General features: G+C 32.2%; 103 protein-coding genes, 1 tRNA gene and 1 riboswitch (2 of these 105 running past the window's edge). Of the genes, 59 read left to right on the forward strand and 45 right to left on the reverse strand.

What is annotated here, in order from left to right:
- The 6 genes in view from CLU82_RS13445 to CLU82_RS13470 are tightly spaced (at most 38 nt apart) and all read left to right on the forward strand, a layout consistent with a single transcriptional unit that may run on beyond the window.
- Positions 1–266: the 3' end of a glycoside hydrolase family 32 protein gene (locus tag CLU82_RS13445; protein WP_100843572.1), read on the forward strand. The gene continues 1,339 nt to the left of window position 1, outside the view; the window shows 266 of its 1,605 coding nt (coding positions 1,340–1,605); its start codon lies beyond the left edge, outside the window; it ends in the stop codon at positions 264–266.
- A gap of 21 nt (positions 267–287) precedes the next feature.
- Positions 288–3,398: a TonB-dependent receptor gene (locus CLU82_RS13450; protein WP_100843573.1), complete on the forward strand. Its 3,111-nt coding sequence runs from the start codon at positions 288–290 to the stop codon at positions 3,396–3,398.
- Positions 3,399–3,421: 23 nt separating this feature from the next.
- Positions 3,422–5,113 carry a RagB/SusD family nutrient uptake outer membrane protein gene (locus CLU82_RS13455; RefSeq protein WP_100843574.1) on the forward strand — a complete coding sequence of 564 codons (1,692 nt, stop codon included), beginning with the start codon at positions 3,422–3,424 and terminating at the stop codon, positions 5,111–5,113.
- A gap of 22 nt (positions 5,114–5,135) precedes the next feature.
- Positions 5,136–6,536 carry a DUF4960 domain-containing protein gene (locus CLU82_RS13460; RefSeq protein ID WP_100843575.1) on the forward strand — a complete coding sequence of 467 codons (1,401 nt, stop codon included), beginning with the start codon at positions 5,136–5,138 and terminating at the stop codon, positions 6,534–6,536.
- A gap of 12 nt (positions 6,537–6,548) precedes the next feature.
- On the forward strand, positions 6,549–8,096 hold the full coding sequence (locus CLU82_RS13465) for a glycoside hydrolase family 32 protein (RefSeq protein WP_100843576.1): 1,548 nt from the start codon (positions 6,549–6,551) through the stop codon (positions 8,094–8,096).
- A gap of 38 nt (positions 8,097–8,134) precedes the next feature.
- Positions 8,135–9,064: a carbohydrate kinase family protein gene (locus tag CLU82_RS13470; protein WP_369829031.1), complete on the forward strand. Its 930-nt coding sequence runs from the start codon at positions 8,135–8,137 to the stop codon at positions 9,062–9,064.
- Between the two features lie 134 nt (positions 9,065–9,198).
- On the opposite strand, the gene CLU82_RS13475 is transcribed toward CLU82_RS13470, so the two are convergent.
- Positions 9,199–9,525, reverse strand: a complete 327-nt coding sequence (locus tag CLU82_RS13475; protein WP_157813357.1) for a SemiSWEET family sugar transporter — start codon at positions 9,523–9,525, stop codon at positions 9,199–9,201.
- A gap of 138 nt (positions 9,526–9,663) precedes the next feature.
- Positions 9,664–10,428: an XRE family transcriptional regulator gene (locus CLU82_RS13480; RefSeq protein ID WP_100843579.1), complete on the reverse strand. Its 765-nt coding sequence runs from the start codon at positions 10,426–10,428 to the stop codon at positions 9,664–9,666.
- A 130-nt stretch (positions 10,429–10,558) separates the two neighbouring features.
- Between CLU82_RS13480 and CLU82_RS13485 the strand changes: the two genes are divergently transcribed.
- The 6 genes from CLU82_RS13485 to CLU82_RS13505 all read left to right on the forward strand — a co-directional run bounded on the left by CLU82_RS13485 (position 10,559) and on the right by CLU82_RS13505 (position 15,459).
- Positions 10,559–11,938 carry an exonuclease domain-containing protein gene (locus CLU82_RS13485; RefSeq protein ID WP_100843580.1) on the forward strand — a complete coding sequence of 460 codons (1,380 nt, stop codon included), beginning with the start codon at positions 10,559–10,561 and terminating at the stop codon, positions 11,936–11,938.
- Positions 11,939–11,958: 20 nt separating this feature from the next.
- On the forward strand, positions 11,959–12,201 hold the full coding sequence (locus tag CLU82_RS20730; RefSeq protein ID WP_157813358.1) for a hypothetical protein: 243 nt from the start codon (positions 11,959–11,961) through the stop codon (positions 12,199–12,201).
- A 206-nt stretch (positions 12,202–12,407) separates the two neighbouring features.
- Complete coding sequence (locus tag CLU82_RS13490; protein WP_369829032.1) at positions 12,408–12,872, forward strand: dioxygenase; 465 nt, start codon at positions 12,408–12,410, stop codon at positions 12,870–12,872.
- A gap of 172 nt (positions 12,873–13,044) precedes the next feature.
- The gene (locus CLU82_RS13495) at positions 13,045–14,502 is read left to right on the forward strand and encodes a PLP-dependent aminotransferase family protein (protein WP_100843581.1); all 1,458 of its coding nucleotides are present in this window, start codon (positions 13,045–13,047) and stop codon (positions 14,500–14,502) included.
- A 127-nt stretch (positions 14,503–14,629) separates the two neighbouring features.
- Positions 14,630–15,064, forward strand: a complete 435-nt coding sequence (locus CLU82_RS13500) for a GNAT family N-acetyltransferase (protein ID WP_100843582.1) — start codon at positions 14,630–14,632, stop codon at positions 15,062–15,064.
- A gap of 113 nt (positions 15,065–15,177) precedes the next feature.
- Complete coding sequence (locus CLU82_RS13505; RefSeq protein WP_157813360.1) at positions 15,178–15,459, forward strand: NAD(P)H-dependent oxidoreductase; 282 nt, start codon at positions 15,178–15,180, stop codon at positions 15,457–15,459.
- A 174-nt stretch (positions 15,460–15,633) separates the two neighbouring features.
- Here CLU82_RS13505 and CLU82_RS13510 read toward each other — a convergent pair whose 3' ends face one another.
- Entirely contained in the window at positions 15,634–16,068 is a 435-nt protein-coding gene (locus tag CLU82_RS13510; RefSeq protein ID WP_100843584.1) for a DoxX family membrane protein, read from the reverse strand.
- 340 nt (positions 16,069–16,408) lie between these two features.
- Positions 16,409–17,005 (reverse strand): RNA polymerase sigma factor, encoded by a 597-nt coding sequence (locus CLU82_RS13515; protein ID WP_100843585.1) that lies wholly within the window; start codon positions 17,003–17,005, stop codon positions 16,409–16,411.
- 255 nt (positions 17,006–17,260) lie between these two features.
- Here CLU82_RS13515 and CLU82_RS13520 point away from each other — a divergent pair, with 255 nt between their 5' ends.
- From CLU82_RS13520 to CLU82_RS13545, 6 genes are all read left to right on the forward strand, one after another.
- Entirely contained in the window at positions 17,261–18,412 is a 1,152-nt protein-coding gene (locus CLU82_RS13520) for a FecR family protein (protein WP_100843586.1), read from the forward strand.
- 216 nt (positions 18,413–18,628) lie between these two features.
- Positions 18,629–22,114: a SusC/RagA family TonB-linked outer membrane protein gene (locus tag CLU82_RS13525; protein WP_157813361.1), complete on the forward strand. Its 3,486-nt coding sequence runs from the start codon at positions 18,629–18,631 to the stop codon at positions 22,112–22,114.
- Positions 22,115–22,125: 11 nt separating this feature from the next.
- A complete protein-coding gene (locus CLU82_RS13530) occupies positions 22,126–23,646 on the forward strand; it encodes a SusD/RagB family nutrient-binding outer membrane lipoprotein (protein ID WP_100843588.1) in 1,521 nt (506 codons plus the stop codon).
- 88 nt (positions 23,647–23,734) lie between these two features.
- On the forward strand, positions 23,735–24,757 hold the full coding sequence (locus CLU82_RS13535; protein ID WP_100843589.1) for a glycosyl hydrolase family 18 protein: 1,023 nt from the start codon (positions 23,735–23,737) through the stop codon (positions 24,755–24,757).
- Between the two features lie 313 nt (positions 24,758–25,070).
- Positions 25,071–27,008: a glucosamine-6-phosphate deaminase gene (gene nagB, locus CLU82_RS13540; protein ID WP_100843590.1), complete on the forward strand. Its 1,938-nt coding sequence runs from the start codon at positions 25,071–25,073 to the stop codon at positions 27,006–27,008.
- A gap of 96 nt (positions 27,009–27,104) precedes the next feature.
- Entirely contained in the window at positions 27,105–29,180 is a 2,076-nt protein-coding gene (locus CLU82_RS13545; protein ID WP_232735245.1) for a beta-N-acetylhexosaminidase, read from the forward strand.
- Between the two features lie 306 nt (positions 29,181–29,486).
- On the opposite strand, the gene CLU82_RS13550 is transcribed toward CLU82_RS13545, so the two are convergent.
- Positions 29,487–29,560 (reverse strand) — tRNA-Met (locus CLU82_RS13550).
- 153 nt (positions 29,561–29,713) lie between these two features.
- On the opposite strand from CLU82_RS13550, the gene CLU82_RS13555 reads away from it, so the two are divergent.
- Positions 29,714–30,106, forward strand: coding sequence for an START-like domain-containing protein (locus CLU82_RS13555; RefSeq protein ID WP_100843591.1), 393 nt, complete (start codon positions 29,714–29,716; stop codon positions 30,104–30,106).
- Between the two features lie 53 nt (positions 30,107–30,159).
- A complete protein-coding gene (locus CLU82_RS13560; protein ID WP_100843592.1) occupies positions 30,160–30,999 on the forward strand; it encodes an aminotransferase class IV in 840 nt (279 codons plus the stop codon).
- Here CLU82_RS13560 and CLU82_RS13565 read toward each other — a convergent pair.
- From CLU82_RS13565 to CLU82_RS13585, 5 genes are all read right to left on the reverse strand, one after another.
- On the reverse strand, positions 30,991–31,551 hold the full coding sequence (locus CLU82_RS13565) for a YqgE/AlgH family protein (protein WP_100843593.1): 561 nt from the start codon (positions 31,549–31,551) through the stop codon (positions 30,991–30,993). The two genes, CLU82_RS13560 and CLU82_RS13565, sit on opposite strands and share 9 nt — an antisense overlap.
- A 128-nt stretch (positions 31,552–31,679) precedes the next feature.
- On the reverse strand, positions 31,680–31,952 hold the full coding sequence (locus CLU82_RS13570) for an HU family DNA-binding protein (protein WP_077375548.1): 273 nt from the start codon (positions 31,950–31,952) through the stop codon (positions 31,680–31,682).
- Between the two features lie 179 nt (positions 31,953–32,131).
- Entirely contained in the window at positions 32,132–33,079 is a 948-nt protein-coding gene (gene fmt, locus CLU82_RS13575) for a methionyl-tRNA formyltransferase (protein ID WP_100843594.1), read from the reverse strand.
- Positions 33,079–34,974 carry an ATP-dependent DNA helicase RecQ gene (locus CLU82_RS13580; RefSeq protein ID WP_100843595.1) on the reverse strand — a complete coding sequence of 632 codons (1,896 nt, stop codon included), beginning with the start codon at positions 34,972–34,974 and terminating at the stop codon, positions 33,079–33,081. Before CLU82_RS13580 ends, fmt begins: the two co-directional genes overlap by 1 nt.
- 51 nt (positions 34,975–35,025) lie before the next feature.
- The gene (locus CLU82_RS13585) at positions 35,026–35,559 is read right to left on the reverse strand and encodes an AAA family ATPase (RefSeq protein ID WP_100843596.1); all 534 of its coding nucleotides are present in this window, start codon (positions 35,557–35,559) and stop codon (positions 35,026–35,028) included.
- 316 nt (positions 35,560–35,875) lie between these two features.
- Between CLU82_RS13585 and CLU82_RS13590 the strand changes: the two genes are divergently transcribed.
- From CLU82_RS13590 to CLU82_RS13605, 4 genes are all read left to right on the forward strand, one after another.
- On the forward strand, positions 35,876–36,172 hold the full coding sequence (locus CLU82_RS13590) for a DUF493 family protein (protein WP_100843597.1): 297 nt from the start codon (positions 35,876–35,878) through the stop codon (positions 36,170–36,172).
- 2 nt (positions 36,173–36,174) lie between these two features.
- A complete protein-coding gene (locus CLU82_RS13595; RefSeq protein WP_100843598.1) occupies positions 36,175–36,888 on the forward strand; it encodes a DUF4290 domain-containing protein in 714 nt (237 codons plus the stop codon).
- A 127-nt stretch (positions 36,889–37,015) separates the two neighbouring features.
- Entirely contained in the window at positions 37,016–38,332 is a 1,317-nt protein-coding gene (gene murA, locus CLU82_RS13600; protein ID WP_100845036.1) for a UDP-N-acetylglucosamine 1-carboxyvinyltransferase, read from the forward strand.
- Between the two features lie 97 nt (positions 38,333–38,429).
- On the forward strand, positions 38,430–39,296 hold the full coding sequence (locus CLU82_RS13605; protein ID WP_100843599.1) for a cation diffusion facilitator family transporter: 867 nt from the start codon (positions 38,430–38,432) through the stop codon (positions 39,294–39,296).
- Positions 39,297–39,380: 84 nt separating this feature from the next.
- On the opposite strand, the gene CLU82_RS21095 is transcribed toward CLU82_RS13605, so the two are convergent.
- The 5 genes from CLU82_RS21095 to aroQ all read right to left on the reverse strand — a co-directional run bounded on the left by CLU82_RS21095 (position 39,381) and on the right by aroQ (position 44,240).
- Positions 39,381–39,503 carry a glyoxalase superfamily protein gene (locus CLU82_RS21095; RefSeq protein WP_255409715.1) on the reverse strand — a complete coding sequence of 41 codons (123 nt, stop codon included), beginning with the start codon at positions 39,501–39,503 and terminating at the stop codon, positions 39,381–39,383.
- The gene (locus CLU82_RS13610; protein ID WP_255409716.1) at positions 39,484–39,744 is read right to left on the reverse strand and encodes a glyoxalase superfamily protein; all 261 of its coding nucleotides are present in this window, start codon (positions 39,742–39,744) and stop codon (positions 39,484–39,486) included. The genes CLU82_RS21095 and CLU82_RS13610 overlap by 20 nt, the downstream gene beginning before the upstream one ends.
- Before the next feature lie 96 nt (positions 39,745–39,840).
- A complete protein-coding gene (locus CLU82_RS13615) occupies positions 39,841–40,776 on the reverse strand; it encodes a DUF2268 domain-containing putative Zn-dependent protease (protein ID WP_100843600.1) in 936 nt (311 codons plus the stop codon).
- A gap of 493 nt (positions 40,777–41,269) precedes the next feature.
- Positions 41,270–43,741: a DUF5686 and carboxypeptidase regulatory-like domain-containing protein gene (locus CLU82_RS13620; protein WP_100843601.1), complete on the reverse strand. Its 2,472-nt coding sequence runs from the start codon at positions 43,739–43,741 to the stop codon at positions 41,270–41,272.
- A gap of 85 nt (positions 43,742–43,826) precedes the next feature.
- Positions 43,827–44,240, reverse strand: a complete 414-nt coding sequence (gene aroQ / locus CLU82_RS13625) for a type II 3-dehydroquinate dehydratase (RefSeq protein ID WP_100843602.1) — start codon at positions 44,238–44,240, stop codon at positions 43,827–43,829.
- A 297-nt stretch (positions 44,241–44,537) separates the two neighbouring features.
- Here aroQ and CLU82_RS13630 point away from each other — a divergent pair, with 297 nt between their 5' ends.
- From CLU82_RS13630 to CLU82_RS13640, 3 genes are all read left to right on the forward strand, one after another.
- Positions 44,538–45,134 (forward strand): outer membrane beta-barrel protein, encoded by a 597-nt coding sequence (locus tag CLU82_RS13630; protein ID WP_100845037.1) that lies wholly within the window; start codon positions 44,538–44,540, stop codon positions 45,132–45,134.
- A gap of 81 nt (positions 45,135–45,215) precedes the next feature.
- Positions 45,216–46,112: a site-specific tyrosine recombinase gene (locus CLU82_RS13635; RefSeq protein ID WP_100843603.1), complete on the forward strand. Its 897-nt coding sequence runs from the start codon at positions 45,216–45,218 to the stop codon at positions 46,110–46,112.
- Positions 46,113–46,195: 83 nt separating this feature from the next.
- A complete protein-coding gene (locus CLU82_RS13640) occupies positions 46,196–47,698 on the forward strand; it encodes a PAS domain-containing protein (protein WP_100843604.1) in 1,503 nt (500 codons plus the stop codon).
- A 133-nt stretch (positions 47,699–47,831) separates the two neighbouring features.
- On the opposite strand, the gene rny is transcribed toward CLU82_RS13640, so the two are convergent.
- From rny to CLU82_RS13655, 3 genes are all read right to left on the reverse strand, one after another.
- Entirely contained in the window at positions 47,832–49,394 is a 1,563-nt protein-coding gene (gene rny / locus CLU82_RS13645) for a ribonuclease Y (protein ID WP_100843605.1), read from the reverse strand.
- Positions 49,395–49,601: 207 nt separating this feature from the next.
- A complete protein-coding gene (locus tag CLU82_RS13650) occupies positions 49,602–49,895 on the reverse strand; it encodes a cell division protein ZapA (RefSeq protein ID WP_100843606.1) in 294 nt (97 codons plus the stop codon).
- 10 nt (positions 49,896–49,905) lie between these two features.
- Entirely contained in the window at positions 49,906–50,196 is a 291-nt protein-coding gene (locus CLU82_RS13655) for a hypothetical protein (protein WP_100843607.1), read from the reverse strand.
- Positions 50,197–50,564: 368 nt separating this feature from the next.
- Here CLU82_RS13655 and CLU82_RS13660 point away from each other — a divergent pair, with 368 nt between their 5' ends.
- The 3 genes from CLU82_RS13660 to CLU82_RS13670 all read left to right on the forward strand — a co-directional run bounded on the left by CLU82_RS13660 (position 50,565) and on the right by CLU82_RS13670 (position 55,578).
- Complete coding sequence (locus CLU82_RS13660) at positions 50,565–52,262, forward strand: M23 family metallopeptidase (protein WP_100845038.1); 1,698 nt, start codon at positions 50,565–50,567, stop codon at positions 52,260–52,262.
- A gap of 12 nt (positions 52,263–52,274) precedes the next feature.
- A complete protein-coding gene (locus CLU82_RS13665) occupies positions 52,275–54,737 on the forward strand; it encodes a carboxypeptidase-like regulatory domain-containing protein (protein ID WP_232735246.1) in 2,463 nt (820 codons plus the stop codon).
- A gap of 112 nt (positions 54,738–54,849) precedes the next feature.
- A complete protein-coding gene (locus CLU82_RS13670) occupies positions 54,850–55,578 on the forward strand; it encodes a hypothetical protein (RefSeq protein ID WP_100845040.1) in 729 nt (242 codons plus the stop codon).
- On the opposite strand, the gene CLU82_RS13675 is transcribed toward CLU82_RS13670, so the two are convergent.
- The 5 genes from CLU82_RS13675 to CLU82_RS13695 all read right to left on the reverse strand — a co-directional run bounded on the left by CLU82_RS13675 (position 55,570) and on the right by CLU82_RS13695 (position 61,631).
- Positions 55,570–56,271, reverse strand: coding sequence for a DUF2971 domain-containing protein (locus tag CLU82_RS13675; protein ID WP_100843608.1), 702 nt, complete (start codon positions 56,269–56,271; stop codon positions 55,570–55,572). The two genes, CLU82_RS13670 and CLU82_RS13675, sit on opposite strands and share 9 nt — an antisense overlap.
- Before the next feature lie 106 nt (positions 56,272–56,377).
- A complete protein-coding gene (locus CLU82_RS13680; RefSeq protein WP_100843609.1) occupies positions 56,378–58,204 on the reverse strand; it encodes an ABC transporter ATP-binding protein in 1,827 nt (608 codons plus the stop codon).
- 8 nt (positions 58,205–58,212) lie between these two features.
- Positions 58,213–59,940 (reverse strand): phospho-sugar mutase, encoded by a 1,728-nt coding sequence (locus CLU82_RS13685; protein ID WP_100843610.1) that lies wholly within the window; start codon positions 59,938–59,940, stop codon positions 58,213–58,215.
- Positions 59,941–60,128: 188 nt separating this feature from the next.
- On the reverse strand, positions 60,129–61,085 hold the full coding sequence (locus tag CLU82_RS13690) for a glycosyltransferase family 2 protein (protein ID WP_100843611.1): 957 nt from the start codon (positions 61,083–61,085) through the stop codon (positions 60,129–60,131).
- 3 nt (positions 61,086–61,088) lie between these two features.
- On the reverse strand, positions 61,089–61,631 hold the full coding sequence (locus CLU82_RS13695; RefSeq protein WP_100843612.1) for a DUF4199 domain-containing protein: 543 nt from the start codon (positions 61,629–61,631) through the stop codon (positions 61,089–61,091).
- A 237-nt stretch (positions 61,632–61,868) separates the two neighbouring features.
- Here CLU82_RS13695 and CLU82_RS13700 point away from each other — a divergent pair, with 237 nt between their 5' ends.
- The 4 genes from CLU82_RS13700 (at position 61,869) to CLU82_RS13715 (ending at position 66,104) form a co-directional block, all read left to right on the forward strand.
- A complete protein-coding gene (locus CLU82_RS13700; protein WP_100429768.1) occupies positions 61,869–62,120 on the forward strand; it encodes a type B 50S ribosomal protein L31 in 252 nt (83 codons plus the stop codon).
- A 173-nt stretch (positions 62,121–62,293) separates the two neighbouring features.
- The gene (locus CLU82_RS13705; protein WP_100843613.1) at positions 62,294–63,469 is read left to right on the forward strand and encodes a GlmU family protein; all 1,176 of its coding nucleotides are present in this window, start codon (positions 62,294–62,296) and stop codon (positions 63,467–63,469) included.
- A 90-nt stretch (positions 63,470–63,559) separates the two neighbouring features.
- On the forward strand, positions 63,560–64,369 hold the full coding sequence (locus CLU82_RS13710) for an alpha/beta hydrolase (RefSeq protein ID WP_100843614.1): 810 nt from the start codon (positions 63,560–63,562) through the stop codon (positions 64,367–64,369).
- 100 nt (positions 64,370–64,469) lie between these two features.
- Positions 64,470–66,104, forward strand: coding sequence for an ABC-F family ATP-binding cassette domain-containing protein (locus tag CLU82_RS13715; protein ID WP_100843615.1), 1,635 nt, complete (start codon positions 64,470–64,472; stop codon positions 66,102–66,104).
- 50 nt (positions 66,105–66,154) lie between these two features.
- On the opposite strand, the gene CLU82_RS13720 is transcribed toward CLU82_RS13715, so the two are convergent.
- The gene (locus CLU82_RS13720) at positions 66,155–66,457 is read right to left on the reverse strand and encodes a GNAT family N-acetyltransferase (protein WP_100843616.1); all 303 of its coding nucleotides are present in this window, start codon (positions 66,455–66,457) and stop codon (positions 66,155–66,157) included.
- A gap of 391 nt (positions 66,458–66,848) precedes the next feature.
- On the opposite strand from CLU82_RS13720, the gene CLU82_RS13725 reads away from it, so the two are divergent.
- Complete coding sequence (locus CLU82_RS13725) at positions 66,849–67,514, forward strand: alpha/beta hydrolase (protein WP_100843617.1); 666 nt, start codon at positions 66,849–66,851, stop codon at positions 67,512–67,514.
- Between the two features lie 12 nt (positions 67,515–67,526).
- On the opposite strand, the gene CLU82_RS13730 is transcribed toward CLU82_RS13725, so the two are convergent.
- Complete coding sequence (locus tag CLU82_RS13730; RefSeq protein ID WP_100843618.1) at positions 67,527–68,222, reverse strand: thioredoxin family protein; 696 nt, start codon at positions 68,220–68,222, stop codon at positions 67,527–67,529.
- A 161-nt stretch (positions 68,223–68,383) separates the two neighbouring features.
- On the reverse strand, positions 68,384–68,899 hold the full coding sequence (locus CLU82_RS13735; RefSeq protein ID WP_100843619.1) for a hypothetical protein: 516 nt from the start codon (positions 68,897–68,899) through the stop codon (positions 68,384–68,386).
- A gap of 168 nt (positions 68,900–69,067) precedes the next feature.
- Here CLU82_RS13735 and rpmH point away from each other — a divergent pair, with 168 nt between their 5' ends.
- Positions 69,068–69,229 carry a 50S ribosomal protein L34 gene (gene rpmH, locus CLU82_RS13740; RefSeq protein ID WP_008464848.1) on the forward strand — a complete coding sequence of 54 codons (162 nt, stop codon included), beginning with the start codon at positions 69,068–69,070 and terminating at the stop codon, positions 69,227–69,229.
- A gap of 151 nt (positions 69,230–69,380) precedes the next feature.
- Positions 69,381–72,236 (forward strand): carbamoyl-phosphate synthase large subunit, encoded by a 2,856-nt coding sequence (gene carB, locus CLU82_RS13745; protein WP_100843620.1) that lies wholly within the window; start codon positions 69,381–69,383, stop codon positions 72,234–72,236.
- A 63-nt stretch (positions 72,237–72,299) separates the two neighbouring features.
- Here carB and CLU82_RS13750 read toward each other — a convergent pair whose 3' ends face one another.
- The 8 genes from CLU82_RS13750 to CLU82_RS13785 form a co-directional block, all read right to left on the reverse strand.
- Positions 72,300–72,710 (reverse strand): hypothetical protein, encoded by a 411-nt coding sequence (locus CLU82_RS13750; RefSeq protein WP_100843621.1) that lies wholly within the window; start codon positions 72,708–72,710, stop codon positions 72,300–72,302.
- A gap of 222 nt (positions 72,711–72,932) precedes the next feature.
- Positions 72,933–73,214 (reverse strand): carbohydrate-binding protein, encoded by a 282-nt coding sequence (locus CLU82_RS13755; protein ID WP_157813362.1) that lies wholly within the window; start codon positions 73,212–73,214, stop codon positions 72,933–72,935.
- Positions 73,174–73,953: a peptidase MA family metallohydrolase gene (locus CLU82_RS13760; protein ID WP_100843623.1), complete on the reverse strand. Its 780-nt coding sequence runs from the start codon at positions 73,951–73,953 to the stop codon at positions 73,174–73,176. Before CLU82_RS13760 ends, CLU82_RS13755 begins: the two co-directional genes overlap by 41 nt.
- 165 nt (positions 73,954–74,118) lie before the next feature.
- Positions 74,119–74,730 carry a GNAT family N-acetyltransferase gene (locus CLU82_RS13765; protein ID WP_100843624.1) on the reverse strand — a complete coding sequence of 204 codons (612 nt, stop codon included), beginning with the start codon at positions 74,728–74,730 and terminating at the stop codon, positions 74,119–74,121.
- A gap of 182 nt (positions 74,731–74,912) precedes the next feature.
- Complete coding sequence (locus CLU82_RS13770; RefSeq protein WP_100843625.1) at positions 74,913–75,689, reverse strand: polysaccharide deacetylase family protein; 777 nt, start codon at positions 75,687–75,689, stop codon at positions 74,913–74,915.
- Between the two features lie 176 nt (positions 75,690–75,865).
- Complete coding sequence (locus tag CLU82_RS13775) at positions 75,866–76,936, reverse strand: TlpA disulfide reductase family protein (protein WP_100843626.1); 1,071 nt, start codon at positions 76,934–76,936, stop codon at positions 75,866–75,868.
- Positions 76,937–77,100: 164 nt separating this feature from the next.
- Positions 77,101–77,769, reverse strand: coding sequence for a hypothetical protein (locus tag CLU82_RS13780; protein WP_100843627.1), 669 nt, complete (start codon positions 77,767–77,769; stop codon positions 77,101–77,103).
- Between the two features lie 132 nt (positions 77,770–77,901).
- Positions 77,902–78,450: a GNAT family N-acetyltransferase gene (locus CLU82_RS13785; RefSeq protein WP_100843628.1), complete on the reverse strand. Its 549-nt coding sequence runs from the start codon at positions 78,448–78,450 to the stop codon at positions 77,902–77,904.
- Positions 78,451–78,984: 534 nt separating this feature from the next.
- Between CLU82_RS13785 and CLU82_RS13790 the strand changes: the two genes are divergently transcribed.
- From CLU82_RS13790 to guaB, 7 genes are all read left to right on the forward strand, one after another.
- Entirely contained in the window at positions 78,985–79,680 is a 696-nt protein-coding gene (locus CLU82_RS13790) for a hypothetical protein (RefSeq protein ID WP_100843629.1), read from the forward strand.
- A 177-nt stretch (positions 79,681–79,857) separates the two neighbouring features.
- Positions 79,858–81,927 carry a CotH kinase family protein gene (locus CLU82_RS13795; RefSeq protein WP_232735247.1) on the forward strand — a complete coding sequence of 690 codons (2,070 nt, stop codon included), beginning with the start codon at positions 79,858–79,860 and terminating at the stop codon, positions 81,925–81,927.
- A 290-nt stretch (positions 81,928–82,217) separates the two neighbouring features.
- The gene (locus tag CLU82_RS13800) at positions 82,218–83,237 is read left to right on the forward strand and encodes a quinone-dependent dihydroorotate dehydrogenase (RefSeq protein WP_100843631.1); all 1,020 of its coding nucleotides are present in this window, start codon (positions 82,218–82,220) and stop codon (positions 83,235–83,237) included.
- Between the two features lie 56 nt (positions 83,238–83,293).
- Positions 83,294–84,157 carry a hydroxymethylglutaryl-CoA lyase gene (locus CLU82_RS13805; protein ID WP_100843632.1) on the forward strand — a complete coding sequence of 288 codons (864 nt, stop codon included), beginning with the start codon at positions 83,294–83,296 and terminating at the stop codon, positions 84,155–84,157.
- A 119-nt stretch (positions 84,158–84,276) separates the two neighbouring features.
- Positions 84,277–84,828 (forward strand): hypothetical protein, encoded by a 552-nt coding sequence (locus CLU82_RS13810; protein WP_100843633.1) that lies wholly within the window; start codon positions 84,277–84,279, stop codon positions 84,826–84,828.
- Positions 84,825–86,228 (forward strand): DUF5723 family protein, encoded by a 1,404-nt coding sequence (locus CLU82_RS13815; protein ID WP_100843634.1) that lies wholly within the window; start codon positions 84,825–84,827, stop codon positions 86,226–86,228. Before CLU82_RS13810 ends, CLU82_RS13815 begins: the two co-directional genes overlap by 4 nt.
- A 171-nt stretch (positions 86,229–86,399) precedes the next feature.
- Positions 86,400–87,872, forward strand: coding sequence for an IMP dehydrogenase (gene guaB / locus CLU82_RS13820; protein WP_100843635.1), 1,473 nt, complete (start codon positions 86,400–86,402; stop codon positions 87,870–87,872).
- 130 nt (positions 87,873–88,002) lie between these two features.
- Here guaB and CLU82_RS13825 read toward each other — a convergent pair whose 3' ends face one another.
- The 4 genes from CLU82_RS13825 to purB form a co-directional block, all read right to left on the reverse strand.
- The gene (locus CLU82_RS13825; RefSeq protein ID WP_232735248.1) at positions 88,003–88,650 is read right to left on the reverse strand and encodes a tetratricopeptide repeat protein; all 648 of its coding nucleotides are present in this window, start codon (positions 88,648–88,650) and stop codon (positions 88,003–88,005) included.
- A gap of 46 nt (positions 88,651–88,696) precedes the next feature.
- Positions 88,697–90,928 (reverse strand): cation:proton antiporter, encoded by a 2,232-nt coding sequence (locus tag CLU82_RS13830; RefSeq protein ID WP_232735249.1) that lies wholly within the window; start codon positions 90,926–90,928, stop codon positions 88,697–88,699.
- A gap of 229 nt (positions 90,929–91,157) precedes the next feature.
- Positions 91,158–91,931 (reverse strand): polysaccharide deacetylase family protein, encoded by a 774-nt coding sequence (locus tag CLU82_RS13835; RefSeq protein ID WP_100843638.1) that lies wholly within the window; start codon positions 91,929–91,931, stop codon positions 91,158–91,160.
- 37 nt (positions 91,932–91,968) lie between these two features.
- Positions 91,969–93,315, reverse strand: a complete 1,347-nt coding sequence (gene purB / locus CLU82_RS13840) for an adenylosuccinate lyase (RefSeq protein ID WP_100843639.1) — start codon at positions 93,313–93,315, stop codon at positions 91,969–91,971.
- Between the two features lie 319 nt (positions 93,316–93,634).
- Here purB and CLU82_RS13845 point away from each other — a divergent pair, with 319 nt between their 5' ends.
- On the forward strand, positions 93,635–94,930 hold the full coding sequence (locus tag CLU82_RS13845; RefSeq protein ID WP_100843640.1) for a deoxyribodipyrimidine photo-lyase: 1,296 nt from the start codon (positions 93,635–93,637) through the stop codon (positions 94,928–94,930).
- A 186-nt stretch (positions 94,931–95,116) separates the two neighbouring features.
- Positions 95,117–96,028, forward strand: coding sequence for a TIGR01777 family oxidoreductase (locus CLU82_RS13850; protein ID WP_100843641.1), 912 nt, complete (start codon positions 95,117–95,119; stop codon positions 96,026–96,028).
- Positions 96,029–96,031: 3 nt separating this feature from the next.
- Here the strand turns inward: CLU82_RS13850 and CLU82_RS13855 are convergent, their stop codons facing one another.
- From CLU82_RS13855 to rmuC, 4 genes are all read right to left on the reverse strand, one after another.
- Complete coding sequence (locus tag CLU82_RS13855) at positions 96,032–96,571, reverse strand: YceI family protein (protein WP_100843642.1); 540 nt, start codon at positions 96,569–96,571, stop codon at positions 96,032–96,034.
- Positions 96,572–96,736: 165 nt separating this feature from the next.
- Positions 96,737–97,285 (reverse strand): acyl-CoA thioesterase, encoded by a 549-nt coding sequence (locus tag CLU82_RS13860; RefSeq protein WP_100843643.1) that lies wholly within the window; start codon positions 97,283–97,285, stop codon positions 96,737–96,739.
- A gap of 4 nt (positions 97,286–97,289) precedes the next feature.
- Positions 97,290–97,655: a 6-phosphogluconate dehydrogenase gene (locus CLU82_RS13865; protein ID WP_100843644.1), complete on the reverse strand. Its 366-nt coding sequence runs from the start codon at positions 97,653–97,655 to the stop codon at positions 97,290–97,292.
- A 6-nt stretch (positions 97,656–97,661) separates the two neighbouring features.
- On the reverse strand, positions 97,662–99,032 hold the full coding sequence (gene rmuC, locus CLU82_RS13870) for a DNA recombination protein RmuC (protein WP_100843645.1): 1,371 nt from the start codon (positions 99,030–99,032) through the stop codon (positions 97,662–97,664).
- Between the two features lie 182 nt (positions 99,033–99,214).
- Here rmuC and CLU82_RS13875 point away from each other — a divergent pair, with 182 nt between their 5' ends.
- The 6 genes from CLU82_RS13875 (at position 99,215) to CLU82_RS13900 (ending at position 105,706) form a co-directional block, all read left to right on the forward strand.
- Positions 99,215–100,084, forward strand: a complete 870-nt coding sequence (locus CLU82_RS13875) for a protease complex subunit PrcB family protein (protein ID WP_100843646.1) — start codon at positions 99,215–99,217, stop codon at positions 100,082–100,084.
- A gap of 373 nt (positions 100,085–100,457) precedes the next feature.
- The gene (locus tag CLU82_RS13880; RefSeq protein WP_369829048.1) at positions 100,458–100,937 is read left to right on the forward strand and encodes an RNA polymerase sigma factor; all 480 of its coding nucleotides are present in this window, start codon (positions 100,458–100,460) and stop codon (positions 100,935–100,937) included.
- A gap of 64 nt (positions 100,938–101,001) precedes the next feature.
- Positions 101,002–102,591 carry a hypothetical protein gene (locus tag CLU82_RS13885; RefSeq protein ID WP_100843648.1) on the forward strand — a complete coding sequence of 530 codons (1,590 nt, stop codon included), beginning with the start codon at positions 101,002–101,004 and terminating at the stop codon, positions 102,589–102,591.
- A 351-nt stretch (positions 102,592–102,942) separates the two neighbouring features.
- Complete coding sequence (locus tag CLU82_RS13890) at positions 102,943–103,518, forward strand: pseudouridine synthase (protein ID WP_100843649.1); 576 nt, start codon at positions 102,943–102,945, stop codon at positions 103,516–103,518.
- A 31-nt stretch (positions 103,519–103,549) separates the two neighbouring features.
- A complete protein-coding gene (locus CLU82_RS13895; RefSeq protein WP_100843650.1) occupies positions 103,550–103,999 on the forward strand; it encodes a tRNA (cytidine(34)-2'-O)-methyltransferase in 450 nt (149 codons plus the stop codon).
- A 105-nt stretch (positions 104,000–104,104) separates the two neighbouring features.
- Positions 104,105–105,706, forward strand: coding sequence for a class I SAM-dependent methyltransferase (locus tag CLU82_RS13900; RefSeq protein WP_100843651.1), 1,602 nt, complete (start codon positions 104,105–104,107; stop codon positions 105,704–105,706).
- 32 nt (positions 105,707–105,738) lie between these two features.
- Here CLU82_RS13900 and CLU82_RS13905 read toward each other — a convergent pair whose 3' ends face one another.
- The 3 genes from CLU82_RS13905 to CLU82_RS13915 are packed head-to-tail and all read right to left on the reverse strand — an operon-like array spanning position 105,739 to position 108,739.
- Positions 105,739–106,518 carry an ABC transporter ATP-binding protein gene (locus CLU82_RS13905; protein ID WP_100843652.1) on the reverse strand — a complete coding sequence of 260 codons (780 nt, stop codon included), beginning with the start codon at positions 106,516–106,518 and terminating at the stop codon, positions 105,739–105,741.
- Between the two features lie 49 nt (positions 106,519–106,567).
- Positions 106,568–107,596, reverse strand: a complete 1,029-nt coding sequence (locus CLU82_RS13910; RefSeq protein WP_100843653.1) for an iron ABC transporter permease — start codon at positions 107,594–107,596, stop codon at positions 106,568–106,570.
- Positions 107,597–108,739, reverse strand: coding sequence for an ABC transporter substrate-binding protein (locus CLU82_RS13915; protein WP_100843654.1), 1,143 nt, complete (start codon positions 108,737–108,739; stop codon positions 107,597–107,599).
- A gap of 96 nt (positions 108,740–108,835) precedes the next feature.
- On the opposite strand from CLU82_RS13915, the gene CLU82_RS13920 reads away from it, so the two are divergent.
- The 7 genes from CLU82_RS13920 to CLU82_RS13950 form a co-directional block, all read left to right on the forward strand.
- Entirely contained in the window at positions 108,836–109,198 is a 363-nt protein-coding gene (locus CLU82_RS13920) for a DUF5522 domain-containing protein (RefSeq protein ID WP_100843655.1), read from the forward strand.
- Positions 109,199–109,228: 30 nt separating this feature from the next.
- Complete coding sequence (cobU, locus tag CLU82_RS13925; protein ID WP_100843656.1) at positions 109,229–109,744, forward strand: bifunctional adenosylcobinamide kinase/adenosylcobinamide-phosphate guanylyltransferase; 516 nt, start codon at positions 109,229–109,231, stop codon at positions 109,742–109,744.
- Positions 109,745–109,860: 116 nt separating this feature from the next.
- Positions 109,861–111,537: a nicotinate-nucleotide--dimethylbenzimidazole phosphoribosyltransferase gene (gene cobT, locus CLU82_RS13930; RefSeq protein ID WP_100843657.1), complete on the forward strand. Its 1,677-nt coding sequence runs from the start codon at positions 109,861–109,863 to the stop codon at positions 111,535–111,537.
- Between the two features lie 135 nt (positions 111,538–111,672).
- Entirely contained in the window at positions 111,673–112,470 is a 798-nt protein-coding gene (locus tag CLU82_RS13935) for an adenosylcobinamide-GDP ribazoletransferase (RefSeq protein WP_100843658.1), read from the forward strand.
- Positions 112,455–113,000 (forward strand): alpha-ribazole phosphatase, encoded by a 546-nt coding sequence (gene cobC, locus CLU82_RS13940; protein WP_100843659.1) that lies wholly within the window; start codon positions 112,455–112,457, stop codon positions 112,998–113,000. The genes CLU82_RS13935 and cobC overlap by 16 nt, the downstream gene beginning before the upstream one ends.
- Before the next feature lie 68 nt (positions 113,001–113,068).
- Positions 113,069–113,329: riboswitch (cobalamin riboswitch) on the forward strand.
- Between the two features lie 30 nt (positions 113,330–113,359).
- A complete protein-coding gene (locus tag CLU82_RS13945) occupies positions 113,360–115,207 on the forward strand; it encodes a TonB-dependent siderophore receptor (RefSeq protein ID WP_100845041.1) in 1,848 nt (615 codons plus the stop codon).
- A gap of 5 nt (positions 115,208–115,212) precedes the next feature.
- Positions 115,213–115,343, forward strand: partial view of a YncE family protein gene (locus CLU82_RS13950; RefSeq protein ID WP_100843660.1) — the 5' end (the start) only. It continues 967 nt past the right edge of the window; 131 of the gene's 1,098 nt are visible here — the first part of the coding sequence; it begins with the start codon at positions 115,213–115,215; its stop codon lies off the right edge, out of view.

Genomic DNA, 115,343 nt, shown 5'->3' on the forward strand with positions numbered 1-115,343 from the left:
TATTTGTAGATCGTTCTAAAGCCGGAAAAAATGATTTTTCTGAAAAATTTGCTTCAACTATAAGCAAAGCAGCTTTGAATGGGAACCAAAAAGAAGCCGTTTTTAAAATCATTTTAGATAAAACTTCTATTGAAATTTTTTATAACAATGGTGAAAAAGTAATGACGGAAATCTTTTTTCCAACGGAGCCTTTCACTGAAATTTCTGCCTCTTCAAATCAAGGTGTTGAAATTTATAACCTAGTAACTAACCAATTAACTATATAACCAAAACTAAAACCAAAATTTATGAAAAGTAAGATTATTTATTTTCTATTTTTTATTTTTCCGATGCTATCGATAACAGCTCAGGATAATAAAATAACGGGAGCTGTATTTTCGGGTGATGATCACCTACCGCTTCCTGGCGCCACAATCCTTGTTTCAGGTACAAAAACAAGTATTTCAACTGATTTTGATGGAACTTTTTCTTTACCAGATGTTTCATCAGATGCAACTCTAGTGGTGTCTTTTATAGGCTACGCACCACAAACAGTCTATATTAAAGGACAAAAAGAATTCAAAATTTATTTGCAGGTTGACAACAATAAACTAAATGAGGTTGTTGTGACCGGATACTCAAAACAAAAGAAAACTGATATTACTGGTGCTGTTGCAGTAGTCAATATGAAAGACCTTATGAAACAACCCGAACCTAACCCAATTAAGGCATTACAAGGAAGAATTGCTGGTGTAAAAGTATCCTCCGACGGTTCTCCAAGTGGAGCAAATACAAAAGTCGTGATTCGTGGTGTTGGAACTTTAAACAACACAGATCCTTTATATGTGATTGATGGAATGCCGACAAAATCAGGAATGCATGAATTAAATCCAAATGATATAGAAACTATTCAGGTTTTAAAAGATGCTTCTTCAGCAAGTATTTATGGTTCTCGTGCTTCAAATGGTGTAATTATAATTACGACTAAAAAGGGTAAAGAGGGCAAAATGAAAATCAATTTTAATACCTATACGTCAATATCTGATTATTCAAGAAAATTGGAAGTATTAAATGCAAACCAATTTGGTCAGGCACTTTGGCAGGCAAATATTAATGATGGATTAAACCCAAACAGTAATAATTTACGCTACCAATTTGATTGGAATGTTGTAAATAATAAACCGCAATTGAATAAAGTTTTGGTTCCAGAGTTTCTAGATGCTGAACAAACATTGAAGTCCTCTAATACAGATTGGTATGATGAGATCTCTCAAACAGGAATTGCAAAATCATATGATTTGTCAGTTTCAAATGGTTCTAGTAAAGGAAGTTATGTTTTCTCATTAGGATATTATGATAATGAGGGTGTAGTGAAAACAACTGATTTTCAAAGAATTTCGGCTAGAATGAATGGTTCTTATAAATATTTTGACGGTAAATTAGTGATAGGTGAAAATTTTACTTTTAATCGTACGAATGAAGTAACTGATCCTGGTGTTTTGGATCTGGCACTTCGTGCTTTGCCAATTATTCCGGTTCATACTGTGGATGGTGAAGGTTGGGGAGGACCAGTTGCCGGAATGAATGACAGACAAAACCCAGTACGTATTTTAGAATATAATAAAGACAATAAGTACAATTATCTGCGTCTTTTCGGAAATGTGTATGCTGATTTAGAAATTGTTAAAAATCTGCATTTCAAAAGTAGTTTTGGGATGGACTACGGCTATTACAATAAAAGAACATTACAAAGAAGCTATCGGTCGGGTAATTTGAAAAACGATAAGACTTCTGTTACCATAGATCAATCTGTGAGTGATAAATGGACCTGGTCAAATACAGCTACGTATGCTTTGAAAGTTGGTAAAAGCAATTTTAATTTGATGGCTGGAACAGAGATGTATAAAGATATTTTTGATACAAATACTTTACGTAAAAATGATTTCTTGATTGAAACTCCCGATTATATGTATCCTGATGCGGGAACAGGAGAGTCTTTTACAAGCGGGACTTCAACAGTATATTCTTTACTTTCGTTCTTTGGTAAAGCAGATTATGAGTTTGATAATCGTTATTTATTATCGGCAACAATTCGTCGTGATGGTTCTTCACGTTTTGGAAAAAATAATCAATATGGAACTTTTCCGGCTGTTTCGGCAGGTTGGAGAATAAGTAATGAAGAATTTATAAAAAATAACGCTCCTGTTTTTTCTGACTTAAAATTACGTGCTGGATGGGGTCAAACTGGAAATCAGGAAATTAGCAATACAGCTGTTTATAGTCTTTATTTAGCTAGTTATGCTGGTGGAAGTCCAACATGGGCAACTTCATTTGGAACGGCATATGACATCGCAGGAAATGGAAATGGATTATTGCCCTCAGGTTTCATTAAAACTCAATCAGGTAATGATGATTTAAAATGGGAAACAACTACGCAAACGAATATTGGTTTGGACTTTGGATTATTCAAGCAAAAACTAAGTGGTTCGGTGGACTATTATATCAAAAAAACGGATGATATTTTGGTATTACCTCCTTATTTAGCAGTAATTGGAGAAGGAGGAGATCGCTGGGTTAACGGTGCTTCTATGGAGAATAAAGGTTGGGAGGTTACTTTAGGCTACCAAGATGTGACTTCTTTTGGTTTGAAATATGATATTTCGGCAAACATTTCGGCTAATAAGAATAAAATTACCCAATTACCTGATGAAGTAAAAAACAACTACGGAGGGAATGGATTAGATGATAATATTTTAGGCCGTCCGATTAACTCTATGTATGGTTACGTTGCTGATGGTTTATTTCAAACTCAGGACGAAATAGATAATTCGCCAATTCAAGAAGGAAAAGGCCTTGGGCGTATTCGTTACAAAGATTTAAACGGAGACGGAGTGATTACTCCGGATCTTAAAGATCGTACGTGGATAGGGAATCCAAATCCAGGTTTGATTTATGGATTTAATTTAGGACTAGGATATAAAAATTGGGATTTCACCACTTTCTGGGAAGGAGCAAGTGATGTTGATGTTATCAATAATACCAAATATCAAACTGATTTTTGGAGTGTTGATGATATAGGTTCTAATAAGGGAACTCGATTATTAAATGCATGGTCTTTGGATAACCCAGATTCAACAATTCCAGCTTTAACAACAGTTGATAAAAATGGCGAATCAAGATTTTCAACTTATTATGTTGAGAATGGTAATTATTTAAAACTTCGTGTTTTGCAGTTTGGATACAATTTTCCAAAAGATTTATTGAATAAATTAAGTCTTGATACTTTTAGAATGTATATCAGTGGACAAAATTTATTGATTATTGATGCTAAAAGTTTTACTGGTGTAGATCCTGAAAATGCTGGATTTGGATATCCGCAACCAACAACATTTACAGTTGGACTTAATTTGACATTGTAACATTAGATTTAATTAAAAAAAACATGAAAAAAATACTATATATAGCAGGGTTTTTGACACTAGGAATTATGTCATCCTGTTCAGATTTTCTTGAAAATGCGCCACGAGGAGTATTATCAGAAGAAGATATTGTAACACCAGAATCGGTAGAAGGTTTTATGAATGCTGCTTATGCGCAATTAGGAAATGATCATTATGATTCACCTTATAGTTTGTGGCCGTTTGGGAATGTTCGTTCTGATGATGCATATAAAGGAGGAAGCGGAACCAATGATATTCAGGATTTTCACTTTTTTGAAGTGTCAAATAATATCAGACCAGATTTCGGAGAGTTAGATTCCTTTTGGTACATCAGTTATGTAGGAGTTTCAAGAGCGAATAAAGCATTAAAAGCGTTGGAACAAATTTCAGAAGCTGAATATCCATTGAAAAAAACACGTATAGCAGAAATGCGTTTTTTAAGAGGACACTTCTATTTTATGCTAAAAATTATGTTCCGAAATGTACCGTACATTACAGAAGATATACTTGTAGAAAATTACAAAACAATTTCGAATCATGATCTTTCTAATGAAGAGCTTTGGAATAAAATTGCTGAAGATTTTCAAGCAGCTGCATCCGATTTACCAGAAGTACAATCTCAAGTAGGACGTGCTAGCCAAAAGGCCGCTTATTCATATTTGGCTAAAGTTAGATTGTATCAGGCATATACGCAAGATGATAAATACGGGGTAACGGGTATTAATCAGCAACATTTGCAAGAAGTAATTGTAGCTACTGATAAAGTAATTGGTAAAGCAACTTTAGAACCTGATTTTGCTAATAACTTCTTGCCAGGATCTTTCGAAAATGGCCCGGAATCTATTTTTTCTATTCAATTTTCAGATAATGATGGGACTTTATATGGTAGATTGAATTTTTCTGATGTGCTTTCGACTCCTCAAGGTTTAGGATGTTGCGATTTTCACAAACCAAGTCAAAATTTAGTAAATGCGTTTAAAACAGGAACTAATGGTTTACCTGAATTTGATACCTACAATAATCAGGATTTTGATTATAAAAATATAGATGCCAACACAGTAGATCCTAGATTATACCACACGGTAGCCATGCCTGGATTACCTTACAAATATGATCCGGAATTCCTTTATGTGGAAGCATGGGTTCGTTCTCCAGGAACTTATGGATATTATGCTTCTTTGAAAGAGAATGTAGCTCCAAGTTGTCCATGTGTAGTAAATATTGATCCATTTTATGGAAATTCTAAAAACAGAATCCAAATTCGTTATGCTGATGTGATTTTGATGCGTGCTGAAGCTTTAATCGAATTAGGAAGACAAGCAGAAGCCTTACCATTAATTAATGAAATTAGAAACAGAGCAGCACAAAGTACAGGAAGACTTCCTTATGTTTCCAATTTTAATATTAGTCCTTATATCGACGGAACGAATTGTACTTGGACGCAAGATTTTGCACGTAAAGCAATGCGTTGGGAAAGACGTTTAGAGCTTGCAATGGAAGGAAGCCGCTTTTTTGATTTGGTTCGTTGGGGAGTTACTGATCAGGTGATGAATGATTTTTTTGCTAAAGAAAAAACAAAACGTACATATTATCAAGACGCTTTCTTTGATGCTCATAAAGAAGAATACTGTCCAATTCCGTTAAAGCAGATTAATTTTAGCCAAGGACTATATAAACAAAACACAGGCTATTAATTCATTTTTAAAGATAAATTATATGAAAAAACTAATAGATAAAACTTGGACCAAAGTGTCTATGATACTCGCATTACTATTCATTGTTTCAGCCTGTAGTGACAGTTTTGAAAATGGAGGTTTTGATGTTGATTCGCCTGCAAATACTACTTCATTTTCTTTAAATGGAGTAGCAGGGCAAATTGATCAAAAGACAGGAAAAATTAATGTAACGATGCCTTATGGATCTGATATTACAGCTATAATTCCAAAGGTAGTTTTAGAGGAAGGAGCTACTTCAAATTTGGATACAACAACTCCAATAGACTTTACAACTCCGGTTAAATATAGAGTGATTAATGGTAACTTGTTTAAAGATTACACAGTAAGTGTAATGGTTTTGAGCCCGATTAAAAGTTTTACTATTAACGGTATGCCAGCAACAATCAATGACGTTAGTAAAACCATATCACTAACATTACCAGAGAATACTGATTTAACCGCATTGAAACCAGTTATTGAAGTAACTCAGGGAGTTGCGATATCACCGACTTCAGGAACAACAATTAATTTTACAGACCCAGTAATTTTCGTAATAACCTCTGATGGGAAAAGTGTTAATTATACGGCTAATGTGGTTTTACCTGTTAAGGGATTAGTAGTTGCATTTTTAGGAACAGCAGCAACTAGAGCTGAAATATCCAATATAGATGAGATTATAGCTTCAAATTGGTTATTTGAAAATTTTAATGGAGCTAAATATATTTCATTTACTGATATTCAAAACGGTTACGATTTAAGTACAATTACTGTTATTTGGTGGCATTTTGATTCGGCTACTAATTTGCCTTCAATTGCCTATAAACCTGAAGTAACTACTGCTTTAAAAAATTATCAAACCAATGGAGGTAATTTATTGCTTACTACGTTTGCTTCACAATATGTAGATGCTTTGGGAATTGTGCCTTCAGGAAAAGGACCTAATAATGTTTTCGGCGATTTCCCTCCAAATGGATTTGTTGATGGTAATTCTTGGGGAATGTCATTTGTAGGTCACGAAAATCATCCTATTTTTCAAGGATTGACAACTTATGAGAGCGGTAAAGCAAATTTATTGCAAGCGGGTACTTTTAGATTAAATCATACTGCCTGGTGGTTTGTTCCGGAATGGGGTGGATATGGAAATGGAGAAGGATGGAGAACTCAAACAGGAGGAACGAATCTAGCTAGTGAAGCATGGGACAATAACCTTGACGGAAGAGTTACTATTGCAGAATTTCCAAATTCAAGTACTGATAAAAATGTAATTGTAATTTCAATGGGAGCGTATGACTGGTATAATGAAACCAACAGCAGCGGAGTACCAAGTCAATCGAATGAATTTATAAATAATATTAAAATTTTGACTCAGAATAGTATTAATTATTTAGCTCAAAATAAATAAAATAAAATAATAATGAAAAACAGAAGTATTATAACGCTGTCGATCGCCTTCTTTTCGCTAATGTCATGTAGTCAAAATGATGATAGCTTTATTGGAGGTTCGATTTCAGGTGGCGAATCAGAAATAAGTAATATTTATCCAGTTCCCCCATCTCAATGGATGGGCGGAACGGATCCTTATTATAGTGAAGGGTATACAGGGGATATTATGCCCTATTTTGAAAATGGTCAATTTCATATTTTTTTCCTGCATGATGCACTAAATAAATCTCCGGGGAAAGGATTTCATGATATACATGAATTTGAGAGTTCTGATTTGGCAACGTTTTCATATAAAGGCAAAATGATTCCTTATGGCAACGCAAATGAAGCAGATTTTGCAGTAGGAACAGGTTCTGTTGTAAAAGTGGGAAGTATGTATTACTTTTATTATACAGGCCATAATGAAATGCCTGCTTTTATGCAGTCAAATGCTCGTGAAAGTGTTCTATGTGCAACGAGTACTGATTTAAAAACATGGAAAAAGAATACTGCATTTAAAATAACTGCACCTGCTGGGTATTACAACTTTGATTTCAGAGATCCGCATGTGTTTTATAATGATGAATTGCAAAAATATTCCATGTTAGTAAGCACACAAACAGAGCCAGGAAGAAAGGCAGTTTTATTGCATTTCACAAGTACTGATCCAGCATCTGGTAAATGGGATGTGCAAGGACCTATTTACACTACAACTGCAGAAGACAATTATTTGATGATGGAATGTGCTGATGTATTTAAGATGGGGAATTATTGGTACTTGCTTTTTTCTGAAAATTGGGGCCAATCAAAAGGGACTCATTACAGAATGGCAAGTTCAATCAATGGACCTTGGATAAAACCTGAAAATGATAGATTTGATGGCGAATATTTTTATGCAGCAAAAACGGCTTCAGATGGAAATAAACGATATGCTTTTGGTTGGTCACCTAGAAAACTACCTGAAAATGATGGTGGAAATAAAGAATGGGCAGGTAATATGGTGATTCATGAGTTGACTCAAGGCACAGATGGAAAATTAGGGATAAAAGCTCCAGAATCTGTGAAAAATCTTTTTACTGAAAATACTGTAATAACACTAGACAATAAGGTAGGAGATGTTACGGTTAGTAACGCAAATTACACTCTTTCTGGTGATGCTAAAGCGACATTCAAATCAATAGGAAAGAAAGCGAAAATAAATGCGAAGTTTACATTAGGGAATACAACTGGTTCTGCTGGATTTATGTTTTATGTTGATGGTACAGAGAATTATTATAAAATTGCCTTTGAACCATCTAATAATCTAATTGTAGGTTACAATTCACAATTACGAACGGAGACAAAAATTCCGTTTAATTTTGAATCGTCTGTTTCTTATACTATTGAAATTATTACAGAAGGCAGTGTATGTGTTTTGTATATTGATGGTAAAGTAGCTTTAAGTAATAGAATTTATGGAAGAGATAAAACCAATTGGGGTATATTTAGTAATGATCAAAATTTTACTATTTCAAACCTAGAAGTGAAAAAAACAAAATAAATTAAAAAGTTTCAATCCGAAAGGTATGTTAATAGTTAATGTATCTTTTGGATTGTACTATAATTGAATGCAATATGTTAAAAATAACTTGTTTCGGAGAAGTTTTATGGGATGTTTTTCCAACTCATAAAAAAATTGGTGGTGCACCGTTGAATGTTGCTATTAGGCTACAGTCATTTGGTAATGATGTGACTATTATTAGCGCTGTTGGAAATGATAAAAGGGGAGATAACTTAATTGATTTTATTAAAGAATCAGGTGTAAATACAGAATTGATTCAGGTAAATTCTGAATATAAAACTGGAAAAGTAAAAGTGATGTTAAATGATAAAGGTTCAGCATCGTATGATATCATGTTTCCAAGAGCGTGGGATAAAATTGAATTGCAAAATAACGCGATTGAAAGAGTAAAGGAATCAGATGCTTTTGTTTTTGGTAGTTTGGTTGCACGTGACGAGCAGTCTAAAGAAACACTTCTTGCTTTAATTGAAACTTCAAAATATGCTGTATTTGATGTGAATCTTAGAAAGCCATATTACACAGCAGAACTTTTAATTTCACTATTAAAAAAAGCAGATTTTATAAAATTTAATGATGATGAGCTTTTCGAAATTAGCCGTTACATGGGATCGAAATATAATTCGTTAGAACAAAATTTACAGTTTATTGCTAATAACACAAAAGCGAAGAGTATTTGTGTGACCAAAGGCAGGCATGGAGCTGTGTTATTGCATCAGGAGAAATTATTTTATAATAGTGGATATGAAATTAATGTAGTAGATACTGTTGGAGCAGGAGATTCCTTTTTAGCTTCGCTTATCAGTAAATTATTAAATAATACAAATCCGCAGGAAGCTATTGATTTTGCTTGTGCAGTAGGAGCATTAGTAGCTCAAAGTGAAGGGGCAAATCCTATTCTTAAAATTGAAGATATTAAACAGTTCATGAATCCTGTAGCTGATAAGTAAAACTGTTATTTAAGGAATGATTACGAATTTGTAAAAAATAGTTTGACGAGGTAGCTTAAAAAAACCGGAGTCAAAAGTCGAGATTAGATAGGAGTAAAGTTATTTTTAAGTAGTTTATTATTACCAAACAGTTTCTATTTTTGCTTTGTTTTTTTAGCTTCTTTTTTTATTTTTTCAGGCAATACGGCACGATGTATTTTACCAATTACTTTTTTGGAAGAATAGTTAAGAATAATAATTGTGATGCTTGTAATACTCGTAAAAGCGTTGGTTAGAATAAGTGGCCAATCTTCTTTCAGTATTCCATAAGTTGCCCATAGTAAAGTTCCTGTGAGCAAAATAAAATAGGTAGTGACAGAAACATGTTCTGTTGACTGTTCTTTTATAATAGTATATGTTTGAGGAATATTAGCAGCTGTGGTAAATAGAGCAGCTAGTATTCCAATGGTGTAAGTATCCATAACAGTTGTTTTTAAGTAATTAAACATGCCAAATTTAAGTAGTTTTAGTATTGACTTTGTTATAGATATTTGTTTGTATATTATAAGATTAAGGTTTTTTAGCAGTCATTTTTAGAATTGAAATATTCAGTCGAAAGATCACTTTCCTTGTTTTATTTCATGGATGTCTCTTTTCAGTTCTAGAAACATTTCTTTTACAGTATCTGCTTCTGATGTTAAATGTTTAGCATCGTCTCTCCCTATATGACAAACATATTCCCAAATCTCTAAAATGTCTGAAAGTTTGATTTCATAGGAACTGTAAATAATATTATCTGGAACTACAGTTAGCGAATCCTCATTTTTATTGCCGAGCCGTTTATAGGTAATGCCTTCGCTGGACGTAATAAATATATAGGTTTTGTTCTGCTTTATTTCTCCCAAATTATCTACATATTTTCCAACTACAAATGATTTATTTGTATGCGGCGGCATAGAATCGCCATCAATAGGGAAAGCTCTCATTTTACCTGAACCTAAAAACGGCAGTGCAATTTGTTGCAGATTTTCAATATATTCAGCATCGGCATAACCACTAAGATAGCCAGCCTGTGCTTTGTGTGGAATAATTTCGATGAGGTTGTTGCCGTCTAGGTCAACAGTTATAGGCAAAACAATTCGGTTGTCTTCTAATTGAATTAGATTTTCAATGGAGATTTTCCGTAAATCAACCGTTAAAAGCAAATCGATACTGATGTGGTAATAGCGTGAAATAGTAACTAGCGTTTCCGCAGGTGGCGTGTTTTTACCATATTCATATTTCTTATAGCGGTCGAGGAGTAAACTCATGCCGCCTGCCACTTCTTGTTGAGATAAATTTCGCTTGCTACGAAGCCATTTAAGATTGTCAGAAATATACAACATACGTTAAAGGGATTTTAAATCCCTACAAATATAGTTTATAAAGTGATTTAACGTCCTAAATTTGTAATATATTTTAAAATTAAGATAATAGGGTAGTTACGAATAAAATAATAGTAGCGATAGATAGTATATGAAAAAGCAGGAATATGCCATAGTAGATATAGAAACTACAGGAGGCAATGCCAAAGGAAGCCGCATTACCGAAATAGCTATTGTTATCCATGACGGTACTAGAGTAATTGACCGTTGGGAAACACTCGTAAACCCGCAAAAAGAAATACCACTTCCTATTTTTGCCTTGACTGGAATTGATAATGATTTGGTACGTAATGCTCCTATTTTTGATGAGGTTTCTGAAAAAATTTTGGAGATGCTGACAGATCGTGTTTTTGTGGCACATAATGTTAATTTCGATTATTCTTTTGTTCGCCATCAATTGGAAGCATCAGGATTTAAATGGACTGCTAAAAAGCTGTGTACCGTTCGGGCAACTAGAAAAATCAGACCAGGACTAAGTTCATACAGCTTAGGAAATCTGTGCAATTCGCTAGATATAAATATAGAAAATCGTCATCGTGCTGGTGGCGATGCTGATGCGACTGCCATATTGTTTTCTAGATTACTGGAATGGGATACGGAAGGAGAGATGGATAAAATGATTAAGAAGACCTCACAGGATCAACGGTTGCCTCCTAATTTACCTCCTCAGGATTTTGATCAATTACCAGAAAAAATTGGAGTTTATTATTTTTATAATCAAGTGAAACAAGTTATCTATGTTGGAAAAGCAGTTAACTTAAAAAAACGCGTGGCTTCTCATTTCAGCGGTCATAATGTCAACGCACAAAGACAGAATTTCTTAAAGGATATTTACGGAATATCGTTTGAAGTTTGTGCTACCGAACTCATGGCTTTATTGTTAGAATGTGATGAAATTAAAAGGCTATGGCCTATGTATAACAGAGCATTAAAACGCTTTGAATCCAAATTCGGTTTGTATGAATATGAAGCCCGAAATGGGTATAAGTATTTGGCAATTGGAAAACTAACCAAGTTTCAAAAATGTATTCAGGAATTCAATAGCCAGTATGATGGGATAACGGTATTACAAAATCTCGCTCAACAGTTTAAAATAGATCATAGATTCTGCCAATATGGAATGTCGATAGTTGGAGAATTTTTCCAAAAGAACGATTTAGAAAATTTGCCTGATGTCGTACATCACAACGGACAGGTAGAAAAAGCCATAAACTTTTTGTTAGGCAATAGGGCTAGTTTTGCAATAATTGATAAAGGAATAACCATAGAAGAACACAGTTGTATTTGGGTCGAAAATGGGCATTTTTATGGTATGGGTTATATTCCTTCAGATGCAGGTTTTACAGAACCTTCAGACATAAAAGATTGCGTTACGCCTTACAAGAGCAATCAGTACATTATGCACCTCATCAATGCCTATGCAGATAAATATCCAGGAAAGGTGAAACGCTTCCAAACCAAAGAAACATAAAACAATAAATATGATTAGTTATGATTCTCTTTAATGATACTGAAATGTTCACATCTGGTAAATCTGGCAAAAAAATATTTGACGTACCGGATGCTGACCTGATGCTTATTGATGGTTTCTTTACTAAAGAAGAATCAGATAATTATTATAATATTTTATTAAACAATACAGTTTGGCATGAATATGAAATGTCCATGTACGATAAAATTGTTACAGCTCTTCGAATGGTTGCTTGGTATGACGACGCAGACTCAAGAATCTAAATCAATTTTATGTATTTCTGCTCAACTGGTATATCAAAGGTACAAAAGTTACGGCTATGGAATTACCCAGAACTATTCATGATTTTGGTGATTTTCCAAAGGCTTTATTTGATGTCGAGTATCCTGCAGAAGGAAGTCCGGAATTAGCCAAATAAACACAGCGTATTTTAAGCCCTGCCTTAGTAGAACTTGATGAAGAATGGGGTATGGATAATGGAGCTTGGTCAGTTATTATGCAGCTCTATCCCAATGCCGATGTTCCAGTTATACAATTGAGTATCGATTATACAAAACCTGCTCAATATTATTTTGAGCTGGCTAAAAAATTAAGTGCATTGCGATACAAAGGCATTTTAATTGTCGGTAGCGGAAATATCATTCATAATTTGAGACTTGCAGATTTTCCGAATATAGGAAAAGAGAATTATGGTTTTGATTGGGCTTTTGAAGCCAGAAAAGAGATTAACAGTCTTTTATTAGATGGAAATTATCAATCTCTTATTGATTATCATAAACAATCTAAAGCATTACAGCTCGCTATCCCAACACCTGATCATTACCTTCCTTTAATTTACACGTTGGCACTTCAGGATAAAACAGATTCATTAACATTATTTAATGATAAGATTGTAGCCGGAAGTTTAAGTATGACCAGTGTAAAAATTGATTAACATAATTTAGAGTAATGAAGTAGTTTTAATAATCAGTATAAACTTTATTTGGCAGATTATTTTTGTTCTAAAACAGATTGGAACCAGAAAATTTCAGATTAGTAGTCCAGTTTTTGTTATATTTGATAGCCACTTTCTATTAAACGTATTTGATTTCTTTAAATAACCTGATATGCTTCCATATAAAAACCTTATAATTATTGACAAAAAAAATACTTTACCCGTTTATCGTCAGGTTTCGCTTCAGTTTATTTCTTTAATACAAGAAGGAAAATTATCTCCTGGAACTTTGTTGCCAAGCACCCGTGTATTGGCTTTTGATTTACAGCTTCACAGAAAGACAATAGTAGCTGCTTATGATATATTAGTGTCTGAAGATTGGGCGGATAATTTACCACGCAAAGGGTATAGAGTTTCACCAGATTTACCGGTAGTCAGACCTCGATCCTATAATAGTAAGAAGCTAAGTCCTTTTGCAAATAATGCCAATTTTGATTTCGAAAGATTGGAACCTTTAGTACATCAAGTTATTTCATTAAATAAAGGGCCTTTAGTAATTGATGATGGTTTTCCTGATATTTCTCTTTTGCCAACAAAAGTTATATCAGAGCAATTTAAAAAATCTTTGGATAATGCTGCTAGGGGCAAAAATACAGGCTTTAATTTAAATGAAGTTTCCAATTTTAGAATATCCCTGCATTCTTTTCTAAACCGAACTAGAGGGATAGATATGGGAATTGAAAATTTGTTTACTACCCGTGGAGCACAGATGGCAATTTATATAGCTGCATCACTAATTATAAAACCTGGAGATAAGGTTGTTGTTAGCGAGCCGAGTTATTTTATAGCCGAAGCACTTTTTAAAAAACTTGGTGCCGAACTTATTCGTATACCCATGGATGCAGATGGTATGTGTACAGAAGAATTGGAAAAAATTCTCAAAAAAGACAGCATAAAATTATTATACATTATTCCTCATCATCATCATCCGACAACTGTAACGATGAGTGTTGAAAGACGTCAGCATTTAATGCAAATTATTAACACCCATAATTTTGCAGTTATTGAAGATGATTATGATTATGACTTTCAGTTTAAATATGATCCATACCTACCACTAGCTACTGGTGATCACGGTGGGAATATTATTTATATAGGGTCGCTTACAAAGGTTTTGGGGGCTCCTTTCAGACTTGGTTATATAATTGCGACGGAAGAATTTTTAAAAGCCGCTACTACACTTCGAACACTCATTGATTTAAAGGGAGATTTCATAATGGAAGAGACTGTTGCTGGACTTATAAATAATGGTGATCTAGCCCGACATATCCAAAAAACCAACAAGTTGTACTCACAAAGATGTGATGTCCTCTCAGATTTGATAATTGATGAATTGGGAGATAAAATTACTTTTACAAAACCAACTGGTGGAATGGCACTCTGGCTAAAGCTTAAGCCCGAATATAATTTATTGCAAGTTATCAAAAAAGCGAATCTCAAGGGGCTTACCATGACAGGAAGTTCTTACTGTGTTGGAAAAGATGCACATTTTAATGCTTTTAGATTCGGATTTGCATCATTAGATGAACATCAATTAGCAGATGCTGTTCATATTTTAAAAAAACAATAGAAACTATTTAGTTTAAAATATAATATGCTTTCTATAACTTGTTGGACTATCTTTTTAATTTGATCTGGTACCTTAAGCACGCTTAATTGTCTTCTAATTTTGACCATGAACAATTAAAATTATTAATATGGACATATTAAATTTGAAAACTTCGGGTGATATAGAATTTGCTAGAGAAGTTATTTTGCAATTTAGAACTAACGTTGATTCCAATTATCTCGTTGAACAAGTTAGTGAAATGATTAAAAATGAAAAATTTCAATTAGCATGTATACCAACTGACGACGGAAAAAAAGCTGCAGCTTTTGTGGGATTTAGAGTTATGGATATGCTAAGAACTGGTAAAATCATTTATATAGATGATCTTTTTACATTATCAGAATATCGTGGACGTGGATATGCCGCTGAACTCTTGGATTATGTGGATCAAGTAGCAAAAGAAAATGACATTAAATCAGTTCATCTTGACAGCGGATTTACTTTGCATACAGCACATAAACTTTATCTAACTAAAGGTTATATCTTAGGATGTCATCATTTTGTAAAAACCCTTAAAATATAATCTATTTGTTGTTTTGTCATAAATCAAAAAATGAAAAAAAAATTAATATTAAACTCGAGCCCTCGCGAGAGCAGATCTCATAGTAGAAGACTAACGGATGTATTTATTGAATCTTGGAAGCAGCATGTACTAAATACTTCTATTATATTGACCAAATTGTAAGGGTAAACAAAACATGGGTACTAAATCCAAATGACAATTTGAATCCATATATTGGGCAATTAAAAAATAAAACATTGTTTTTACTGCTATCAAGAGGAGGAGTGGGCTATGAAAAAGGAGAATATAATGAGCATATGAATTTCCAAAGTCCCTATTTGAAAACGGTATTCAATATTATGGGTATAACCGATATTCACGAAGTGGCGATTGAAGGTGAAGCACTTGGCTCATAATACTTTGAGATTTCTGTACAAAAATCAAATACTAAGATCAAAACTCTAATAGATAACTATTTTTTAGAACTTTCGTAGTTATAAAAAAACTTAAAAATAACAAATGATATTAGCCAGATTGTTTAGTAGTGATAATAAAAAGGGAAGCAACTACTGTGCTTCCCTTTTTATTTTTTATTTTAGAATATTATCGAAACTCCATTTGTAGTTATCCAGTCTTGAAAGCACCAGACATGCTCCAGTAAAGACAAAAACAGGATATTGAAAAGGGGCATAAATTCCCTGAGTTGCCATCATACATATTGCAAAAGATAATGTTATAAGGGCTCCGCCAAGTGAAGCTAATTTTATTTTGAATCCTAATAATAAGCAGATTCCTATGGTTGCTTCAGCCAAACTTGCTGTAAACCCCATTACATTAGCTGCAGACCTACCTAAAAAAGGCATTAGAGAATTTGTATAGTCTATAAAATGTGTCCAGTCTCCCCAGGCTACTTTGGTTGAACCAGGTTTGTCGATCCATCCAATTCGATCCATTACTGGAAGAATAAAACCTAGTCCAAGGGCAAAACGTAAAAACAATTGTGGAATTTCGTTTGTATTTTTCATGTTCATTGAAAATTTATAAAGATTTTAATTGCTGATTATTTCAGCTAATCAAATTTAACAATGATTGAATATAGAGTTTTGGACCAGAATAGGTTTCTTTAGTAGTCCAGTTTTTAAATCAGCGATTGATCTTGTCTTAAAAACTTATAATGTTGTTTTAAATAGATTATTACTGAGGGAAAAGTAAAAAAATGCCTTAAGAAACAATTAGGTGCTTGAATTCTAATTGGTAAAGTAATTGAATAACAAGTTCATTAAAAATAACAATATTCTAGAATCTAATTTTTTTTTAATTGCAAATTATTACATTTTTGACATCTCAATGAAACATGGGGTTTTGTCAAAGAAATATCTGTTTTTTTCCAAATAATAAAAACAGAAAACTTTTTATCTTTTCCTCAAGTGATAAACGCAGTATACTGAAAGCTTTTGTAATTTGTGCTTCTACCGTTTTAATAGAAACATCTAAGTGTTCAGCTATTTCAATATTTGTTAAACCTTCTTTTTTGCTTAAAATAAAAACTTCTTTGCATTTTGTTGGTAGATTTTGAATTTCGTTGTTGACAACATTTAATAGTCTTTGAAACGATTCAGAGTCATCTTCTTGAACAATACTGTTCAAAGCATCATAATAAGATTTTTCAAGTGAGAATAAAGATTGATTTTTTCGATATAAATCAATGAATTCGTTATATACTAATTTATAAAGAAAGCTTTTTATTGCGTGATCCGACTTTAATCTAGTACGCTGTTCCCATACTTTTATAAAAACATTTTGAACAATATCTTCTGCGCTATAAATATTTTTAACCAAGCTATTGGCGTAAACACAAAGTTTATGATGATAGGTATCAATTAAGTACGTGTAGGCCTTTTCATCTCCATTTTTAAGAGACTCTATTAGTTTATCATTTTCATTGTAATCATCTGTTTTCATGAAAACAAATATATAAATTTATAATTTTTAAGGGTAAAAACATTGGGTTTTTTCCCAAAAAACTGCTTTTAATTTAGTTTAAATTAGAATTTTATTACAAATTGAAAACAACTTCAAAAGAAAAGAATTGCTCCTTAAATTTTTATTGAATGAAAGAACTTCTAAATCAATAAAAAATCATCAAAATGAAAAAAACTTTATCAAATTGTTAGGGTTTTCCTTTTTAGCTTCGTAATAGTATTAAAAACAGATAAAATGACAGTGAAAAAGTCAGAACGGTTAATTGTGAAATTTATCACAAATCAGGCAAGTCAAGAAGAAATTGAGGCTTTGACTAAATGGCTTGAAGAACGAGATAATCAAATTATGTTTAAGGATTTTGTAAAAACCAATTTTGCAATAGATGCTGCGATGAATACATTTGATTCAATTGGAGTTAGAAAACTATTATCGGAAAGAATTCAGTCAGAAAATAATGTTTTTGTTAAGACAAGATTTTCATCTTACTATAAATACGCCGCAATTTTAGTTATGGCATTAGGAAGTTTTTATTTCTATACCAATGGTAATTTATCTAAATCTAATAAAAATGTTATTGTCCCAAAAGTAGATGAAATTGTTTTGCAATTGGATAATGAATCTAGGGAAACACTTGATCCTTCAGATAGCAGAGATCTGACAGATAAGTTTGGGAAAGTAATAGGAAAACAAAATAAAGGAAGATTGGTTTATACTGATGCTTACACAGGGGGAAAATTAGTTTACAACACACTAAGAATTCCTTACGGGAAAAAGTTTGAAGTTCAATTATCGGACGGAACAATTGTACATCTAAATTCAGGATCGTACTTGAGATTTCCGGTTAAATTCCTTAAAGATCAAAACAGGCATGTAGATTTAATTGGTGAAGCTTATTTTGAAGTTGCAAAAGACAAAAAGCATCCTTTTACTGTAAATGCTCAAAATGTAAATGTAGAAGTTCTCGGCACGAAATTCAATGTAAGTACATATACCGAAGATGTTTCTACTGATATAGTCTTGGTTGAAGGTAAAGTTTCACTTTATAAAGATAAAAAGACGTTAGACAATCAAGTTTATTTGACACCAGGATTAAAAGGTACAACCATAAAAGGGCAACAGAAAATTACAACAGAAAGTGTCAATACAGATTATTATACTGCTTGGGTAACTGGTAGTTTAGTTTTTAAAAATGCTTCGTTTGACGAAATCATGAAAAAACTTGAACGTAATTACAATGTTACTTTTATCAATAGAAATAAAATATTAGGGAAAGAAATTTTTAATGCTCGATTTGACAATGAACCGCTTGAAGTGGTTTTGAAATATTTTAGTGATAGTTACTCTATTGATTATAAAATAAATGGATCCCAAATCATCATTAAATAATCTAAAAAGAATCAAAAGAAAATGCCTATGTAACACAAATCCTAAAGAAGAAAAGGATCGTTATTTACAAAAAAACCGGAAAATGCTCTAACATTTCCCGGCATAATAGATGCGATCAGTATTGCTAACCAACCACAATTAAAAACATTTAAAAGTATGAAAAAACTGTTGAACTCAAGTAGGTTCAAGAAACCTTTTTTGAAATTTGATTTAAAGATGAAATTAACCACATTATTTTTATTCACTTCCATGACTGTAATGCATGCAGGTGCTACGTATTCTCAAAAAGGAAAGGTCTCTTTCAGTGCTAATAATTTAGCCGTTGCAAAGGTCATTGAAAAATTAGAAAACACTACAAACTATAGATTCGTTTACAATGTTAGATCAGTAGATTTGAATCGAAAAATTGATCTCAATCTAAAGGGAGATTCCATGGAAACTGCTCTGAATACAATTTTTAATGATTCAGGGACAGATTTTAAAATTGAGGGTAATCATATTGTTTTAACTCCAAAGTTACCAGAAGTAAAATCTATTGTTGTTCCCATTGAACAAATTCAGAAATTTATGGTAAAAGGTAAAGTTACGGATCAAAGCGGAATGCCATTACCAGGGGTAACTATTCTTCTTAAAGGGACGACAAATGCAAGTCAGACAGATTACGACGGAAGGTATTCTATTGAAGCTTCTATAGGTGATGTTTTGATATTTTCCTTAGTTGGAATTAAAACGAAATTAGTCACTGTAACCGATCAGTCTGAATTAAATGTTAAACTTGCTGAAGAGTCTCAAAACTTAAATGAAGTTATTGTAACTGCATTAGGTATTAAAAGGCAGAAAAAAGAATTGGGTTATGCAGTTCAAGATGTTAAAGGAGATCAATTAAATAAAGTAATTACAACTAATGTTGCTACTGCACTTTCTGGTAAAATAGCTGGTGTAGATGTTTCTACGCCTGCAACAGGTGTAGGTGGTACTGCAAGAGTTATTATTAGAGGTATTTCGAGTATTAGCGAGAATAATCAACCGCTATATATTGTAGATGGTGTTCCAATTGATAATATAGGTTTGTCAAATGATGCTGCTTCTAAAAGCAAGTGGTTTGATGGGAGAGATAACGGTGACGGAATTTCAAGTATAAACCCTAATAATATTGAAAGTCTTTCGGTTCTAAAAGGGGCTGCTGCTGCTGCATTGTATGGTTCAAGAGCTTTGAATGGAGTAATCTTAATTACAACTAAAAAAGGAAGTAAAGGAAAATTACAAGTAGAAATTAACAGTGGAGTTAGTTTTGACGAGGTAAATGCTAAATATAAAGATTTTCAAACTGAATATGGTTCAGGAACCAATGGTACATTACCCGATCCTTTAAAATCAGAAACAGAAGTTTATTCTTATACTACAAATGCTTGGGGACCAAAATTTTCTCAATCTGTGGGACAACAAATTAAAATTTTTGATGGTTCTTTAAAACCTTATGCAAAAGTAGATAATAATATTCAGGGCTTTTTTAGAACTGGAGTTACAACTACTAACGGAATTGCTTTATCAGGAGGAAGTGAAAATGCATTTGTACGATTTGGATATAATAATTTGCAAAATAATGATGTAATTCCAAATACGGGGCTAAAAAGAAATGATGTGAGTTTAAGTTCAACGCTAAAATCTGATAAATTTACTTTAACGGCTAACGTAAATTATATTGCGGAGACTACTGAAAACAGACCAGGATTGGGAGATTCACCGAATAATATTGGATACTCTTTAAGTGGTTTAGCTCCTAATATTGATCAAGCTTGGTTGCAACATTACAAAAATGAAGAAGACGGTACTATTTATAAATGGAATAGTAATGTATATCAATTAAACCCTTATCTTACTGTTAATGATAATCATAATTCATCTGAAAAAAATCGTTTTATCGGAAATGTAAGTGCTAATTATCAGTTAGCAAAATGGATAGGATTATCTTTTAGAACAGGTTTAGATACTTATGCTTTTAGTTCTAAAGATTTTATGGTAGGTGGAAGCACATGGCCAGGAAGAGAAAATGGTTATTTAGGATTAGATCATATTACTGTTTCTGAGATGAATACGGATTTTATAGCCACTTTTAGTGATATTAAATTAGCGAAAGATTTGACCTTCTCAGGCTTATTAGGAGCGAGTAGAAGAGATTTCAATAGGGAAGAAGATTCAAGATTTGGACTTAATATAATTCAACCAGGTATAGAATATATTAGTAACTTCTCTAGTCAGACCGAAAATGCTCCTTCTGTAACAAAAACAGAAACTAACTCGGTGTATGGTTCTGCTAAATTTGATTTCAAAAATTACTTATATGCTGAATTTACTGGAAGAAATGACTGGTTCAGTGTAATTAATAGTTCAGCTCCAAGTGGTGCTTTTTACCCAGCTGCCTCTTTAGGATTTATATTCACAGATGCTTTCAATATTAAAAGTGATGCCTTTACTTATGGTAAATTTAGGTCATCATGGGCAACAGTTTCGAATGCTCCAGGTGCTTATAAAAATGCTTTAAACTATACTGTTCTTCCTTCTTATAATGGAGGTAGTGTTGTAAATGTTAAGAACACTGCTGCACCAAACCCAGATTTAACATTTCAATCAAAAGTAGGATTGGAATTTGGTCTTGATTTAGCTTTTTTCAAAAATAGATTAAAAGCTGATATCACTGCATATCGTGAAGATACTTCAGATCAAACTCTAGATTTGCCATCATCTCCAACTTCTGGGTATGAATATATTTCAGTTAATGCAGGTAAATTACGTAATGAGGGAATTGAGGTCTTTTTATCAGGGACGCCAATTAAGACTAAAGATTTTGAATGGGGAATTGATTTGAACTATTCAAAAAATAAAAATACTGTTCTTGAGCTATATCCAACTATTGATACCTATACAATTTCTGAAGCACGTTGGGCTGGAGCTGCAATTATTGCAAAAGTTGGAGGTCAATATGGAACTATTATTGGGAAAGATTTTCAGAAAACCGCTTCTGGTGAAATGATTGTTGGTGCAAATGGTTTACCATTATATACAGACAATAAAGTTGCTTTAGGAAAAGGTGTTCCAGATTGGTCTGCGGGTTTAACGAACAGATTTAGTTACAAAGGAATAACACTTCAATTTTTATTAGATATGAAATTTGGTATGGATGTATATTCTATGACAAACTCGGTTGCAGCTGTAAAAGGGCTTTTAGATGTTACAACAGAGGGTAGAGATGCTTATAATGCAGCAAGAGCTACAGCAGTTGCAAATGACCCTAATTTTAGTCAGGCAACTTGGATTCCTACAGCGGGTTATGTAGCTAACGGAGTTATTAATACTGGTACTGAAGCTAATCCAGTGTACACAAAAAATACGACACCAGTAAATCCACAGGATTATTGGAATAATGTTTTTAGTAATACTCCAGCACCATTTATTTATGATGCGTCTTATATAAAACTGAGAGAAGTAAGCTTAGGTTATACAATACCTAGAAGTGTTTTTGGAGATACAAAAATTAGTTCAATTTACATTTCTACTTTTGCAAGAAATTTATTAACATTTAATAAAGATTTACCAAATGTTGATCCTGAGTCGATGTATAGTGCTGGGAATGGTCAAGGATTTGAATATGGGGCATTACCATCAAAAAAATCGTATGGTTTTAATATTAAAGTTACATTTTAAAAAAATTAATTATGAAATTTAAACAACTAATAATAATAGCTATACTTGTGTTATTTACTGCAGTTAGCTGTACCGAAAACTTTGATGAACTAGAAAAAGACCCAGTATCGTTGTCAGCCAATCCAGCTGGTCAGCTCACTTTTATCGAGTTAAGTTTGTCTGGTGATAGTTATTACCAATGGAGAGCTAACTTGATTTATTCGGGAGGTTTTGTGCAACATTATGCTGGTTCTTGGGCAGTTACAGAATATGGTAATAAATTCAAGAAAGTTGAGGATTATAATAGAGCGTTATGGGCAAGCGTATATTCTAACGAATTGAAAAATGTAGTAGATATAATCGATAAAACAAGTGGTGATCCTGCGAATTCAAATATGAATGCAGTCGGGAAAATTATGAAAGTAATGATTGCACAACGATTGACAGATTTATACGGAGATGTACCTTATTCAGAAGCTGGTTTAGGATTTTCTAAAGGAATAGTAACACCTAAATATGACAAGCAAGAAGATATATACAGTTCATTTTTTAATGAATTAGAAGAAGCATCTGCTCAATTAAATGCATCTGGAGGAAAAGTAAATGGAGATTTATTTTATAATGGAGATATTACCAAATGGAAAAAACTTGCCAATACAATGCGTTTACGTCTTGGAATGAGAATTTCGGAAGTAAAACCTGCTGAAGCTGAAAAACAAGTTAAAGCAGCTGTACAAAATGGTGTTTTTGAAAGTAATGATGATAACTGTATTATGCATCATTTAGATGTTAGTTTTAATGGAACTCTTTCTGATTTTAGAGGAAATGGATTGTCTCAGGCATTTGTTGGTGATGAACATGGAGATCATTTTAGTAGTTTGTTGATTGACTTTTTAAGAGACAATGGGGATCCTAGATTAACAATGATTGCAACTCCTAAATCAACAAGTAGTCTTACTTGGGGAGGGCCTTTGGCTCCGGGAGAAGTTGTATATGCTGGTTGCGTACCAGGAACTTTTCGATGGGATGCTCAAGGAGGATCTAGCGCTCTTTCTGGGATTCAACCCTATCTAAAATTAAATACAACGCCATTTTTACATGTTGGATATTCTGAAACGCAATTATTGTTGGCGGAAGCTGCATATAGAGGATGGGTACCTGGTTCGGCTGCTGATTATTATAAAAAAGGTGTTGCAGCAGGAATAAAACAATTAGAAATTTACGGTGCACCAGCAACTAGTTTAACTACTATAGATACTTATGTGGATGCGCATCCATTAGTGGCTGGTCAAGAAATGGCACAAATTGGTATGCAGCTCTGGATTACTTATTTGTTTAATAGTATCGAAGCGTATTCGAACTGGAGAAGAACAGGATATCCACATTTAATACCAATAACAAATTCAGATTCTGAAACTGGTGGTGTTACACCAACACGTTTCTATTATCCAGGTGATGAACTTCAGAAAAATGAAGCAAATTATTTAGATGCTTTATCAAGAATGGGAGGAAAGAATGATTGGAGTGGTAAAGTTTGGTGGGATGTAAACTAAAAAAACATCAAAAGTAAAGTTATGCCTAATAGGGTATTATTTTCATTCTAATTAAAAAAATTAAAAACAATAGTTTAAATTAAAAATTATGATAAAAAATAAAGCCTTATTAGGCATCCTTTTTTTTCTAAGTACACTTTTTTCAGTCTATGGTTGTTCTTCTCAAGATGAGACTGATATCGAAAAACCAAACAAATCGGCAAGAGTCGTTGGATATTTATCATCGGATAGTTTTAGTAAAATAAACGTTATTCAGTTTTGCAAACTTACGCATCTTAATATATCATTTGCCAATCCTGATCTACAAGGAAATTTAACTTTTAATGGAGATATTGATGCTGTAATTGCGTATGTAAAAGCGGTAAACCCAAATATTAAAATTAGCATTTCTATTGCTGGTGGAGTTTTGACTGCAGAACAAGCTGCTAATTGGACTTTTCTTATAGACAAACCAAATAATAGACCTGCATTTATTCAAAATATTATGGCTTTTGTAGATAAACATCATTTAGATGGAGTAGATGTCGATCTCGAATGGGAGGCAGTAACCTACGGATATAGTGGTTTTGTTTTAGAATTAAGAAAAGTATTAACAGAACATAATAAATTAATGACGGCAGCTTTGCCTAATAATTCCCGTTTCGAAAACATAACTCAAGAGGCATTAAATTCATTCGATTTTTTAAACATAATGTCATATGACAGTACTGGTCCGTGGACGCCAGATAATCCAGGACAGCACAGTTCCTATGAAAATTCTAAAATAGGTATTGAATTTTGGAATAAACTTCAACATGTTTCTAGTGATAAACTTAATCTAGGTGTACCTTTTTACGGTTATAATTTTACGTTTAAACCTGTTACAAGTATAACTTATGCCCAAGTTATAGCTGCAGGAACTCCATTTGCAGATCTAGATCAAATTGGTAATATTTTTTACAATGGAAGACCTACAATAGAACAAAAAGTAGTTTATGCATCAGAATATACTGGAGGTATTATGATTTGGGAACTTGGTCAAGATTCATTTGATCAATATTCTCTACTAGATGTAATTCATAAAAAATATACCGCTCTAAAATTCAAAACTACAGGAATGTGTGGTAATTAAAAATGCAAAATAATATTAATTGCGAAATTAAATTTTTCTAGAATAAAGAGTCTTACCATTTTTTGGAAATAAAAAATGATACCGCAAGATCCCTTTATTTAAAGATTATTAAACCAGTTGCTCTGATTTTTAAAGCATTTCTACTTTGCTTTAAGAGTTTATTACTATTGCTTTTTTTCAAAATAAAATTTATATATAAACAGAACTCAATCCGTTTTGTTTCAAAAAAAACATTTTACGAGGTCATAAGTATGAATCTCTAATTTTAAAATAATTACTAATCAATACTAAAATAGATATAATTACAAACAACATGAGAATAACATCAAACTTAGGTAATGATATAAGCTTTAAGAAAGCTGGGCAGTTTGAAGATACCCGTTTTGAGAAAATTCACAACGTAATTTTTAAAAACGCTTCGCACGCTTCAATAATCGTTGCTCAAGAGATTGCGGATTTAATTCGTTCTAAACAAGAAAAGAATAAAAAATGTGTGTTAGGTTTGGTCACTGGATCTTCGCCTATAAAAGTGTATCAAGAATTAGTTCGTATGCACAAAGAAGAAGGATTGAGTTTTGACAATGTTATTACTTTCAATTTAGATGAATACTATCCTATGCCAAAGGAAAGTAATCAAAGTTATCATTATTTCATGCACCAACATCTTTTTAACCACGTTGATATTAGACCTGAAAACGTAAATATTCCTGATGGAACTATTGAACTAGAGGAGATGAATCAGTTTTGTGTGGATTATGAAATGAATATTAAAAATGCTGGAGGTCTTGATTTTCAATTATTGGGAATTGGTCGAACAGGACACGTAGGTTTTAATGAGCCAGGATCACATATCAACTCAGGAACTAGAATTATTACATTAGATCATATTACTAAAGTTGATGCATCTGGTGATTTTAACGGAATAGGAAATGTCCCTAAAAAAGCAATCACAATGGGGGTTTCAACAATTCTTAGATCTAAAAGAATTGTTTTGATGGCTTGGGGGCAAAACAAAGCTTCTGTCATCAAACGAACTATTCAAGGTGATATTAGCTCTGAAGTTCCTGCAACTTTTTTACAAAATCATAATAACGCGACTTTTATTTTAGACGAAGGTGCTGCATCAGAATTAACTCGTTTAGAAACACCTTGGCTGGTAGGAGAGTGTATTTGGACACCAGAATTAAAAAGCAAAGCTATTGTTTGGCTTTGTCAATATACAAATCAATCGATTTTAAAATTGACAGATAGAGATTACAATAACAACGGAATGTCTGATTTATTGGCTTCTGGAAGTTCTTCTTATGATTTGAATATTAATATGTTCAATGTATTGCAACATACTATTACAGGATGGCCAGGCGGTAAACCAAATACAGATGATTCTCATAGACCTGAAAGAACAAATCCTGCAAAGAAAAGAGTGATTCTTTTTAGTCCGCATCCAGACGATGATGTGATTTCTATGGGAGGGACTTTTGCCAAATTAATTAAGCAAGGTCATGATGTACATGTTGTATATCAAACTTCTGGTAACATTGCAGTTACAGATGATGAGGCTTTAAAATTTGCTGAAGTATGTAATGATTTTACTGATGGAGATAAGTCAGAAATTAATTTTCAATCCGTAATTGATGCTATTAAGTCGAAGCCAATTGGACAAAGTGACTCTATGGAAGTCCGTAAATTAAAAGGATTGATCAGAAGACGTGAATCATATGCTGCTACTAGATATATTGGGCTAAAAGATGAAAATACACACTTTTTAGATTTACCTTTTTATGAAACAGGAATGGTTCAAAAAAAGCCATTAGGTTCAGAAGATATTGCTATTGTAAAAAATATTATTGAGAAAATTAAACCACATCAGGTATTTGCAGCTGGAGATCTTGCCGATCCTCATGGTACTCATGAAGTTTGTTTGAATGCCATTTTTGCAGCTATGAAAGCATTAAAATCAAAACCATTCATGAATGATTGTTGGCTGTGGTTGTACAGAGGTGCATGGCACGAATGGGACATTCATGAAATTGATATGGCAGTTCCATTGAGTCCAGATGAAGTTTTATTGAAAAGGTATGCCATTTTATACCATCAGTCTCAAAAAGATAGAGTTATGTTCCAAGGAAATGACTCAAGAGAATTCTGGGTTAGAGCCGAAGATCGAAATAAAAATACGGCCAAATTATATGATCAATTAGGTCTTGCTGAATACGAAGCTATAGAGGCTTTTAAGCGTTTTGACTATTAATTGAATTTATTTGAAACGAAATTTAACTACTTTAAAAAATATAAAAAGGTCGAATTTAATTATATGTGGCCAATAAAAAGTAAAAAATACCTATACATGAAACAAAAAATTACAGTGTTATTATTACTAATTAGCTTAACCGTTTTCTCTCAAGTAAAAGAAGAGCAATTAAATTTGATGCCTTGGCCACAAAATATTGAACTTAGCGAAGGCTCATTCATGTTGACAAAAAATTTTAAAGTAAATATTACTGGTGCTCCAAACGCTAGAATATTTGTAGGAGCTACTAATTTTTTGCGCCGATTGGATGGAAGAACAGGAATGTTTTTTGATCAAGGATTTATAACAGGTTTAAATGAAGTTCCAGAAGCGCAATTGCAAATAAATTGTGTTAGAAGTGGAAAAATTGAACTATATGATGATGAAAGTTATTTGTTGGATGTAACATCAAACAAAATTACAATAAACGCGACAACTGATATTGGAGCTCTACATGGATTAGAAACTTTATTGCAACTTTTGCAAAATAATAGTAATTCTTTTTATTTCCCAGTTTCTAAAATCTCAGATTTTCCAAGATTTACTTGGAGAGGTTTAATGATTGATGGTTCTAGACAGTTTATGCCTATTGATGTCATAAAACGGAATTTGGATGGAATGGCAGCTGTAAAAATGAATGTTTTTCACTGGCATTTGGTAGATGATCAAGGTTGGAGAATTGAAATGAAAAAACACCCGAAGTTAATTGAATTGGCATCGGATGGAAATTACTATACTCAAGAAGAAATCAAAAACGTTGTAAAATATGCCGCTGACAGAGGAATCCAGATAGTTCCTGAGATTGATGTTCCGGGTCATGCATCAGCTATTTTGACGGCTTATCCTGAAATTGGTAGTAAAGCCGTGAATGTGAATGTTGGTTCTGGAGAAAAAGGGCAACAATTAAAACAAATTCAGACCTATAGTGTAGAGAGAAACGCAGGGATTTTCACGCCTACACTGGATCCTTCAAACCCAAAAACATATGAACTGTTAAGTTCTATTTTTGATGAAGTTTGCCCGCTTTTTCTTGGAAAATTTTTTCATATCGGGGGTGATGAAAACGAAGGGAAAGATTGGGACTCAAATCCTAAAATACAGGAATTCAAAAAGAAACATAATTTGGCTACCAACCACGAATTGCAAACCTATTTCACTATGCAGTTGGTTCCGATGCTTAAAAAGCACAATAAAGAATTAATGGGATGGGAAGAAATTATGACTAAAAACATGACCAAAGATGCTGTAATTCATTCTTGGAGACCTAATGAAGATATTGGAGGTCAGAATTCTTTAGCCAATGCTGTAAAAGGTGGGTATAAAACTGTTTTGTCAAATGGCTATTATATTGATTTAGTTTATAGCGTTGAAAATCATTACAGTGTAGATCCAATGCCTAAGGGTGTAGTGTTGAGTGACAAAGAAAAGGCAAGAATATTAGGAGGTGAAGCAACTATGTGGACAGAATTAGCATCAGCAAAAACCATAGATTCTAGAATTTGGCCAAGAACAGCTGCTATTGCTGAACGTTTATGGTCTAATGAAAATGTTACCGATATAAGTAGTTTGCGCAAAAGATTGAAAACAGTTTCTTTTAGATTAGAAGAATTAGGGTTAACTCATCTAAAAAGTAAAGAGGGATTGTTGAGAAATATAAGTAACAATCAAAAAAGTGAGGCTTTGTTAGATTTGTCTAATGTTTGTGAACCGTTAAAAGGATACACAAGAAATAAAGGAGGAACTGAATATAAAATGTATTCTCCATTGACATTATTCGCAGATGTTTGTACTCCTGACGCTTCTGATGCTATTTTATTCGGTGAAGCTGTTGTAAATTTTTCAAATAATAAAACAATTGAAAATCAAGTAATAGTTGTTAGCTATTTAAATAAATGGATAAAAATGGATTTCGATTTAAATACTTTGAGTGATAATGCACCACTTATTCAACCACTTTTACCATTGTCTAAAAGTTTGAAAGACATTTCAGAGCAACTTTTGCTCAAAATTGATAAAAAACAAAATATAGATATTTCTGTATTAAATGAATTACTCGAAAAATGTAATTCGAAAGAACATGCTGACGTTGAGTTAGCGGTATATAATAGCTTGAAAAAATTAGTTCAAGGATAAGATTTAAATTCAAAAAGTAAAGTTGTAATAGTTTAAGTTTGAGTTTGGTTATTTATGTTTTACTAGGTTTTCTTTATTTTGAATTGGTATTGTTTTTGTATGAAAACAATATTTAGGAGGCTGTCCATTAAGGACAGTCTCTTTTGTTTAAAATAGTTCTTTCTATTTAGGAATCATAGAATTTCAATAATTAATTCAAGTTGTTTAAACTCAAGTACCTCATTCTAGAAATAATATTAGTAATTATTTTTAATTTAATTCCAATAAAAAACCCTTAAACAATTGATGTTTAAGGGTTTGTTTTCGTAGCGAAGACGGGAGTTGAACCCGTGACCTCAGGGTTATGAATCCTGCGCTCTAACCGACTGAGCTACCTCGCCATATTTGGGATAATTTCTATCCCTGAATGCGGGTGCAAATATAAAACAATAATTAGAGTTTGCAAGCAAAAAAGAACAAAAAAATTTTTTTTTGAAAAGGTTTTTTTTTTGGAGTAATAATCTATATATTTCGCAAACGAAAAAAATGTATTCATGAATTTAAAAGTGCGTTACGAAATCGAATTCCCCATAAATTCTTCTCCCCAATTGTTGTATCAATATATTTCGACACCATCAGGCCTATCTGAGTGGTTTGCAGATAATGTAAATTCTCGAGGTGAGTTTTTTACTTTTATTTGGAATGATTCCCAAGAAAAAGCTAGACTAGCATCAAAAAAGTCTGGAGAAAAAGTAAAGTTCAAATGGGTAGATGAAAACAATAAGGATACAGAATATTTCTTTGAATTGAATATTTTAGTAGATGAATTAACCAAAGATGTCTCTCTGATGGTAGTTGATTTTGCTAGTAAAGAAGAAGTTGAAGAGGCTACTCAATTATGGGAAAACCAAATTTCAGATCTAAAACATGTTATAGGTTCGGTATAGTAGAATTGTATATTATAACTTATATTTGCCTGAATTAATTTCAGGCTTTTTTTATGATAAATTTTAATGGTACGATTGTATCTGAGGATGCAAGTGTTTTAGTGCAAAATAGAGGGTTTTTATACGGTGATGCAGTTTTTGAAACGGTAAAAATAGTGAATGAAAAAATCTTGTTTCTAGAAGATCATTACTTCCGCCTAATGTCTTCTATGCGAGTAGTACGAATGGAAATTCCAATGAACTTTACCATGGAATATTTAGAAGAGCAAATACTTTCGTTAGTTAAAAACGATGAAATTGCATCTTCTTCAAGGGCAAGAATTACAGTTTATAGAAACGATGGAGGCTATTATTTACCACAAAATAATACTGTATCGTTTTTGATAAAAGCGACTCCACTTGAAAATAAGGAATATTCATTTAGTGAGCAACAGTATGAGGTTGATTTGTATAAAGATTTTTATGTAACCAAACAATTATTGTCTTCTATTAAAACAACGAATCGTTTGATAAATGTGACAGGAAGTATTTACGCACATGAAAATGGATTAGATAATTGCATTCTGTTAAATGATAGTAAAAATGTTGTTGAAGCATTACAAGGTAATATTTTCATGCTTAATGGTAATAAATTGGTTACTCCTCCAGTATCAGAAGGTTGTTTAAATGGAGTTATGAGAAAGCAAGTTTTAGAATTAGCAAAAAAAATAGAAAGTATTGAAGTAGTAGAAGAAATAATTTCTCCATTTGATCTTCAAAAAGCAAATGAATTGTTTGTAACTAATGTTATTAAAGGCATACAGCCAATTACTAAATACAGAAAAAAAGAATTCTCAATAGAGATTTCAAAGACTTTAGTAGCAAAACTAAATGAAACTTTAGGCTTAGTTTAAATATGGGTTTTCAGGGGCATTGGACCAAATGAGATATTCGCCACCCAATTCCATGATTTGTTCTTTCCAGAAGTGGACAGTTGATTTTCCAATTATTTTGTTCTCGTAATTATTTTTGGTAATAATCCAAGAATTGGCTTTCATTTCATTTTCAAGTTGGTCTACTTCCCATCCTGTATAGCCCAAAAAGAAACGAATGTTTTCTTTTTTGATTTTACCGCTATTGATGAGATCTTTCGTAGAATCAAAATCTCCTCCCCAATAAATTCCATTGGAAATCTCAATACTATTAGGTATTAAGTCTGGAATATTGTGGATGAAGTATAAATTGTCTTGTTCTACTGGGCCACCGTTAAAAATTTTGAAATTGGCATTTATTTCAGGAATCAAATCATTGATTGTATATTTCAGTGGTTTATTCATAATAAAGCCTACTGAGCCATCTTGATTGTGATCCGCTAGTAATATTACAGATCTATTAAATGACAAATCTCCTATTATTGATGGTTCAGCAATAAGTAAATACCCTTTTTTTAATTTTTCTGAAATCATAAGGCTATATTTTTAATTAAATTTAAGAAAAATTACATAAAGGAACCAAATTTTTTGAGCCTTATTCGTTTAAAAGCATAAAAAAACCTTCCAATCGGAAGGTTTAATTATATAAGATAAACTATAAATTAGTTTACAGCTCCTTCTAAATCCGCTCCAGCTTTGAATTTTACAACATTCTTTGCAGCGATTTGAATAGTTTTTCCAGTTTGAGGATTTCTTCCGTCTCTTGCAGCTCTTGAAGATACAGACCAAGATCCAAATCCTACTAAAGATACTTTACCACCTTTTTTCAAAGTACCACCTACATTTCCTAAAAATGATTCAAGTGCTAATTTTGCAGCAGCTTTAGTAATTCCTGCATCAGCAGCGATAGCGTCAATTAATTCTGATTTGTTCATAATAATGGATGTTAATTGTTGGTTAAAATAATTGTTAATAGAACAAAATTAGCAGGAAATACGGAGTGTGCAAGTGTTTTGTACAAAATCAACCTATTTTGTTAATAACTTGCTTTTTTTGTTCATAAAGTAGGCTAAAATTCTGAAAAAATAAGGGTTAAGTCCTGTTTTTATTGGTGTTAGGAAACTCTTGCGTTTTCTGAAAAAGTAATTCCATTTAATAATTCTGCTGTAGTCATTTTCTTTTTTCCAGGAAATTGTAGGCTTAATATTTGAATATAACCTTCTTTCGTGGCAATTTTCATTTCTTTTTTAGTGCAGATTAAAGATCCAATCGTTCCATTATGTTCTTCAAAAATGGTCTTAGCTTCATAAATTTTCACATTCCATTCTTCGTCTTTGTCTGTAAAATAACACCAAGCAGCTGGGTAAGGACTTAGTCCTCTGATGAGGTTATGGATGTTTGTAGTAGATTTTGACCAGTCAATTTTACAATTTTCTTTATTTAATTTGTAAGCTGTTTTAATATCTGAATTATCATTCTGAATGGTAGTGGTTACATTTCCGCTTTCAATCAATTTCAAAGTATCAATAACAGTAGTACATCCCAAAACCATCAAACGGTCGTGAAGTTGTCCAGCATTTTCGGTATTATCGATTGCTATTTCACTGCTTAATATCATTGCGCCAGTATCTATTTTGTCATCAATGAAAAAAGTAGTAACTCCAGTTTTGGTTTCTCCATTAATAATTGCCCAATTAATTGGCGCTGCTCCTCTGTAATTAGGCAATAAGGAGGCATGTAAATTAAATGTTCCTAAAGCAGGCATTTCCCAGACCACTTTTGGCAACATTCTAAAAGCAACGACGATTTGTAAATTGGCTTGTAATGATTTTAATTCTTCAAGAAAAGCTTCGTCTTTTAAATTTGTAGGTTGTAATAAGTGTAAATTATTTTCTAATGCATATTCTTTTACTGCCGAATATTTTATTTTTTGTCCTCGTCCTGCGGGTTTGTCTGCGGCAGTGATTACACCAACTACTTCATAATTGTTTTTGATTATGGTATCTAGAATTCCAACAGCAAATTCTGGAGTTCCCATAAATATAATTCTTAATTTTTTCATTAGGTTTTTAAAATGTATTTGTTGTTTTTCTGAATTATTAAAAAATCATCTTCTAATAATTGTTGCAGTACAAAGATAACATCGTCTGCAGTATTTTTAGTCTTATTTTGAATTTCTCTTGAACTTAGACCTTCAATTTTTAATAAGTCTATAATTTTTTTCGAAAGAGCATTAAAGTCTTTTTTGGGTTTTGTTAGTGTGATGCAATAAGAGCAAATACCACAATTAGTTGTTGATTTTTCTCCAAAGTAGTTCAAAATAGTTTTACTCTTGCAAACATCTTTTTCTTTTATATAATTTAAAACTGATTGGAGTTGTTCTTTTTTGAGTTCATTTTGTCGAACCAAATGTTTCGAAACCTTATTAATGGTTCTTTCATCTTCCCGAATTTCGTTGAAAATTAAAACGGCATCATTATTTTTCGAGTGGTATTCTATAATTTCTTTGTCTTTTAGTTTATGTAATACTGCTAGTATTTCTGCTTCCGAATGGTTTGATTTTTTGGCAATCAACGATAAGTTAAAAGCAGTTTGCATTTCGTAAACGCCAGGATATGTTCTTAGGATAGTCAAAATGATTTCCTCATCATTTGGATTCAAACTAGTATATCGAATAACTTCTTTGGATGGAATTATGAATTGTAAAGTGATTTTTTCTGAAAACTCTTGGGATAAAGTTATAATTCCCTGTCCGTCCAAAAATCGCATAGCGTTAAAGGTCTTTAGAGTTGGAAAGTCGTATTTATGACAAAAATTATTCAAATTAAACATGAATTCTTCGTTTATTCCCTCTCCGTATGCTATTTGAAAATAATTACAAAGTTTAATATACATCGTAGTCAAAAACGTTTTGTCTGGCAAAATGTTTATAAATTGACTCTCAGCCTGAATAGTGTCAGATGGGCTGGTCAGTAAAACGGCAAATGCTTTCTCTCCATTCCTGCCAGAGCGCCCTGCTTCCTGATAATAGTTTTCAATATTTTCGGGTAGCTGAATATGAATAACTGTTTTAACGTTGGACTTGTCAATTCCCATTCCAAAAGCATTTGTAGCGACAATTACCTGCGCTTTTTCCTCCATCCAGAGTTGCATGTTTTTGTCTTTCTCTCTAGAAGTAAGACCGCCGTGATAATATGTGGCTTTAAACCCTAAGGTTTGTAATTGTGAAGAAATCTCTAAACAAGATTTACGATTTCGAACATAAATAATAGAAGGCTGAGGATTTTTTTTAAGAATCTGTTCAATTCGAAAAAGTTTATCTTCTACTTCAAAAACCATATAAGCAATATTCTTTCTGGCAAAAGACTTTTCAAATTGAGCGGGACTATGCATTCCTAATTCAGTAATAATGTCTTCTTTAACTCTAGGAGTTGCAGTTGCCGTTAAAGCCAAAAAAGGAATTTTTGGAAAATGTTTTTTTAATTCCGAAATTTTCAAATAAGCAGGACGAAAATCATGTCCCCATTGCGAAACACAATGTGCTTCATCAATAGTTATAAGGTTTATTGGGAGATTTTTTATTCGGTCCAGAATCCAATCCGATTGCAAACGCTCGGGAGAAACATACAGGAACTTATAATTTCCAAATTGACAATTGTCAAGTAAATCAATAATTTCATCTTGTTTTATTCCTCCAGTCAGAGCAATGGCTTTTATTCCTCGGTTTTGCAAATTAGCTACTTGGTCTTTCATAAGTGCAACCAAAGGAGAAATAACTAAACAAATTCCTTCAGTCATAAGAGCAGGTACCTGAAAACAAATTGATTTTCCACCACCCGTTGGCATCAATGCAAAAGTATCATGACCTTTCAAAACCGAATCAATAATTTCGTTTTGTAATGACCTGAAGGTATCATGTTGCCAATATTTTTGAAGAATCTCTAATGCTGTTGGCATTATTTTCTGTTTAGATTTGTACTAATTTACAATATTGAATTTCAATAATTGCTAAATTTTATCTAATATAAAAAGAATTCTGTTATCAATGCTATCTTTTGGTACCTCAATTAAGTCGTAACCGTAATTAACATAGGTTTTCTTAAGGTGTTCTTGTATTGTTTTTGCCTGCTCAAAGTTTTCATAACGTTCACTATCGCTTTCGTAAATCTCTTCCCAAGGCGGAAGTATAAAGATTTTAGTATATACATTTTCGTTGCAAGCATCAACAAAATGATTTGGATAATCATCACCAATATAATCTAAGTAAGCAACGACATCGGGGATTCCGCGGTCAATAAATACCCATTGATGAGGTTCATTTTGGGCATTGTTAAATTGCTTAATTCTACCATCAAGCAACATTTGGCTAAACAATAAAGGATCTTCCAGAAACAATTGTTCAATACCTCGTTTTTGAGCTTCGAGTGTAACTTCACGCGAAATTTCAGGATAACAGCAATAACCCTTGGCTACCAAACCTTCAATAATAGAACTTTTTCCCGTACCAGGACCGCCAATGATAACAATAATTTCTTTCTGCACGTTTTCTAATTAAACGGCAAAAATACTCAAACTTATTGGTATTTGAAACCTTTATTTAGTACTAATTAAAAGCAAATAATTAAGGAGCGAAAGATTAGGTTTTATCGGAAAGAATGGGTTCCTGCTGTCCGTTATATCTTTTTCTCCCGAAAAAAAATCGCTATAAAAAGGATGCCGCTGCTATTAGTGCTAGGGAGGAGTTATGGTATTTTTTTTTGGAAACATGGTACAAAAAATATAAGCTCTATGATTCTTTAATCATAAAATTCAAAATCTAAAATCTAAAACGTATATTTGCCTTTATTTTTATTTAGGAATGAGCGACGACAACGAAAAAAAGACAGCAGAGTTTTATGAAAGACTTAAAGCCGAATTAGATAATAGTAATTCCTGGCCTGCTCCATATTTGTTTAAATTTATAGTGCCAACAAACGAAGAAAATATCCTAAAAGTGGAAAATGCCTTCAACTGTATGGGAGATGTAATCAAAACAACAAAATCCAAAACCGGAAAATTTACCAGTGTTTCGGTAGATGTAACGGTCAAAGATTCACAAGAAATAATAGATAAGTACCAAGAATTATCCACAATAGAAGGTATAGTTTCCTTATAATTATGATCGAAAAATATATAAAAGAAAATGCGAATGATGTAGTTTTCAATTTAGAATATAATTCTGAAAGAGAACATTTAATCATTCCTGAGTATGGTCGTCATTTACAAAAATTGATTGAGCAAGCTACTAGTATTGAAGATGATGAAAAACGCAACAAAGCGGCAAAATACATCATTCAGGTAATGGGAAGTTTGAATCCTCATTTGCGTGACGTACCCGATTTTCAACACAAACTTTGGGATCAGCTTTTTATCATGTCTGATTTTAAATTAAAAGCCGATTCTCCTTATCCAATACCATCTAGAGAAGTACTACAACTCAAACCAGATGTTTTAAAATACCCACAAAACTTTCCAAAATACAGGTATTATGGAAACAATATCAAATACATGATAGATGTGGCCAACAAATGGGAGGAAGGTGAGATGAAAAGTGCATTGGTAAAAGTCATTGCCAATCACATGAAGAAATCCTATTTGAGCTGGAATAAAGATACCGTAAAAGATGATGTCATTTTCGAGCACCTTTTTGAACTGTCCGATGGAAAGTTGAATCTAATACAAAGCACAGAAGAATTATTAAATACTACTGATTTACTAAGAACGAATAAAAGGATTTCTAATAAAATTGGTCCTGCAGGGCAACCTAAAATTCAAAGTAATAAGAATAATAATAACAAAAACGGAAAGCCAAAACCGTTTCAAAAGAAATAATTAATTAAAAAAGAGGCTAAGTTACTATGTTAGCTAAGTTTCTAAGATATTGGACAGAATTGTTCATAGAAATCTTAAAAACTCAGAAACTCAGAAACTCAGAGACTCAGAAACTCAAAACAAAAGCATGGAAGTTTTCAAAATTGAAGGAGGAACACGTTTAAAAGGAGAAGTAATACCACAAGGTGCAAAAAATGAAGCATTGCAAATTTTATGTGCTGTACTTTTAACTCCTGAAAAAATAACAATCAACAATATCCCAGATATTATCGATATCAATAAATTGATAAAGCTTTTGGGAAATATGGGAGTTAAAATTGAAAAATTAGGACATGGTTCTTATACTTTTCAAAGTGATGAGGTAAACGTTGGATACCTAGAAACAGAAGCTTTCAAGAAAGAAGGAGGTTCACTTCGTGGTTCTATTATGATTGTTGGGCCGCTTTTGGCTCGTTTCGGTAAAGGATATATTCCAAAACCAGGAGGAGATAAAATTGGACGTAGAAGATTAGATACTCACTTTGAAGGATTCATTAATCTTGGAGCAAAATTCAGATATAATAGAGAAGACCATTTTTATGGAGTAGAAGCTCCTGACGGACTTACAGGTGCAGATATGTTATTAGATGAAGCATCTGTAACAGGAACTGCTAATATCGTTATGGCAGCTGTTTTAGCAAAAGGAACAACAACTGTTTACAATGCTGCTTGTGAGCCTTACTTGCAACAACTTTGTAAAATGTTGAACTCTATGGGAGCTAAAATTACTGGAGTTGGTTCTAATTTATTGACTATTGAAGGAGTTGAAAAATTAGGTGGTTGTACTCACAGAATTCTTCCTGATATGATCGAAATTGGTTCTTGGATTGGTCTTGCGGCTATGACACAAAGTGAAATTACGATTAAAAATGTAAGTTGGGAAAACCTAGGAGTGATTCCTACTGTTTTTAGAAAACTAGGAATTACACTTGAGAAACGTGGAGATGATATTTATATTCCAGAACACAAAGATGGTTATGAAGTGAAAACAGATATAGATGGTTCGATTCTTACTATTGCGGATGCACCATGGCCTGGATTTACACCTGATTTACTGAGCATTGTTTTGGTGGTTGCTACACAAGCAAAAGGAGATGTTTTGATTCACCAAAAAATGTTCGAAAGCCGTTTGTTCTTCGTTGATAAACTAATTGACATGGGCGCAAAAATCATGTTATGTGATCCGCACAGAGCAGTAGTTATGGGGCATAATTTTGAATCAATACTAAAAGCGACTACAATGTCTTCACCAGATATTCGCGCAGGAATCTCATTATTAATTGCAGCACTTTCTGCTAAAGGAACTAGTACTATTCATAATATTGATCAAATTGATCGTGGGTATGAGCGTATCGACGAAAGACTAAGAGCACTAGGAGCTAAAATAGTTAGAGAGAATTTATAATAAATAAAAAGTCCAATTTTAAATCGCTTAAATGAATTTAATTTTCTCTTGAAAACAATTTATTTAAGCGATTTTTCAGTTTTAAAAAAAGCCAAATATGACTAATGAAGAAAAGGCTATAAAAGCAACGTATTTTAGTATACTTGGGAATACTTGTATGGCGCTTATAAAAGGTTTGGCCGGTCTTTTTGGAAATTCCTATGCCTTAGTTGCCGATGCTATAGAATCTACTACAGATATTTTTGCATCATTATTGGTATTGTTTGGGATAAAATATTCAAGCAGACCTGCAGACGACAATCATCCTTATGGACACGGAAGGGCCGAACCATTAATTACTTTTTTGGTTGTTGGTTTCTTGATTACTTCGGCAACAATTATTGGATATGAAAGTATTATGAATATCCGAACGCCACACGAATTACCAAAACCATGGACACTTTTTATACTCGGTGCTATTATTATTTGGAAAGAATATTCGTTTAGATTAGTGATGAAAAGAGCTAATGAGACCAATAGTTCTTCTCTTAAGGCAGATGCTTGGCATCATAGGAGTGATGCACTAACTTCTGTTGCTGCTTTTATTGGGATTTCGATTGCATTGTTTTTAGGGAATGGATATGAAGCTGCAGATGATTGGGCGGCTTTGTTTGCTTCGCTATTTATACTTTATAATAGTTATTTGATTTTTAGACCGGCCCTTGGTGAAATCATGGACGAACATTTGTATGATGATTTAGTTGAAGAAATTAGACAAGTTTCGCATCAAGTAGATGGAATTATAGATACCGAAAAATGTCTCATTCGTAAGGCAGGAATGAAATACCATGTTGATCTTCATGCTCGAGTAAATGGTGATATATCCGTAAAAGAAGGACACGATTTATCTCATAAATTGAAGGATACTTTGCGAGAGGAAATACCAGAATTGGGAAATGTTTTAATACATATTGAACCTAATTAGAAAAGTTTTAATGAATAAAAAAAACCAATACATTTTTAAGTATTGGTTTTTTTATGAATATAATTTATATCAAAGGGTTGTGACTTACTCTCCTGTAAAACTTAATCTGTTCCCAAACGGATCGATAACTTGCATACAGTAAATTTTTTCGTCCCAAAAAGCTTTTTCTATTTCGGGTTTATTGTATTTATAATCCTTTGCGATCAATTGTTTGTGATAAATTTACTAAGTCAGGGAAATTTTCAATGTGGATTCTTGCACCTGGTGAACAATCACCATGATGTTCTGTCAGATGAATTTTTAAATCTCCAAGAGAAATCATTATGTAAAGAGGAAAGTTTTCGCCGAATGTATGCTCGCCATCAATTTTAAATCCCAGCCAATCGATATAAAATTCGATAGCTTTTTGGTAATCAAAAATTCTAAAAATAGGTCTTGCTATTGTCATGGTTTAGTTCGATTTAGTTCTGATGTTACCGACGATCAATGTCTTGGTGCTTGACGAGCTTGGTGATTAAAGAAACGAGTTTTTCATTATGCACATTTAATTAATATTAAAAAATTCATCAAAAGTTTCTTTGCTTGATTTTTGATAACTTTTTATATATAAATCCAAAAATCCACTTTCTTTTAAAAATATAAAAGGGTTTTTTATATTAAGCATATTGTAGATTGCTTTGTGCTTATCTTCTTGTTTGTTAAAGTATGCTTCCATTATTTTATATCCAATCCAATATCCCAAATCATTTGGTCTGTCATCTTTTTTAGAAGTTCCATATAACCAATCTTGGTTATCATCTTGTTTTAATCTCGTTACAAATTCCTCACATAGTTTATTCAAATGTTTTTCACCGTATTTATATGAAACTTGATTTATTGCTTCTCCTGATATAAATTCTCCAACAAAATCTGCACCACCCTCCAGTAAACATCTCCATAAAAGTGTTTGTTTTCCTTCAATGTGTTGTTGATAATGAATGAGTTCATGGGCAATTAAACCCGTAACACCATCAAGATTATTTAGTTTTTCTGTTCCTATTATAATTCCATCATCAGAAGAAGTTCCCCCTGAGTTAAATCTTCCATAAACAAAATATACTGGTGGAAAATTTGCATCAGGATACCAGTATTTTAAAGCACTATAAATGGCTTTAACTCTTTTTTCTTTTGCAGAAATTCCATCAAGAACATTTCTCGTGATTTCATAATCAGGTTTTCGCTTTTTTACCATTACGAAAAGTGAATCGGCATTTAAAATTCTATTTGGTATAAAACCTTTTAGACCGGCAGAACCTTTTTCAATATATTCGTTGAAGGGATTTTTATTTGAATTGTCTATTTTATCAAAAGCAATCCAAAAATTTTTGGCATCATTTGTTTCAAATACAGCGTTTAATGGACTTTCAGAAAAATTTGATTGTCCAAAAAATAAATTTGGAATAGTCAAAAAAATGGAAATAATTAAAATCTTAATTTTCATAAATTTTCAATATTAACTAAGGTTTGTTTCCCTTTGTTCTTTATTTCAAATATAGAAATTTAAAATTACAAACTGCTAATAGCATTTTTGGGTTACTTTGGTTGTTTTTTGCACTAAGCCTAGTAAAATCTGGATTCCGAAGAAAAAAGAATGCCTTCAAAAGGTCTTCCGTCGCTTACAAATTGTCTTCCGTCTCCTTCAAAAGATCTTCCGTCTCCTTCAAAAGATCTTCCGTCTCCTTCAAAAGGTCTTCCGCCTCCTTCAAAAGATCTTCCGCCTCCTTCAAAAGATCTTCCGTCTCCTTCAAAAGGTCTTCCGTCTCCTTCAAAAGGTCTTCCGTCGCTTACAAATTGTCTTCCGCCTCCGTCAAAAGGTCTTCCGTCGCCGTCAAGAGAGCTTCCGTCTTCATCAAACGTGCTTCGGACAGTTACAGAGTTGTTACTAAGTGTTTAGAGTTGTAATTGTATTCAAATAAATAGGATTGTAATGAGTTCTAATTCATGAATTTCAATCCAAAAACGACACCGTCTTTTTGGAAACCGTTTTGATAGGAACGCACATAATTCACTCTAAATATTTTAAGTTTACCAAAGCCTAGATTGTCCAGACCCGCGCTATACTCCGAGTATGGGTTTTGATTTGGAATAGCCAGTAAGTGATAGCCAACCACCAAGTTCGATTTTAATAGATTTAGTAAAGGAATTTTATTCATTATATAGCCTTTGTCATTGTGCTCCGTATGCAATTCAAAATAACTATCATTAGTGCTATTCGTGTAGTAAGGCATCAAACCAAAAGCATTTAAATATTTATCAGATAAGTCTATAAAGGTTTGGTTTCCGTTAAAATGTTGGTAATCTACAAACGAAATTTCATCGGCATTAAAGAATTTTCCAGTCTTTATATTTAATCCAAAATTTCCTTTATTCCCAAAAGTATGGTTGTATTTTAGTTGTGCATTAATTTGATCAAACTCATATTTTTTTTCGCTTCCAGCAAATCCTTTTTCAAAACCTACGTATAAAGTGGGATATTTTTCATTTCTAATATTATACTTTCCGTCGGGTCTTGAGGAGTATTTATTTCCGAAATTGATTTTTGCATGCAAATCCAATTTAGCCAATTTATGTTTTTCAAAACCTGAATTGGTATAATCAGTTGGGTCTAATGGGTTATTGGATGAAAATATATCACCCTTGTTAAAAAATGAAAAATCTGTGGTGTTGAATAAAGGTTTTCGTTGCTCATAGCTAATTTTTCCGTTTATATGAACCCCATTTGCTACATCTTCGCCATACTCAAATTCGGCAAATTCTAAATTATAAAGCTTTATGTAGTTGTCTTTGAAAAACAAAGTGCTGATAGAGTTTATAAAGGGACTAATAGGCTCTTCTCTATTAAATTGTGCAACCGTGCTTCCTCCCGAAAGGGTGAAATTTGCATAATTTTGATTGTTCAACTGATGCCAATATTTACCCTTAACTCGCAAACGATCATCAGAAAACCCATAATTAATATTTAAATCTATGTTAGTTCGCTTTCCTTCATCTTCTTTCTTCCAGTCAGAATAGGAGAAACCAGAACTAAAGTTCCAGCCTTGCACGGTATTAAAACTTAAAGAGCTAAAGTCTAGTAAGCCGTTATATCTCCAAGAATATTTTTTTGCACTGTTATGGTAGCTGTAGCCAGTAATGGGATCGAAAAACTTAAACTTGTTATTTTTTTTGTCAATCGAATCTAAATATTTTTTGGAGTTGCGAACGTTGTGTATACTGTCTTTTTTAATATAATCATTGCTTTCTTCCTGTGTTAGCGGAATGGGTCTGTTGGTGTTCCAGAAAATAGTATCTTTTTTGTTTGAATCGATTTCGACACTAGTGATTTCGTTGGTAAATGTTTTTTTATCGAAAGAATCTACAAATTCATAATTGCTGTAAACATAAGTGTATTTACCATTGAATTTGATTCCAAATATTCCTGCATTAAAATCAATGCTTTGGGTGTTTTTAGCCCAAATTTTGTTGGTTTTATTGTAGCTGAAGTTTTGCTTCAATGTCATTACATCGATAACTTCTTCCTGCATTCGATACCCTTTTATGTCCAAATCTACCGCATAAATAGAATAGGAGTTATCTGTGATATAGATATAACCTTCAAAAACAGGCTCTTTATCTCTCTTGGCAATAACTTTTATCTTATTGATTGTTTGATTGTTTTCGTCTACAAAAGTGCTCTCTAGTTTGTATTTATAATAGTTGAAAGCATTGTCTGCAATGGGCGAAATCATATTAATGCCAAAATTTATAGTATTGTCATAAAAATCATAAAAGGAAGATCTGGCGGTATTATAAGCATATCCTTTGTTGTCTCCGCTAACTTTTGATGCAGTAACAACTTCTTTTAAATTGTTAGGTTTTTCAAAAATGATTTTAGAAAATGTTTCAGACAAAGAAATAATACCTGTTCCAGTTGAGTCTAAGGCTCCATTCAAATCACCAATTTTCTGACCGAGTATTTTTTTGGGAGCATTTTTTAGTTTGAAAATTCCTCTTGAATAAAAATCGGCTTTAAACCTTGCCGTTTTATTAGTATTTTCTTTTTTGTTGGCAATTGCTTTTTTTATGATTGCGTTTGCGGGATTATCTTTTGTGTTAATTACTACTTCATTAAGAGAGTAGCTTTCTTCAGCCATTTTTACATCTAATGGTAAGGTAAAGTTTTCAATCGGGATAGCTATTTTTTGAGTTTTAAAACCTAAATATTGAAAAACAATTTTATTACCACTAGATTTTAGATGAAGTTGATACTTTCCTTGCTCGTTTGTAGTAGTTCCGTTATAGGTATTCTCTTCAAAAACATTGATCAGAGGCAACGGATTCCCTTTTTCGTCAGTAACAGTGCCTTTTATTTGGGAAGTGACATAAAAAGAAGATAATAGTAAAAAGTACAAAAGAGCGTTTTTCATAAATTTAGATTTTATGTAAGACGCTCTACTGTAAGTATTGTTACTTGAATATTAAGGTTATTCTGTTAATATTTATATAAAAATATTACAAAAATGACTGGATTGCTAAGTCGTAACTTTTCATTCCGAAACCTAAAATAACACCTTTGGCATTTCCTGAAATATAGGATTGATGTCTGAAGCTTTCGCGTCCATAAGTGTTTGAGATATGCACTTCGATTACAGGAGTGGTTATTGCTTTTATAGCATCACCAATTCCAACAGAAGTATGAGTATAGGCACCAGCATTAAGAATTATTCCATTATAAGTAAATCCCAATTCTTGAATTTTACCAATTAATTCGCCTTCAATATTACTTTGGTAATAAATTAATTCTAATTGAGGGAATTTGGTTTTTAAAATTTCAAAATAATCTTCAAATGTTTGAGAACCATAAATTTCTGGTTCTCTTTTTCCAAGTAGATTTAAGTTTGGACCATTAAGGATGGCGATTTTCATAATTTTTGTTTTTGTAAAAATAAATAATTCGTTCTTAATATTGATCGTCTATTGCGGAAAAGAACTAGTCTTTTTAAAATAAAATGGAAATGTTTTTTTGTTAAAAAATGAAAATTATGGGTGTTTTTTTTGAATTTTATTTCGATGTAAATGTTTGATTTACATTTTTTTAACGTCTTTTTTGCTAACTAAAAATAAGTATTTAGACTACAATTTAACATTAAATTAAGAATTTGTTAGTGAATGTTGATTAACAATTCGTACATTTGCCGCCGTATTAACAAACAAACAAAAAAAATGAAAAAGATTATTTTATCAGCGATTGCTGTATTCGCATTTGGATTTGCAAATGCTCAAGAAGGAACTGCAGGATTTGCAAAAGGGGATTTGTTTATTTCTGGCGCAGTAGGTATTTCTTCATCAAAAACTGGAGATTTTAAAGAGAGTGAGTTTAATTTTGTTCCAAGAGTTGGTTATTTTGCAACTAATAATATTGCAGTTGGTGCTACTATTGGTTTTAATTCACAAAAAGAAACTAATGAGTTTGGTAACGATCAAGAATTAAGTACAATTGGTTTTGGAGTATTTGGTAGATATTATGCTACTCCGGCTTCAAATTTTTCTTTATTTGGTGAATTAGGAATTAACTATGCAAGTGCTAAATTTGATGATGGTATTGATGGTACTGAAGATGGAAAAGCTAATGGTTTTAATATTGCAGTAGCTCCAGGTGTTAGTTATTTTGTATCTAAACATTTTGCTTTTGAAGCTTCGATAGGTATTTTGAGCTATGGTTCTATTAAGCCAGATGCAGATGGTGCTGAAGCTACAAAAACTTTCCAATTAGGTTTAGGTCTTGAAGATTTAACTATGGGTCTTGTTTACAAATTCTAATTTTTAGAATTTAGTTTATAAAAAGGAAACCTCCCAATCGGGAGGTTTTTTTATGAACAAAAAAGTCTTTACTTTGCTATAATGAATTGGGGAACTCACATAAAAAATTATCAGTCATATCTTAAAATTGAAAGAGGTTTATCTAAGAATACGATAGATAATTATTCCTTTGATATTGAGCGGTTGTGCCAATTTCTGACTCAAAATTCGATTCAGGTTTCTCCTATAGCCATTAATGAAGAAGTTCTCCAGCAATTTATTTATTCAGTTTCCAAAGAAGTAAATCCGAGATCTCAAGCTAGAATTATTTCTGGGCTAAAAAGTTTTTTTTCGTATTTAATTTTTGAAGATTTAAGAAATGATAGTCCTTTGGAATTAATAGAATCTCCAAAGACTGGGCGTAAATTACCAGATACTTTGGCTGTTACCGAAATTGATGCACTTATCTCAGCAATCGATTTGAGTTCTAACGAAGGGGAGCGTAATAGAGCTTTGTTAGAAACTATGTATGGTTGTGGTCTTCGGGTTTCAGAATTAGTTGCCTTAAAAATATCTGATTTATTTTTTGAAGAAGGATTTCTTAAAATTACGGGAAAAGGCAATAAACAGCGTTTTGTACCAGTAGGTGAATTGACTCAAAAATATATGGAGACGTATAAAAATAATGTACGGGTTCATGTGAATATTCAAAAAGGATTTGAAGATATATTGTTTTTGAATAGGAGGGGAAGACAATTAACAAGAGCTATGATTTTTACGATTATTAAAGATTTGGCAGTAAAAATTAATTTGAATAAGAGTATAAGTCCTCATACTTTTCGACATTCATTTGCTACCCATTTATTAGAAAATGGAGCTGATTTACGTTCTATTCAGTTAATGCTTGGTCATGAATCGATTACTACCACAGAGATTTATGTTCATTTGGATAGAAAGTATTTAACCGAAGTTATGAATGCCTATCATCCACGAAAGTAATTCTTTAATAAATTATTTATTGTTTTTAATAATATCTATTTAAGTTTCAATATTTTTGTAATTATACTAAGAAGTTTATAAATATGATCTTTACAGCCAATAAAAACCCAGAAGATTTAAATAAATTATACGAAAGTCTAATTAAGCAACTTCCTAATATAATCTTTCAGATTAGGGTAAACTCTCTTAAGCAAATTACAGTCGACTTTTTGAGCAAACCAATTGAAATTCTGAATGAATTTTCTATGCATGAATTTCTAGAGGATTCGTATAACTTGTCCAATTATAAAATTTATGAGCCAGATTTAAAAATGTTTTTGGATTCATACGAAAAAGCGATTTCTAGTAATGAAAAATGGGAGATCGATTTCAGATTATTGATGCCCGAAAGTGGATATAAATGGATTCGTATCGATGCAACACCTAAAAAGAATGATCAAAATGAAATTGTTTTTTATGGATTAATTTCGGATATAACAATTGTTAAAGAACAAGAAATCAGGTTAAAAGTTGCTGATGAAAGATATCATTTTGCTGTGCAAGCTTCTGATAGAGGAGTATGGGATTGGGATTTAACTACCAATAAGGTTTATTATTCTTCAGAGTCAATGAAGATATTGGAATTGACCGAATCTGATTTGGTGGCTGCCCCAGAAGAATGGGACGAAAGGGTTCATCCAGATGATCGTGAAGAATATTACGGAAATATAAATTTACATTTTGATAACAAAATTCCTTTTTACGAAACTTGTCATCGCGTTTTATGTTCAGGAAAATACAAATGGATTCTGGATAGAGGAAAAGTTATAGAAAGAGATGAATATGGCAAGCCTTTGCGTATTGTAGGTACTCATACCGATATATCAGTACAAAAAGAAAAGGAGATAGAGTTGTCGAAAATGCTTGAAATTGTAAATGTTCAAAACAATAAGTTGCTTAATTTTGCTCATATTGTTTCTCATAATTTAAGAACCCATAGTGGTAATATAAAATCATTATTAGATTTGCACAAAGAAGCTCTTTTGTCTGAATCGGATACCTTAAGTAATATTCAAATTGTATCCGATGAGTTGTTTTCTACAATTGAAAGCCTGAATGATTTGGTAAGTGTATATACTGAGAGAGAGAATAATATGCAACTTTTGAAAATTAATAGCTTTATTGATAAAGTTTTAGATGTCCTGTACGAGTCTATTAAGCTAAAAGGAATTCAAGTACTGAATTATGTTCCAAATTCGGTAAAAATACTTTGTATACCTGCTTATTTAGAAAGTATTATGTTGAACTTACTAACGAATGCAATTAAATATTCGGATCCAAATAAAGAGGCTAAAATTGTTTTTACTGCTGAAGTAAAGGATGATTTTGTAATTCTGAATGTAAAAGATAATGGATTGGGAATCGATTTAGATAAACATAAAGACTCTATTTTTGGATTGTATAAAACATTTCATAGAAATAATGATGCCAGAGGAGTTGGTTTGTATTTGACCAAAAATCAAATTGAAAATATGGGAGGTAAAATTGAAGTCGAAAGTACTCTTAATTTCGGAACAACTTTTAAGGTGTATTTTAAAAAAGGATAATAATTATATTTTTTAAATCTAGAGAAATATAATTTTATTACTAATTAAAAAATCCAAATTCCAATTAATAAAATCGGAATTTGGATTTTTGTATTTTAATTTCTCAATCTTTTACGATAAGAAAGACTAAGTTTTATTTCGCGATGTTCACCGCTCTAGTTTCTCTAATTACAGTGACTTTAACTTGACCAGGATAAGTCATTTCAGTCTGAATTTTTTGTGAAATTTCAAATGATAAATTAGCAGCATTATCATCAGATACTTTTTCGCTTTCTACAATTACACGAAGTTCTCTACCAGCTTGAATTGCATAAGCATTTTTTACTCCACTAAATCCGTATGCTACTTCTTCTAAATCTTTCAAACGTTGAATGTATGAATCTAAAACTTGTCGTCTTGCACCGGGTCTTGCGCCCGAAATAGCATCACAAACTTGTACAATAGGAGATAATAATGATTTCATTTCAATCTCGTCGTGGTGAGCTCCGATTGCGTTGCAAACCTCTTCTTTTTCACCATATTTTTCAGCCCATTGCATTCCTAATAATGCGTGTGGTAAATCACTTTCTGCATCAGGAACTTTACCAATATCATGAAGTAATCCAGCTCTTTTAGCTAGTTTTACATTCAGTCCTAATTCAGCAGCCATAATTCCACAAAGTTTAGAAACTTCGCGTGAGTGTTGTAATAAATTTTGTCCGTAAGAAGAACGGTATTTCATTCTACCTACAACTTTTATCAATTCTGGGTGTAATCCATGAATTCCTAAATCTATTACAGTACGTTTACCTACTTCGATAATCTCATCATCAATTTGTTTAGTAGTTTTAGCTACCACTTCTTCAATGCGAGCAGGGTGAATACGACCGTCTGTAACTAATTTGTGTAATGCCAAACGAGCAATTTCTCTACGAACAGGATCGAAACAAGACAAGATAATAGCTTCAGGAGTGTCGTCAACAATAATCTCAACTCCTGTAGCAGCTTCAAGAGCTCTAATGTTTCTACCTTCACGTCCAATGATTCTACCTTTTACATCATCTGATTCAATATTGAAAACAGAAACACAGTTTTCTACCGCTTCTTCTGTTCCAACTCTTTGGATGGTATTGATAATGATTTTTTTAGCCTCTTGTTGTGCTGTTAATTTAGCCTCTTCAATTGTGTCTTGAATATGAGACATGGCTTTACTTTTCGCTTCAGCTTTTAAGCCTTCAACAAGTTGATCTTTAGCTTCTTCGGCGGATAATCCGGAAATCACTTCTAATTGTTGTAGCTGGCTTTTATGAAGTTTGTCAACCTCTTCTTGTTTCTTTTCTAAATTCTCGATTTTAGAATTGTATTCTGCAGTTTTTGCTTCAAAATCATCGTTTACTTTTTTTGCTTTTGATAATTCATTTGAAATTTGCGATTCTTTATCACGAACTCTCTTTTCTACTTCGGCTACTTTTTTATCTCTAGCTAAAATTACTTGTTCATGTTCTGATTTCAATTCAATGAATTTTTCTTTTGCTTGAAGAATTTTGTCTTTTTTAATGTTTTCAGCCTCAAGATTAGCATCTTTTAAAATTGAAGTAGCTTCTTTTTTTGCGCTTTTAATTAAATTAGAGATATTGCTTTTTTCTATGATTTTGGCAATACCAAATCCTAGTGCAATACCCGTAATTCCTGAAATAATTATTGTTATGATGTCCATGTTTATTAAAAATTTATATATAAAAAAAGCCTACATTAGAAGTTGTATAAACTCGAAAAGACAAGTTTTGAGCTAACTCACTGTTCAAGTTTCCTCGCCGAAGCGTGGCATGCTTTAGTAGTGATGATTTGCTCATTCTAAATTGTTAGTGTTGAGTTTACCAATATGAACTAATGTAGGCAGTATCTTAGTCTTTGTAAAGAACGTTTAATTTTCGAGATATTCGTCCAAAAGCAAATTGATTTTGTTTAATCTTTCAATGGTTTCATTACCATTTATAGCATTATCAATTTGTTTTTGTTCTGCTTGAGAAGCAAATTGTAAAGCACACATAGCTAATACATCTTGTTTGTCTCTTACAGCATAATTTTCTTCAAATTGCTTAATCATAGCATCAATTTTTTTTGAAGCACTTCTAAGTCCTTCTTCCTGAGAGAAGTCTACCGTTAAAGGGTAAACTCTGTCAGCAATTGATATTTTAATTTTAAGCTTTTCGTCCATGTGTTTTTTATTAATCTGATAGCTGGGCTATGCAGTAATCAATTTCACGAATTATTGAATTTATTTTAAGCTTTGTATCTCTTTTATTATCGTCACTGCCTAATAATGCATTGGCCATTTTAAGTGTTTCTAATTGTGTTTTAAGCTCATCAATCTCTTTGGATTGGTTTTGCGTTAACACTGCAGTATTCTTTAACTCTAAACGTAAATCTTGATTGTTTTTTTCTAAACTTTGTATTTTTAGAAAAAGTTTTCCAATCTTATTTTCAAGAGTATCAATTATTTCTGCAATCACACTCATTATAATTCCTATTCATTACTTAATCTTACAAAGTTAGTATTCCTTTTTATTATTACAATATTTTATTGATTTTTTTACGTTAAAATAATCAATTATCTGAAAATCAAATTATTGTAATTTTTTTATTTTGTCTTATAAACTGAGTTTGATTTTAATTGTTAATTATTATAAAAAGGCTTAACGTTTATCTTTGGCTTTGATCGAAACTACATTCTCTACTTTTTTACTGCTAAAAAAGTAAAGGTATAGTGTTGAGGAGGAACTATTGGTATTGGAAATACTTTATTATGGTTGTTCCTGAAAATTAATAAGTATGTTCAAATTTGTAGGTCTTGCTTGCTTTTTTTATCTTAGCCAAAATGTATACTATGAAATTTTACTTTTTTTTGTTATTATTTTCAACAACTCTTTTTGCACAAGTTGAGTATCCTAAAGATTATTTTCAGTCGCCTCTTGATATTCCTTTAAAGTTATCTGGAAATTTCGGAGAATTGCGACCAAGTCATTTTCATGCTGGTTTTGATATGAAAACTCTTCAAAAGGAAGGTTTAAACGTGTATGCTGTTGCTGATGGGTATGTATCTAGAATTAAGATTTCTACTTTTGGCAATGGAAAGGCCATTTATATAGATCATCCAAATGGATTTACTTCGGTGTACGGACATTTGCAAAAAGGCACTGATTCAATTGAAAGTTATATAAAGAAAACCCATTATCAAGAAAAGTCTTTTGAAATTGAAATGTATTTCAAGCCCAATCAAATGCCTGTAAAAAAAGGCCAGTTAATAGCGTTGTCTGGAAATACTGGGTCTTCTGAAGGGCCTCATTTGCATTTTGAATTTAGAGATACCAAAACGGAAAAAATTATCAATCCAATGTTTTTTGGATTTGATGCTTTGATGCAAGATACCAAGAAACCAATTGTCTCAAATCTATACGTTTATCCTTTGGATTCTAAAACAACTGTTAATCATGCGCAACGTCGTATTCCAATTAATTTATCTCTGCAAAAAGATGGAACCTATTTAGCAGATAAAGTTATTGCTAATGGTAAAATTGGTTTTGGAATTACTACTTTCGATTATGATGATGTATCTTTTAATAAAAATGGCAGTTTCAATGTTGATTTATCTAACAATGGAAAATCTATTTTCGGATACCAATTTAATACCTATTCTTTTGATGAAATGCGATATGTAAATGCATTGATTGATTATGCATTTTATAAAAAAACGAGTCAAAGGATTCAAAAGCTCTTCATGAATCCACCGTATAATTTGAGTATTATAAAAGTCGATGAATCCAATGGTATAATTACGGTAGCTCCCAATTTAACTAATGTTTGTCGTTTGGAAGTTTCAGATTATTATGGAAACAAAACGACAATTGTGATTCCAGTTGAATATGATTCTCTTTCTACGATAATCGAAAAAGAACCTATTTTGTCTAATTATGTGGTGAAAGCATCAAAGGATTGTTTCTTTGAAAAAGATAAAAACAGCGTTTTCTTTCCTGCGGGAACATTCTATAATGATTTTGATTTGAATTTTGAATTTAGCAATAATGTATTAACAGTTCATGATGATACCGTTCCAGCGAATAGCAATTTTACAGTTTCAATGGAGGGTAGTAGTTTAGATATTAGCAAAAAAGATAAAATTTTTATAGGCCGTGTTTCAGGGAATGGTGTAAGTTATAACTCAACACGAGAAAAGAATAATGTTTATGAAATTAGTACTAAAACACTAGGTAAATTCAAATTGGCGATGGATACCGTTGCACCAGTTATAAAAATTTCGAAACCTATTGAAGGAAAAAATTTAGACAATCAAAAGATACTTCAAGTTCGTATTTCAGATGCTTTGTCTGGTATAAAATCGTATAATGGTTATCTCAATGGAAAATGGATTTTGATGGAATACGATAATAAAACAAGTCTTTTAACGCATAATTTTAGTGATGGAATTGTGGCAGATGGCGATAATGTATTAAAAGTAGTTGTAGTTGATAATGTAGGGAATTCTTCTATCTTTGAAACTCATTTTATAAAAAATCAAAAACAGTAAAACCCAAATCAATTGAATATTTTTAAATCGCTATGCTGTTTTATTTTTTTGTTGGTAGGAGTAACTTCACTTGCTCAGACAGGCTTCGTAAAAGGTGTTGTTTTGGATAAAAACAACATTCCTGTTGAAGGTGTAAATGTTTCTTGTCTTAATAATAGTTCTCAAACTAACGAAAAGGGATTCTATCAAATTGCTATTCCATCCAATCAAAACGTTACTGTTGAATTTACTCATGTTTCTTTAAAAAAGGCAAGTCTTAAAGTGTCTATAAAATCTAATGAAGTATATATATTCAATATGTATATGAGTGATCAAGCGGAACAAATGGGTGAGGTTGTGATCAATAATAATAAAAAATCGGTTCAAGGGATTCTTACTTTTGAGGCTAAAGATATTCGTTCTATTCCTGGTGCCAATGCTGGAATAGAAAACGTTTTGAAAACGTTACCAGGAGTAAATTCTAATAATGAGTTAAGTACTCAGTATAGTGTTCGAGGCGGAAATTATGATGAGAATTTAGTTTATGTTAATGAAATAGAAGTGTATCGTCCCTTTTTGATACGCTCGGGACAACAAGAGGGTTTGAGTTTTATCAATACAGATTTAGTTCAAAATATCGATTTTTCTGCCGGTGGTTTTCAAGCAAAATATGGAGATAAAATGTCTTCAGTTTTGGATATTACTTATAGAAATCCAACGCAATTTGGAGCATCACTCGAAATGAGTTTCTTGGGAGGAAGTCTCTCTGTTGATGCGGTTTCTAAAGATAAAAAATGGTCTGCAATTACAGGAGTTCGTTATAGAAATAATAGTCTTCTTGTAAATAGTCAGGACACACAAACAAATTACACTCCTACTTTTGCGGATATTCAAACTAATATCAATTATCAGGCTTCTGCTAAATGGCAATGGAGTTTTTTAGGAAATATATCTCAAAATAAATATTTATACCAGCCGCTTACTCGTCAAACTAATTTTGGAACAACAGATACGCCAATGGCATTGGCAGTTTATTATCAAGGAAAAGAGAAAGATTTATACAATACGTATTTTGGAGCAGTAAAAACTACTTATCAAGTGAATGATAGTTTTTCTTTAAAATTCATTGGATCTGTTTTTCATACCATAGAGCAGGAGTATTTTGATATCTATGCACAATATAGATTGGGTGAGGTTGATACTAATATTGGTTCTGATACCTATGGAGACATTCAGTTTTCAAGAGGAGTTGGGTCTCAACTCAATCATGCCCGTAATGATTTGGATGCATTAATTGCTAATTTAGAAATTAAGGGATTGAATAATTGGAAGCAAAACCAAATAGAATGGGGAGTAAAATATACTAAAGAATCTATTCATGATCGAATTTCAGAGTGGGAGGTAATTGACTCTGCTGGTTTCTCAATAAGACCTCCAATTATTCTGCCTAAAAACGATGAACCTTATCAACCTTATTCAGGCTTATTAATTCCGTATCAGTCCGTAAGAGCCATAAATTTTACCGATATTGATCGATTTTCTGCTTACGCTCAATGGAGCCGAAAGGATATTTTAGGGACAAACGAAATATGGTATAATTTGGGTGCCCGTATGCAAAGTTGGGAAGTTTCTGGTGATAATTTGAATGGTAAGATTCAAACTGTTTTTAGTCCAAGAGCTCAATTTGCTATAAAACCAGATTGGAAAAAGGAAATGCTTTTCAGGTTTACTATAGGTCTTTATAATCAACCTCCATTTTATAGAGAATTAAGGGATTATGATGGTGTAGTTTTGCCTGACACCAAAGCACAAAAATCGCTTAATATCGTTTTTGGGAATGATTATAGTTTCAAAATGAGAGATCGTCCTTTTAAATTGGTGACGGAAGCTTATTATAAAAAAATGACAGACGTGAATCCTTATACAGTTGACAATGTCCGAATACGATATGCAGCCAATAATAATGCTATTGCGTATGCACAAGGACTTGATGTTCGGCTTAATGGAGAATTTGTTCCAGGGACAGATTCTTGGATTAGTTTTGGCTATTTAAAAACAGAAGAAAATATAGAGAATAAAGGATATATTGCCAGACCAACAGATCAAAGATTAAAATTAGGCCTTTTATTTCAGGATTATATGCCTAAGATTCCAAGTTTAAAATTGTATCTTAATTTGGTTTACAATACAGGATTGCCTGGAGGGTCACCATCTTATGCGGATCCTTATTTGTACCAAAATCGATTGCATGATTATCGTAGAGTAGATATTGGTTTTTCTAAAGTTTTTATTGATAAAAATGCAGGAATTTCTACTAAGAAATTTTTAAAGAGTTTAAAGGAATTATCTTTAGGATTTGAAATCTTTAATCTTTTTAATAATCAGAATGCGATAACGAATACTTGGGTTAGAGACGTGTATACCAAAACCGAATATGCAATTCCAAATTATATGACATCCCGTGTTTTTAATTTGAAGTTAAATGCAAGGTTATAGTATTTTAAAATATAAGCAGGATTTGGTTTGCATGAATAAATCTGTGATGTATTTTTCTTTTCCATTTTTAAAAATGATTACATTTGGTTTATTTTTTAATATTAAAATTATTATGAGAACATCACATTTTGTTTGTATTGGAATCTCGCTTTTACTTTTAGCAAGCTGTAAAGAAGAAACAGAAAAGCCAAAAGTGATTTACGATGCTTCAAAAGCGGGAAGAGAACTTACTAAAGCCGATTCGACTCAAATAAAAATCGCAGATTTGCCTATACAAATGCAAGGAACAGACTATTTAATTCATCCTGTAGGTGATTTGAGTGTTTATGATAAAGGAGCTAAAAATAAATACGGATCTTCGAGTGTGAATGATTTGAGTTTTACTATATCAAACACATCCGAGTATCAGATTACCGGTTATTTGCAAAATCTTAAATTTCAAAAAATAGGCTCAGATTCTATAAAAGCATTGACTGATAAACCCGTTTTGATTCAAACAGCAACCTACTTAAAAACGGTTTCTGATAAAATCAAAAAGCAAATTATGGTATATACTTTGATGGATATGGACACCAATAAAGACGGAAAACTCGATGTAAGTGATATTACAACATTATATTTGAGTAAAATCAGCGGAGAGAAATTCACTAAAGTTTCAGTTGATTTTCAGGAATTGATAGATTGGAACTTAATTGAGTCTCAAAATCGTTTGTATTTTAGAACGGCAGAAGACACCAATAAAAACGGAAAATTTGATAGTAAAGATGTAGTGCATTATAGTTATATTGATTTGGCTACAAAAGACTGGGAAGTTAAAACCTACAGTCCTATTTCAAATTAAAATATCACTTTCTAAATCTGATTTTTCTATTTCAAAATCAAAACCTAATTGTGTTACTAATTGAATGACTAAATTTTTATACCAATTCTCAGATTTGGGATGAATATAAATTTTTTCTATCAATTGATTAATATCTACATTTATTTTTAAACCATCATTTAGTTTAATGTTGCTGTCAGCAACATCAGTGATGATACGCACTTCACGCTCGTATTGAAAGCTTTTTCGTTTGAATAGAAAAGGGAAAAACATATCATCAAACGGAATGTATTCTTTTTTGTAATCTATATAATTAACTTCACCAATGTATTGTTTGTAATTATTTTCAGGAGCTAAAGCGTTTTGAAGTCTTTTTACAGTAGATTGGATGGCTAATCCTTCACTATTTTGGGTAAAGATTTGCCACATCGCAAAAGATTCATATTCGTTGATATGCCAACTGCTAATAGCTACTTTCTCTCGATGAGTTTTGTAGAAATTTAAGAAATCTGGATTGTTTATAGAAAGTTTTTTGATTTCTTCAAAAGTAGGTTCGCTAAAAGTACCTTCATATTGATCTTCAAATTTATCAGATCGGGACATGAACAGTTTATGCGAAATCAATAAATCCAAAAACTTCGACAAGTCCAAATATTTCCAGACTACAGTATCAGGATCTTGTGGAAGTTTTATGTTAGGATTATTGTGATACATAGCTTTAGATTTAAAAATGAAATAATTTAAAAATTGGATTCTTCAAAAAATCTTAAATACTTTGCCTCTTTATTATGGTAGGTTTAAAATACGGAAATTATAGTAATTATTCTAATGATTGCATTGTTACCAATTTGTTATATGTACCATTCATAGCAATTAGTTCTTCGTGTTTTCCTTGCTCCACGATTTTACCTTTTTGCATAACTATAATTAAATCTGCTTTTTGAATAGTAGAAAGACGGTGCGCAATTACGATCGAAGTTCTGTTTTGCATCATGTTTTCAAGGGCCACTTGTACAAATTTTTCGCTTTCAGTATCTAGTGCAGATGTAGCTTCGTCCAAAATCATAATTGGAGGATTTTTCAAAACAGCACGGGCAATAGAAAGACGTTGTTTTTGTCCTCCTGAAAGTTTATTTCCACTGTCGCCAATGTTAGTGTAAATTCCTTTTGGTAACTCTTTTACAAATTCGTAAGCATTAGCTATTTTTAAAGCTTCGATGATTTCATCATCAGTAGCATCTAGTTTTCCTAATGAAATATTGGCTTTTATAGTATCATTAAATAAAATGCTATCTTGAGTTACTAGTCCCATCAATCCACGAAGTGATTGTAAGTTTAAATCTTTTATGGGTATTCCGTCAATCAAAATTGTTCCTTCATTAACATCATAAAATCGAGTCAATAAATTAGCAATGGTGCTTTTTCCACTTCCTGATTGTCCAACAAGAGCAACGGTTTGTCCTTTTTTTACTGTAAGTGAAAAGTTTTTTAGGACGTTTTCATCTTCGTATTTAAAATTGATATTTTGAATTGCAATTTCCGAATCGAAAGTGTTTTTTTCTATCGCATCTATTTTACTGGTAATTGTGTTTTCCTGGTCCAGAATTTCTAAAACACGCTCTGCAGCTGCATTTCCTCTTTTGATAGCATAGGATGCTTTTGAAATTGATTTAGCAGGAGTAAGGATGTTGTACGCTAGTCCCATATAGGCTATAAATGAAGCTCCATTAAGTGTTTTGTCTATCAAAACCATATGACCTCCATACCAAAGCAAAATAGCAATAACCATAATTCCCATAAATTCACTGGCAGGTGAGGCTAAATTTTGACGATTACCAATACTGTTTGATAAGATAAAAAAACGTTGAGTTGATTCTTGGAAAACACGGTTGAAGTAGTTTTCGGAATTATAACCTTTTACAACTTTTAATCCACCCATAGTCTCTTCAATGGTAGATAAAAAGACTCCCTGTTCTTCCTGTGCTTTGGTAGACTTTCTTTTTAGTTGTTTACCAATAAGAGAAATAATATAACCCGAAACAGGAATAAAAATAAACACAAAAAGGGTTAATTGCATACTTATGGTAACCATTGTGATTAATGTAAAAATAATGGTAAGTGGTTCTTTTACTATAAGTTCAAGTATAGACAAGAAAGAGTTTTGTACCTCGTTTACATCTCCGGAAATTCTGGAAATTACATCACCTTTTCTTTTTTCAGAATAAAAAGCCAAAGGCAATTCAATCGTTTTTTTGTACATGGCATTTCGCATGTCTTTCAAAATACCATTGCGTAAAAAATTAATAAAAAACATAGCGAAATAGTCGCATAAATTTTTTAATAAAAATATAGAAATTATTATGGCAACCATTATGGTTAAAGTACGGCCAACACCAAATGTATCGGTTGTATGGGTGATGTAATAACTTAAATAATTTTCACCAAATTTCTTAAGTTCCCAAATGCCATTATAAACAGGCATGGCTGTGTTTCTTTTGGTTTGATCAAATAAGACCTGCATCATAGGTATTAATGAAACAAACGAAAGTGTACTAAAAAGTGCATATAGAACATTAAAGAGAATGTTCATATAAGCATATTTTTTGTACGGAATTACAAAAGGGAATATTCTTTTAAAGTTGTTCATTTAGTAATTTAGCTCAACTGCATAGCAGTAATTATGTTTTTAATTTTGTTATCTAGAGTAGTTTCTACTTTTGTAAAGTTTTCTACGCTGTCTAATTCAGTATTTACACTGATGTAGAATTTGATTTTTGGTTCGGTTCCACTTGGTCTTGCACAAATTTTAGATCCATCTTCAGTGTAATAGATTAATACATCTGCTTTTGGCATATCTATGGTTTCTTCTTCACCAGTAAGTAAATTTTTAGCAACAGACGATTTGTAATCTTCTAACATAATTACTCTTTGTCCGTTGATTTCTTTTACAGGATTTTCACGTAAAGAGATCATCATCTGATTGATTTCGGCTAAACCTTCCATTCCTTTTTTAGTAATCGAAATCAAATGCTCTTTATAAAAACCATGTTCTACATATAATTGTAATAATTCTTTGTAAACTGTGCTTCCTTTAGCTTTTGCCTGAGCGGCTAATTCGCAAATCAATAAAGTAGCAGCAACTGCATCTTTGTCACGTACTGCATCGCCTACCATATATCCAAAACTTTCTTCTCCACCACCGATGAATTCTAATTCTGGGAAATCCTTAATCATTTTGGCAATCCATTTGAAACCAGTCAACCCAACTTTGAATCCAACTTCATAAGCTGAAGCCAATTCCATAATCATTGGTGTAGAAACAATTGTAGAACCTACGAATTGTTTTCCATTAATTTTACCCGCTTTTTTCCATTTTTCTAATAAAAAAGCAGTCATTAAAATCATCGATTGATTTCCGTTCAACAAGGTCATTTTGCCTTCATTATTTCGAACTGCAACACCTAGGCGGTCACAATCAGGATCGGTGCCAATAACAATATCAGAGTTGGTTTTGTCTGCCAATGCCAATGCAAGTGTTAATGCTTCTGGTTCTTCAGGATTTGGAGATTTTACTGTTGGGAAATCACCATTTGGAACTCTTTGTTCTTCAACAATGTTTACGTTTTTATATCCTGCTTGGGCAAAAGTATCAGGCATTGCTGTAATTGAAGTTCCGTGTAAAGAAGTAAAAACAATATTAAGGTTGTCTTTTGCTTCTTGTGGCGTTCCGAAACTTGCATTTTCGATAGTCGATTTTATGAAAGCCTGATCAATTTCAGTATCTATATATTGAATCAAATCTTCGTTTGCATCAAATTTGATTTGGTCGTATTTTAAATTTTCAATAGTATCAATAATAGCTCCATCTTGTGGAGGAACGATTTGTCCACCATCTTCCCAATATACTTTGTAACCATTGTATTCTGGTGGATTATGAGAAGCAGTCAATACAATTCCACATTGACAGCCTAAATGTTTTAATGCAAAAGACAATTCGGGAGTTGGTCGTAAATCTGAAAATAAATACACTTGAATGCCATTTGCAGAGAAAACATCGGCAACTACTTTAGCTAACGATTTACTGTTATGACGGCAGTCAAAAGCAATAACGGCTTTTATAGGTTGGTTAGGAAAAGATTTATGTAAATAATCAGAAAGTCCTTGAGTGCTTTTTCCAAGTGTATATTTGTTAATGCGATTGTTTCCAACCCCCATTACACCGCGCATTCCTCCAGTTCCAAATTCTAAATTTTTATAAAAACTCTCTTCCAATTCTTTTGGAGAAGTCGTCATTAATTCCTTTACGGCAACTTGCGTTTCATTATCAAACGTAGGAGTTAACCATTCGTTTAGTGCGTCTAAAATGTTTTGTGCTATGTGCATTATATATTTAGTTTAAAGTTGTTAATCTATTTTATAAATTTAAGAATATCAGTTTTTAGGAGCTATTCCTGCTATTCGTTGCAATCTTTTTATTTTTAAAGGAAAAATAAAAAGGATTTCCACTTCTATCAGGGCTAGTCAGAGTAATCAGGTTCTAATATTCAAATTTGTGCTAAGATTTTAATTTATTAAAAGTTGACTTCAGTCGAAACTTTGTAACGTTCTTCATTATTTTTAGTTCTCAAAATGATTTCACCAAGAAAACCTGCCAAAAACAATTGTGTTCCCAAAATCATTGTTGTCAAGGCTATAAAAAACCAAGGATTGTTAGTTACCAAAGTATATTTCATTCCATTGTACATATGGTATAACTTTGAAATCCCAATATATCCTGCCGAACAAAAACCAATGATAAACATAAAGGAACCTAGGGCACCAAATAAATGCATTGGTCTTTTTCCAAATCGAGAAAGAAACCAAATTGTAATCAAATCAAGGAAACCATTAATGAAACGTTCCATTCCAAATTTGGTTTCTCCGTATTTTCTAGCTTGATGTTGAACTACTTTTTCGCCAATTTTTCCAAAGCCTGCATTTTTCGCCAAAACTGGAATGTACCGGTGCATTTCGCCAGATACTTCTATGTTTTTTACAACTACATTTTTGTATGCTTTCAATCCGCAATTAAAATCGTTTAATTCCACTCCAGATGTTTTTCTAGCGGCCCAATTGAATAATTTTGATGGGATATTTTTGGCTACAACAGAGTCGTATCGTTTCTTTTTCCAACCCGAAACCAAGTCAAATTTTTGTTCTGTAATCATTTCGTATAAACCTGGAATCTCGTCTGGGCTATCCTGTAAATCGGCATCCATTGTAATGATTACATCTCCTTTTGCTTTTGCAAAACCAGCATGTAAAGCTTGAGATTTACCAAAATTTTTCATGAACCGAATTCCTTTTACATTAGGATTCTCTATGGCAAATCCTGCAATAATACTCCAAGATTCATCTGTACTTCCGTCATCCAGAAAAATGATTTCGTAACTATAATTGTTAGATTTCATAATTGAAATGATCCAAGTGTACAATTCTTGTAATGATTCCTCTTCGTTAAGAAGCGGTATGAGTATTGATAAATTCATTAATTAGATACTTTGAGGGTTTTCATTTCTTACAATTACACCTACTATAAGAGAATAAAATAAACCAATGAAAGAATACATTGCAAGTGTTACTGGAAAAACAATAAAGGGGTTTGTGAATTTTTTCATCATTGCTAAACCTGATTCTATTTGTTCGCTAGTAAGATTTGGATTGCTCTTAAGCATTCCTTCTCTTGTAATGGCAACCATTTCATCAACAAATTCAGGGAAAATTAAATTGAAAACTACACTAAAAGCAGCATATATAAGTGCAGCAATAAATGTTATAGAAACTCCAATTTTAAGACATTCAATAAAAGAAACAAATCCATTATTTATGTTTTTTTTATAATTGTTGCACCCTATATATATGAATAGTATTGGTAATATAAGATAATTGGCAATGTTTACAATTGTTCCAAACATTGTATTTACTAATGATTTCATACCAATTACATACATAACTGTAAATTCCAAAACCATAATTACACCAAACAAAACGCCATAAATAATTCCAGATTTTGCTGGGGATGTATTTTTTTCCATAAAAGCTCTTTTTTATTAATCTACAAATATAGCAATTCCCAATATAATGGCGTGTAAAAAATGATTTTTACGGCTATATAAAAAAAGTGAGACAAAGGTTTGTATATTAAAAAATAAGTGTAAATTTGCAAACTCAAAATAATATTGTAAAACAAAAAGTTATAGCAAGTTTATACCTTTTCTGTTAGAAGAAAAGCTTCAAGACAAGTTATAATTAACAAATAAAAAAGATTCAAGATGAAAAAAGGTGTACACCCAGAAAATTACAGATTAGTTGCTTTTAAAGACATGTCAAACGAAGATGTTTTTATTACTAAATCTACTGCTGATACTAGAGAAACTATTATTCACGAAGGTGTTGAATATCCAGTTGTAAAAATGGAGATTTCTAGAACTTCTCACCCTTTTTACACAGGTAAATCTAAACTTATCGATACTGCAGGACGTATTGATAAATTTAAAACTAAATACGCTAAACACGCTAAATAATTTTAGCTGTTTTTTAAATATTTCTAAAGCCTCGCAATTTGCGAGGCTTTTTTTATGAAATTTCATTTCCTTTCTTTTGGGATGAGATGTTATAGCTCGGTAAACATTTAAAAATAATTGTAACTTTGCGGTGATAACCAAAATCACATTTTAACAATTTATAATTACATTTTATGAACTATATACTTTTTGACGGCCCCGCTCGAAATGCTTTATTACCCTTTACTTTTACTCGACCTGTTGCTGATATTTTGGTTGGAATTATGACAATTCGTCAAAAATGGGAAGCAAGATTGGGATCTACAACTACAACGGTTACTGAGGAATATTTATCAGAGAAATTTCCAATGGTAGAAATGGAAGAAAATGTAATGATTAATGCTTCTTTTTTGCCTAATGATGTTTTGGTTGAAATGGTTAGTGATCTTGGGCCTAATCAAGCTATTTTTAAAGGAGATGATATTGTGGCATTTTATACAAATGACGAACAAGAATCAGTTGATTTTGATTGTTATGAGATTATAGAATACAATGAAGAGGGAATTACTATTGAATATACTTGGGATATTTTCTCTAAAAATGATGCTGCGATTCGTGAAGATTTTGAATTTTTAACGGAAGATAGAAAATCCCAGCCAATCCCAAAAAGTGTAAATGTAATTGCGCCTGAAAATGTTTTTATTGAAGAAGGAGCTAAATTGGAGTTTGTAACCTTGAATGCTTCTTCTGGACCAATATATATAGGTAAAGATTCTGAAATCATGGAAGGATCTATCATTCGTGGTCCATTTGCTTTATGCGAAAATGCACAAGTAAAAATGGGAGCCAAAGTGTATGGAGCTACTACAGTTGGCCCGTATTCCAGAATAGGAGGAGAGGTGAAAAATGCAGTTCTTTTTGCGTATTCAAACAAAGGGCATGATGGATTTCTTGGAGATTCAGTATTAGGAGAATGGTGTAATATTGGAGCCGATAGTAATAATTCTAATTTAAAAAATAATTACGAAGAAGTGAAATTGTGGAATTATGAGACTGAAAGTTTTACAAAAACAGGGCTTCAGTTTTGTGGCTTGATGATGGGTGATCATAGTAAATGCGGAATAAATACAATGTTCAATACTGGAACTGTGGTAGGAGTGAGTGCTAATATTTTTGGTAGTGGTTTCCCACGCAATTTCGTGCCTAGTTTTTCTTGGGGAGGAGCAACAGGATTTACGACTTATGTTACCAAAAAAGCATTTGAAACTGCAAAATTAGTAATGAGTCGAAGAAATGTGGATTTTGATGAAAAAGAAGCTGCAATCTTAGAGCATATTTTTGAGGAATCTAAGAAATGGAGAAAAGAGTAAAAAAAAATAGAAAATCCGTCTAACGAATACAATGTAAATCATAGGTTTTGTTTTTTAAACATAATTTTATCCTGAAATTGTTACTATAATATGAGAACAATAAAATTTGTTTTGGTTACATTGATTGCTTTTTTTGGATTGATTTATTTATTAATCATTTCTTATATTTATTTTCATCAAAGAGAAATGGTTTTTGACGCTTCAAAACTTTCGAAGGATTATAAATTTGAATTTGAAGGGGATTTTGAAGAGTTAAATATTTCATCTTTTGATAATTTGAAATTAAATGGACTTTTGTTTAAAACTAAAAAATCAAAAGGATTAATTTTTTATTTGCATGGAAATTCTGGAGCTCTTGATTCATGGGGAAGTATAGCTAAAGTGTATAATGATTTAGGCTACGATATTTTTATTTTGGATTATAGAGGTTATGGGAAAAGTGAAGGTGTAATCGAAAATGAGGAGCAGTTTTATAAAGATATATTGTTTTCATACAATAAATTAATTTCGAGATATAAAGAGGAAAAAACAATTATTATAGGTTATTCAATAGGAACTGGTCCTGCAGCATATTTGGCTTCAGTTGCAAAACCTAAATATTTAATATTGCAAGCACCTTATTATAATTTCATTGAATATTCAGGGGTAATAGTTCCATTTATGCCTAATTTTTTGAAAAAATTTAAATTTGAAACTAATAAATTTGTTGCTAAAATAAAATCTCCAATTTTTATCTTTCATGGAGATAAAGACAATGTTATTCCGTTTAGTAATTCTAAAAAACTGAGTGAAATATTAAAACCGACCGATCATTTTTATGTTTTAGAAAATCAAGATCATATTGGAATGAATGAGAACGAACAGTATCTTTTAGAATTGAAAAAATTGTTAGAAAAGTAAGTATAGCAACTTCCTAAGAATATCCTATCTTTGCGCCTTCAAAATTTAGGCGTTTGAATTTTTTTACTTCTTACTTCTAATCTCAAACTATAAAAAATTAATGATTACAATTAACGATATTTCGGTTCAATTTGGAGGTACAACGCTTTTTAGTGACGTGTCTTTTGCGATAAATGAAAATGATAAAATTGCCCTTATGGGTAAAAATGGTGCTGGTAAGTCAACACTATTAAAGATTATTGCAGGTCAGGGTAAACCTTCTACTGGAAATGTTTCTGTACCTAAAGATGCTGTTGTGGCATATTTGCCTCAGCATTTATTGACTACTGATGGTTCTACCGTAATGGAAGAAGCTTCAAAAGCTTTTGGTGAAATCTTCAGTATGAAATCCGAAATAGATGAAATCAATGAGCAATTAACCATTCGTACGGATTATGAAAGTGATGCGTATATGAAATTAATCGAAAGAGTTTCTGATTTAAGTGAAAAATTCTATGCTATTGAGGAAGTTAATTATGAAGCTGAAGTAGAGAAAATTTTAACTGGACTTGGTTTTGTTCGCGAAGATTTCTCCCGTCAGACTACTGAATTTTCTGGAGGTTGGAGAATGAGAATCGAATTGGCTAAAATTCTGTTACAAAAACCCGATTTGATTTTATTAGATGAGCCTACCAATCACATGGATATTGAAAGTATTCAATGGTTGGAAGACTTCTTGATCAATTCGGCGAAAGCGGTTGTGGTAATTTCGCACGATAGAGCTTTTGTAGATAATATTACCAATCGTACTATTGAGGTAACAATGGGACGTATTTATGATTATAAAGCAAAATACACTCATTATTTAGAGTTGAGAAAAGACCGTCGTTTGCATCAGCAAAAAGCCTATGATGAGCAACAAAGAATGATTGCTGATAATAGAACTTTTATTGACCGATTCAAAGGGACGTTTTCTAAAACAGATGCGGTTCAGTCAAGAGTTAAAATGCTTGAAAAATTAGTTATTGTTCAAGTTGATGAAGTGGATACTTCTGCATTAAAATTGAAATTTCCACCTGCAGCACGTTCTGGACAATATCCTGTAATTGTAAAGGAAATGTCTAAGTCTTACGGAGATCATGTTGTTTTCAAAGATGCCAATATTGTTATTGAAAGAGGGCAAAAAGTAGCCTTCGTTGGAAAAAATGGTGAAGGAAAATCAACGATGATCAAAGCCATAATGAAAGAGTTTGGTCCTGATAGCGGTTCTGTTGAAATTGGTCACAATTCTCAAATTGGTTATTTTGCTCAAAATCAAGCGGCTTTATTGGATGAAAACGCTACTATTTTCGAAACTATAGATGATATTGCAGTTGGTGATGTAAGAACTCAAATAAAAAATATTCTTGGAGCTTTTATGTTTCATGGAGATGATATTACCAAGAAAGTTAAAGTGCTTTCTGGAGGAGAAAAAACACGTTTGGCAATGATTAAATTATTGCTTGAGCCTGTGAACTTATTAATTCTGGATGAGCCTTCCAATCACTTGGATATGAAAACCAAAGATATTATCAAAGATGCATTACGTGATTTTGATGGAACTTTAATCTTAGTATCTCACGATCGTGATTTTCTTGATGGTTTGGCTACCAAAGTTTTTGAATTTGGAAATAAACGAGTAGTTGAGCATTTCGAAGATATTACCGGTTTCTTGGCTCACAAGAAAATGGATAGCATGAAAGAAATTGAAAAATAAATTTTAGATTAAAATTGAAAGAGGCCGTTTTGTAAAAAACGGCCTCTTTTTTATATTCTTATTCCTGGTGGGAGTAGTTCTTTATAAGATGGATTTTTTTTGAAAAACACTACTGTTCTAGGGAGGATAGGTACTACTTTTAATTTTTTTTCAATGGCAATTTCCATGATGTTTTTTAGAAAATTAGAAATAAAATCTTCGTCAGTGAAGTTTTCCGGAACATTAATCTTGGTTAGAAATATTTTTTTCTCTTGAAATGAATATTCTAAAGAAACTATTCCTGTTTCTACTTTTGTTTCAAATTGTCTGGCAAAAGCATTGTCTTTAATTTCTAATTTTGTTATCGTTTCCATTTTTGATGTTGTTGATGAAATGATGTGTAAATGTTTACGGAGTAGTGTTAAAATACTATAGCCATGTTTTTATTTATGTTCTAATTCCAAAAATAAATATTTTGGTTTATATCTGAATAAGTCGTTTGTGTAGTTTTGGTTGAATAAAGTGCAAAGGTAATGATTTGATATTCAGTAACAAAAGTTTTATGATTAACTTAGTAAACTAAATTTCAAAAGAGTTTGTGTAGTAGGTGTCAACGCTGTTTTGAATTTTGTAAAAAAAATCAATTTTTTCATAAAAAAGTAAGAGAAGTAATCAGTAGGAGAGGATAAAATTTTTAATTTTAAAGAATTATAAAGAAGAAGTTTTGCTTTAATTTATCTATGAATAAAATAAATGTAAATTATTATGAATAAGATTCCGGTTTATTTTATGCCTGGTTTAGCGGCAAGTGTTGCCATTTTTGAAAGAATAAAACTTCCTGAATCTGAATTTGAAATGATTTTTTTGGAATGGGAAATACCGAATATAAAGGAGACATTGTATGAATATGCCAAACGAATGACTGAAAAGATTGTGCACAAAAATCCAGTTTTGATTGGAGTTTCTTTTGGTGGTATTTTAGTTCAGGAAATGGCTCGTTTTATTGCGGTTCGAAAAGTTATAATTATTTCGAGTGCAAAAAGTAATTTGGAGTTTCCTCGAAGAATGGTTCTTGCTAAAAGTACAAAGGCATATAAATTGATTCCTATAAGTTTGGTTCAAAATATTGAGAGTCTTGCTAAGTTTTCTTTTGGGAAAAAAGTAAATGAAAGGCTTAAGTTGTATGAAAAATTTCTTTCAGTGCGGGATAAACGATATTTGGATTGGGCAATTGAGCAGGTAATTTTATGGGATAGAACTACTGTTGATCTAGATGTAATTCATATTCACGGAGATGCAGATGATGTTTTTCCTATTAAGTACATTAAAAAATGTATTGTTGTGGCGGGAGGAACTCATGTTATGATTCTTAATAAATACCGATGGCTAAATACTAATTTGCCTCTGATTATTTTAGGGAGTGAAATTTAAAAATGTAATCAATTAATTGGTAGTAAAGCTTTTGTTTTTAGTTACTGAATTAACAAGGTTTTCATTAATGTCTTTACTAAAATAATTATAACTAGTTGTTATAGCTTCTTTAATTGGTGTTTTTAATTTGATTATATTGTCAAAGTGTTTAACATTGACCACGTTTTTATTTTCGTCAATGAAGATAGAGGTTGGAAAGCCTAAGTTATGTTTGATTGTAGAAATTATATGTGAGTCTTTGGCGTAATACTCGTTTGCGTAACACACTTTTATATTGTCGCTAAATTTGTAAGCGATATTTTTTATGTCGCTTTTTTTATCCCAAAATACCACAATGAATTGCAAATCATTTCTGTGTTCTTTTGCGAGTATATTTAATGCAGGAATTTCACCTTTAGGAATAACGCACCATGAAGCGTAAGTGATTATAAATATAGGTTTGTTGATTCGGTTAATTTTCACATTTTTTTCTTTGTAAACTTTAAGGCTGAAATCATCAAATTTTGTTCCGATGAGCTTTGTTTTTACTAAAGAATCAAAAAGTTTTTTTCCTTCTTTTATATCGTTGCTTTCGTAAGCTTTGTTTGATGCTCTCTTGTAAGGGTTGATATTTCCTTTTATTGCGTCGGAAAAATATACAATTGTATCTTGGCTGTATGAGAAGTACATATTGAAAAGAAGCAATAAGGTGAGTATTTTTTTACACATAAAATATTGAAATTAAGGGCTTTGGCAAAAATAAAAATGTTTATAACAATTTAATAACTTTATCGACTAACGGTTAATAAATCCGTTTAAACGAGTTAAAGTTATATAAAAAAAGCGTTCTAAATTTAGTTAGAACGCTTTTTTTAAAAGATATTGTATGATTATATTTTTTTCATTTGCTCTTTCATCATTATGATTTGATCCTTAAGCATATTTTGTTTGTCTAATTTCTTGGCTTCGTTTAATAAAGCAGTAGCTTCGAGTTTTCTTCTACGGGTCATTGCTACACCTGCAAGATTTAATTTAGCAACTGCTAAATCCATATCCATAGATAAGCCAAGTTCGATTGCCTTTTTAAAATATTTTTCTGCTTGATTAATATTAGTTTGAGAAAGCATGATTCCATGTAAATAATTGAAATATCCTTGTTGTTTTCTAACTAAAGCAGTTTCTGGATTTTTTATATAAGCAAGCCATTTTTTGGCGCCTTCAAAGTCTTGTTTTCTAAGTTTTAAAAAGGCAAGTAGGATAAGTTCGTTTTTGAAGTATAAAAAAATAGGTATTCCAGACAATAAAATTAGAAAGATTCCGTTACCAATATTACTTTCCGTAAATTGCCAGATGCCAGTAATTATAATAAGTCCGGCGATAATAAGTTTAATATTTTTATGAAACATAATGTATAGTTATTTATGGTTGCAAAGATAGTAAAAGGATTTAAAAATATTTTTTAAAAACTACTTGCCAGAAAAAAAAAGTCTTTGTATATTTGCACTCGGTTTTTGAGTAACGGTTATTCAAAAAGAAAATAGAGATTTTAATTAAGATTTTAAATATATAAAGCCATGAGCAAAAGAACATTTCAACCATCGAAAAGAAAAAGAAGAAACAAACACGGATTTATGGATAGAATGGCTTCTGCTAATGGAAGAAAAGTTCTAGCGCGTAGAAGAGCTAAAGGAAGACATAAATTGACTGTTTCTTCTGAACCAAGACACAAAAAATAATGTTTGTATAAACATCTATAAGGCGTTACTTTTTTTTAGTATCGCCTTTTTTTATACCCAAGCGGTACTGCTGTTCAAAAGTTTGATTTTTGATTTTTTCTAACAAATTTCAAATTCTAAGTGATAAAATATAACTACAATAATAAAAAAAATGCCAAAAGACACATCCATTAAATCCGTTTTAATAATAGGTTCAGGTCCGATTGTAATTGGTCAAGCATGCGAATTCGATTATGCTGGATCACAATCTGCTCGTTCGATCCGTGAAGAAGGAATTGAAGTAATTTTAATTAACTCCAATCCAGCTACAATTATGACAGATCCATCAATGGCGGATCATGTTTATTTGAAACCCTTAACGACAAAATCGATTATTGAAATTCTTAAAGCACATCCACAAATCGATGCAGTTTTGCCAACAATGGGTGGACAAACAGCTTTGAATTTATGTTTAGAGGCTGACGAAAAAGGAATTTGGCAGGATTTCGGAGTAAGATTAATTGGTGTTGATGTAAACGCAATTAATATTACCGAAGATAGAGAGCAGTTTAAACAGCTTTTAGAGAAAATTAATGTACCAACTGCACCTGCAAAAACGGCTACTTCTTATTTAGAAGGAAAAGAGATTGCTCAAGAGTTCGGTTTTCCATTGGTAATCCGCCCTTCATTTACACTTGGAGGAACTGGAGCTGCAATTGTTTATAAAAAAGAAGATTTTGATGAGCTTTTAACAAGAGGTCTTGAAGCTTCTCCAATTCACGAAGTTTTAATTGATAAAGCTTTGATGGGATGGAAAGAATATGAGTTAGAGCTTTTGAGAGATAAAAATGATAACGTAGTAATCATTTGTTCTATCGAAAATATGGATCCAATGGGAATTCATACTGGAGATTCAATCACGGTTGCACCAGCGATGACTTTATCTGATACAACATTCCAAAAATTACGTGACTATGCAATATTGATGATGCGTAGTATTGGGAATTTTGCAGGAGGTTGTAACGTACAGTTTGCAGTTTCGCCAGATGAAAAAGAAGATATCGTTGCAATTGAAATCAATCCACGTGTATCTCGTTCTTCTGCTTTAGCATCTAAAGCAACTGGTTATCCAATTGCAAAAATTGCTTCTAAATTAGCTTTAGGATATAACTTAGATGAATTGCAAAACCAAATTACAAAATCTACTTCGGCTCTTTTTGAACCAACTTTAGATTATGTAATCGTGAAAATTCCACGTTGGAACTTTGACAAATTTGAAGGTGCTGACAGAACTTTAGGACTTCAAATGAAATCAGTAGGTGAGGTAATGGGAATTGGACGTTCGTTCCAAGAAGCACTTCACAAAGCGACTCAATCTTTAGAAATTAAAAGAAATGGTATCGGTGCGGATGGAAAAGGATATAAAAACTACGAACAAATTATCGAGAAACTGACTTTTGCAAGTTGGGATCGTGTTTTTGTTATTTATGATGCAATTGCAATGGGAATTCCGTTGAGCCGTATTCATGAAATCACAAAAATTGATATGTGGTTTTTGAAACAATACGAGGAACTTTATATTTTAGAAAAAGAAATTTCAAATTATAAGATTTCAAATTTACCAAAAGAGCTTTTACTTGAAGCGAAACAAAAAGGATTTGCTGACAGACAAATTGCTCACATGATGAATTGTCTGGAAAGTGAAGTGCATACTTTGCGTATGACAATGGATATTAACCGTGTATTTAAATTGGTTGATACTTGTGCAGCTGAGTTTAAAGCTAAAACACCTTATTATTACTCTACTTTTGAAGCTGAAATTGAAAAAGCAGACGGAACACGTTATGTTGACAATGAAAGTGTTGTAACTGATAAAAAGAAAATAATAGTATTAGGTTCTGGACCGAACAGAATTGGACAAGGAATCGAGTTTGACTATTCTTGTGTTCATGGAGTTTTGGCAGCCAAAGAATGTGGATACGAAACAATTATGATTAACTGTAATCCTGAAACTGTTTCGACTGATTTTGATACAGCTGATAAATTATACTTCGAACCAGTATTCTGGGAACATATTTATGACATCATTCAGCATGAAAAACCAGAAGGTGTAATTGTACAGTTAGGAGGCCAAACAGCTTTAAAATTGGCTGAAAAACTTTCTAAATACGGTGTAAAAATCATAGGAACAAGTTTTGACGCTCTTGATTTAGCAGAAGACAGAGGACGTTTCTCTGAATTATTGACAGAATTAAAAATTCCTTTCCCACAATTTGGAATTGCAGAAACTGCAGACGAAGCTTCGGCATTAGCAGATACTTTAGACTTCCCATTATTGATTCGTCCTTCTTATGTATTAGGAGGTCAGGGAATGAAAATTGTAATTAACAAAAAGGAACTTGAAGAACACGTTATCAATTTATTGAAAACGATTCCAGGTAACAAACTACTATTAGATCATTATTTGGCGGGAGCTATCGAAGCCGAAGCTGATGCGATTTGTGATGCTGATGGTAATGTTTACATCATAGGTATAATGGAGCATATCGAGCCTTGTGGAGTACACTCAGGAGATAGTAATGCTACTTTGCCACCATTCAACTTAGGTGAATTTGTGATGCAACAAATAAAAGATCACACTCATAAAATTGCTAAAGCTTTAAAAACGGTAGGTTTAATCAATATTCAGTTTGCGATAAAAGACGATACAGTTTATATTATAGAGGCAAATCCTAGGGCTTCTAGAACGGTGCCATTTATAGCAAAAGCTTACGGAGAACCTTATGTAAACTACGCTACAAAAGTAATGTTAGGGCACAATAAAGTAACCGATTTTGATTTTAATCCTCAGTTAAAAGGATTTGCAATCAAGCAACCAGTTTTCTCTTTCAGCAAATTCCACAATGTAAATAAAGCATTAGGACCAGAGATGAAATCAACAGGAGAAAGTATCTTGTTTATTGATGACTTGAAAGATGATCAATTCTACGAATTGTACTCTAGAAGAAAAATGTATTTGAGTAAATAAGACTCAAATTCTAATATTTAAAAAGCCTCGTTTTTCGAGGCTTTTTTTGTTAATCATTTTAAATTAGAACTCAATTCTTAATGATAATGCGGGTTGAATATTCTGAGCTACTGAGATTTGATTAGGGGTTAGAATGGGATGGTAGTTTATCGATAAGGTTGCTGATTTTCTAGCATTGCTTCCGGAACTTATAAAAAAAGGAATGCTTCCTAAAGCTACAAGTGGGCCTCCTAGCATTAAATAGCCGTATGCATCTGTAGAGTCGTTATTCCAGTCATCAAAAGTGCTGCTAAAACCGATGACTCCTACAATTGTGATACCAACTCCAGCAGAAAGTAAAACCCAACCTGTGGTCTTTTTATTTTTGCTTTTTTGAAGATAGTAATCTTTTGTAAATTCATTATTTGGGGTTGTTTGGCTTGCTACTTTTATCATAAAAAGCAAAGCTGTTGTAAGAAAAATAAATTTTTTCATAGCAGAAATTTTTTATGCCAACTCTTTCAGACTTACTATTATTTGTTCTCAATTCAAACTAGTTAGCTTTTAAATGTTTTTAAATGAAAATGATTTTGATGGATTTATTACAAAGTTACTGATATATAGCTGTTTATGGTTGTTTATGGTTAAAAAATGATTTTACTATTTTAAATTATATTAATATTCTTGCAATGATCTAATTTTCTCCTTGTGGTAGGTTTATTCAATTGACAATTTTGTCTGTATAGATTTGTAAACCCCAGTAGCATCAAAAGTTTCATCAGTCTTTATAATCACTCCATTAATACTAATATCAAATTTTCCAGGAATTAATGAGGCTACTCGAAAGATCATTTGGTACGAAGCGTTTTTAGCAAGATTGATCATATATTCGCCCCAATCTCCTGCATCAGTAAAGCATACATTTTGAGAAGTACCTCCATCGGCTATTAGTGGCAGTTTATATGCATCCTTTATTAAATTCTTCCCAATTAAATTCAATGTCTTTGGGATATTTTATTTTTAATTCGGATTTGATTTGATTCTGCATTTGCTCAAATTCAAACCCATATATTTTATTAAAATTGTTATAGCCTTCTTTCCAAAGTTTAGAGAATTTATCAAACCCAAATGTGTCAATTAAATATTTTACTAAAAAAGCACTTTGTGTATAAGTAATCATATCATTTGCAGAGTAAAAATCATTTGCAATTGTATTCATTGGAATTAATTTTCCGCTTTGCATAAAATATTGATATATCTCCTCTAAAGTATATTTGCTACAAGTTCCCCCAGCATATGTCGCTAGACCTTCATTCATCCAATGCGAACTTTCTGCGGTATCTCCCCATTTGTCCATGCTTATCATATGCATCATTTCATGTTTAATCGGCGAATTTTGGTTTTTATGTATCATAAATATGATATCTCTTTCGAAAATGGCTAAGCCTTGTGCTCCCAATCCTGAATATTTAAGCATTTCTTTTCTTGAAGTCAAAAACTCAATTTCAATGACTTTTTTATATTCTTTTTCGTTGATTATGGCTAAGTCTTCTTTTATAGATTTTCTGCATAATTCTATGTCAAATTCTCTTTCTTTATATGGAACGTTTGAATCAAAAAAATAAGTAATATTTTCAACAGTTTTGTGTTCTCTTATAACTTTTAACCATTCTTTATTTTGCCCGTTTATATAGTTAGATGTAATTAATATTGTTAATATAAAAAATATTTTTTTCATTTTTTTAAATTCTTTTATTTACTGTTTCTATGTTAAATTGCCACTAGCGTTCTGGTACTATGCAAGGTTTGGGATTAAATAGGCTAGTTTTCCATTATACACAATTTTCCAAATACAAAACTATCTTTTAAATTAAGCCTAAAACCCCAATTACTACAAGGGCAGTTAGTGGTTGGCAAATTTTTCTGTTTGTTTTTTTAGATCATTTTTTACATTTTCTATCCACTCACTTTTTACAATGCTTAAAATTGTGGTATCAATAATTTTTCCTTCTGCGTCTTTACTAAAATTTCTTAAAACTCCTTCTACTTTACAGCCAATGCTTTTCATAGCATTAATACTTCTTTCATTTTTACTATTTGCACCAAATCCAATTCTTATAAATTGAAGTTTGTCAAAAGCAAGTTCAAGCAAAAGATATTTACAATGTTTATTTAACCCTGTTCCTTGGAATTTTTTACCATACCAAGTATAACCAATGTCAAGTCGATTAAATTCGTTAGAAATTGCATAAAATCTTGTCATACCTGCATATTCATTCATTCTTTTGTCAAAAACAATAAATGGATATTCTTTTTTATCAGCAAAATTCTTAATTGCAGTGTCAAAATAGTTTTCAAAATTATCCTTTCCGTTACCTCCATTAAAGTTAAATTTCCAAATTTCAGGTTCATTAATAGCATATTTTATTAGCATTTCTTTGTCAGAGAGTTCTAATGGTCTTAATAAAACATAATCATTCTCCAAAATATAATTTTTTGTAAAATCTAAATTCATTTGTTAGTTTTTTGGTTTCTTACTACTTAACGTTCTGTTGCTACAAGAGGTTTGGGATTAAAGATGCGAGTTTTCCCCATTATGCACAAATTTTCCAAAAACAAAACCATCTTTAAATGCAGCTTAATGCTCTAATCTCTTGTAATGGCTGTTGGCAAGATGCCTTTCTTTTTGTTATCAATTTAAATGCTATTTTGTAGATGATATAGTTCCGATATTTTATAAAATTTCATATTGTTACTTTTTACATAATTGCAAATTTCAATTAGAGTTTGATATTCCGTTTCATAATCATTTTGAAAAGTAGTAACTGGTTTGTGAGCATAAAATATAACAATTTTATTATTGTTTTTTGCATATTCTAAAAGTGATAAAAAATATGGAATACTAAAATGCGAATAATTTTTATCTATTCCCAGGCCAAATACGAGTTGATTATAGTTATAAAAACAATTTTGCGAAGATGGATTAGAATTACCATATGTTGTTCCTCTGATTATTTGAAACTCATTTAACAGTAAATTGTCTGTTGTAGAATTTCTTGCACCATATGGATATGCAAATGAAGTAGTTGATAAATCATTGCTATCCATTAAAGTTTGCATTGGAAATATTTCTTGATTTAGATATTCACTAGTTTCATTTGTTGAAATAAATGTTAGCGCATTCAAATGATTTAATCCGTGTCCGCCAATCTCGTGACCATAACTTTTTAAATCTTTCAGTTTTTGAATTTTATCTGCTGACAATTGATTAAATCGAGTTACAAAAAATGTTGCTTTCCAATCGTAAGGTTGTAAAACAGTATTAACTTCAAACCATTCATCTACAAAATCATCATCAAATGTAATTACTACGCCAGATTGTAAATTTGATTGCTTATTTGGTAATTCATCACTTTCGCAACAAGAAAATAATATTATGCTAAAAATTAATAAAACGTATTTTTTTGTTTTCAAATTATAGTTTTTTTGTTCCGTTCTTCGAAGGTTTTTGCCAACGTCTTGGCGCTACGCGAGGTTTGAGATTAAAGAAGCAAGATTTTTTACATTATACACAAATCTTCCAAGTACAAAACCATCTTCAAATTCAGTCAAATGCTCAAATCTCTTGTAACGGCTGTGTGTTGGCTTGTTTATTTTACTGTTTTAAAATATTTATGTAAATGTTCTTCTAGTTGTTCAGGAGAAATATTTTGATCTATAATTGTACCTTTCTCATCAATTAAAAAATTTGATGGAATAGATTGTATATTATACATTTGGGTAACTTTACCATCAAATTGTCCAGTTTCAATTACGTTATCCCATGTTGAATTTTCTTTAATAATTGCATTCTGCCATTTTTGTTTATCTTTTTCTGAATCCAATGAAATAGCAAGTATTTTAAAATCATACTTCTTAAATTGGCTATAAATTCTCTTAATTTCTGGCATTTGTTTTCTACAAGGAGCACACCAAGAAGCCCAAAAATCTATAAATAATATTTTGCCTCTGTATTTTTTGGTTTGTAATTGTTTCCCATTTTCATTTGGGAGTTCAAAGTCAATAATAGGTTTTCCAACCAATGAAATCTCTTCTGGAAATAAATTACTTTTTAAAACATTAATAGTTGAAGAATCTTGGAACTCTAAATCTAATTTTTTATACATTTTCTGTAATTTCGAAATGTCAGACTTCGAATTCCAAGATTCTTCTGCAAGCAAACTTGCACTGTACTTACTTTTTGGATTTTTAGTTATAATTTCATTAATCTTCAAATACTTTTTAAATTCCCAATCTTTATTGTCTTTAAACTTAGTTTTATAACTTTCAAATTCGTTTTGCAAATCAGCTATTTTACTCCCTTTACTTGAATTAATAATAATCCAGTCTAGTTGTGTTTCTCCTATTTTTTTTTGTTGGACTTCAATGTTAATTGTTATTTCGGATTTTTCAAGATAGAAATCTTTCTCCATTGCAGATGTTCGTCTTTTTGTACTCAAACTTGCTCCTGTAGTTGAAAATATTGTGCCTTCAAAACGGAATTTATTGTTTGAAACTAAACAACTGTCTTCATGAGAATTATAATTGAGATAAATAAATCCTGAATAGTCTCCCTTTATAGTTCCATTTAAAACAAATGTATTTGGTTTTAATTTGTTACAACTAGCAAAAGATATGATTATGAGTAAATTGAAAAATATTTTCAAATAATTTAAAGTCATTATTTAGTTTTGTATTATTTTATCATTTCGGTTGGCTTGCAGATTATGTTCTGGCTCTACAAGAGGTTTGGGATTAAAGATGCGAGTTTTTTCCATTATGCACAAATTTTCCAAGTACAAAACGATTTTTAAATGCAGCTTAATGCCTAAATCTCGTATAACGGCTAACGGATGCCTTTTTTTTCGTTTATTATTCTTCTAATTGTAAAAAACAGCATAAGAATATACGCTATGATTGGCAAACAATATTTTTTACAAATTTCAATTGTTGCTTGATAATTAAGTTTTATTTTTTGCCAAATTATATTTATTTCATTATCTTTTACATATACTTCTTGCCCAAATACATCACCAATTAGTAGTAGTCTTATATCTTGCATCTCATTTGGTTTTAATCTTTTTGGATTTGTTACCCAAATGTCATTTTTATAAAACATATAAAGATTTGCTCCTTCAATTTGTAAAATATCGAGGACTTTTACAATAGTCCAATATTCTGATTTTTGTCCAAAATGAAATTTAATACCACTCACTGAATCTTTTGAGCCGACTAATTTTCTAATATCATTTTGAGCTTTTTCAATTTTAATTTTGTCTAAAACATTGTCACCAGTTAAATCGACTGTTTTGAATTTTTTTGAATTTAAAAATGTTATACCCTCTTTAAATAAAACAGTATTTTCATCTCCTCCCCAAAGATCACAATTTATTGAACTATATATTTTATAAGAAGGATTATATTTTAAAGTCAAGAAACAAAGCATGGGGAGCAATATTATGCTGATCAATCCTGCTGAATAATAAAGTTTCTTATTTCTTCTCATTTTTTTCATAGTATCGCATAACGTTTTGCAGCTTGGCGAAGTGGCGGATTTAGAAGCACTTACTTTCAATTTAGCACTAAAGTTTATTAGAAATCCGAATGTTCAATTTAGCACTGAACCCGCCATTTTGCCAAACTGCTGTTAGCTGTTCGGCTTTTTATTTTTCCATTCTGATTGTGTCATTTTAAACCAATTGTGTTCTTTGTCTTGGTGATTAAATGTTTCGATTAATTTTAAGCCAGTTTTTTCCAAAACATTTTTAGAACCTATATTTTCTACATCGCAAATTGCATAAATATTTTCAGCTTTTAGATTTTCAAATGCGTATTCAACTAACGGAATTGTGGTTTCTGTTGCAAATCCTTTTCCCCAATATCTTTCTATAAACCGATAACCCAATTCATAAAAATTGTTGTGATTATTCATCGGTTCTTTTATTAGTTTTATTCCAGACCAACCAATTAATTCACCCGTTTCTTTTTCAATAACTGCCCAACGAGCAATTCCGTTTTCAACATATTGTTGTTGAAGATTTTGAATTAGTTTTTCAACTTCTGTTTTGTCTTTTACTGGTATATTTCCAACATATTTTTGAACATTTGGATTACTATCTAATTCAAAAAGTTTATCAATATCGGTTGATAAAACTTCTCTTAAGATTAATCGTTTTGTTTCTAGTTTTATGTTCATTTTCTAATTTGAATTTGTTTCGATTTCGTTCTTCCAAGCTGATAGCTAACAAGTATATAAGCGAAATAAACCTTCGCATACACACCCAAAATTGGGTTAATTGGCGAAGTTTTATTTCATTTTATTCTTCATTTCAAATATAGAAATTAAAACTTACAAACCGCTACCTATATATTTTAGTTATTTCAGCTGTTTTTGCCCTCCGTCAAGCAAAATTGGGCTTCCGAAGCAAAAAGAATGCCCTCCCACGAGCTTCTGGCAGCCTCCCAGATACTTCTGGCGGCGGACAATGAGCTTCTGTCAACGGAAAACATACTTCTGTCTGCGTCAAATGGTCTTCTAAGTGCATAATATGATCTTCTGGCTGCTACAAACGTGCTTCTAAGTCCCGATTTTGGTCTTCGAGAAGCTTAAAAGCTGTTAATTAGTGTTTTGCACAATAGTATTGTACTATTTTTTTTATATATAAATGTAGTACATATTGTGTTTTTAATATATTTGTAAGTATTAACTTTTAAATTAAAAAAAATAATTATGAAAAAACCATCAGTTGTTCGACTATATACTTTTTCGGATGCCACATTAGTAACCACAGGGAAAGAGAAAATTGCTTTTATGCGCAGAGACGCTACCGCTTTTACCCCTTTTGGTATTACGGCAACATTAATGACCAGTCTGGAAACGGCGATCAATGCTTTTTCGAATACCATTACCGACATCGAGGCAGTAAACAGTCAAGCTGGTGTTACGGCAAGCAAAGATGCTAAAGCCGACCAATTGCGCGTAGCCATTAGAACAGTTATGGCACGTGTCGAGTTAAAGTATGGTACCAGTGAGGCTAAATATAAAAAATTTGGTACCGAAGCACTCTCGAAACAATCAGATTCGGATTTACTTATTACCGGAAAAAGAGTGGTACGGGTAGGGACAGAGTTTTTAGCAGCTCTTACTGCAAATGGATTGACAGCGGCTATGCTAACGACCATTACCACACTTTGCAACGAATTTGAAACACTGATAATAGATCTTAAAATAAAAATTGGCGAACGCGATATTATGCAGGAAGACCGGGTAGAAGCGGGTAATACTATCTACAAGACTTTGGTAAAATATACCACAATTGGACTTAGCCTTTGGGAAACCAGCGATGTGGCCAAGTACAATGATTATGTTATTTATAATACTATAAATAGTGAAGTGCCAGAAGTTGCAGCACCACTTACGGTTTAAAATACTATTATGAGGACTAAAAAAGCACTGCATTGGCGGTGCTTTTTTTGTTTCGACTCAACATTCGAACACATTAATTGATAGACGCTCGTGACAACCGTGGCTTTAAGCGACAACTTGTTATAAACGAAGCTTTTATTTCGTTAAAATCTCTATATTTGGAAAAAAAAATATTTTATGATGCTAAAACTACGTACTTTAAATTTTGTTCTCCTGTTTAAATTCTTTTTTGTAATACTGTTGTTTTCCTCTACGGCAATTCATTCGCAAACATTTACCGATAGTAATTTACCTATTGTTGTTATTAGCACAGATTTGGATCCTAATACGAATCAGCCATTAGAAATACCAGATGATCCAAAAATTTTGGCTAGTATGAAAATTATTAAAAGACCAGATGGGAGCAGAAATTTTCTTACGGATGTTAGTACTGCTGAGTATTTGAATTATAATGGAAGAATTGGTATTGAAATTAGAGGTTCTTCTTCGCAATCGCTACCAAAGAAACCGTATGGTTTAACAACTTTAAAAGCAGATAATAAGAGTAATAATAATGTTAGTTTATTAGGAATGCCATCAGAAAATGATTGGGTGTTAAATTCTTTTGCATTTGATCCTTCTTTTATGAGAGATTTAATTTCGTATAATTTAGCAAGACAAATTGGTGATTATGCTTCCAGGGCTGTTTATTGTGAAGTGGTTCTAAACGGAGAGTACATAGGTTTGTATGCTCTTCAGGAAAAACTAAAAGCAAATTCAGATCGTATTAATATACTTAAAATTGGTTCTTCGGATATTAGCTCGCCAAATGTTACTGGAGGGTATATAACAAAAGCAGATAAAACAACTGGTGGAGATCCTGTTGCTTGGAATATGGCTTCCTACAGTGGGAGTACAGATTTTATTCATGAATTGCCAAAACCAACCGCGGTAACACAGGAACAAAATACATATATACAGAATGAGTTTTTAAAATTAGCATCAAATTCTGGCAATTCGGATTTAATAACGGGTTACCCATCCGTTATAGATGTGCCTTCTTTTGTAGATTTTATGTTGCTTAACGAATTGGCTTCAAATGTAGATGGCTATCAATTTAGCACTTATTTCCATAAAGATAGAAATGGTAAATTGCGAGCAGGACCTATTTGGGATTTTAATTTAACGTATGGTAATGATTTATTTCAGTGGGGTCTTGATCGAAGCAAAACAGATGTTTGGCAATTTTCTAATGGAGATAACGAAGGACCTAAGTTTTGGACTGATTTATTTGCCAATTCTAATTTCAAATGTTATTTATCTAAACGTTGGAATGAGCTAACACAAACAGGTAAACCATTTAATTATTCTAGTTTAGTGCAAAATATTGATGACTCGGCAAATTATATCACCGAAGCTAAAAATCGTGATAATATAAAATGGGGAGCTTTAAGAGATTTTACAACCGAAGTTGCAGGCATTAAAACCTACTTGACTACCAGAATATCTTGGATGACGACTAAGTTAGGATCGTTTTCATCTTGTAGTTCTGTTCAAACTCCTTCTTTAGTAATTAATAAAATAAATTACAATCCTGCTACTTCAGTTGGGTTTTCGGTTAGTGATGATTTAGAGTTTATAGAAATTGTAAATACAGGTACTACAACCGTAGATCTAACAGGGGTTTATTTAAAAGAATTAGGAATTACGTATCAGTTTCCAGCAAGTTCAACTGTTTTAGCAGGAGCTAGTATTTTCTTGGCAAGTAATCCAACTACTTTTCAAAGTAAATATGGAATTGCAGCATCTGGACAATTCACACGAAATTTATCAAACTCTTCTCAGAAAATTGTTTTAGCTGATGGATTTGGAAATACAATTGATAGTGTCGAATATTTGGACGCATCACCTTGGGTAACCGAAGCAGATGGTAACGGAAGTTATTTGCAATTAATAAGTACAGATTTAGACAATAGTTTAGCATCAAATTGGATTGCCAAAAATGATGATACTCTTTCTGCTCCGTCTTATTTAGCTTCAGCTGCTATTTCAGTATATCCTAATCCAGTTACGAATGTTTTGACAGTTCATGCCAGTGAACCAATAATCGGAATTAAAATTTATTCTGTTTTAGGTGTTTTATTGAATGATATTAAGCAAAAATCAGAGACAATTCAAGCCGATTTAAGTAAATATGCTAACGGAATTTATTTTATTACTATTTATGATGAAAATGGTTCGGTTACTCAAAAAATAATAAAGCAATAATTTGAAGGTTTAAATAAACAGCTAAAACATACAGAACTATCATTCGGGTTAGGTTTTTAGTTTGTTGCTTATAATGAATCTTTTAAAAATATTTCGAAGACAAACTTGATTGTAAATACAATCCAATCCAAAAGCATATCAAGTTTGTTTTACGATTTTTAGATACAATTGAGTTTGGTCTTTAGTTCGATTTTTGGTTACTAATTTAACAAAAGGATGGCTTTAACGTTGTTTATATGTTTAAAAACTGAAAACATTTCTTTACTTTTGTGCCAACCAATATTTGAACTATGTACAAGATTTTTATACGTCCTATTCTTTTTTGTTTTGATCCGGAAAAAGTCCATTATTTTACTTTTTCATTAATTAGGATAGTTTCAAAAATTCCAGGATTTCCATCTCTTTTTAGATTTTTATACCAAGTAAATGACAAAAGATTAGAAACTGAAGTTTTTGGATTAAAGTTTAAAAATCCAGTAGGTTTGGCAGCTGGTTTCGATAAAGATGCTACTTTGTATAGTGAACTTTCTAACTTTGGTTTTGGTTCTATAGAAATTGGCACACTAACTCCAAAAGGACAACCTGGTAATGAAAAAAGACGTTTATTTCGTTTAAAAGAAGATTCGGCGATCATAAATAGAATGGGGTTTAATAACGGAGGAGTTCTTGAAGCGGTTGAGCGTTTAAAGAAAAATAACGGAGTTTTAATTGGTGGTAACATCGGTAAAAATAAAGTAACTCTAAACGAAGATGCTACTCAGGACTATGAAATTTGCTTTGAGGCTTTGTTTGATCACGTAGATTATTTTGTTGTTAATGTGAGTTCTCCAAATACTCCTAATCTTAGAGCATTGCAAGAGAAAGAGCCGCTTACTCAATTGTTGCAAACTTTGCAAAATAAGAACCTGGCTAAGCCAAAACAAAAACCAATATTACTTAAAATTGCTCCAGATCTTACTGATGAGCAATTGCTGGACATTATCGATATTGTAAAAGAAACAAAAATTGCGGGTGTAATCGCAACCAATACAACCATTTCTCGTGGAGGATTGCGTTCTTGTGATCAAACAGAAACAGGAGGTTTGTCCGGTAAACCTCTAACATCAAGATCTACGGAAGTGATTCGTTTTCTTTCTGAAAAAAGTAATAAAGCATTTCCAATTATTGGAGTAGGAGGAATACATTCTGCCCAGGATGCTATAGAAAAATTAGAAGCAGGTGCTAGCTTACTTCAATTATATACAGGTTTTATCTATGAAGGACCTGCATTAGTTAAGGAAATAAATAAAGCAATTTTATCAAAAAAATAATAGGCTAACGATTTTCTTTCTTTATAACTCAAAACCTTTTTATATATTTGAAAGTTATGGAGGCTATAAAAATAATCGAATGTCCGCGGGATGCTATGCAAGGCATAAAAACCTTTATTCCTACCGAAAGAAAGGCTGCTTACATACAAGCTTTGCTTAGAGTTGGTTTTGACACAATTGATTTTGGTAGTTTTGTTTCGGCAAAAGCCATCCCTCAAATGCAAGATACTGCCGAAGTGTTAGAACAACTTGATTTATCCAAAACAAAAAGTAAATTATTAGCTATTATAGCCAATGTTCAAGGAGCAACTTTGGCTTCTGAACATGCAGCTATTCAATATTTAGGTTTTCCTTTTTCGATTTCAGAAAATTTTCAAATGCGTAATACGCATAAAACGATTGCCGAATCTTTGGTAACGTTAGATGAAATTTTAAATATTGCAGACAAAACCAATAAAGAAGCTATAGCCTATCTTTCTATGGGATTTGGAAATCCTTATGGAGACCCGTGGAATGTTGAAATTGTTGCTGAATGGACCGAAAAGTTGGCTGGAATGGGAGTGAAAATTTTATCTCTTTCTGATACAGTCGGAAGTTCTACTCCTGATGTGATTGAGTATTTATTCTCTCATTTAATTCCACAATATCCTCAAATTGAGTTTGGTGCACATCTTCATACAACTCCCGATAAGTGGCTAGAAAAAATTGACGCAGCTTATAAGGGTGGTTGTCGTCGTTATGATGGTGCAATTCAAGGATTTGGAGGTTGTCCTATGGCTACAGATAAGCTAACGGGTAATATGCCTACAGAGAAATTACTTTCTTATTTTACGGTTAAAAAAGAAAATACCAATTGCAGTCCAATGAGTTTTGAAAGTGTTTACAATGAAGCTTCAAAATTATTTGGTGAATTTCATTAAGATATAGTTTTTTTTAATTTAAGTTATTGGTAGTTAGGTGTTTTAATTTTTTTTTTTGTTACTTTAGTATGGTTCCAAAAAAACAGCAAACTACTGTTCTGTAATTAAAATAAATAGGTATGAAATTTACTTTTCTCAAAAATATTATTTTAATTGCTACAATAGGTTACTATTTTTTTTCATGCAGTAGTGATTTAGATTTCGACCAAGTTAATGATTTCAATACTCAACCAGTCGCAACAACAAATCTCGCATATATAAAAAATGATGCATCAGATTTTGTTTCGAATGGGACTGAAACTCCTTTTTTTTCTTATACCTCCAATGTTGAGTTTTTGAATACATCATTTGTTGAAAGTGATTTGGTTAAAACCGAATTATATTTCCGAATTAAAAACACAATTAAGAGGGCTTATATTTTTAATATTATTCTTCTTGATGAAAATGATTTGCCCATTCATACAATAACAATGAATGTGCCTGAATATAATGGAACTGAGGTTGTAGTCGAAAAAACGGAAACATTTACTACTGCAAATGTGGATATACTGAAGAGTACAACCAAAATGATTTTTTCAGTTTTAATGCTACCTGGAACGCCAATATCCGAAGATACGCTCGGGAGAGTTGAATTAAGCTCAAGTATAACTGCTTATTTCGATATAAAATGAGAAAAATATCCGTACTTCTAAGTCTTATTTTCTCTTTTTATTGTTTTTCTCAGAACAAAGAGATTTTATATAATTTCACGCCTCAACCACAAAGTTTATTGACTAATCCTGGTGCAGATGTAAAATACAAATGGTTTGTTGGAGTGCCTTTGTTGTCTGGTATTTCTGCGAATGTGGGTTCTACAGGATTTGATGCTTATAGTTTATTTGCAAATAATGGCGTTGATTTTACAACCAAAGTTAAGAATGCTGTAGCTGCTACTAACAGTAAAGATTATGTTACAGCAAATCAGCAACTCGAAATATTTACTGCGGGATTTCGTGTTGGAGGACCAGAAAGTAAATTCTATGTGTCTTTTGGAATGTACCAAGAATTGGATTCGTTTATTTACATACCAACAGATTTGGCGATATTGGCTTTGTATGGGAACAAAGATTATATGGGAAAGTCCTTTGATTTGGGTGATTTGAGTGTAAAAGCCGAGTTACTTTCTGTTTTTCATGTTGGTTTTAATAAACAAATGAATGAGAAGCTTATTCTTGGAGCACGTGGAAAAATTTATTCGAGTATTTTTAATGGAACATCTACCCATAACTCTGGTTATTTTGTAACTACTCAAGGAGAGAATTTAATTTATGACCAATCAATATATTCCAATTTGGAACTTAATACATCTGGAGTTTCGAAGTATCTCAATGAAAATTATGATGGTGATATTGCGGGCGACATGAGAGAAGATGTAACTAAAAGAGCTTTTCTAGGTGGGAATTTAGGATTAGGTTTAGACTTAGGACTTACTTATTATCCCAAACGGAATATACAACTAACAGCTAGTTTAGTAGATATAGGTTTTGTAAGTCACTCCAAAGACGTGGAAAGTTTTACTTTTAAAGGAACTTATAATTTCAAAGGAGTAATTACCGATTTTAATTCCGCAGGTACTGTAGGTGATGCCTACGATGATTTTAAAAAAGCAATTCCTTTTGATACTTTGTATCATAAATATACAACATGGCGTCCTTTGAAATTTTATTCTTCTTTTCAATATTCATTTGAAGAAGAAAGACAAACAGAATGTAATTGTGCAACAGATGAAGATTCTTGGTATCGAAGTGCAGTTGGTGGGCAGCTTTTTATAATGAGTACTCCTAAAGAGCCTATGTTGGCCTTAACAGGCTATTATAGAAGAAGAATTCTTCGAGGATTACAAATGAAAGCTACTTATACTATCGATTCTTATTCTGCCTCGAATATTGGTTTGGGGTTGACAACCAAAATTGGTATAGTTAATTTTTATGCATTAGCCGATAATCTTTTGGAATATAGAGATGTTTCGAAGGCGAATGCTCTTATATTTCAAATAGGATTTAATATTATTTCAGGCGGAAGTAATAAATAAAAAGTAATAAATTTTCATATAAAATGCAGCAATAAAATAAATTATTACAAATAGTAAAATGTTTCTTTTTTATAGCCTTTCATAATTCAATTTGAAAATAAAATAGTCTAGTAAAGTGTTTTTAGCTTTAGATTATGTATATTTGCACGCAATTCAACTACAAATTGCAACATGAAAGCACACGACTCTAAGATTATCGGCGAAGGTTTAACTTACGATGATGTATTATTAGTTCCAAATTACTCAAATGTTCTTCCTCGCGAAGTGAGTATCAAATCCAAATTTTCCAGAAATATTACATTAAATGTTCCTATTGTATCTGCAGCTATGGATACTGTAACCGAAAGTTCTATGGCAATCGCTATGGCACAAGAAGGAGGAATAGGTGTTTTGCATAAAAACATGACTATCGAACAACAAGCAGCCAAAGTCCGTAAAGTAAAACGTGCAGAATCTGGTATGATTATCGATCCAGTTACTTTATTAATGACAGCTACAGTTTCGGATGCTAAAAATGCCATGAGAGAATTTGGTATTGGTGGTATTCCAATTGTAGACGAGAATAAAATTTTAATGGGAATTGTTACCAATAGAGATTTACGTTTTGAAAAAAATGGATCGAGACCTATTGTGGAGGTAATGACTAGTGAAAACCTAGTAACTGTTGCCGAAGGAACTTCATTAGAAGAAGCTGAGGTAGTATTGCAAGGTCATAAAATTGAAAAATTACCTGTAGTAAATGATAAAAATGAATTGGTAGGTTTAATCACTTTTAGAGATATTACCAAATTAACTCAAAAACCAAATGCCAATAAAGATAAATTTGGTCGTTTGAGAGTAGCAGCTGCTTTAGGTGTTACTGCTGATGCTGTTGAAAGAGCAACTGCTCTAGTAAACGCTGGTGTTGATGCTGTAATTATTGATACTGCTCATGGACATACACAAGGAGTGGTTGATGTATTGAAAGCGGTAAAAGCTAAATTTCCAAAACTAGATGTAATTGTTGGTAACATTGCCACTCCAGAAGCTGCTTTATTTTTAGTAGAAAATGGAGCTGATGGTGTGAAAGTAGGAATAGGACCTGGTTCTATTTGTACAACAAGAGTTGTAGCAGGGGTTGGGTTTCCTCAATTTTCTGCAGTTCTTGAAGTTGCCGCTGCTATAAAAGGGACAGGAGTTCCTGTAATTGCTGATGGTGGAATTCGTTATACAGGAGATATTCCTAAAGCGATTGCAGCTGGAGCTGATAGTGTAATGCTAGGTTCATTATTAGCAGGAACAATGGAATCTCCAGGAGAAACCATTATTTTTGAAGGAAGAAAATTTAAATCATATAGAGGAATGGGTTCTGTTGAAGCCATGCAGGAAGGATCGAAAGACCGTTACTTCCAAGATGTTGAAGATGATGTTAAAAAATTAGTTCCAGAAGGAATTGTAGGGCGTGTACCTTATAAAGGAGAGCTAAACGAAAGTATGCAACAATTCGTAGGTGGTCTTCGTGCTGGGATGGGATATTGTGGTTCTAAAGATATTGCTACTTTGCAAGATACAGGACGTTTTGTTCGTATTACTGCTAGTGGTATCAATGAAAGTCACCCACATGATGTAACAATTACTAAAGAAGCTCCGAATTATTCGAGATAATTAAAGGAGAGTTATATAAAGATAAAAGGCATAGGATTTTAAAAATCTTATGCTTTTTTCTTTTTCTGAATATGTCTAAAATCATTTTGAGGTAGTGATAATCTGAAGCAGCTAATATTATTTATCCCTGTTATTTTTTCAAATATTGATCTAGTGGTAATAATATATTTTTTGAATTACTCATTTTATCAGAAAGTGATTGTGCTTCTTTAATCATATTTACGGTTAAATCACGTGTTGCAGTAATATTATTTTTAGCATTATTTTCAGGAGTTTGATCAATTTTAATAGATAGTAGAAGTAGCGACATTCCAGCAACCTTGTTCATTTTTACACCTTGTCCCCGTATATATAACATTCCTAAATTTCCAATAGCTAGTCCGTCTTTTTGCAAGGCTGCCCTGCGGTACCATTTATTAGCTTTTGCATAATCAATCGGTGTGCCTTTACCATTTTCATAAAACACCCCTAAATTGAATTGAGCATTTACATTTCCTTGTTCAGAAGCTTTATTGTACCAAATAAGGGCTTCCTTTTCATTTTTGCCAACACCCATTCCTTTTTCATACATCAAAGCTACATTGAATTGAGAATCTAGATGTCCTTCTTTAGCTGCTGCTAGAAATTTTTTGTAAGCAAGTGGCATATTATTAGCGTCAAGTGCTGCAACACCGGCAGTAAAATTTGTATTTACTTTAGTTTGTCCATAAGTTTTTACGGTTAATGCCAAAGAGGTAGATAAACATAGTGCAAAAAAAATAGTTTTGAAAAGTTTCATTTTATAGGAGGTGTTTTTTGTTAAAAAATTCAACATTAGTTAATCTTTAATCGTGAGCCAAATCCGTTAGTAGCTTTTTATCTCCAACGATCCATAAAATATCATCTTTTTCCAAAATAACATTCGATTCTGGATTTAGAGTTCTCTTTCCTCTTTTTTCGATCCCAACAATTAATCCTTTGGTTTTTTCTCTTAATTTGGAATCTTTAATGCTCTTTCCTAGAAAATTATGATTCTTTAGTTCTATTTGCCTTAAAACAATATCAGGCTCAACAACTTCGGGAGAAATATCCATTTCGTGCTGGTCTAGGTATTTTTTAAATTCTTGAACCTGCGCATCGGTTCCAATAACACACACTTCATCTCCAGGAAAGATACGTTCGTTTGCCTCTGGAATGTGAATCATGACCTCACCACGTTTTATAGAAACAATATTTACTCCTAGGTTCTCTCTAATTTGTAAATTCTTCAATGATTCACCAGCAATATTCGATTCGGCAGCAATATCAAATATAGCCATGTGCCCATCCCAAGGCGATAGATCACTTCGACTTCTTTTAGCTCTGTCAATCTCTCTGTCATTTAAATTTGTCAAAAAATGATTTTCAATTTTATGATATTGAGTGTGTAATCTTTTGTGGAAAATTAAATAGATTACTACTGCAATTATCAATGCAATTAAAGCAATTTTCGGAGAGAAGAATATATTTAGTAATAAACCAATAAAGAAAACAGATAATAAAATTCGAATGAAAAACAACATGGTCAATGGTCCACGGGATTTCCGATCATGCATTAATTGTTCTACTTCGTCTGTAGCTACTCGTCGAAAAGCTAGTGCCCATAAAAAAGGAGATAGTATTCCTAAAATTAGTAAAGCTCCCAGTGAGTTACCTAAATGATAATCATTTACTAATGGAAGTAGATATCGAGCAGAAAGCAAAATAATAGCAAGAATGATAACCACAAGCACAATTACCTGAATCAAAAAAGCATTGATTACTGTTTGCCACAAACTCACCGTTTTTATCGCCTGTGTACTAGCTGAATAACGTTCAATCCTTTTGGTCCATTTACGAGGTAATTTATGAGCTAAATACTCCGAAAAAGGTAAGGAATATTTAATCATAAACGGAGTTGTAAATACTGTCACAGCCGAAACTGCCACTACAATTGGATACAAAAAAGTATTGGTAACTTTCAATGTCACCCCTAAAGTAGCTATAATAAAAGAGAATTCTCCAATTTGAGACAAACTCATTCCAGTTCTGATGGAATCTTTTAAAGGTTGTCCTGATAATAAAGCTCCAAATGTAGAACTAATTGATTGTCCAAAAATAGTAACAACAGAAAGGATGATGACAGGTACGGCATGTTGATAGAGTACGTCTGGATTAATTAACATTCCAACAGACACAAAAAAAACAGCCCCAAAAAAATCTTTCACCGGTTTTATCAAATGCTCAATATGTTCGGCCTGAGTGGTTTCTGCAATTATAGATCCCATAATAAAGGCACCAAGAGCAGGTGAAAAACCAACATTTGCAGCAAAAATAACCATAGTCAAGCAAAGTGCCAGAGAAATAATCAATAGCATTTCGTCGGTTAGCAAATGTTTGGTTTTTTTGAGCACAGTAGGAATGATAAAAATTCCGCCCAAAAACCAAAGCACAAGAAAAAATACTAGTTTTAATACCGACATTAAAAGAGCAACTCCAGAAAATTGATTACTCACCGCTATTGTCGATAATAAAACCATCATTAATATGGCAAGAATATCTTGAACAATTAGCGATCCAATAACGATTCCTGCGAATTTTTGCGTCTTAACGCCCAATTCATCAAATGATTTTAGAATAATTGTGGTCGAAGATATCGAGAGAATCACACCTAGGAAAATGCTATCCATAGTAGGCCAACCCAGCCATTGTCCAACGGCATAACCCACAATACACATACTTACTATTTGAATTCCTGCTGTAATAGAGGCTGTACCGCCGACTTTCATTAGCTTTTTAAAACTAAATTCCAATCCTAGACTGAACAATAAAAAGATAATTCCAATCTCTGCCCAAACTTCAACACTCTTAATGTCTTTTATCGATGGAAAAAAATCAAAGTGATTCCCTGCTAGAAAACCAGCAATCAAATAACCAAGAACCAAAGGCTGTTTGAGTTTTCTAAATATCACAACAGCAATTCCAGCTGTCATTAATATTAATCCTAAATCGGTTATTAAAGGTTCTAGATGTTGTGTTGTATCCGTTACTGCACTCATGTTTTTTATTTTTAGAAGTAAATCCAGTCATTCGTTTCAAGTTCTTGGAGATAAAACTTTTTTCTTAGACTCGTAGAAGTTTCTTTCAGTCGTTTTGGACTTACAAGAAAAATAGTTTTATTTCGTTCAAGGCTTTCAACTACTATCTGGGCTAAACTGTCACTGGAGAATTATTGGGTTCGATATAAAAATAACAAATTTCAGGCTTGAAAAAGAATGAAAGGGGACTTTAATTTAATTTATCTAAATCACTTAAACGGTAAAAAGCCATCTTATGTTGTCGGACATAGCTACAAATTAGTTCCAGAGTAGCTGTTTCTGTCTGATACTTAGCTGTAATATTATTTACAGGTTTATGTCCATAAAGGATTAGTATTTTATTCTTTCGTTTGGCAAAATCTAATAATTTTAAAAGATATGGGATACTGAAATTAGGATAATCGGTATCAATGCCAATTGCTAATACTGATCGGGTGTTTTCGAAATAACAATATTGAAAAAAAGGATCTTCGGCACCGTAGGTTGTTCCTCGTACTATTTTAAACTTTTTTAAAAGAACCGAATCAATTTCAGGGTTTCTAAAACCATAAGGATAAGCAAAGGAGCTTACTTTCAAAGAATAGAATTTCATTAAATCCAGCATTGGGTTTATTTCTTCATTGATATACTTATCAATCCCATTTGCAGCTACATATTCAGGAGCTTTAAAATGATGATAACCATGTCCCGCAATTTCATGACCTTCTTTCTGTAATTCTTGGAGTTTGTTTATTTCAGGATAGCTTAACGTATTTATTTTAGAAACACAAAAAGTAGCTTTCCATGAATAGAGGTTCAATATTTTGTCAGTTTCAAACCATTCATCAACACTTGTGTCGTCAAAGGTGATAACTACTCCAGCGATAGGATGCGAGGGTTTAGGTTTTATTATCGGCTTTTTATTTTCGCATGAAAATAAAAAAAAAGTACAAAGCAATATGAATAGTAAGAGTTTCTTGTTCATAATTAACTTTGTACTTTTTTATGTAATTTTTTTAAATCTATATCCCTATAAAATTGCTTGGAGTGATTTGCATTAATTCAGCTTTAATTTCATCCGAAACATCAAGTGTAGCAATAAAACTATGAATCGCATTTTTATCAATTGCTTCGTTGGTTCTAGTCAAACCTTTCAAAGCTTCATAAGGATTTGGATAAGCTTCTCTGCGCAAAATAGTTTGAATAGCTTCCGCTACAACAGCCCAGTTTTTCTCTAAATCTTCATGAAATTTAGACTCGTTTAAAAGAAGTTTATTCAAACCTTTCAAAGTAGCTTCAAAAGAAATAATTGTATGTCCCATTGGCACACCAATGTTTCTCAAAACCGTACTGTCTGTCAAATCACGCTGTAATCTTGAAACTGGTAATTTAGCTGATAAATGCTCAAAAATAGCATTAGCAATTCCTAAGTTTCCTTCAGAGTTTTCAAAATCAATAGGGTTTACTTTGTGTGGCATAGCCGATGAACCAATTTCTCCCGCTTTAATTTTTTGCTTGAAATATTCCATAGAAACATACGTCCAAATATCTCTGTCTAAATCAATAACGATGTTGTTGATTCTTTTTAATGCATCAAAAAAGGCAGCAAAATGGTCGTAATGCTCGATTTGAGTCGTTGGAAAAGAATGATGTAGTCCTAGATTTTCCTGAACAAATTTTGTTCCGAATTGTTTCCAATCAATTTGAGGATATGCTACTTGATGCGCATTGTAATTTCCAGTTGCACCACCAAATTTAGCTGCAAAAGGAACGTTAAACAATAAACGCATTTGCTCTTCTATACGCTCAACAAAAACAGCTATTTCTTTACCCAAACGAGTTGGAGAAGCAGGTTGTCCGTGTGTACGGGCAAGCATCGGAATATTTGCCCATTCTTGACTTAAATCCTTTAATTTAGTAATCAAAGTAATCAAAGATGGCATATACACTTGTTCAAAAGCATCTTTAGTCGAAAGCGGAATTGCAGTATTATTAATATCCTGAGAAGTCAATCCAAAGTGGATAAATTCTTTGTATTCAGATAAACCAAGTTTTTCAAAAGCGTCTTTGATAAAATACTCAACCGCTTTTACGTCGTGATTGGTTACTTTTTCAGTCTCTTTAATCCAAAGAGCATCTTCGGTAGAAAAGTTTTTATAAATATCACGTAAACTATCGAAAATATTCGGGTTTACGTTTTTTAATTGTGGCAAAGGAACTTCGCATAAAGCAATGAAATATTCAACTTCAATTAATACGCGGTATTTGATTAATGCTTCTTCAGAGAAAAAAGGAGCCAGAGATGCTGTCTTACTTCTATAGCGACCATCGATTGGCGATATAGCATTCAATTCGTTTAGAGTAGTCATTTTTTGTTGTTTTTTCGAAAGGCACAAATATAGAGAGAATTTAAAGATTAGAGGGTATTAAATTTTAACTTTTGGGTGTAAATAACTCAAATTAATTCAAAAATTCGTGTAATTTGTAACTTTAAAAAATTAGAAGAGTCAACGAACAATTATCGATAAAAATAATTTGGGCATGACCGCCAGAAAAAGGCGGTCGGGCTATCCGTTCCCGCTTTTTTTATTGGGCAAAAAAAGCCCAATAAAAAAGAGCTCCACTTCTATCCCTCATGCAAAAGGCAGTCGTTGTCTAAATAATTAACAAATTGTACCATTCAAAATAATGACAAAACAAAAAGTTTCAATTTTTTGGTTCCGACGTGATTTGCGTCTGGAAGATAATGTAGCATTGTATCATGCCTTGCAGTCCGAGCATCCTGTAATTCCACTATTTATTTTCGATACTGATATTCTAAATAGTTTACCCAAAAACGATGCACGTGTAAGTTTTATACACGAATCACTCCAAAAAATTAATGCCAAATTAAATAGTTTGGGTAGCTCACTTTTAATTAAAAAAGGAACAACAACCGAAGTTTGGAAATTACTTTTCCAAGAGTTTATAATTTCTGCAGTTTTTTTAAATAAAGATTATGAACCCTTTGCTATCAAAAGAGATTTGGCTATTGAGACTTTAGCAAAAGAGAATAATGCTTCTTGTTTTTCTTTCAAAGATCAAGTAATTTTCGAAGAAAAGGAAATCACCAAAGCGGATGGATTGCCTTATACGATTTATACGCCGTATAAAAACAAATGGTTAGAGAAATACAGATCAATGGCACCAATTGTGGAATATGATACTGAAAAGCATTTCTCTAATTTCTTTAAAAGTGATTTTGAATTCCAGACCTTACAGCAAATAGGTTTTGAGGAAACTGATATAAAAGTTAAGCCGTATAATTTAACACAAATTGCTAATTATCATGAAACTCGTGATTTTCCAGCTATCGATAGCACATCATATCTTTCTCCGCATTTGCGTTTTGGAACCGTTAGCATCCGAAAATTAGTCAATTGGGCTGTTCGTAAAAACGATGTTTTCCTGAGTGAATTGATATGGAGAGAATTCTTTATGCAAATCCTATTCAGCTTTCCAAAAGTAGTAACTCATAATTTCAAATCGGCTTATGACGGAATTCAGTGGCGTAATAACGAAGAAGATTTCAAGCGTTGGTGTACAGGAAAAACAGGATATCCAATGGTCGATGCGGGAATGCGTCAGCTTAATGCAACGGGTTATATGCACAATAGAGTGCGTATGGTTGTGGCGAGTTTTTTATGCAAACACTTACTCATCAACTGGCAATGGGGAGAAGCTTATTTTGCCGATAAACTATTGGATTATGAGTTATCGGCCAATGTAGGCAATTGGCAATGGGCAGCTGGAACAGGTTGTGATGCGGCTCCTTATTTTAGAGTTTTTAATCCTGACATTCAGCTCAAGAAATTTGATGAAAAAGGAGTTTACATCCGCCAATGGATTCCCGAATTTGATTTAGGATATGTACAGCCAATGGTAGATCATGCTTTTGCCAGAGATAGAGCTATAGCTACTTATAAAGCTGGAATTTTGAAATGATTTTAGTGAATGATTTCAATGTACAATGTATAGCTAGATTTTATTACTAATTACTAAAAAACAAAAAAATATTTTAAGTATAATTTGTGTATAAAGGGCTTACGTTTAACTTCTTATTAATACTGTTAAAAATGACATTAGCTTATATTTGTAATGTTATAATTGATTTCTTGTAATTTATAAAGTATGAGTAAAAATGTTTTAATAACAGGTGGTACCGGTTTTATTGGAAGGTATCTAACTGAAAAATTATTGGAAAGAGGTTATACGGTTTCAATACTTACCAGAAATAGTAAACCAAACACAGATCGTGTTTCTTATTATATTTGGGATGTAACTTCGCAAAGTATTGAAGAGGCTGCTGTACACAATGCCGATTATATCATTCATTTGGCAGGAGAAAATATTGTCGAAGAAAGATGGACTTCCAAAAGAAAAACCTTAATTCTTGATAGTAGAATACTATCGATACAACTGATCTATGATACTTTAAAAAAGTTAAATAAAAGAGTTGATGCTTTTGTTTCGGCTTCGGGCATTGGGTATTATGGAACGGTTAATGGCGAAGGTATTTGTACCGAAAATACATTGCCTGCCAATGATTTTGTTGGAACTGTTTGTCAGGAATGGGAGAAATCGGCTGATTTAATGATAGGTTTGGGTATTCGTACTGTGAAAATTCGTACGGGTATGGTATTGGGCAAAAATGAAGGTATATTAAAAAAACTTACTCCAATTTTTAAAAAAGGTTTAGGTAGTGCTTTAGGTTCAGGCAAACAATATATGCCATGGATTCACGTACATGATTTGTGTATAATGTATATTGAAGCTATTGAAAACGGAAAAATGACAGGTTCTTATAATGCTACGATTAATGATAGTACTACGAATCTGATTTTCTCTAGAGAATTAGCAAATTCTTTTGGTTATTCGATGTGGTTGCCTAATGTCCCAGCATTTTTAATTCGACTGATGCTGGGAGAAAGAGCAGCACTTGTTTTGACAGGAAGAAGGGTTTCTTCGGATAAAATTAAAAAACTAGGGTTTAGATTTCAATTTAAAAATCTCAAAAAGGCATTAAAAAATTGCCAAAAATAAAGCTTAGTTTAAAACACATTCGATTTGTGTATTCACTTTTTTTGAAATTTTAGCAATAACAATATTAGGTATTTCAATATTGAAATCATCCGTATTCAATGTGAAATTTGAGTTCACTTGTATTCCGTTGCCTACTTTTTTAATTTTTGCGAGAACAGTAATCATTCGAGATTTTCCGTGAATGGTTAATTTTCCATTTATCAAAAAATCTTTCTCTTCTTCGGTGATTGCCTTCAAATCAAATTTTTCGATAATGCCTTTAAAAGTTGCTTTTGAATATCGGTCACTTTCCATGTAATTGCTATTAAAATGTTCTTGCATCAAATCTCTTTTGAATTGAAATTTTTTGATAACAACTGTAAAAGCAATTTCACTTTTATTGGGGATTAATGTACAGTCTACGTCATTATTTTTGGCTTCTACAGCTTCAAATAATGGCACTGATGCTTCAAAGGAAATAGCGCATTTGGATGAGCTAAATTTGTTTTGTGCATCAATGGGATAAAGGACTAATAACAGAGCTAATAGAGTAATTTTTTTCATGATCTTTTCTATTAAAGGTTGTACTTAAAGTTACGATTTTTTTTACGGTAATAGTCTTAAAATTGAGCCAAAAAAAAGGCCAATATAAAATTTTTGTTTTTTTATATTGGGCCTTTTGAAAATATTGTAAATGCTATAGAAATAGCGCTTTTATAATAAAAAGTATTAATCTAAATTGATTTGTACATTGTACTTTTTTAAACCTTCAAGAGTTTCTTTGGAAGTGTAATTGAACTCTTCTTCATGAAGTTCTCGCTCTTTTTTTAGAGCGATTTGTTTTAATGAATTGCAAAAACGTTTTACATCTTCAAAATTAGATAGAATTAGACCAGGTACTGGCACGCTATTGCCTTCATTATCTTTTGCCACCATAGTAAAATATGAAGAATTACAATGTTTTTTATTTCCCGTTTGAATGTTCTCAGCTTCTACTCGAATCCCCACAACCATAGAACTTTTTCCAACATAATTTACAGATGCTTTCATAGTTACAAGTTCACCTACTTCAATAGGTTTTAAAAAATTAACTGTATCTACGGAAGCCGTTACACAATAATTTCCGGAAAATTTAGAACCGCATGCAAAGGCAATTTGATCTAAGAGAGATAAAATATAGCCACCATGAATTTTTCCGCTAAAATTGGTATGTGAAGGTAACATCAATACAGAAATACTGACATGAGATGAAGGAACTGTTTTGTAAATTTTGTCCATAGGTTTATTTTTGGTTAAAAGGAGAGTTCTCCTTCTTTATTGTTTTGATAAAATATCTGGTTTCTCCCCACCAGAAAAAGGTTCTGTATTTTTCTTCGTATGTAAGTTTGACATATTGACCTTGGAGAGTTTTCATTTTTTCAATTACATCTTTATCACTATCCAATACTGAAAATTTAAAGATTTGTGCTCCTGAAATTCCTTGGCTTAATTCTCCTTCCCATGTTTTTACGATAACTCCTTTGTGGCTTAATCGGATTAATTCACCAGATCGAATACCATCGCTAACTGAAACGTAATAGATAAAAGCAAAATAACTTGCAAAACCAATAGTTATTAATGCAATAATAATAGCTAGAATTTTTTTCATTTTTATTTAGTTTAGAAGTGAATTATTATCTGTTTCTGCTCTTTTTAAAATGCTTTCAGGAAGTGCTTTTTTGGCTTTGGCTCCCATTTTCTTTAGTTTTTCAACGCTGGTAATTAAATTTCCTTTTCCTTCAACGAGTTTATTCATGGCTCCTTGATATTCTACTTTACTCTCTTCAATTTTCTTTCCGATTTTGATTAAATCTGCTACAAAGCCTTCAAATTTATCATATAATGCACCTGCTTGTCTTGCTATTTCAAAGGCATTTTCCTGCTGTTTTTGGTTCGCCCACATACTGTCGATAGTACGTAAAGTAGCCAATAGAGTAGAAGGTGTCACGATTACGATATTTTTTTCAAAAGCTTTATTATATAGCGTAGTATCTTCATTAAGTGCCAATGCAAAAGCAGGTTCCATAGGGATAAAAAGCAAAACAAAATCGGGGCTTTCTATCTGGTATAAATCATGGTAATTTTTTCCTCCCAATTGATCTACGTGGCTTTTTATCGAATTTACGTGTTCTCTTAAAAAGGTTTTCTTTAAGTTTTCATCTTCTTCGTTTATGAACTTTTCATAAGCTGTTAGGGAAACTTTAGAATCGACAATCATCTTTTTTCCATCAGGAAGATTGATAACAACATCAGGAAAAACGCGCTGTCCATCTTCATTGACATGCGATTGTTGTACATGGTATTCTCGGTCTTTTTCTAAGCCTGATTTTTCCAGAACTCTTTCTAAAACTAATTCACCCCAGTTTCCTTGCATTTTGCTGTCGCCTTTTAATGCTTTGGTTAAGTTCAATGTTTCTTTACTCATCTGAGCATTCATTTCACTTAAGCCAAGTATTTGTTGTCGCAAAGCTGCATGATAATCAATACTTTCTTTGTGTGTGTCTTCAACTTTCTTTTCGAATAACTGAATTTTATCTTGCAATGGTGTCAAGATATTTTTCATGTTTTCTTTGTTTTGCTCAGTAAACTTATTCGATTTTTCTTCTAATATTTTATTGGCAAGATTTTCAAATTCTTTGGTGAATTTCTCTTGAAGTTTCTCTACTTCATCTTTTTGTTCTTTGTTGCGTTCCCAAAGATTTTCAAAATCAACTTCTTTTTTAGAGAGCTGAATGGCTAGGCTGTCTTTCTCATTTCGGATATTTTCTTTTTCGGAATTAGACATTTCCAGTTGTTTCTCGAAAGTATTTTTATCCAATAAAAATTGTTCTTTTTGTTGAATCAGTTGAGAATTAAGTGCTATTAACTTTTCTTCCAGACTTACTTTTTCTGACTGAAATCTTGCAGAAAATATGAGTTTGCCAATGAAAGTGCCTATTGCAAGTGCGATAATAAAAACAACTAATAAAGGAAGAATTGATAACATAAATGTTTCTTTTTTTTAAAACGTAAAAGTACGCATTAATACGTAGTACTTAATTTTTAAAATGAAATTTCACGAATTATTATAAATCCAATGCTAAATCAACATTTTTTTATTTCATCACGCAACCTTTTTAGTACATAGCTATCTTACTATTATAAATAAACTATTAAAATATAAAAAACATGAAAAGTTTGATTTCAATAATGTTGGTAGCTCTTAGTTTTTATTCCTGTACAGATACATTAGATTCTGGCAATGTTCAAGATTGTGGTGATGTTAGAAACGTTGCTTATGAGGGGTTTAATTTTTGTGGGCAATTAAAAGAAAATCCAACGAAGCCTGTTTATGTAATTGTAAATTCAGCAGAGGAAATGCAAAAGAAGTTTACTACTTGTGAAACTTTTGATGTTGTCTTGCCAGATTTTACGACAAAAAGAATATTAGGACTTTTGTCCGGACCAAAACCTACAGGAGGTTACGTTATAAAGATTCAAACTGTAATTGAAAATGATTGTCAAATTTTAATAGAGTATTTCGAAAAAGAGCCTAGTGATAGTGACATGGTGACTACTGCAATTACATATCCTGCGGACTATATTGTACTTCCAAAATCGGATAAACCTATTTTGTTTTCCAAAGTGAATAAAATTGTTGATTATGCTATCGTAGGGACTTATTTTGGTCAATGTAATGGAACAAATTGTAATCAGTTCTTTAGAATAGAAAATTACAAAGTGCTTCAATATTCAAAACTGAATAATTTCCCTGCTGAGTTTAATACATCTGATTATAAGGCATTAGTTTATAGAGATGATTTTGCTGGTTTTCTTTTGAAAGTGCCAACTGAAATAAAAAATTTAAAAGGTCAAACTAAAACATTTGGATCACCAGACGCTCATGATCAAGGAGGGGTTTATTTTGAATGGAGTCAAGGAGGTGTAATTACTAAAATATATTTGGATGCTGATAATACTACAGATCAAACTGCAGAAGTCATTGCATTTAAAAAAGTGATTCAAGATAAAATAGTAGAATTGAAAACCAAATTATAATTATAATTGGTTTTGATCCGTTAACCCAGATTTATTTAGAAATCTGGGTTAACGGATTTATTAATATAAAGTTGGGATTGTTAAAATTTTATTTTTCAGATGAAGGAGATGGTTAACTTGTTGATCCATAATAAAATAATTTTGACAATAGTAACGAAGAGATACTTATTTTTGTAGATGATATTTGGTAAATAAATATAGAGAATAATTTGTTTTTTAAAATCATTGAAGTTGCCTTCAAAGAAGATGCATATAATACTAGTTTTTAATAAAGCTAAAAAAGTAATAGTAAATCAATACCTCAAAATTCTTGAAAGAAAGCATAGAATTAATTAAGAAATGTGTCGATAATGATCGGGAAGCACAACTGAAAATGTATCAGTTGTTTTCTCCTATGCTTTATGGGCTGTGCTTAAAATATATGCGAAATGAAGATGATGCCAAAGATGTTTTTCAAGAAGCCTTTGTAATTGCTTTTCAAAAAATAGGACAATACAAGTTTGAAGGAAGTTTTGAGGGTTGGATTAAACGAATTTTTATCAATAAATTATTAGAAACATTAAAGAAAAAGAAAAAAGATATTTTGTTTTTGGATGTTTTTGATACAGATGTAGTACAGGAAGAAGAGTTAGAATTGGTACCTATCGAACAGGAAAAATTATTAGAATATATTCAAGAATTACCAGATCAATACCGAATGGTTTTTAATTTGTATGTCTTCGAAAAAATGAAACATAAGGAAATTGCTACGTTGCTTCAAATAAGTGAGGGTACATCAAAATCAAATTTGAATAGAGCCAAAAGTATTCTGAAAAAAAAAATTTTGATGATTTTAGATTCAAAAACAGCATAAAAAAGAAATTCTGTATAGGTAAATAAAGAAAGACCTGATTGGTTTCAAAAAACTATAATTACGCATGAAAAATAAAGAAGCAAAATCTATTTTTTCTCCATTGGATAACTTCTCAAGTACTCCACCACCAGAGTTATGGGATAAAATTGAAGCTCAATTAGATAAACCCAAAAAGAAAAAGCGTGCTATTATTTGGTGGTGGGCTGCGGCTTGTGTAGTGGCTGGACTTTCTCTCCCAACTATTTGGTATGTTAATTTAAATGAAAATAATAGTCAAGAATTGAATATTGAAAATAATCTGAATGAAGTTGTTTTGCAAAATGATTCAAAAGATAATGAGAATGACAAAAAGGTAAATGGGAATAAAAGTACTACTCCTTTAGAATCTAAAAAGAATGATGTAATTGAAAACAAAGATGAAAACTTTAGTACTAAAGAGAATCGTATTTCTTTAGCCAATAGTAATTCGGGAGCAACTAAAACGGCTGCTACTATTTCATCTAAATCGGCAGACTCTCAAAACGTTAAGAATTCAAAAACTCACAAACAGAATCAATTTATTGCTGAGAGTGATGATAAATTACAATCTGACGATATAGTTACTAATAAAAATGCAACAGCTGTTAATAATTATAAATCGGCTTCCATTATTGGGATGAATAATTTTTATTCTCTGAGTAATCCAAAAGGAAATCCAAAAAGTATAATGAGTATTACTGGAAATACTAGTATTTCTGAAACGAAACAAAACAAAGAACTTGTAAAAAGTTCAAATCCTAAATCAATACAACCAAATCAAAATACAATCGTTTCTAGTTTTAATGGCAATAAAGCAATTGTAGAAAACACCAATACTAAGGATTCAATTGATATAATAAAAAAGGAAGTTGCTCAATTAGAGAATGCTTTGGCCGCGTTGGATAAGGATAAAACTAAGAAAAAAACCGAATCAGATGTTATTGATAAATGGTCGCTTCAGGTTTTTGCAGGCGTAATGGGGTCTGAAAATTATAATAATGAAAAAGCTTTGGGGAATACCGTAGCATCCAAACAATCTAGTGGTTATGGTGTGAAGACCAATTATAAGTTAAACAAAAAATGGGCTGTAAGTTCAGGCTTCAAAATTAATGAACTTGGACAAAAAATAGATGGAATTGCTTATTATGATCGAAGCAGTTTGTTGAATTTTACATCAGATACACAGCCTTTAGTACAGGGCAGCCCTTCGAATAATAGCACTATAGTTTTTGTTTCAAATAATGAAAATTATTTGTTTGCCTCAAATTCTAAGGCCAATACAGGTTTTGAAACAGGAAATGTTACCCAAAATTTGAAGTATTTTGAGATGCCATTGGAGGTTTCATACGCTCTTTTAAGCAAAAAGAAAACCAATATAAGTATGAATACAGGAGGTTTCGTAGGTAAATTAATTTCAAATGAAGTGCTATTGAATGGGAGTTCAATTGGAGAAAATAAAAATGTAAACCAATATGTTTACGGTACAGTTTTGAGTAGTACTTTGCAATATGAGTTCTATAAAAAAACCAGATTTTTCATTGAGCCTGGGATGAATTATTATATCAATCCATTAGAAAATCAATCGTTCAATCAATTTCAATGGATGTTTAATATTGGTTTAAATGTGTCTTTTTAGTTATTAGTTATAGGTTATTTTAGGTATTTAGATTTTTAATTGTGGGTAATGCCAGATTCTTTTATAGGAGTCTGGCATTTTACATTGGTTAAAATCCTCTTTCTCTATTTGATTAATTATTTATTTTGGAAGCAAAAAGACTTGGCGTTTTGGTTATGCGGGTTGCCGCTATTCGTTACAATCTTTTTGTTTTAAAGAAAAACAAAAAGGATTTTCACTTTTATCAAGGCTAAAGAGGAATAGTATTTTTAGGATAGAAACCAAACTTTGATTATAAATAAAATGCTATAAAGTTCCATTTTCATAGTACCCAAAACAAAACTATCTTTGCGTTTTAAAACTTCGAATAAAATGTCTCACCATCATTTCATGGTTCATAAACCTTACGGATATCTAAGTCAATTTATTTATGAATTGAAACGCAAGAAAAAGCTCTTGGGGGAATTACACGATTTTCCAGAGGGTACCATGGCTATTGGGCGGCTTGATGAAGATTCTGAAGGTCTACTTTTATTAACAACCGATGGAAAGATGAGCGAAATCATTCGCAGTAAAAAAGTTGATAAAGAGTATTATGTCCAAGTCGATGGAGTAATTACTCAGGAAGCAATAGATGAATTGAAAGAAGGTGTTGAAATTGGATTCGATGGAGGGAAATACAAAACCAAAAAATGTGAAGCCAGGCTTATTACTGAAATTCCTGATTTTGGACCGAGAGGTAAGAAAATAAGAGATGAGCGTCATGGACCAACCTCATGGGCTTCCATTACAGTAAATGAAGGTAAGTTTCGCCAAGTTCGTAAAATGACAGCAGCAGTTGGTTTCCCAACTCTAAGATTGGTACGAGTACGCATAGGAAACGTATATTTGAACAACTTAAAAGCAGGTGAAGTTTTAGAAGTTTCTAATTTTCAATTAAACGAATAAATAAAAAGATTACCGACTAAACCAATAAAATATGTTAAACATCGTATTAGTAGAACCTGAAATACCAAATAACACTGGGAATATTGGACGTTTGTGTGTAGGAACTGAAAGTCGTTTGCACTTAATTCATCCTTTTGGATTTGTAATTAATGATAAAAATCTGAAGCGTTCTGGACTTGATTATTGGGTGCATCTTGACGTAACCGAATACCAAAATGTAGCCGAATGGATGTCTCAAATTCCAGATAATTCAAGAGTGTTTTTGATGAGTTCACATGCTGAAAAATCGTATTTAGAAAATCAATTTCAGGATGGAGACTGGTTGGTTTTTGGAAAAGAAAGTGTTGGCCTAAGTGCTGAGGTTTTGACATTATTCGAAAATCATCTTACCATTCCTATGTCTTCTTTAATTAGAAGTTTTAACATCGCTAATTCGGTTGCTTTTGTGATTGGAGAGGCTAAAAGACAAATTGGATTATAGTTTTGTAATGAGATAGTTGAGTTGTATTTATCGTGTGATTAATAATTTTATTTTAAAGGAAATTTCATATATTTGAGATAGACATTGAGTCTTAAATTCCTTTTTATGATAGATAACATTTCCTTAAGAAGTACAATTTTTAAACATCTCGATGGCTTGGTTACTGCACCCGTTGCTTATTCTCTTTATAAGAAAGGGGTGTTGGCTCATATTTTAGAAAAAAAACAATCCACACTTTCTGAACTTTTATTACAGTTTAAAGCCAATGAAGGGTATCTCAATGTAGGTTTACGTGTTTTGGCTGCTCAAGGATTTATTAATTACAAGATTGATTCTGATGAAATTACCATAACTGTCAATGAAAAAAGTGAGATTGCTTTCTCACTATTCCCATTGTATAAAGATGTGGTGGATTTATTGCATTTTTCAATGGAATTTCATCCTAGATTATTTGAAGAAGCTCCTTTTGAACGCTTGCAATCACTTTTTGAAAAATACAAAAATAATTTTGGAATAGCATTTTCTACAGATTCTTTAACCAATTCACTTCAACATCAGATTTTAACTCACATTGAAGGCTATTTAGTTGGTCCAACGATAGTGCGTCTGGGTATGAGTGGTATGTTTCATAAATACTTTATGGAAATTTCATTCCGCCCCGAGGAGTTTCATAAATCACCTGAAAATTTCAAAATCATACTTGATTTTTTGGTGCATTTGGGATGGTTTACACAAAAAAAAGGCAATTATCAATTTACAGAAACGGGTTTGTTTTTTGCCAAAAGAGCTTCGGCTTATGGTGTAACCGTTTCGTATTTACCAACCTTTAGCAAAATGGATGATTTACTTTTTGGAAATCCTTCTATTTTAAGAATTGTAGGAGATGGGGAAGATGAAATTCATGTTGATCGAGAAATGAATGTGTGGGGAAGTGGTGGTGCACACGATGCTTATTTTAAAGTGGTTGACGAAATTATCATCAAACTATTCAATTTGCCTATAGAAGAGCAGCCCAAAGGAATTCTAGATATGGGTTGTGGAAACGGTGCTTTTTTGGAACATATTTTTGATGTTATTGATCGACAAACATTGAGAGGGAGAATACTAAATACACATCCTTTATTTTTGGTGGGTGCCGATTATAATCAAGCGGCGCTTAAAGTAACAAGGGCTAATTTGATTAAAGCCGATATTTGGGCCAAAGTAATTTGGGGGGATATTGGAAGACCAGATTTACTTGCTGAAGATTTATTGGATAATTATAAGATCGATTTAAAGGATTTGCTGAATGTGAGAACCTTTTTGGACCATAATCGTATTTGGGAAATGCCAAAACAAATTTCGAAGGATAGAATAAGCAATTCGACTGGTGCATTTGCGCATAGAGGTAAACGAATTACAAATAACTTAGTAGAAGATAATTTATTAGAACATTTCCAAAAATGGTCTCCGTATGTTCATAAATTCGGATTGCTAATTATTGAATTGCATACGATAGCTCCTCATTTGACTGCCCATAATTTAGGAAAAACTGCAGCAACGGCTTATGATGCTACACACGGTTTTTCCGATCAATATATTGTTGAAATTGAAGTTCTCCATAAAATTGCTGCCGAAGCGGGATTATTTCCCGACCCAAACTATTTTAAAAAATTTCCTGATGCAGAAACGGCTACTGTAAGTATTAATTTATTGAAAGGAAGTTGAAAGGAGTTTTCGGTTTTGTAATGACTATTTTCTTAAGTAATTACAAATTTCCCTTTTTCATTATCAAAAACAATATGTTCATCTTTGAATAAAGTATTAAAACTTCCTTTGGTAATCAAATTACAAGGTTCATCTTGTACTACCGTTTCTGGAGTCATGATAATCATTTCATCGCTCAATTGTATAGCCATGTCAATATCATGAGTCGAAAATAAAATACATTTTCCAGTTTCGTGCGTTAGTTTTTTTAAGAGTTTGAGCAAAGAGACTTTATGTAATAAATCCAAGTGTGTAGTGGGTTCATCTAGAATAATCAAAGGAGTGTCTTGTGCTAATGCTCTTGCAATTAAAACTTTTTGTAATTGCCCATCACTTATTTCATAATGCTTTTTTTGTGACAAATGTTCGATTTGTGTTTGCATCATAGCATTCTGAACAATTCGAATATCTGTATCTGATAAAGTCCCAATCCAATTAGTATAGGGTTGGCGTCCCAAAGCAACCAATTCGAAAACGGTTAAATTACTTGGAGGTAATTTTTCGGTCAAAACCATGCTTAAACTTTGGGCGAGTTCCAAAGGTTCGTAATTGCTTATCTTTTTATCATTCAATAAAACAGTCCCTTGTAAAGGTTTTTGAATTCCAGTAATGGTACGTAATAAAGTCGATTTTCCGATACCATTAGCTCCAATTAAAGCAATGAGTTTCCCTGCTTGCAGATTCAAGTTGAGGTTTTCTGCTATGGTCACAGTTTCTTTTTTGGAAGAATATCCAATACTTAAATTTTGAGTGGTAAGAATGTTATTCGTCATAACTTTATAAAGAATTATACTTTTTTATAGAAAAAAATGGATTCAAATATCACTTAAAATTCCTTTTTCTAACTAACAACCAAATGACTACAGGTGCTCCCAATATAGATGTAATCGCATTGATCGGTAAGGTAATTTCCATCCCCGGCATTTGAGAAATAACATCACATATTAACATTATAGCAGCACCAAAAAGCAAAGTACTCCAGAATAGAACCGTATGATTACTGGTTTGAAATACTAATTTAGCAATATGTGGAACAGCCAATCCAATGAAAGCAATAGGACCAGCATAAGCAGTGATGCTTCCCGCCAAAATACTGGTTGCCAATATGATAATAAATCGGGCTCTATTGAAATTTAAGCCCATACTTTTGGCATAATTCTCACCTAGAAGTAAAGCGTTTAGAGGTTTAATACTTAACAAGCTAAGGAATAATCCCAACAGTACACAAATGGACAGAATAAGAATGGAAGTCCAAGACAAATTACCAAGATTTCCCATGGACCAAAAAGTGAATTTTTGCAATTGTTCCGCAGAACTAAAATAAGTAAGAACTCCCACAATCGCACTGGTAAAACTACCAAACATAAGTCCAACAATTAGTATAGCCATAGTATCTCTCAAGCGTTGAGAAACCAATAAAACTAAGACTAAAACGGATGTGCTTCCTAATGTTGAGGCCAAAACAATTCCGTAAGGAGATAATAAAATGCCACTCAAAAACGAAGGCAATATACTCGCTCCTAAAATTACAAAGGCAACCCCTAAACTCGCACCTGAGCTAAGCCCCAAAACATAAGGGCCTGCTAGCGGATTTCTAAATAAAGTCTGCATTAATAATCCACTTATCGAAAGTCCCATTCCAACCAAAACGGCTGTAATGGCTTTTGGTAAGCGATAATTGATAATGATGTATTCCCAAGTCGATTTACTAGCTTGTCCACCAGTTAAACTGGTATATACTTCTTTGAAAGGAATCGTAATAGAACCAAAGCTAATATTTACAATAAACAAAATCATTAGCCCTATAAAAAGCAATGGAAATAAAATAGTATTTCGTTTTAGATTATTCAATTAATTCAGTTTTTGAGCAAAAGTAAAAGTATAATCAGGAAGTAATTCTGGATGAAAAATTTTAATGTAATCTTTCAATACCAAATCAGGTCGGGAAGGAGATAATTCATAAAAAATTGTACCTCCAGTAGCTCCCAGTTTTCCTTCAAAAGTGTAAATGCTTTTGTTAGTAAAAGCATCAAACTGACTGTAATGCGGGTTTGCATTTTTTAATTCTGTCAATGTTTTAAATGATCCCGTTGCAATCCAGAAAGAAGCCGTTTTAGCTTTGTCTAAAATGTTTTCAAATGACAATCCAAGACTTCCAGTTCCTTCTAAATTTTTCCAAAGATAATCGGCTTTGGCATCTTTCATAAATTGAGCAACCCAGCTACTTCCTTTTGCTACATACCATTGATCTTGATACATAGAACCGTACAATACTGTTGAAGTTGGTTTCTCATTTGCAACTAGTTGTTTGGCATCGTTGTATTCTTTCACGATATTGTCAAATAATTGATTGGCTTCTTTTTCTTTTCCAAATAAGATACCATATAGTTTTAACCATTCCGCTTTTCCAAGAGGTGATTGCTCCATCCAATCGGCTTGAATTAATACTTTTAAACCACTTTTTTGTAAATTTTCAAGAGTTGGATTATTATTGTCAATACCAAAAGTTACAATAAGTTCTGGAGCTAAATCAATAAGCTGTTCTATATTGAGTTTCTCGTTTTGTCCTACATTTTTAACTGAACCAGCATCAATTAAAGCTCTTGTTTTTTCTGAAGAAATATAATCAGTATGTGGAAATCCAACTAATGATTTTTCAACACCTAACATTTCCAAAAATGGAATATTAGTAGTAGAAGTCACTACAATAGACTGTAATGGAACATTGATTTGAGTATATTTTTTTAAGCTATCAGGTACAATTCCTTTTTTTTCTTTCAGGATATAAGTGAAATTTTTAACAGCATCTGGCCAGGGATTTGAAACTGTAACGACCGTATAACCGTCTTGTTTATGGATGGCCAAACTTTTGGAATATTGAATGCTGTTTGTAGTGGTGACAGCATTTATAACCTCTTTTGTTTCATTGTTTTTACATCCAATAAAAGAAAAGAGAACACTGAATAATAAAATTTTGTAGAATGAAAATCGCATAGAATATATTTTTCGATAGTGACAAAGGTATAGTAAATTATAAATTTCTTACTTAATTTTTGCAGTAAAAAATAAGACAAACGCTATCTTTACAAAATGAATATTATAAAAGAGAAGTATTGTTCTACGTGTCAAAAACCTTTTAATTGTGGAGATACTCTTGAAGGGGAAGCTTGTTGGTGCAATGATTTTCCACCGATTTTTAACCCATTTGATATAGCTGATTGTCTTTGTTCGAGTTGTTTCAAAAAAGCATGTTCGGATAAAATTGACGAATTTGTAGCTACAATAACTCCTGAAACTGCAATTGGAAATAAAGCTTCATTATTGTCTGAAACTAGTCAAATCATAGAAGGAATTGATTATTATTTTGAAGATGGAAACTATGTTTTTAAGCCTTGGTTTCATCTCAAAAGAGGCTATTGCTGTAAAAGTGATTGCACGCATTGTCCTTATTAAAAGTTACACAAAAATATTTATTGAACAAAAATGATCTACTTAATCACAGGAGGCGAGCGCTCAGGAAAGAGCAGTTATGCCGAAAATTTAGCCAAAGACTTAGCCGAAAATCCAATGTATGTGGCAACTGCCCGAAAATGGGACGATGATTTCCAAAAACGCGTAGATAGGCATCAAAAAGATAGAGACGAACGATGGGTTAACATTGAGAAAGAAAAGCATTTGAGTGAAATTGATTTCTCAGGAAAAGTAGCTATTGTTGATTGTGTTACCTTGTGGTTGACCAATTTTTTTGTAGACACCAAAAATGATGTAGCTCTAAGTTTGGAACAAGCCAAGCTAGAATTAGATGCCATTGCAAAACAAGAAAACACCACAATAATTATTGTTACGAACGAAATCGGAATGGGTGTTCACGCCGAAACACATATCGGTAGAAAATTTACAGAATTGCAAGGCTGGATGAACCAATATATTGCTAAAAATGCCGATATAGTCGTGCTGATGGTTTCTGGAATTCCTTTAACAATTAAAGGTAAAGTATAAGATAATGATTGTTTAGACATTACCACAAGGGTTGGGTTGTTCGTTATATCTTTATTGCCGAACCCCGGCAATAAAGGATATCACTACCATCCCTAACGAAAGTAAAAAAGAAAATAATGACTTTAGATGAAATCATACAATCTCGCCGAGACACCCGTCATTTCACAGTAGATGCCGTACCCGAGGAAGTAATTCAAAAAGCACTACTGGCAGGACATTATGCACCATCGGTAGGTTTGACCGATGCCACAAAATATTATCTAATCAAATCTGCTGAAATCAAAAAGGCGATAAAAGAATTGTTTTTAGTCTATAATGAAAAAGCAGAAAATCAAACTGACAATGTGCTTCAAAAAGCGCAATACCAAGCCTTAAAACTAGAAGCCATTGAAGAAGCACCACTTGGTTTAGTAATTTGCTATGATCGTTCAGTTTTGAATCAATTCACAATCGGAACTGTCGGGAGCAACGAAGCCGTAAAATATAGCTCGGTTTGTTCTGCACAAAATATTTGGTTGTCATTGACCGAGCAAGGCTATTCGATGGGCTGGGTTTCGATTATAAATTATTACCAATTCAAACAACTTTTAGGATTGCCTGAACATATTGAGCCTTTGGGGTATTTCTGTGTGGGTAAACCTGCTACCAATTATGATAATCAACCAATGTTGCAACAATTGAATTGGAAGCAAAAAAAAGAAAAACCTTTTGTTGAAGAAATTTTGGTTTCCAAGCTAGTCAGGGCTTCTGAGTCATTGCGAGGAACGAAGCAATCACACTCCAACGATTCTGAGTTCATTGAAACGCTCCAACAAAAAATAGACAATAAAACCAAACCAACAGGTTCGCTTGGTGTCTTAGAAAATTTAGCCAAACAAATCGGAACGGTTTTTCAAACTTTAGAACCCAAAATAATAAAACCTCATATTGTTGTTTTTGCTGGAGACCACGGAATTGCCAATCATGGTGTGAGCGCCTATCCGCAAGATGTTACCCGACAAATGGTTGCTAATTTTCTGGAAGGAGGAGCAGGAATTAATGTCTTTTGCAAACAAAATAATATTGAGTTAACGATTGTTGATGCAGGAGTTAACTATGATTTTCCGACCAATGCCAATTTGGTTTCTGCCAAAATAGGGAAGGGAACACAATCCTTTTTACATACTTCGGCAATGAGTCAAGCTGAATTGAATTTGTGCTTTGTAAAAGGAGCAGCAATTGTAAATACCATTTTTGAAACAGGTTGTAATTGTATTGGTTTTGGAGAAATGGGAATAGGAAATACTTCTACAGCTTCAGTTTTAATGAGTATTCTTTTAGAATTACCGATCGAGGATTGTATTGGAAAAGGAACAGGAGTTGATGATGAAAAGTTAATTCTGAAACAAAACATTCTCAAAAAAGCATTCGAGAATTATAATGGTCCAAACGACTTGCAAAATAAATTAGCTTATTTCGGAGGTTTTGAAATCATGCAAATGGCCGGGGGAATGTTGCAAGCCAAACAAAACAATATGCTTATTTTGGTAGATGGTTTTATTTGTACAGTCGCTTTTTTAATTGCCTGTAAAATGAATTCAGAAGTAAAAGAAAATGCGATATTTTGTCATTCATCAGATGAACAGGGACATCAAAAAATATTGAATTATTTGGATGTTCGAGCTGTTTTACAACTAGATTTGCGATTGGGAGAAGGAACTGGTTGTGCGTTGGCATTTCCAATTATACAATCGGCAGTTGCTTTTCTAAATGAAATGGCTAGTTTTGAATCGGCAGGTGTTAGCAATAAATAAATCCGTTGTAGAGACGTTGCACTGCAACGTCTGAAAGAACTGTTTGAATTTGATTTTAGAATTCGTTGTGGGGATGTTAGACGTTGCAGTGCAACGTCTCTACCAGCAATGTATTACCGTAATAATAATTAAAAAATGAAAAAACAACTACATATATTTTTCACGGCTTTAATGTTTTATACTCGAATTCCGTGTCCAAAAAACATCGACCATAATCCTGAATATTTAAATAAAGCCTCACGCTATTTTCCTTTAATTGGATGGATAGTTGGTGGAATTTCTTTTGTTTTCTATTATATTGGAGCCGTTTTTTTTACCAATGAAATTGCTATAATTTTGTCAATCATAGCTGGAATCTTAACAACAGGGGCTTTTCACGAAGATGGTTTTGCCGATGTTTGTGATGGTTTTGGAGGAGGTTGGACTAAAGAAAAAATCCTTTTGATAATGAAAGATAGTGCCATTGGTGCCTATGGAGCGATTGGTGTGGTTTTACTTTTTTTATTAAAATTTCAGGCTATTTTTAGTTTGCTTTCTAAATCTGAAATTACGAACCTACAACCTGTAATTTGCAATTTGTTAATTTTTATTTCTGCACACTCTATTAGTCGATTGAGTGCAATTTCGATTGTTTTTACACATCAATATTCGAGGGAAGATGCTTCAAGTAAAAGTAAACCTATTGCTCAAAATTTCACTTGGAAAGAAGTAGTTGGAGCTTTGTTTTTTGGGTTGTTACCACTTTTGACTTTATCTTTTTTTCAATCGCAATTATTGTTGGCGTTGATTCCTGTTTTTATTGCTCGGTTTTTCCTTGCTCGTTATTTCCAGAAATGGATTGATGGTTATACAGGAGATTGTTTGGGTGCGACACAACAAGTGTGTGAAGTAATTTTTTATCTGTCAATTATCGGAATATGGAAGTTTATTTAGTTCGTCATACCGAAACAGTTTGTGAAAAGGGAATTTGTTATGGACAAAGTAATGTTGGTATTCGAAAACCTTATGATGTTATTTTTGAATCTATTGTAGAGCAACTGCCTAAAGAAGCTGTTTTGTATTCTAGCCCTTTGCAACGTTGTGTTATTTTGGCAAAACATATTCAGGAAAACACTCAAAGCGATTTTATTATCGAAGATTCAAGATTAATGGAAATGAATTTTGGCGATTGGGAATTACAAAGTTGGGATGATATTCCTCAAGAAGTTTTAAATCCTTGGATGACTGATTTTGTAAATGTCCGAGTTCCTAATGGTGAATCTTTTGTTGACCTGAATGAAAGAGTTATAGATTTTTTAGAAAATGAAATTTCAAAAGCCATAGAAAAACCTTTAATTATTGTCGCACACGCAGGAGTTATTAGAAGTATTTTGTGTAAAATAAATAATATTCCTTTGCATGAAGCTTTTAAATCAAAGTTGGATTTTGGAGCTGTAGTCAAAATAGAGTTGCTGAGATTATAAGTTGTTGATTTACTGTGAGACTAAGAAACTAAGAAACTTTTTTTTATTTTTCAATATTTTTAACATTATCTTTGCGCCCGAATTAAGGTTGTGTTTTACTTTTTTACGAAAACACATTAAAAGGGAATTAGGTTCAAAACCTAAGCTGTTCCCGCAACTGTAAGCTATCAAGCTTGTTGTTATCTACAAACCACTGTTTTAAATTGTAGATTTTAGAAATCAGATTTTAGATTTAATCTAAAGTCTAAAATCAAAAATCTCAACTCAAGAATGGGAAGGTGAACAACAAGACGCAAGCCAGGAGACCTGCCTTTTTTCTTAACGAATATCGAACTTTCGGGAAAAAAGGTTCAGAAATTATGACTTTTAAAAAACTAATATTTTGCTTTTTTGTTTTAATATGCCAATTAATTTCGGCACAGAATGACTCTATAAATAATTTAAAAGAGGTCATAGTTCCCAACGGTTCTTTGTACTCCAATAATAAATCTCAATCGATTCAGATTCTTAATGATTCGGTTATTAATAAAAATCAAACTTCTCTTTCCAGTTTATTAAACTACAACAGTGTAATTTATTTCAAGGAATACGGGCGCGGAATGTTGTCTACGGTTTCTTTTAGAGGAACTACTGCTTCGCAAACAGCTGTAATCTGGAATGGAATAAATGTAAATTCTCAGCTCAACGGTAGTGCCGATTTCAATACTTTTACAGCTCCTGATTTCAATACTATCAGTATAAAAGCGGGTGGTGGAAGTGTAAGTTATGGAAGTGGTGCTATTGGAGGGACGGTTCATTTGAATAATAATTTGGTTTTTAAAGACCAATTTGAAAATGAGTTGCGATTGGATTATGGTAGTTTTAATACCATAGGTGTTAATTATAAAATGAATCTTTCTAATAAAAAATGGAGTACTCAAGTTGGTTTTTCGAGAAATAGTTCAGATAATGATTATGAGTACAAAGGGCTTTATACATGGGATGGAATACAACGAAAAAATGAAAATGGACAGTATGCTACAACCAATTTATTTGCTAATGTGGGATATAAAATTAAACCTAATGCTGTTCTTACTTTGTATAGTCAATCTTCAAATACCGACAGAAATCTTTCTTTAATAAATGAGTCGGACTCTAAAACTAAATATATTAATACTTTTAGTAGAAATCTTTTGGAATATAACGAAACCAATGATGGATTTACTACTAATTATAAAGTAGCCTATCTCACAGAACAATATCAATATTTTGAAAATATTGATCGTAATGATTTTAGTTTTGGAAAAACGGAATCGCTTATCGCAAAAGTTGATTTGGGGTATCAATTAATAGAATCCATTAGGTTGAATGGTATTTTAGATTACAACCATACAAAAGGTTTTGGAACAAGTTTTGGTGATAATACTAGACAAATAGGCGCGTTTGCAATCAATGCTGTCGAGCAACATAATGCGAAATGGCAAAATGAATTGGGTTTTAGAAAGGAAGTGAGTTCGGATTATGATAGTCCATTCTTATTTTCATTGGGTTCTTCTTATGCTTTTAATTCTTTTTATAATTTAAAAGTTAATCTTTCTAGGAATTTTAGGATTCCGACTTTTAATGATTTGTATTGGGAAACTGGTGGAAATCCTGATTTGAAGCCAGAGAGTTCATATCAAGTAGAGATAGGAAATGTCTTTTCATATAAAAAATTCAAATTGACAGAAACTATTTATTTTATAAAAATAAAGGATATGATTAGTTGGGCTCCACTTGATGGATCGAATTGGTCTCCTGAAAATATTAATCGTATCAATTCATATGGTTCAGAAACTAATTTGGGGTGGTCGAATTCGTATGGTAAAAACAATATTGCTCTAAACGCGAGTTATGGGTATACCGTTTCCAAAGATTTAGAAACGGAAGAACAATTACAGTATGTTCCGTATCATAAATTCAATTCGAATGTTTCGTATTCGTATAAAAAAATTGAAGCAACTTATCAGTTTTTGTTTAATGGAGCGGTTTCAACACCTTCTGAAAAATATAAATTAGTCAAAGAATATTGGGTTTCCAATTTGGGAATCTATTATGATTTAGGAGCTACATATACTTGCAAAATTGGTTTGCAGGCATTGAATCTCTTTAATAAAGAATACCAAAGTGTTTCTCAGCATATTATGCCAGGAAGAAATTTTTTAATCAATCTAACCTTTAAATTTTAATAAAAATGAATTTCAGTAAATTAGTTTTAATAACGTTAGCGTCAGCTTTATTTTTCGTGTCCTGTACGGATGATGACAATAACAATTTAGAAGCACCATTAGGAAGTTATGATAATGGTTTTTTAATTTTAAATCA

The sequence above is a fragment of the Flavobacterium sp. 5 genome (assembly GCF_002813295.1).
GTDB lineage: Bacteria > Bacteroidota > Bacteroidia > Flavobacteriales > Flavobacteriaceae > Flavobacterium.

Coding starts and splice junctions, on each gene's coding strand:
- aroQ (WP_100843602.1), bottom strand. CDS start 44,240: ATGAAAATCGCCATCCTTAATGGTCCAAACTTAAATCTACTTGGAAAA.
- CLU82_RS13500 (WP_100843582.1), top strand. CDS start 14,630: ATGGACATATTAAATTTGAAAACTTCGGGTGATATAGAATTTGCTAGA.
- CLU82_RS13920 (WP_100843655.1), top strand. CDS start 108,836: ATGAATATTATAAAAGAGAAGTATTGTTCTACGTGTCAAAAACCTTTT.
- CLU82_RS13775 (WP_100843626.1), bottom strand. CDS start 76,936: ATGACTTTAAATTATTTGAAAATATTTTTCAATTTACTCATAATCATA.
- CLU82_RS13850 (WP_100843641.1), top strand. CDS start 95,117: ATGAGTAAAAATGTTTTAATAACAGGTGGTACCGGTTTTATTGGAAGG.
- CLU82_RS13865 (WP_100843644.1), bottom strand. CDS start 97,655: ATGAAAAAAATTCTAGCTATTATTATTGCATTAATAACTATTGGTTTT.
- CLU82_RS13945 (WP_100845041.1), top strand. CDS start 113,360: ATGACTTTTAAAAAACTAATATTTTGCTTTTTTGTTTTAATATGCCAA.
- CLU82_RS13595 (WP_100843598.1), top strand. CDS start 36,175: ATGATCGAAAAATATATAAAAGAAAATGCGAATGATGTAGTTTTCAAT.
- CLU82_RS13630 (WP_100845037.1), top strand. CDS start 44,538: ATGAAAAAGATTATTTTATCAGCGATTGCTGTATTCGCATTTGGATTT.
- CLU82_RS13670 (WP_100845040.1), top strand. CDS start 54,850: ATGAGAACATCACATTTTGTTTGTATTGGAATCTCGCTTTTACTTTTA.
- CLU82_RS13880 (WP_369829048.1), top strand. CDS start 100,458: ATGTATCAGTTGTTTTCTCCTATGCTTTATGGGCTGTGCTTAAAATAT.
- CLU82_RS13710 (WP_100843614.1), top strand. CDS start 63,560: ATGAGAACAATAAAATTTGTTTTGGTTACATTGATTGCTTTTTTTGGA.
- CLU82_RS13605 (WP_100843599.1), top strand. CDS start 38,430: ATGACTAATGAAGAAAAGGCTATAAAAGCAACGTATTTTAGTATACTT.
- carB (WP_100843620.1), top strand. CDS start 69,381: ATGCCAAAAGACACATCCATTAAATCCGTTTTAATAATAGGTTCAGGT.
- CLU82_RS20730 (WP_157813358.1), top strand. CDS start 11,959: ATGATTCTCTTTAATGATACTGAAATGTTCACATCTGGTAAATCTGGC.
- CLU82_RS13805 (WP_100843632.1), top strand. CDS start 83,294: ATGGAGGCTATAAAAATAATCGAATGTCCGCGGGATGCTATGCAAGGC.
- CLU82_RS13815 (WP_100843634.1), top strand. CDS start 84,825: ATGAGAAAAATATCCGTACTTCTAAGTCTTATTTTCTCTTTTTATTGT.
- CLU82_RS13830 (WP_232735249.1), bottom strand. CDS start 90,928: ATGAGTGCAGTAACGGATACAACACAACATCTAGAACCTTTAATAACC.
- CLU82_RS13650 (WP_100843606.1), bottom strand. CDS start 49,895: ATGGACGAAAAGCTTAAAATTAAAATATCAATTGCTGACAGAGTTTAC.
- CLU82_RS13900 (WP_100843651.1), top strand. CDS start 104,105: ATGATAGATAACATTTCCTTAAGAAGTACAATTTTTAAACATCTCGAT.
- CLU82_RS13675 (WP_100843608.1), bottom strand. CDS start 56,271: ATGTATCACAATAATCCTAACATAAAACTTCCACAAGATCCTGATACT.
- CLU82_RS13530 (WP_100843588.1), top strand. CDS start 22,126: ATGAAATTTAAACAACTAATAATAATAGCTATACTTGTGTTATTTACT.
- CLU82_RS13615 (WP_100843600.1), bottom strand. CDS start 40,776: ATGAAAATTAAGATTTTAATTATTTCCATTTTTTTGACTATTCCAAAT.
- CLU82_RS13890 (WP_100843649.1), top strand. CDS start 102,943: ATGTCTCACCATCATTTCATGGTTCATAAACCTTACGGATATCTAAGT.
- CLU82_RS13480 (WP_100843579.1), bottom strand. CDS start 10,428: ATGTTGTATATTTCTGACAATCTTAAATGGCTTCGTAGCAAGCGAAAT.
- CLU82_RS13855 (WP_100843642.1), bottom strand. CDS start 96,571: ATGAAAAAAATTACTCTATTAGCTCTGTTATTAGTCCTTTATCCCATT.
- CLU82_RS13875 (WP_100843646.1), top strand. CDS start 99,215: ATGAAAAGTTTGATTTCAATAATGTTGGTAGCTCTTAGTTTTTATTCC.
- CLU82_RS13800 (WP_100843631.1), top strand. CDS start 82,218: ATGTACAAGATTTTTATACGTCCTATTCTTTTTTGTTTTGATCCGGAA.
- CLU82_RS13895 (WP_100843650.1), top strand. CDS start 103,550: ATGTTAAACATCGTATTAGTAGAACCTGAAATACCAAATAACACTGGG.
- CLU82_RS13780 (WP_100843627.1), bottom strand. CDS start 77,769: ATGAAAAAAATGAGAAGAAATAAGAAACTTTATTATTCAGCAGGATTG.
- CLU82_RS13700 (WP_100429768.1), top strand. CDS start 61,869: ATGAAAAAAGGTGTACACCCAGAAAATTACAGATTAGTTGCTTTTAAA.
- CLU82_RS13620 (WP_100843601.1), bottom strand. CDS start 43,741: ATGAAAAACGCTCTTTTGTACTTTTTACTATTATCTTCTTTTTATGTC.
- CLU82_RS13635 (WP_100843603.1), top strand. CDS start 45,216: ATGAATTGGGGAACTCACATAAAAAATTATCAGTCATATCTTAAAATT.
- CLU82_RS13520 (WP_100843586.1), top strand. CDS start 17,261: ATGACAGTGAAAAAGTCAGAACGGTTAATTGTGAAATTTATCACAAAT.
- CLU82_RS13460 (WP_100843575.1), top strand. CDS start 5,136: ATGAAAAAACTAATAGATAAAACTTGGACCAAAGTGTCTATGATACTC.
- purB (WP_100843639.1), bottom strand. CDS start 93,315: ATGACTACTCTAAACGAATTGAATGCTATATCGCCAATCGATGGTCGC.
- CLU82_RS13570 (WP_077375548.1), bottom strand. CDS start 31,952: ATGAACAAATCAGAATTAATTGACGCTATCGCTGCTGATGCAGGAATT.
- CLU82_RS13750 (WP_100843621.1), bottom strand. CDS start 72,710: ATGAAAAAATTTATTTTTCTTACAACAGCTTTGCTTTTTATGATAAAA.
- CLU82_RS13760 (WP_100843623.1), bottom strand. CDS start 73,953: ATGAAAAAAATATTTTTTATATTAACAATATTAATTACATCTAACTAT.
- CLU82_RS13560 (WP_100843592.1), top strand. CDS start 30,160: ATGATAAATTTTAATGGTACGATTGTATCTGAGGATGCAAGTGTTTTA.
- CLU82_RS13450 (WP_100843573.1), top strand. CDS start 288: ATGAAAAGTAAGATTATTTATTTTCTATTTTTTATTTTTCCGATGCTA.
- CLU82_RS13810 (WP_100843633.1), top strand. CDS start 84,277: ATGAAATTTACTTTTCTCAAAAATATTATTTTAATTGCTACAATAGGT.
- CLU82_RS13885 (WP_100843648.1), top strand. CDS start 101,002: ATGAAAAATAAAGAAGCAAAATCTATTTTTTCTCCATTGGATAACTTC.
- CLU82_RS13565 (WP_100843593.1), bottom strand. CDS start 31,551: ATGATTTCAGAAAAATTAAAAAAAGGGTATTTACTTATTGCTGAACCA.
- CLU82_RS13465 (WP_100843576.1), top strand. CDS start 6,549: ATGAAAAACAGAAGTATTATAACGCTGTCGATCGCCTTCTTTTCGCTA.
- CLU82_RS13730 (WP_100843618.1), bottom strand. CDS start 68,222: ATGTGTAAAAAAATACTCACCTTATTGCTTCTTTTCAATATGTACTTC.
- CLU82_RS13690 (WP_100843611.1), bottom strand. CDS start 61,085: ATGAATTTATCAATACTCATACCGCTTCTTAACGAAGAGGAATCATTA.
- CLU82_RS13905 (WP_100843652.1), bottom strand. CDS start 106,518: ATGACGAATAACATTCTTACCACTCAAAATTTAAGTATTGGATATTCT.
- CLU82_RS13705 (WP_100843613.1), top strand. CDS start 62,294: ATGAACTATATACTTTTTGACGGCCCCGCTCGAAATGCTTTATTACCC.
- fmt (WP_100843594.1), bottom strand. CDS start 33,079: ATGAAAAAATTAAGAATTATATTTATGGGAACTCCAGAATTTGCTGTT.
- CLU82_RS13470 (WP_369829031.1), top strand. CDS start 8,135: ATGTATCTTTTGGATTGTACTATAATTGAATGCAATATGTTAAAAATA.
- CLU82_RS13510 (WP_100843584.1), bottom strand. CDS start 16,068: ATGAAAAATACAAACGAAATTCCACAATTGTTTTTACGTTTTGCCCTT.
- rpmH (WP_008464848.1), top strand. CDS start 69,068: ATGAGCAAAAGAACATTTCAACCATCGAAAAGAAAAAGAAGAAACAAA.
- guaB (WP_100843635.1), top strand. CDS start 86,400: ATGAAAGCACACGACTCTAAGATTATCGGCGAAGGTTTAACTTACGAT.
- CLU82_RS13765 (WP_100843624.1), bottom strand. CDS start 74,730: ATGAATTTAGATTTTACAAAAAATTATATTTTGGAGAATGATTATGTT.
- CLU82_RS13725 (WP_100843617.1), top strand. CDS start 66,849: ATGAATAAGATTCCGGTTTATTTTATGCCTGGTTTAGCGGCAAGTGTT.
- CLU82_RS13640 (WP_100843604.1), top strand. CDS start 46,196: ATGATCTTTACAGCCAATAAAAACCCAGAAGATTTAAATAAATTATAC.
- CLU82_RS13590 (WP_100843597.1), top strand. CDS start 35,876: ATGAGCGACGACAACGAAAAAAAGACAGCAGAGTTTTATGAAAGACTT.
- CLU82_RS13660 (WP_100845038.1), top strand. CDS start 50,565: ATGAAATTTTACTTTTTTTTGTTATTATTTTCAACAACTCTTTTTGCA.
- cobC (WP_100843659.1), top strand. CDS start 112,455: ATGGAAGTTTATTTAGTTCGTCATACCGAAACAGTTTGTGAAAAGGGA.
- CLU82_RS13475 (WP_157813357.1), bottom strand. CDS start 9,525: ATGGATACTTACACCATTGGAATACTAGCTGCTCTATTTACCACAGCT.
- CLU82_RS13790 (WP_100843629.1), top strand. CDS start 78,985: ATGAAAAAACCATCAGTTGTTCGACTATATACTTTTTCGGATGCCACA.
- CLU82_RS13835 (WP_100843638.1), bottom strand. CDS start 91,931: ATGAACAAGAAACTCTTACTATTCATATTGCTTTGTACTTTTTTTTTA.
- CLU82_RS13715 (WP_100843615.1), top strand. CDS start 64,470: ATGATTACAATTAACGATATTTCGGTTCAATTTGGAGGTACAACGCTT.
- CLU82_RS13720 (WP_100843616.1), bottom strand. CDS start 66,457: ATGGAAACGATAACAAAATTAGAAATTAAAGACAATGCTTTTGCCAGA.
- CLU82_RS13515 (WP_100843585.1), bottom strand. CDS start 17,005: ATGAAAACAGATGATTACAATGAAAATGATAAACTAATAGAGTCTCTT.
- nagB (WP_100843590.1), top strand. CDS start 25,071: ATGAGAATAACATCAAACTTAGGTAATGATATAAGCTTTAAGAAAGCT.
- CLU82_RS13580 (WP_100843595.1), bottom strand. CDS start 34,974: ATGCCAACAGCATTAGAGATTCTTCAAAAATATTGGCAACATGATACC.
- CLU82_RS13610 (WP_255409716.1), bottom strand. CDS start 39,744: ATGACAATAGCAAGACCTATTTTTAGAATTTTTGATTACCAAAAAGCT.
- CLU82_RS13680 (WP_100843609.1), bottom strand. CDS start 58,204: ATGAACAACTTTAAAAGAATATTCCCTTTTGTAATTCCGTACAAAAAA.
- CLU82_RS13555 (WP_100843591.1), top strand. CDS start 29,714: ATGAATTTAAAAGTGCGTTACGAAATCGAATTCCCCATAAATTCTTCT.
- CLU82_RS13915 (WP_100843654.1), bottom strand. CDS start 108,739: ATGCGATTTTCATTCTACAAAATTTTATTATTCAGTGTTCTCTTTTCT.
- cobU (WP_100843656.1), top strand. CDS start 109,229: ATGATCTACTTAATCACAGGAGGCGAGCGCTCAGGAAAGAGCAGTTAT.
- CLU82_RS13490 (WP_369829032.1), top strand. CDS start 12,408: ATGGATAATGGAGCTTGGTCAGTTATTATGCAGCTCTATCCCAATGCC.
- CLU82_RS13655 (WP_100843607.1), bottom strand. CDS start 50,196: ATGAGTGTGATTGCAGAAATAATTGATACTCTTGAAAATAAGATTGGA.
- CLU82_RS13525 (WP_157813361.1), top strand. CDS start 18,629: ATGAAATTAACCACATTATTTTTATTCACTTCCATGACTGTAATGCAT.
- CLU82_RS13695 (WP_100843612.1), bottom strand. CDS start 61,631: ATGGAAAAAAATACATCCCCAGCAAAATCTGGAATTATTTATGGCGTT.
- CLU82_RS13785 (WP_100843628.1), bottom strand. CDS start 78,450: ATGAACATAAAACTAGAAACAAAACGATTAATCTTAAGAGAAGTTTTA.
- CLU82_RS13685 (WP_100843610.1), bottom strand. CDS start 59,940: ATGCACATAGCACAAAACATTTTAGACGCACTAAACGAATGGTTAACT.
- CLU82_RS13845 (WP_100843640.1), top strand. CDS start 93,635: ATGACAAAACAAAAAGTTTCAATTTTTTGGTTCCGACGTGATTTGCGT.
- CLU82_RS13545 (WP_232735245.1), top strand. CDS start 27,105: ATGAAACAAAAAATTACAGTGTTATTATTACTAATTAGCTTAACCGTT.
- cobT (WP_100843657.1), top strand. CDS start 109,861: ATGACTTTAGATGAAATCATACAATCTCGCCGAGACACCCGTCATTTC.
- CLU82_RS13535 (WP_100843589.1), top strand. CDS start 23,735: ATGATAAAAAATAAAGCCTTATTAGGCATCCTTTTTTTTCTAAGTACA.
- CLU82_RS13795 (WP_232735247.1), top strand. CDS start 79,858: ATGATGCTAAAACTACGTACTTTAAATTTTGTTCTCCTGTTTAAATTC.
- CLU82_RS13455 (WP_100843574.1), top strand. CDS start 3,422: ATGAAAAAAATACTATATATAGCAGGGTTTTTGACACTAGGAATTATG.
- rny (WP_100843605.1), bottom strand. CDS start 49,394: ATGGACATCATAACAATAATTATTTCAGGAATTACGGGTATTGCACTA.
- CLU82_RS13495 (WP_100843581.1), top strand. CDS start 13,045: ATGCTTCCATATAAAAACCTTATAATTATTGACAAAAAAAATACTTTA.
- CLU82_RS13825 (WP_232735248.1), bottom strand. CDS start 88,650: ATGAAACTTTTCAAAACTATTTTTTTTGCACTATGTTTATCTACCTCT.
- murA (WP_100845036.1), top strand. CDS start 37,016: ATGGAAGTTTTCAAAATTGAAGGAGGAACACGTTTAAAAGGAGAAGTA.
- CLU82_RS13735 (WP_100843619.1), bottom strand. CDS start 68,899: ATGTTTCATAAAAATATTAAACTTATTATCGCCGGACTTATTATAATT.
- rmuC (WP_100843645.1), bottom strand. CDS start 99,032: ATGTTATCAATTCTTCCTTTATTAGTTGTTTTTATTATCGCACTTGCA.
- CLU82_RS13485 (WP_100843580.1), top strand. CDS start 10,559: ATGAAAAAGCAGGAATATGCCATAGTAGATATAGAAACTACAGGAGGC.
- CLU82_RS13860 (WP_100843643.1), bottom strand. CDS start 97,285: ATGGACAAAATTTACAAAACAGTTCCTTCATCTCATGTCAGTATTTCT.
- CLU82_RS13935 (WP_100843658.1), top strand. CDS start 111,673: ATGAAAAAACAACTACATATATTTTTCACGGCTTTAATGTTTTATACT.